The 115,343-nt window shown below is 47.3% G+C and carries 92 protein-coding genes and 4 pseudogenes (2 of these 96 cut by a window edge); 30 read left to right on the top strand and 66 right to left on the bottom strand.

What is annotated here, in order from left to right; all coding sequences use genetic code 11:
* Positions 1 to 903, bottom strand: the start of a protein-coding gene (locus J7E78_RS08115; protein ID WP_215075742.1) for a beta-galactosidase. 1,170 nt of this gene lie to the left of the window's left edge; 903 of the gene's 2,073 nt are visible here — the first part of the coding sequence; it begins with the start codon at positions 901 to 903; its stop codon lies off the left edge, out of view.
* A gap of 181 nt (positions 904 to 1,084) precedes the next feature.
* Here J7E78_RS08115 and J7E78_RS08110 point away from each other — a divergent pair, with 181 nt between their 5' ends.
* Positions 1,085 to 1,936, top strand: coding sequence for a helix-turn-helix transcriptional regulator (locus tag J7E78_RS08110; RefSeq protein ID WP_215075741.1), 852 nt, complete (start codon positions 1,085 to 1,087; stop codon positions 1,934 to 1,936).
* A 117-nt stretch (positions 1,937 to 2,053) separates the two neighbouring features.
* On the opposite strand, the gene J7E78_RS08105 is transcribed toward J7E78_RS08110, so the two are convergent.
* The 15 genes from J7E78_RS08105 to J7E78_RS08035 all read right to left on the bottom strand — a co-directional run bounded on the left by J7E78_RS08105 (position 2,054) and on the right by J7E78_RS08035 (position 17,836).
* Positions 2,054 to 2,389 carry a DUF3024 domain-containing protein gene (locus tag J7E78_RS08105; protein ID WP_211083012.1) on the bottom strand — a complete coding sequence of 112 codons (336 nt, stop codon included), beginning with the start codon at positions 2,387 to 2,389 and terminating at the stop codon, positions 2,054 to 2,056.
* A gap of 114 nt (positions 2,390 to 2,503) precedes the next feature.
* Positions 2,504 to 2,773, bottom strand: a complete 270-nt coding sequence (gene rpsN / locus J7E78_RS08100; RefSeq protein ID WP_036605831.1) for a 30S ribosomal protein S14 — start codon at positions 2,771 to 2,773, stop codon at positions 2,504 to 2,506.
* A gap of 91 nt (positions 2,774 to 2,864) precedes the next feature.
* Complete coding sequence (locus J7E78_RS08095; protein ID WP_215075740.1) at positions 2,865 to 4,061, bottom strand: GTP-binding protein; 1,197 nt, start codon at positions 4,059 to 4,061, stop codon at positions 2,865 to 2,867.
* 331 nt (positions 4,062 to 4,392) lie between these two features.
* On the bottom strand, positions 4,393 to 5,658 hold the full coding sequence (gene cntE / locus J7E78_RS08090; RefSeq protein ID WP_311516957.1) for a staphylopine family metallophore export MFS transporter CntE: 1,266 nt from the start codon (positions 5,656 to 5,658) through the stop codon (positions 4,393 to 4,395).
* On the bottom strand, positions 5,655 to 6,848 hold the full coding sequence (cntE, locus tag J7E78_RS08085) for a staphylopine family metallophore export MFS transporter CntE (RefSeq protein ID WP_215075739.1): 1,194 nt from the start codon (positions 6,846 to 6,848) through the stop codon (positions 5,655 to 5,657). Before cntE (J7E78_RS08085) ends, cntE (J7E78_RS08090) begins: the two co-directional genes overlap by 4 nt.
* 14 nt (positions 6,849 to 6,862) lie before the next feature.
* Positions 6,863 to 7,609, bottom strand: a complete 747-nt coding sequence (locus J7E78_RS08080) for an ABC transporter ATP-binding protein (protein WP_215075738.1) — start codon at positions 7,607 to 7,609, stop codon at positions 6,863 to 6,865.
* The gene (cntD, locus tag J7E78_RS08075) at positions 7,610 to 8,419 is read right to left on the bottom strand and encodes a staphylopine uptake ABC transporter ATP-binding protein CntD (RefSeq protein WP_215075737.1); all 810 of its coding nucleotides are present in this window, start codon (positions 8,417 to 8,419) and stop codon (positions 7,610 to 7,612) included. It lies immediately after the preceding gene.
* Positions 8,400 to 9,287, bottom strand: a complete 888-nt coding sequence (gene cntC / locus J7E78_RS08070; RefSeq protein WP_215075736.1) for a staphylopine uptake ABC transporter permease subunit CntC — start codon at positions 9,285 to 9,287, stop codon at positions 8,400 to 8,402. Before cntC ends, cntD begins: the two co-directional genes overlap by 20 nt.
* On the bottom strand, positions 9,287 to 10,219 hold the full coding sequence (gene opp1B, locus J7E78_RS08065) for a nickel/cobalt ABC transporter permease (protein ID WP_215075735.1): 933 nt from the start codon (positions 10,217 to 10,219) through the stop codon (positions 9,287 to 9,289). Before opp1B ends, cntC begins: the two co-directional genes overlap by 1 nt.
* 78 nt (positions 10,220 to 10,297) lie before the next feature.
* The gene (gene cntA / locus J7E78_RS08060) at positions 10,298 to 11,926 is read right to left on the bottom strand and encodes a staphylopine-dependent metal ABC transporter substrate-binding lipoprotein (protein WP_215075734.1); all 1,629 of its coding nucleotides are present in this window, start codon (positions 11,924 to 11,926) and stop codon (positions 10,298 to 10,300) included.
* A 215-nt stretch (positions 11,927 to 12,141) separates the two neighbouring features.
* Entirely contained in the window at positions 12,142 to 13,443 is a 1,302-nt protein-coding gene (locus J7E78_RS08055; RefSeq protein ID WP_215075733.1) for an opine metallophore biosynthesis dehydrogenase, read from the bottom strand.
* A 57-nt stretch (positions 13,444 to 13,500) separates the two neighbouring features.
* On the bottom strand, positions 13,501 to 14,295 hold the full coding sequence (locus J7E78_RS08050) for an SAM-dependent methyltransferase (RefSeq protein WP_215075732.1): 795 nt from the start codon (positions 14,293 to 14,295) through the stop codon (positions 13,501 to 13,503).
* A gap of 43 nt (positions 14,296 to 14,338) precedes the next feature.
* Positions 14,339 to 15,199, bottom strand: coding sequence for a diaminopimelate epimerase (locus tag J7E78_RS08045; RefSeq protein ID WP_215075731.1), 861 nt, complete (start codon positions 15,197 to 15,199; stop codon positions 14,339 to 14,341).
* Positions 15,200 to 15,490: 291 nt separating this feature from the next.
* Positions 15,491 to 17,122, bottom strand: coding sequence for a glycosyltransferase family 2 protein (locus tag J7E78_RS08040; protein WP_215075730.1), 1,632 nt, complete (start codon positions 17,120 to 17,122; stop codon positions 15,491 to 15,493).
* 66 nt (positions 17,123 to 17,188) lie between these two features.
* Positions 17,189 to 17,836, bottom strand: coding sequence for a GT-D fold domain-containing protein (locus tag J7E78_RS08035; RefSeq protein WP_285229355.1), 648 nt, complete (start codon positions 17,834 to 17,836; stop codon positions 17,189 to 17,191).
* A gap of 430 nt (positions 17,837 to 18,266) precedes the next feature.
* Between J7E78_RS08035 and J7E78_RS08030 the strand changes: the two genes are divergently transcribed.
* A complete protein-coding gene (locus J7E78_RS08030) occupies positions 18,267 to 18,722 on the top strand; it encodes a hypothetical protein (protein WP_215075729.1) in 456 nt (151 codons plus the stop codon).
* Here the strand turns inward: J7E78_RS08030 and J7E78_RS08025 are convergent.
* From J7E78_RS08025 to J7E78_RS08010, 4 genes are read right to left on the bottom strand one after another with little or no spacing between them, the layout of a single operon-like run.
* Positions 18,719 to 19,450, bottom strand: coding sequence for a sugar phosphate nucleotidyltransferase (locus J7E78_RS08025; protein WP_215075728.1), 732 nt, complete (start codon positions 19,448 to 19,450; stop codon positions 18,719 to 18,721). The two genes, J7E78_RS08030 and J7E78_RS08025, sit on opposite strands and share 4 nt — an antisense overlap.
* Positions 19,447 to 20,220 (bottom strand): glycosyltransferase family 2 protein, encoded by a 774-nt coding sequence (locus tag J7E78_RS08020; protein WP_215075727.1) that lies wholly within the window; start codon positions 20,218 to 20,220, stop codon positions 19,447 to 19,449. Before J7E78_RS08020 ends, J7E78_RS08025 begins: the two co-directional genes overlap by 4 nt.
* The gene (locus J7E78_RS08015; protein WP_251034898.1) at positions 20,217 to 21,332 is read right to left on the bottom strand and encodes a glycosyltransferase family A protein; all 1,116 of its coding nucleotides are present in this window, start codon (positions 21,330 to 21,332) and stop codon (positions 20,217 to 20,219) included. The genes J7E78_RS08020 and J7E78_RS08015 overlap by 4 nt, the downstream gene beginning before the upstream one ends.
* Positions 21,333 to 21,373: 41 nt before the next feature.
* Positions 21,374 to 22,339, bottom strand: a complete 966-nt coding sequence (locus J7E78_RS08010; RefSeq protein WP_311516960.1) for a glycosyltransferase family 2 protein — start codon at positions 22,337 to 22,339, stop codon at positions 21,374 to 21,376.
* A 609-nt stretch (positions 22,340 to 22,948) separates the two neighbouring features.
* Here J7E78_RS08010 and J7E78_RS08005 point away from each other — a divergent pair.
* Positions 22,949 to 24,514 carry a M4 family metallopeptidase gene (locus tag J7E78_RS08005; RefSeq protein WP_215075725.1) on the top strand — a complete coding sequence of 522 codons (1,566 nt, stop codon included), beginning with the start codon at positions 22,949 to 22,951 and terminating at the stop codon, positions 24,512 to 24,514.
* 169 nt (positions 24,515 to 24,683) lie between these two features.
* Here J7E78_RS08005 and J7E78_RS08000 read toward each other — a convergent pair whose 3' ends face one another.
* Complete coding sequence (locus J7E78_RS08000) at positions 24,684 to 29,897, bottom strand: WIAG-tail domain (RefSeq protein WP_215075724.1); 5,214 nt, start codon at positions 29,895 to 29,897, stop codon at positions 24,684 to 24,686.
* 353 nt (positions 29,898 to 30,250) lie between these two features.
* Here J7E78_RS08000 and J7E78_RS07995 point away from each other — a divergent pair, with 353 nt between their 5' ends.
* Together J7E78_RS07995 and asd are read left to right on the top strand one after the other, a co-directional pair.
* On the top strand, positions 30,251 to 31,381 hold the full coding sequence (locus J7E78_RS07995; protein WP_215075723.1) for a YheC/YheD family endospore coat-associated protein: 1,131 nt from the start codon (positions 30,251 to 30,253) through the stop codon (positions 31,379 to 31,381).
* A gap of 85 nt (positions 31,382 to 31,466) precedes the next feature.
* Entirely contained in the window at positions 31,467 to 32,258 is a 792-nt protein-coding gene (gene asd, locus J7E78_RS07990) for an archaetidylserine decarboxylase (protein ID WP_062837904.1), read from the top strand.
* 347 nt (positions 32,259 to 32,605) lie between these two features.
* Here the strand turns inward: asd and J7E78_RS07985 are convergent, their stop codons facing one another.
* Together J7E78_RS07985 and pdxR are read right to left on the bottom strand one after the other, a co-directional pair.
* The gene (locus J7E78_RS07985) at positions 32,606 to 33,391 is read right to left on the bottom strand and encodes an AraC family transcriptional regulator (protein WP_036605807.1); all 786 of its coding nucleotides are present in this window, start codon (positions 33,389 to 33,391) and stop codon (positions 32,606 to 32,608) included.
* Positions 33,392 to 33,569: 178 nt separating this feature from the next.
* A complete protein-coding gene (gene pdxR / locus J7E78_RS07980; protein ID WP_215075829.1) occupies positions 33,570 to 35,027 on the bottom strand; it encodes a MocR-like pyridoxine biosynthesis transcription factor PdxR in 1,458 nt (485 codons plus the stop codon).
* 156 nt (positions 35,028 to 35,183) lie between these two features.
* Between pdxR and J7E78_RS07975 the strand changes: the two genes are divergently transcribed.
* From J7E78_RS07975 to J7E78_RS07965, 3 genes are all read left to right on the top strand, one after another.
* Positions 35,184 to 35,801, top strand: a complete 618-nt coding sequence (locus J7E78_RS07975) for a pyridoxamine 5'-phosphate oxidase family protein (protein ID WP_215075722.1) — start codon at positions 35,184 to 35,186, stop codon at positions 35,799 to 35,801.
* Between the two features lie 123 nt (positions 35,802 to 35,924).
* The gene (locus tag J7E78_RS07970; protein ID WP_215075721.1) at positions 35,925 to 37,223 is read left to right on the top strand and encodes an aminotransferase class I/II-fold pyridoxal phosphate-dependent enzyme; all 1,299 of its coding nucleotides are present in this window, start codon (positions 35,925 to 35,927) and stop codon (positions 37,221 to 37,223) included.
* A gap of 299 nt (positions 37,224 to 37,522) precedes the next feature.
* Positions 37,523 to 37,648 (top strand): YjcZ family sporulation protein, encoded by a 126-nt coding sequence (locus tag J7E78_RS07965; protein WP_215075720.1) that lies wholly within the window; start codon positions 37,523 to 37,525, stop codon positions 37,646 to 37,648.
* A gap of 171 nt (positions 37,649 to 37,819) precedes the next feature.
* Here J7E78_RS07965 and J7E78_RS07960 read toward each other — a convergent pair whose 3' ends face one another.
* The 5 genes from J7E78_RS07960 to J7E78_RS07940 form a co-directional block, all read right to left on the bottom strand.
* Entirely contained in the window at positions 37,820 to 39,037 is a 1,218-nt protein-coding gene (locus tag J7E78_RS07960) for an ABC transporter permease (protein WP_215075719.1), read from the bottom strand.
* Between the two features lie 2 nt (positions 39,038 to 39,039).
* On the bottom strand, positions 39,040 to 39,792 hold the full coding sequence (locus J7E78_RS07955) for an ABC transporter ATP-binding protein (protein WP_215075718.1): 753 nt from the start codon (positions 39,790 to 39,792) through the stop codon (positions 39,040 to 39,042).
* Between the two features lie 27 nt (positions 39,793 to 39,819).
* Positions 39,820 to 41,193 (bottom strand): DEAD/DEAH box helicase, encoded by a 1,374-nt coding sequence (locus tag J7E78_RS07950; protein ID WP_215075717.1) that lies wholly within the window; start codon positions 41,191 to 41,193, stop codon positions 39,820 to 39,822.
* A 212-nt stretch (positions 41,194 to 41,405) separates the two neighbouring features.
* Positions 41,406 to 42,179, bottom strand: a complete 774-nt coding sequence (locus J7E78_RS07945) for an SDR family NAD(P)-dependent oxidoreductase (protein ID WP_215075716.1) — start codon at positions 42,177 to 42,179, stop codon at positions 41,406 to 41,408.
* 56 nt (positions 42,180 to 42,235) lie between these two features.
* Positions 42,236 to 42,694 (bottom strand): chemotaxis protein CheX, encoded by a 459-nt coding sequence (locus J7E78_RS07940; RefSeq protein WP_215075715.1) that lies wholly within the window; start codon positions 42,692 to 42,694, stop codon positions 42,236 to 42,238.
* A gap of 449 nt (positions 42,695 to 43,143) precedes the next feature.
* Here J7E78_RS07940 and J7E78_RS07935 point away from each other — a divergent pair, with 449 nt between their 5' ends.
* Entirely contained in the window at positions 43,144 to 44,046 is a 903-nt protein-coding gene (locus J7E78_RS07935) for a LysR family transcriptional regulator (protein ID WP_036605798.1), read from the top strand.
* Positions 44,047 to 44,076: 30 nt separating this feature from the next.
* Positions 44,077 to 44,886, top strand: a complete 810-nt coding sequence (locus J7E78_RS07930) for a histidinol-phosphatase (RefSeq protein WP_215075714.1) — start codon at positions 44,077 to 44,079, stop codon at positions 44,884 to 44,886.
* A 309-nt stretch (positions 44,887 to 45,195) separates the two neighbouring features.
* On the opposite strand, the pseudogene J7E78_RS29310 reads toward J7E78_RS07930, so the two are convergent.
* The 6 genes and pseudogenes from J7E78_RS29310 to J7E78_RS07895 all read right to left on the bottom strand — a co-directional run bounded on the left by J7E78_RS29310 (position 45,196) and on the right by J7E78_RS07895 (position 51,625).
* A pseudogene (locus J7E78_RS29310) lies at positions 45,196 to 45,813 on the bottom strand (GNAT family N-acetyltransferase).
* A 182-nt stretch (positions 45,814 to 45,995) separates the two neighbouring features.
* Positions 45,996 to 46,727 (bottom strand): metallophosphoesterase family protein, encoded by a 732-nt coding sequence (locus tag J7E78_RS07915; protein ID WP_215075711.1) that lies wholly within the window; start codon positions 46,725 to 46,727, stop codon positions 45,996 to 45,998.
* Positions 46,728 to 46,784: 57 nt separating this feature from the next.
* Positions 46,785 to 47,759, bottom strand: coding sequence for a metallophosphoesterase (locus J7E78_RS07910; RefSeq protein ID WP_215075710.1), 975 nt, complete (start codon positions 47,757 to 47,759; stop codon positions 46,785 to 46,787).
* A 175-nt stretch (positions 47,760 to 47,934) separates the two neighbouring features.
* Positions 47,935 to 48,699: a succinate dehydrogenase iron-sulfur subunit gene (gene sdhB / locus J7E78_RS07905; RefSeq protein WP_036605794.1), complete on the bottom strand. Its 765-nt coding sequence runs from the start codon at positions 48,697 to 48,699 to the stop codon at positions 47,935 to 47,937.
* Positions 48,700 to 49,170: 471 nt separating this feature from the next.
* Positions 49,171 to 50,913, bottom strand: coding sequence for a succinate dehydrogenase flavoprotein subunit (gene sdhA, locus J7E78_RS07900; protein WP_215075709.1), 1,743 nt, complete (start codon positions 50,911 to 50,913; stop codon positions 49,171 to 49,173).
* 43 nt (positions 50,914 to 50,956) lie between these two features.
* A complete protein-coding gene (locus J7E78_RS07895; protein WP_036605792.1) occupies positions 50,957 to 51,625 on the bottom strand; it encodes a succinate dehydrogenase cytochrome b558 subunit in 669 nt (222 codons plus the stop codon).
* 295 nt (positions 51,626 to 51,920) lie between these two features.
* Between J7E78_RS07895 and J7E78_RS07890 the strand changes: the two genes are divergently transcribed.
* Positions 51,921 to 52,844 (top strand): LysR family transcriptional regulator, encoded by a 924-nt coding sequence (locus tag J7E78_RS07890; RefSeq protein ID WP_215075708.1) that lies wholly within the window; start codon positions 51,921 to 51,923, stop codon positions 52,842 to 52,844.
* 60 nt (positions 52,845 to 52,904) lie between these two features.
* On the opposite strand, the gene J7E78_RS07885 is transcribed toward J7E78_RS07890, so the two are convergent.
* Positions 52,905 to 53,576, bottom strand: a complete 672-nt coding sequence (locus J7E78_RS07885) for a potassium channel family protein (RefSeq protein WP_215075707.1) — start codon at positions 53,574 to 53,576, stop codon at positions 52,905 to 52,907.
* A gap of 54 nt (positions 53,577 to 53,630) precedes the next feature.
* Complete coding sequence (locus tag J7E78_RS07880; protein ID WP_251034908.1) at positions 53,631 to 54,950, bottom strand: TrkH family potassium uptake protein; 1,320 nt, start codon at positions 54,948 to 54,950, stop codon at positions 53,631 to 53,633.
* Positions 54,951 to 55,576: 626 nt separating this feature from the next.
* Here J7E78_RS07880 and J7E78_RS07875 point away from each other — a divergent pair.
* Positions 55,577 to 57,274 carry a CPBP family intramembrane glutamic endopeptidase gene (locus tag J7E78_RS07875; protein WP_215075705.1) on the top strand — a complete coding sequence of 566 codons (1,698 nt, stop codon included), beginning with the start codon at positions 55,577 to 55,579 and terminating at the stop codon, positions 57,272 to 57,274.
* Here the strand turns inward: J7E78_RS07875 and uvrC are convergent.
* Positions 57,243 to 59,231, bottom strand: a complete 1,989-nt coding sequence (uvrC, locus tag J7E78_RS07870) for an excinuclease ABC subunit UvrC (RefSeq protein ID WP_215075704.1) — start codon at positions 59,229 to 59,231, stop codon at positions 57,243 to 57,245. The genes J7E78_RS07875 and uvrC overlap by 32 nt on opposite strands.
* Before the next feature lie 409 nt (positions 59,232 to 59,640).
* Complete coding sequence (gene trxA / locus J7E78_RS07865) at positions 59,641 to 59,958, bottom strand: thioredoxin (RefSeq protein WP_215075703.1); 318 nt, start codon at positions 59,956 to 59,958, stop codon at positions 59,641 to 59,643.
* 264 nt (positions 59,959 to 60,222) lie between these two features.
* Here trxA and J7E78_RS07860 point away from each other — a divergent pair, with 264 nt between their 5' ends.
* On the top strand, positions 60,223 to 60,378 hold the full coding sequence (locus J7E78_RS07860; RefSeq protein ID WP_017692450.1) for a hypothetical protein: 156 nt from the start codon (positions 60,223 to 60,225) through the stop codon (positions 60,376 to 60,378).
* A gap of 179 nt (positions 60,379 to 60,557) precedes the next feature.
* Here J7E78_RS07860 and dnaI read toward each other — a convergent pair whose 3' ends face one another.
* From dnaI to J7E78_RS07805, 12 genes are all read right to left on the bottom strand, one after another.
* The gene (gene dnaI / locus J7E78_RS07855; RefSeq protein WP_215075702.1) at positions 60,558 to 61,508 is read right to left on the bottom strand and encodes a primosomal protein DnaI; all 951 of its coding nucleotides are present in this window, start codon (positions 61,506 to 61,508) and stop codon (positions 60,558 to 60,560) included.
* 300 nt (positions 61,509 to 61,808) lie between these two features.
* Positions 61,809 to 64,604: an alpha-mannosidase gene (locus tag J7E78_RS07850; RefSeq protein WP_215075701.1), complete on the bottom strand. Its 2,796-nt coding sequence runs from the start codon at positions 64,602 to 64,604 to the stop codon at positions 61,809 to 61,811.
* Positions 64,601 to 67,780: a beta-galactosidase gene (locus tag J7E78_RS07845; protein ID WP_215075700.1), complete on the bottom strand. Its 3,180-nt coding sequence runs from the start codon at positions 67,778 to 67,780 to the stop codon at positions 64,601 to 64,603. The genes J7E78_RS07850 and J7E78_RS07845 overlap by 4 nt, the downstream gene beginning before the upstream one ends.
* Positions 67,777 to 69,096 carry a glycoside hydrolase family 125 protein gene (locus J7E78_RS07840; RefSeq protein WP_215075699.1) on the bottom strand — a complete coding sequence of 440 codons (1,320 nt, stop codon included), beginning with the start codon at positions 69,094 to 69,096 and terminating at the stop codon, positions 67,777 to 67,779. Before J7E78_RS07840 ends, J7E78_RS07845 begins: the two co-directional genes overlap by 4 nt.
* 253 nt (positions 69,097 to 69,349) lie before the next feature.
* On the bottom strand, positions 69,350 to 72,547 hold the full coding sequence (locus J7E78_RS07835) for an alpha-mannosidase (protein WP_215075698.1): 3,198 nt from the start codon (positions 72,545 to 72,547) through the stop codon (positions 69,350 to 69,352).
* Between the two features lie 4 nt (positions 72,548 to 72,551).
* The gene (locus J7E78_RS07830) at positions 72,552 to 74,909 is read right to left on the bottom strand and encodes a glycoside hydrolase family 3 N-terminal domain-containing protein (RefSeq protein ID WP_215075697.1); all 2,358 of its coding nucleotides are present in this window, start codon (positions 74,907 to 74,909) and stop codon (positions 72,552 to 72,554) included.
* 33 nt (positions 74,910 to 74,942) lie between these two features.
* Positions 74,943 to 75,863, bottom strand: coding sequence for a carbohydrate ABC transporter permease (locus J7E78_RS07825; protein WP_215075696.1), 921 nt, complete (start codon positions 75,861 to 75,863; stop codon positions 74,943 to 74,945).
* A 24-nt stretch (positions 75,864 to 75,887) separates the two neighbouring features.
* Entirely contained in the window at positions 75,888 to 76,817 is a 930-nt protein-coding gene (locus tag J7E78_RS07820) for an ABC transporter permease (RefSeq protein ID WP_215075695.1), read from the bottom strand.
* A 77-nt stretch (positions 76,818 to 76,894) separates the two neighbouring features.
* Complete coding sequence (locus J7E78_RS07815) at positions 76,895 to 78,367, bottom strand: ABC transporter substrate-binding protein (RefSeq protein ID WP_215075694.1); 1,473 nt, start codon at positions 78,365 to 78,367, stop codon at positions 76,895 to 76,897.
* Positions 78,368 to 78,648: 281 nt separating this feature from the next.
* Positions 78,649 to 79,644 carry a helix-turn-helix domain-containing protein gene (locus tag J7E78_RS07810; protein ID WP_285229351.1) on the bottom strand — a complete coding sequence of 332 codons (996 nt, stop codon included), beginning with the start codon at positions 79,642 to 79,644 and terminating at the stop codon, positions 78,649 to 78,651.
* Positions 79,595 to 80,164, bottom strand: coding sequence for a response regulator (locus tag J7E78_RS29670; RefSeq protein WP_285229350.1), 570 nt, complete (start codon positions 80,162 to 80,164; stop codon positions 79,595 to 79,597). The genes J7E78_RS07810 and J7E78_RS29670 overlap by 50 nt, the downstream gene beginning before the upstream one ends.
* A gap of 1 nt (position 80,165) precedes the next feature.
* Entirely contained in the window at positions 80,166 to 81,995 is a 1,830-nt protein-coding gene (locus J7E78_RS07805; RefSeq protein WP_397330516.1) for a sensor histidine kinase, read from the bottom strand.
* A 212-nt stretch (positions 81,996 to 82,207) separates the two neighbouring features.
* Between J7E78_RS07805 and J7E78_RS07800 the strand changes: the two genes are divergently transcribed.
* On the top strand, positions 82,208 to 85,024 hold the full coding sequence (locus J7E78_RS07800) for an endo-beta-N-acetylglucosaminidase (protein WP_215075693.1): 2,817 nt from the start codon (positions 82,208 to 82,210) through the stop codon (positions 85,022 to 85,024).
* A 143-nt stretch (positions 85,025 to 85,167) separates the two neighbouring features.
* Here the strand turns inward: J7E78_RS07800 and J7E78_RS07795 are convergent, their stop codons facing one another.
* The gene (locus tag J7E78_RS07795; RefSeq protein WP_215075692.1) at positions 85,168 to 86,733 is read right to left on the bottom strand and encodes a class I adenylate-forming enzyme family protein; all 1,566 of its coding nucleotides are present in this window, start codon (positions 86,731 to 86,733) and stop codon (positions 85,168 to 85,170) included.
* A 294-nt stretch (positions 86,734 to 87,027) separates the two neighbouring features.
* Here J7E78_RS07795 and J7E78_RS07790 point away from each other — a divergent pair, with 294 nt between their 5' ends.
* The 3 genes from J7E78_RS07790 (at position 87,028) to J7E78_RS07780 (ending at position 89,017) form a co-directional block, all read left to right on the top strand.
* A complete protein-coding gene (locus J7E78_RS07790; RefSeq protein ID WP_215075691.1) occupies positions 87,028 to 87,513 on the top strand; it encodes a hypothetical protein in 486 nt (161 codons plus the stop codon).
* A gap of 248 nt (positions 87,514 to 87,761) precedes the next feature.
* The gene (locus J7E78_RS07785; RefSeq protein WP_215075690.1) at positions 87,762 to 88,367 is read left to right on the top strand and encodes a zinc metalloprotease; all 606 of its coding nucleotides are present in this window, start codon (positions 87,762 to 87,764) and stop codon (positions 88,365 to 88,367) included.
* A gap of 2 nt (positions 88,368 to 88,369) precedes the next feature.
* Positions 88,370 to 89,017: a hypothetical protein gene (locus tag J7E78_RS07780; RefSeq protein WP_215075689.1), complete on the top strand. Its 648-nt coding sequence runs from the start codon at positions 88,370 to 88,372 to the stop codon at positions 89,015 to 89,017.
* A gap of 94 nt (positions 89,018 to 89,111) precedes the next feature.
* Here the strand turns inward: J7E78_RS07780 and J7E78_RS07775 are convergent.
* Positions 89,112 to 89,294, bottom strand: a pseudogene (locus tag J7E78_RS07775) (transposase); the annotation flags it as partial.
* A pseudogene (locus J7E78_RS30180) lies at positions 89,288 to 89,434 on the bottom strand (peptidoglycan DD-metalloendopeptidase family protein); the annotation flags it as partial. The pseudogenes J7E78_RS07775 and J7E78_RS30180, both read right to left, overlap by 7 nt.
* A gap of 403 nt (positions 89,435 to 89,837) precedes the next feature.
* On the opposite strand from J7E78_RS30180, the gene J7E78_RS07765 reads away from it, so the two are divergent.
* Complete coding sequence (locus J7E78_RS07765; RefSeq protein ID WP_215075688.1) at positions 89,838 to 90,230, top strand: hypothetical protein; 393 nt, start codon at positions 89,838 to 89,840, stop codon at positions 90,228 to 90,230.
* A gap of 108 nt (positions 90,231 to 90,338) precedes the next feature.
* On the opposite strand, the gene J7E78_RS07760 is transcribed toward J7E78_RS07765, so the two are convergent.
* Positions 90,339 to 91,874 (bottom strand): replication initiation and membrane attachment family protein, encoded by a 1,536-nt coding sequence (locus tag J7E78_RS07760; protein ID WP_215075687.1) that lies wholly within the window; start codon positions 91,872 to 91,874, stop codon positions 90,339 to 90,341.
* A 391-nt stretch (positions 91,875 to 92,265) separates the two neighbouring features.
* Positions 92,266 to 92,559 (bottom strand): YuiB family protein, encoded by a 294-nt coding sequence (locus tag J7E78_RS07755; RefSeq protein WP_215075686.1) that lies wholly within the window; start codon positions 92,557 to 92,559, stop codon positions 92,266 to 92,268.
* Between the two features lie 322 nt (positions 92,560 to 92,881).
* Between J7E78_RS07755 and hemQ the strand changes: the two genes are divergently transcribed.
* Complete coding sequence (gene hemQ / locus J7E78_RS07750; protein ID WP_215075685.1) at positions 92,882 to 93,628, top strand: hydrogen peroxide-dependent heme synthase; 747 nt, start codon at positions 92,882 to 92,884, stop codon at positions 93,626 to 93,628.
* Positions 93,629 to 93,912: 284 nt separating this feature from the next.
* Here hemQ and J7E78_RS07745 read toward each other — a convergent pair whose 3' ends face one another.
* Positions 93,913 to 94,164 (bottom strand): hypothetical protein, encoded by a 252-nt coding sequence (locus tag J7E78_RS07745; protein ID WP_145325111.1) that lies wholly within the window; start codon positions 94,162 to 94,164, stop codon positions 93,913 to 93,915.
* Positions 94,161 to 95,354: an NAD(P)/FAD-dependent oxidoreductase gene (locus J7E78_RS07740; RefSeq protein ID WP_036605766.1), complete on the bottom strand. Its 1,194-nt coding sequence runs from the start codon at positions 95,352 to 95,354 to the stop codon at positions 94,161 to 94,163. The genes J7E78_RS07745 and J7E78_RS07740 overlap by 4 nt, the downstream gene beginning before the upstream one ends.
* 551 nt (positions 95,355 to 95,905) lie before the next feature.
* Here J7E78_RS07740 and J7E78_RS07735 point away from each other — a divergent pair.
* On the top strand, positions 95,906 to 96,880 hold the full coding sequence (locus J7E78_RS07735; RefSeq protein ID WP_210437008.1) for an NAD(P)/FAD-dependent oxidoreductase: 975 nt from the start codon (positions 95,906 to 95,908) through the stop codon (positions 96,878 to 96,880).
* A gap of 75 nt (positions 96,881 to 96,955) precedes the next feature.
* Entirely contained in the window at positions 96,956 to 97,207 is a 252-nt protein-coding gene (locus J7E78_RS07730; RefSeq protein WP_074096361.1) for a hypothetical protein, read from the top strand.
* Positions 97,208 to 97,228: 21 nt separating this feature from the next.
* On the opposite strand, the gene sda is transcribed toward J7E78_RS07730, so the two are convergent.
* Together sda and J7E78_RS07720 are read right to left on the bottom strand one after the other, a co-directional pair.
* The gene (gene sda / locus J7E78_RS07725; RefSeq protein WP_017692430.1) at positions 97,229 to 97,372 is read right to left on the bottom strand and encodes a sporulation histidine kinase inhibitor Sda; all 144 of its coding nucleotides are present in this window, start codon (positions 97,370 to 97,372) and stop codon (positions 97,229 to 97,231) included.
* 354 nt (positions 97,373 to 97,726) lie between these two features.
* Entirely contained in the window at positions 97,727 to 98,386 is a 660-nt protein-coding gene (locus J7E78_RS07720; RefSeq protein ID WP_215075684.1) for a YheC/YheD family protein, read from the bottom strand.
* A 237-nt stretch (positions 98,387 to 98,623) separates the two neighbouring features.
* Here J7E78_RS07720 and J7E78_RS07715 point away from each other — a divergent pair, with 237 nt between their 5' ends.
* Both J7E78_RS07715 and J7E78_RS07710 read left to right on the top strand, forming a co-directional pair.
* Complete coding sequence (locus J7E78_RS07715; protein WP_017692428.1) at positions 98,624 to 98,878, top strand: hypothetical protein; 255 nt, start codon at positions 98,624 to 98,626, stop codon at positions 98,876 to 98,878.
* Positions 98,879 to 98,904: 26 nt separating this feature from the next.
* Entirely contained in the window at positions 98,905 to 100,434 is a 1,530-nt protein-coding gene (locus tag J7E78_RS07710) for a Ppx/GppA phosphatase family protein (RefSeq protein WP_215075683.1), read from the top strand.
* On the opposite strand, the gene ppk1 is transcribed toward J7E78_RS07710, so the two are convergent.
* A complete protein-coding gene (gene ppk1 / locus J7E78_RS07705) occupies positions 100,394 to 102,475 on the bottom strand; it encodes a polyphosphate kinase 1 (protein WP_215075682.1) in 2,082 nt (693 codons plus the stop codon). The genes J7E78_RS07710 and ppk1 overlap by 41 nt on opposite strands.
* A gap of 248 nt (positions 102,476 to 102,723) precedes the next feature.
* On the opposite strand from ppk1, the gene J7E78_RS07700 reads away from it, so the two are divergent.
* The 3 genes from J7E78_RS07700 (at position 102,724) to J7E78_RS07690 (ending at position 105,543) form a co-directional block, all read left to right on the top strand.
* Positions 102,724 to 102,951 carry a hypothetical protein gene (locus J7E78_RS07700; protein ID WP_017692425.1) on the top strand — a complete coding sequence of 76 codons (228 nt, stop codon included), beginning with the start codon at positions 102,724 to 102,726 and terminating at the stop codon, positions 102,949 to 102,951.
* A gap of 348 nt (positions 102,952 to 103,299) precedes the next feature.
* Complete coding sequence (locus J7E78_RS07695; protein WP_215075681.1) at positions 103,300 to 104,349, top strand: glycoside hydrolase family 53 protein; 1,050 nt, start codon at positions 103,300 to 103,302, stop codon at positions 104,347 to 104,349.
* 738 nt (positions 104,350 to 105,087) lie between these two features.
* Positions 105,088 to 105,543, top strand: coding sequence for a hypothetical protein (locus J7E78_RS07690; RefSeq protein WP_215075680.1), 456 nt, complete (start codon positions 105,088 to 105,090; stop codon positions 105,541 to 105,543).
* A gap of 531 nt (positions 105,544 to 106,074) precedes the next feature.
* Here the strand turns inward: J7E78_RS07690 and rarD are convergent.
* From rarD to J7E78_RS29305, 4 genes and pseudogenes are all read right to left on the bottom strand, one after another.
* Positions 106,075 to 106,953 carry an EamA family transporter RarD gene (gene rarD / locus J7E78_RS07685; RefSeq protein WP_215075679.1) on the bottom strand — a complete coding sequence of 293 codons (879 nt, stop codon included), beginning with the start codon at positions 106,951 to 106,953 and terminating at the stop codon, positions 106,075 to 106,077.
* Positions 106,954 to 107,089: 136 nt separating this feature from the next.
* Positions 107,090 to 107,677 carry a hypothetical protein gene (locus J7E78_RS07680; protein WP_215075678.1) on the bottom strand — a complete coding sequence of 196 codons (588 nt, stop codon included), beginning with the start codon at positions 107,675 to 107,677 and terminating at the stop codon, positions 107,090 to 107,092.
* A gap of 379 nt (positions 107,678 to 108,056) precedes the next feature.
* Positions 108,057 to 108,698 (bottom strand): NAD(P)-dependent oxidoreductase, encoded by a 642-nt coding sequence (locus J7E78_RS07675; RefSeq protein ID WP_215075827.1) that lies wholly within the window; start codon positions 108,696 to 108,698, stop codon positions 108,057 to 108,059.
* Between the two features lie 237 nt (positions 108,699 to 108,935).
* Positions 108,936 to 109,031 (bottom strand): annotated as a pseudogene (locus tag J7E78_RS29305) (iron-sulfur cluster assembly accessory protein); the annotation flags it as partial.
* 261 nt (positions 109,032 to 109,292) lie between these two features.
* Here J7E78_RS29305 and J7E78_RS07670 point away from each other — a divergent pair.
* Positions 109,293 to 109,634: a hypothetical protein gene (locus J7E78_RS07670; protein WP_215075677.1), complete on the top strand. Its 342-nt coding sequence runs from the start codon at positions 109,293 to 109,295 to the stop codon at positions 109,632 to 109,634.
* Positions 109,635 to 110,265: 631 nt separating this feature from the next.
* Positions 110,266 to 111,021 (top strand): hypothetical protein, encoded by a 756-nt coding sequence (locus J7E78_RS07665; RefSeq protein WP_215075676.1) that lies wholly within the window; start codon positions 110,266 to 110,268, stop codon positions 111,019 to 111,021.
* 739 nt (positions 111,022 to 111,760) lie between these two features.
* Here J7E78_RS07665 and J7E78_RS07660 read toward each other — a convergent pair.
* Positions 111,761 to 112,117 carry a HesB/IscA family protein gene (locus J7E78_RS07660; RefSeq protein WP_074096375.1) on the bottom strand — a complete coding sequence of 119 codons (357 nt, stop codon included), beginning with the start codon at positions 112,115 to 112,117 and terminating at the stop codon, positions 111,761 to 111,763.
* A 632-nt stretch (positions 112,118 to 112,749) separates the two neighbouring features.
* On the opposite strand from J7E78_RS07660, the gene mqnE reads away from it, so the two are divergent.
* Both mqnE and J7E78_RS07650 read left to right on the top strand, forming a co-directional pair.
* Entirely contained in the window at positions 112,750 to 113,856 is a 1,107-nt protein-coding gene (gene mqnE / locus J7E78_RS07655) for an aminofutalosine synthase MqnE (RefSeq protein ID WP_215075675.1), read from the top strand.
* A 234-nt stretch (positions 113,857 to 114,090) separates the two neighbouring features.
* Positions 114,091 to 115,152, top strand: coding sequence for an NAD(P)/FAD-dependent oxidoreductase (locus tag J7E78_RS07650; RefSeq protein ID WP_036673332.1), 1,062 nt, complete (start codon positions 114,091 to 114,093; stop codon positions 115,150 to 115,152).
* Here the strand turns inward: J7E78_RS07650 and J7E78_RS07645 are convergent.
* A protein-coding gene (locus J7E78_RS07645; protein WP_074096376.1) for a YuzB family protein crosses the window boundary here: on the bottom strand, positions 115,149 to 115,343 show its 3' portion. Its footprint extends 60 nt past the window's final position; the window shows 195 of its 255 coding nt (coding positions 61-255); the start codon falls outside the window, past its right edge; its stop codon occupies positions 115,149 to 115,151. The genes J7E78_RS07650 and J7E78_RS07645 overlap by 4 nt on opposite strands.

Below are 115,343 nucleotides of genomic sequence, written 5' to 3'. Positions count from 1 at the left end.
GTTGGACAGTTTCATGCTCCAGGCCCGATCTTGTAATGAGTTATCGTCTGTTCCTGGGAAGATCGTGGCAAACTGAGGATACGAATCATAAGAGAAGAAATCCAACAGGTCTTCTGTCATTTCATGATTATCCAAGTGTCCAAACGTACCGTTCGTCGTGATCCAATGTTCAGGGTCCAATTCCCGAATGATGTCCACCTGAGGCTTGGCAAATGAAATGGTATTGGCTGAAATGAATCTCTTTTCATCTAATGCTAAATGAGGATTTGGCGATTGGCTGACCATATTTCGGGTAAGGTGAACTTGCTCCCAGTCGGTATAGGTCTGACTCCAGAAAACGGTTCCCCAAGCCTGGTTCAAATTCTCCAACGATTCATAACGATCCTTTAACCATTCACGGAAGGCGACATGGTCAGCCTCAGCATAGAAAACATCCATATGACAATTGAATTCGTTATCGATCTGCCATCCAATGAGAGCCGGATGATCTTTATAGGCCATCACCATATTACGCACGATTTTCTCACATTGCTGTCTGTAGATTGGGCTGCTGTAGTTGGTATGACGCCGCATACCGTGTTGATACAACACCCCGTCCTTATTTGCGTTTAATACTTCAGGATATTTGGATGTTAACCACGCTGGTGGAGTTGCAGTAGGTGTTCCCAAAATAACGCTCAAACCGTATTGATGCGCCAGATCCAGTGCCTTCTGGAAAAAACTAAAATCGAACTGGTCTTCTTCCGGCTCGAAGATGGACCATGCGAATTCAGCCATTCGAATAACTGTGATATTCATCTCTTTCATTCTACGGAAATCGTCCTCCCACAACGCTTCCGACCAGTGCTCAGGGTAATAACAGACCCCTATTTTCAATTCATCCATCTGGATTGATTTTGCCACCTTTAATTGCCCCCTTAACCTGCCATATTGCCTCCATTCTATTGGAACCTTCACATATAATAAATGACAAGATTATGCGACTTATAATAAAATATTGTCATTGCTAAATATTCAAATAACAGTGGGATGAATCTATTCCAGTTCATTACATAAAAATATTGCGTTCAAATGGAGGATGCACGTGAAAGAACACATCTTTCTCCCCAAGCCTATTTTCCCCAGACATGTATGCTTTCCCGATTTTATTGGAGGGTACAGTGACTTTCCGAAGCATCGTGTACATCGAGAATATGGCACTACCGAAATCAACTTGGATCAATGCTACAATCTGCATCTTGTCCTGAACGGTAAAGGATTCCTGGACACGGGAACCACTCGTTATGAGCTAACACGAGGGCAGGGATTTCTCTATGGTCCCGGTCTCAGACAAACCTACTACTCAGATTTGGATGATCCGTGGAGTATTCGTTGGATTCATTTTTACGGCATTCGTCTCGAGGAACTGTTAAATGGAAAAGGCGTTGACGAGCCCTGGCTGTTTCAATGCTCCAACTTCCCGGTGGTTACCGCGCTCATGGATCGATTACTGGAGCTAGGCAGAGGCTATCAGGTGGAGGACGAGCACAGCATGGCAGCAACACTCTATGAACTTCTGACCCGATTGCAATCCGCTGCGAGCCAAATCAATGTTTCGCTCAATCACACTTCAGAGCGAATTCGAGAAGCAGGGAATTATATTCGTTCCCATAGTAACGAGCACATTACACTTGACCACGCTGCCGGGATTGCCGGATACAGTACAACATACTTTAGCCGAAAGTTCAGTCAGACGTTTGGAATCTCCTTCCCTGAATTCCTGATGGAATCCAGGTTATTACATGCGAAACAGCTGCTCGCAACAACCAACCTTTCCATTAAACAAATTACGCTGGAAACGGGATTTTCACAGTCAAGCTATTTCATCCGATGTTTCAAAACCCAGGAAAACGTAACACCTATGCAATTCCGTATGATGCACAATCATTCGTTATAGGCAGATATTCCTTGAACAAGCTGACGTTAAAGAAGACTCTGCATACAACATGCAGAGTCTTCTTCGGTCATTATTCATATAAGTTCATTTGTATCTTCGTCCTCGTTATCGTCACCCTCACTCACGCCAGAACAGTCCGGCCTCATCCCTTTCAACCTGCTCGAGCACATTTTCAAAATCAGAACAAGGTGTAATAACATCTACCGGATTCCAGCTGCTCTGTTCATCTCTGGCGTACACTTTCCACTGATTTTCTTCCCAGTAAAATCGGGCAATATGCATCTTGTCCCATTGATACCGTTCCTCAGCGGGTCTTTCTTCGGTCAGGATCAATTCATTGTCATTCATCTCATATGTCAACTTCACCATCGTACGCAGTGGCGCAGGTACCTTCTCGTGAATATATCCGTTCATTACAGACTGAATTCTTCGTAACGTAAACAAGTCCAGCATGAAGATGCACATCCTTTCAGTAAAATACCACCTCTGTTCTAAGCACCGCATACAGCTCCCAGCACACATACCCTGCCTTCATGCAAAGGTGGTCAGCTACATCCCTTGATTTGTTTACCAGCTGGATTTTGTTACGCCAGGAATCTGTCCTTGATGTGCCAATTCACGGAACTTAATCCGAGATACCTTGAATTTGCGTAGATAACCCCGCGGGCGGCCTGTCACTTCACAACGGTTCTTTAGTCTGGTCGGAGATGCATTACGTGGCAATTTCTGCAATGCTTCATAATCCCCTTTTTCCTTCAGTTCCCGGCGCAGGTCCGCATATTTTGCCACGATCGCCTGACGTTGCTTCTCACGTACCACTTTTGATTTTTTAGCCATGAATTACAGCTCCTTTATCCATTGAATTTATGTTATTTATCTGAACGTGGTTATATAGCTTTACTCCAAATACAGAACCCGCATCTCCGACTTATACAGCTTCCACAGGCCATGGCAGGGGATTATCAAAATGACCCCAGTCGGCCAGCATTTCTTCATCACTGAGCAGGCACTGGTCCAGCTCATCTTCAATGCTCGCACGCTCCATGTCGATCCCAATCATGACAAGCTCCGTCTGACGATCTCCCCACTGGGCATCCCATTTCTCCAGAACATCCGGTTCGTTACGTAAAATCTCTTCTTTGTCCGCTTCCGGCAACGCCGCGACCCAATGTCCCGCAGGACCGAACTGAATGGATGGCCCTGCCTGACTAAGGCTTGCAGCAACATCCCCTTCAGCCGCGAGCCATACTAAACCTTTGGCACGTACCACTTCTTCCGGCCAGTAACTCATGAATTCTGCCAGACGAGAAGGATGGAATGGCTTTCTGCGGCGATAGACAAAGGAACCAATGCCATATTCCTCGGTTTCCGGGGTATGCGACTCCTTCTCCAGCTCCTGAATCCATCCAGCGGACATGCTCACTTTCTCGAAGTCAAAGCGGCCTGTGTTCAGAATCTCAGACGGATTCACCTGTCCATTCTCGGTCCGAATGATCTTGGCGTTAGGCTGTAACTTGCGGATGATGCCTTCGAGCTTGTTCAGCTCGGTGTCATCGACCAGATCACATTTGTTCAGCAGCAGTACATCACAGGTTTCGATCTGATCAATCAACAAGTCTACGACGTCACGGGTGTCCTCATCTCCGGTCGCCTGGTTACGATCCAGAAGACTCTGTCCTGATCCAAAATCATGCCAGAATCGATTGGCATCCACTACCGTTACCAGACAGTCCAATCGGGCCAGGCTAGTCAGGTCAATACCCGACTCCTCATCGGCGTATGTAAAGGTCTGTGCAACGGGAACAGGTTCACTGATGCCGGTGGATTCGATCAAAATATAGTCATACTTGCCTTCGTTCACCAGCTTCTCAATCTCCTGCATCAGATCATCTCGCAAGGTGCAGCAGATACAGCCATTGGATAATTCCACCAGCTTCTCTTCGGTTCGAGACAAGGTTGCCTCCCCCTTGACCAGCGCAGCATCAATGTTCACCTCACTCATGTCGTTGACGATCACCGCAACCTTAAGCCCTTGTCTGTTGTTCAACACGTGATTCAAAACCGTCGTTTTCCCTGAACCGAGGTAACCACTCAGTACGGTTACCGGAACTTGCTTTTGTGTCATAGATCTCTACTCCTTATATTTGCAGTCTGTGTAATTCGGACTTTAATAGTAATTATTACGATTAACAACAATGACTATAATCCTGTTAGACGGTCGTTGTCAAACTTTTTTTACGAAATCGTCCAGAAAATTGATAAATTCTACTATCTAAAAAAGACCCATGGCCTGTTTCCTCCAGCTTGTACCCTGCGGTACGTCCCAGAAAATTCAGTCCATAAGCCTTTTACTTTACATTCCCACCTTGGTGCTCCAATCGCACCTCAATAACTGATAGCTGGCAGCAACATCCGGCTGTCTACCACTACACAGGATCATTCCCTTACCCTACCGTTCAGCTTGCCACCACAGATCTGGCCTTATTCCCCGCTTCCATCCGTTGCCTGAAAACAACCACTAGAACCATCGCTGCAATAGAGAGCAACGTGCAGATCATAAACATGGTCGAATACGAACTCAACTGTACAATGAATCCCATCGCCAGTCCACCCAAAGAGAAACCGAGGTCATACGAGGACATGAAGATCCCCATGAGTACATATCTGGAATCCGCAGGCAGCACAAAGGACAGATATGTGGTTAATGTCGGGTACAACAGTGCCAGGGCAAAGCCGCTAAACACCGCGGAGAGATACACCAGTGACCCGATGGTCTCCATTAGGCTGAGTAACTGAGTTCCCATTGCTGCGCACAGCATTAACCCTGCCATCAGCCAGGTATTCCAGCTACCGTCGGACGGAATTTTTTTCCGCAAAATAAACCTGCACAGGATCACAACCAATCCCTGAATCGTCAGAAATACCCCTGCACTCGCCATTCCGGTGGATACCATATACAGGGGAAGAAAGGTCGCTGTTGCCCCAAAGACGCAGGACGCAAACAACATCACCACACTGCTAATCAGCAGTGGCGTACTGCGCCAGATACCGCCGAATGAACGAAACATATCACCCAAGGTGTACGATTTGTTCTGTACGGTACTCCGCGGCAGATCCACATTATATCCAATCAGAAGTGGCAGAGCCGCCAGTCCGATCATAAGCAGCGTAAACGCCAGATCGCTGGCATTTTCCCAGATTTGTATGGCAAGGATCGGAATGACCAGAGAAGGAACCATCGTAAACAGGGTGTACATGGACAGCCCCTGTGCCCGGTCTTTGTCCTCCAGCTTTTCCACAATGCCTGCCTGCATCGTCATGGAGAAAAAGGCCGTAGCCACCCCTTGCAGGGCTCGTAACCACAGATACGTCTCCACACCAAAAACAACAAATAACAGCAGCGTTCCCGCATGTAAAAGCAATAGCCATTGCATCACTCGAAGCGGCCCATGCTTACCCAGCAGCTGCGCTGCAAAAGGTCTCAAGAGCATACAGGTGAACATATATGCCCCCATCATCAGACCAATCTCAGCCTGATTTAATCCCGCGGCTTCGCTTCGCAAAGGCAGAATAATCGTCAAAGCTGAATTCGCTGCAAAAAATAAAAAGGCCAGCATATAAAACCGGATAAACGAAAAGGATACCGGATTTAATTTTCCATTGGATGTTGCCGTCATCGAAGACTTCAAACGTTCGTCACCACTTTCTCTTCTGGCAGTCAACTCACAGATGTACCTGTCACGGTTCTCCGCCGTTCATAGGCAAAAACGATCATTACCGCTCCTAGGATAGCACACATCATGTACATAAATGAATAGGAAGAGAAGTCTGCGACAGGTCCCATAATCACACCACCCAGAGAAATACCCAGATCAGCCATTGCGATAAATAACCCGATCAGGATATTTCGGTTCAGCTTAGGCAATACAAAAGACAAATAGGTCGTGAGCGTCGGATACAGGATGGCTTGAGCAATGCCCATGAATATAGCTCCGACATAGAAAAAGACTACGCCTCCAGTCACCGAAAAACTTACACATTGGGCAGCAACAGCCAAAATAAACATTGTACTCATAATAAAAGGAGAATGCCATCTCCCGTCAGAAGGAATTCTTTTCCGGAGCATGATTCGAGCCAGCACCACCGTTCCTGCCTGAAGCATTAGATACACACCCGCATTCCCATTCGGTACTTGGCTTGCATACAGCGGAATAAAGGTAGTAATTGCACCAAATACAACGGAAGCCGCAAGCATCAATACACTGCATCTCAACAGAAACGGATTCTTCACCAACTGAGCAAACGATTCCCACATACTCACGTTCTGCCCCGAAAGATTCTCAGCAGGCTGCTCCTTGCCTGGTTCCATTTTGGCGGTATATCCGAAGACGCCCGTGCAGACAGCAATACCGATCAGAACCACTGTAAAATAATCCATGCCACCGGTCTGCCAGATTCCTAACGCGATAACAGGCCCCACGATCCCCGGTATATAACTGAACAGCGAATAATACGAAATCCCCTGTGACCGATCTTTCTCCGGAAGTGCATCAATAATGCCAATCTGCAAAGCCATGGAAAAGAACGCGGTCGATACCCCCTGTAAAATACGAGCAACCAAATAACCTCCGAGTCCCGTAAAGGTATATAAAATCAGCGCAAATCCATTGATAATCAGAATAAGACGCAATATTTTGATCGGTCCGTGCTTTTGAATAATCCGACCTGCCCAGGGTCTGAAAAACATCGTTGTGAACATATAAGCGCCCATGATCAGTCCGATCGTTGTACCGCTCGCGCCCAAGGACGCCCCTTGCAATGGGATGATCACGTTAAGAATGGCATTGGCACTGAAATAAAGAAGAACCAATATGTACAAACGCAGAAAAGGCCAAGACATCGCTCCACTCACAATGGGTGTTCCTCCTAAAATGGTATTAAATGCTTCAATAATTTCTTCGCATAGTCTGACTGAACATCCTTTAGCTGCTCAATAGGAACGATCTCTTCAATCTGACCCTCTCTAAAAATAATGACCCTGTCACAGATATAAGCTGCCGCCTGAATATCATGCGTAATAAACACATAACTCATCTTGTAGATTTCCTTTAATTGTTTTAACAATTGCAGCACCTGGATCTGAACAGACACATCCAGAGAACTGATGGCTTCATCCAATAAAATACATTTCGGTGCCGTGGAAATGGCTCTTGCAATACATACTCTCTGAGCCTCTCCTCCGGATAATTCATGCGGATATTTCCTTCTGTAGGACGGGTCCAATCCAACTTGATGCAACAACTGATCAACCTTGCTTTGGATGTTCTGTTGCACCTTTTTTTGAGCTTTCAGGGGCTCGATGATCGCTTCTTCAACAGTAAAAAAAGGATTAATGGAAGACGTATAATTTTGAAATACAGCACTGATATTTCCCATTCTTACTCTGCGATCCTTCACGTTTTTCCCCTCGAACAGAATGGTTCCACGATCTGGCTTTTCAATGCCCAAGATCAAGCGTCCCAAGGTGGATTTACCACTTCCACTTTCGCCAATGATGCCCAGACATTCACCATGATGGCATTCAAATGCAACATTCTTCAAAACCTGCTGTCTTTGTTTGGAAAACAGGTCGCTCTGTCTATAGGATTTCTCAATGCCATCCACCTTCAGCACTTATAACCCCTCCTGCATCAATTTCTTGAAATGGTTGCTCAGCTCCAGTCGGGTAGACACTAAATATTGGGTATATGGATGTTCCGGTTCTGAAAACACGGACTGGATATCTCCTCTTTCAACAATAGCTCCGTCCTTCATGACCATCACTTCATCCGCAATTTTCTGCACCACACCGAGATCATGTGATATAAACATCATGGAACAGCCCATACGTTCGCGTAATTGAATCAATTGTTCAACCACCTCGTACTGAGAGATTGTATCCAGCGCGGTTGTCGGTTCATCCGCAATAATCAGATCCGGCTCTAACACCAGTGCCAGCGCAATCATGAGTCGCTGTAGCATACCGCCGGACAGCTCATGCGGGTATTGATTCAGGATGTCTTGCGGATTTTTCAACATGACGCTTTCCATCGCATTTTTTATTTTCCGCTCGATCTCCCGGGTATTCCAGCCATAGTGTTCCTGAAGGGTCTCCCGGATGTGAACACCAATCACACAGGAAGGATCGAACGCACTCATGCCATTTTGCAGAATCAGGCAAAGATTTTTCCCTCTTTTTTTTCTCATCTCTTTTTCCGTAAGCTGGTTCAGATTCTCACCTTTGAATAAAATGGTTCCGGATTGCTGAAGCCACGTTTTATTCAGTCGCATAATGGACCTGCACGTCACGGACTTGCCACTCCCGCTCTCCCCTACAATGGCCAGACAGCTTCCTTGTTTTACCTGAAATGAACTGTCATGAATGATGACTTTGCCCGTACGGGTATCCCAAATTTTCAAATGTTCAACCTCTACTATATTCATAAGCCGTTTTTCCCACCTCTTTCTTGCGGACCTTGTCTTGAAAGGTCATTAATTTGGGATCCAAGGCAACCTGAAGTGCATCCGACAGAAAATTAAATGCCGATACCACAATGACAATAGCCAGGCCAGGTGCCAACATTAATTCAGGTCTGGAGAACATGACCTCCCTTGCCTCGTTTAACATCATGCCCCATTCTGCATGCGGTGCCTGAATCCCGAGTCCGAGAAAGGATAGCCCCGAGATCTGCAGCATCATGGAACACATGGAACCACTTGAGATCACCGCGATATCGGCAAAGGTAACCGGAACAATGTGCCTGGTAATAATTCTCAGACTGGGCGTGCCAGAGGCTTTGGCGAATTTTACATAGTCCATCTCGGAGAATTGCATCACAGAGGTGCGAATGACGCGTGCAAACCAGGCCCATTTCATGATTACAAAGGCGATCAAAATATTTTCCAGCCCTGAACCCAAAATGCCGACAACCGCCAGTGTCATGACATAACCAGGGAAGGACAGCATGATGTCACAGATCCTCATTATCAAAGCATCTGTTTTTCCCTTAAAGTAACCGGCAATAAATCCGACAATAGCCCCAACGAAAACAGACAAGGACAATGCAACCAAAACCCATAAAACACTGGGACGAATACCGTAAATGAGCCTGGATAAAACACATCTGCCCAAGTGATCATTCCCTAACAGGTACGCCCATGATGAGGATGCATATCGAAGCTTCATGTTCACTGCCTCGGGGTCATGTGGGGCAAATAAAGGGGCAAATAGGCCAGCAACAATTGTAACTGCGATAATCGCCAATGATGTAATAGCCAGCTTGTCTTTGCTCAAATTTCTCAATATTCTCATCAGATATCCTTTCTCAACCTGGGATTCATCGCAGCATTGATAATGTCCGAAAGGGTGTTAAACAGCACAAACGTTACCGCCAAAATCAAAACATATGCCTGAATAATCGGGAAATCCCTGCTTAGAATCGATCGCACGCTGAGCCTCCCGAGCCCAGGCCATGCAAACACATTTTCGATAACGACGGTGCTCCCGAGCACGATAGGGATCGCCATGCAAAATATCGATACCGCCACTTGCAGTGAATTTCTCAAAATATGCATGGTCACCTTTTTCTCGCTTAATCCGCTTGCTCTTCCATAGAGCACATAGTCCTCATTCAGATTGCTTAACATTGAACTTCGCACTGTTCTAAAATAAATGCCTGTGTAACTTACCGTGATCACAATAACCGGCAGAATATAACTCTTGTAGGAGTCCATCCCGCTGGTTGGCAACAGATCCAGCTTGACGGAAAAGTACCAGATCAGGATTGCCGCGAGCCAGTAGGATGGCATCGCCGTAAGGAAAAATGAGATGCCTCTTACCGATTTATCGATGACTTTCCCTTCTCTCATGGCACAGATCACACCCAAAAAAATGGATAAGGCAATAATAAACACCGATGAAACCAGCGTTAACTTTAACGTATTCAGAAAGGCAGGACCTACCATAGACCACACGGATTCGCCGGATACATAGGAGCTGCCAAAGTCGAACTGTAAACAGGCGATAATCCAGTTCACATACTGGATGACAAATGGTTTATCGAACCCCAATGCTTTGTTGGTTTGGGCAATTAATTCATCTGTGATCTGGGGAACATCCTGTGCCTGCAAGACCACTACAGCAGGGTCCAGAGGAGAGAGATTGATTAAAACAAACGTTATAAATGAAATAATGATCAGTAAAGGTATGGCCAGCAGTACTCTTCTGATGATATAACTTCCCATATTCATCTCCTTTTTGGACGAGTTCGAATTCATTCCAAAATAAAGGGGGGATTATGCTCCCCCCTGTTGATGTCATTTCTATTTAAATTTCATCTGCTCAAATGGCAATTCATATTGCGTCTGCTTGAATGAAATTCCGTCCAGACTTTGGGGAGCAACTACGGTGACACGTCCGTTGGTAAGTGGAATAAATACCGCTTCATCATGAACGATTCTCATAATATCGGCATATAACGCTTTTCTGGTTTCTTCATCTGTAGACACCATGACTTCCTCAATTTTTTTATACAATTCCTCTGCTTGGGGAATGCCGCTTGTTGTATGTTTATAGGATGAATCCGAAGTAAACGCAGAGATTGTGCTCTGTGGGTCGTATGCCAGTCCCCAGGTCTGATTAAATAATAGATCATACTCGCCCGTTGACCTTCTGTTTGCGATGGAAGTGGACTCCTCCCCGACAATTTCTACCTGCATCCCTAATCCTTTTAACGAATTTTGGATAAATTCTGCCTGTATTTTTTGGGAAGAGGAATTGCTGTCATAATATAAGGTCATGGCCAGAGGCTTACCATTTTTCGTTCTCACAGCTTCACCATTCGCCAGTGTCCAACCCGATTGTTCCAAAAGCTCTTTCGCGGTTTCCGGATTGTAATCCCGTTTCTTCAAGTCAACATCCGCGTAATTGACGTTGGATGAAAACAAGCTGTCCGCTACCGTTTGCGTACCATCAAAAATATCGTTACTGATGCTTTCCCGGTCGATGCCATACCATACGGCTTCGCGAACAGCTTGATCGTGAACCGGGCTATCCATTTTGCTGCTATTGGCTACAATCATGGCGGTATTCATCGGTTCACTTCGCACGATTTGATAATCACCAGACTCGGCCAATTGATTCATGGCTTCAATATCAATGCTGTCTGCCCCCCGATCATCGGTAAATACAAAGTTGATTTCTCCCTTTTGCAATGCCAGGAATGTCGTTTCTCCTGCCGGAAGAACCTTGGATGTAATCTTCTTGATTGCAGGTGCACCACCCCAATAGTCCTCATTGGCTTCAAACGTAGCATTCTCTTCGACTTTATGAGCAGTAAGCTTATAAGGTCCTGTGCCGTGGAAACCACTTACTCCGTCTTTGGTTCCGCCATTTTTGAAATCCTTGGGTGATATGAAGACGTAAGGTCGTGTCATAGACAATTCCACCAGTGCTGGATAATAGGCTTCTGACAGCGTCAGCTCCACTATATGCTCATCGATTGCCTTTACACTTGTGATTTTGGTAGACAGCTTAATCCAGGCATGTTTTTCCGCATTGGCCTGAACCGCATCAAAATTTTGTTTGACTGCTTCTGCATTAAAAGGCTCGCCATCATGGAATTTCACATCTTTGCGCAGATGAAACGTATACGTCTTGCCATCTTCTGAAATATCCCATGATTCAGCCAGCAGCGGCTTGATTCCATCGACCGTGTTTTCGACCAGAGACTCGTATACCATCCCTTGGGCAGGCATGGAGCCGGGATACAGATGGGGGTTCATATCATTAATATCTTTGGCTGAGGCATAGATGAGTTCCGTTTGCACCTGACTACTGGCAGGCTCCGTTTGGGCGCTCTCTGTCTCTTTTGTGCTCTGAGCGCATCCGGCGAGCAGCGCAATGGCAGACACCAGCAATAGTATGGATGTAAAAGTAAGACCCTTTTTCACAACATTTCCTCCCGATTAGTAAGCAAGACTAAAAATTTACACTTGCCACTTCGATGACAGAACAACCTTCCGATCGCTGTTATCCCCGAATTTCTTGAATCTATCTCCTAAAGGTAGTATTTCGGTGATAAAGGCGAGCGCTTCGCTTCTTCAGGTTTTTTCTGTCCTCTTCGTTATTGTGTAAAACTAAATTCAACTTACTTAAATTAATATAACTAGACCCAACTACTTGAAAGTCCGGTGCAGATCATCCGGATATCCTCGTCAAAGGATTGGATCACAAAGGCTTCGGACAAGCGTTGATTCGGGTGTGCATCAGCTACTTCCTGAATCTTTGCCACATACCTGGCGATAAATTGATCAATGGTTGGACAGCTCACATCGAGGTGTCTGGCAATGCCCTGAATGATTTTGATGCGGTAGTAATCTTCATTGGGCATACGGGGGATGTCCAGTTCCCCTTCGCGGTTCATGAACGTTTTACGGAATGGGACTGCCGAAAAGTCAAAATATTTGCCTTCCGAATCGGGTTCCGAGAATGGATCAATCAATAATGAGGTGTACCGTATGTATAATAGATACTCTTGATGAATGACCTGCAGCTGATCGAAATTCTCGATATCCTGACGTGATATACTCTCTAATCGAACCGGATAGTTGTCATCCGTCATGAATTGAAGCAGGTTGACTCCCTGAATATCAAGTCGTTCCGTAATATTCATTATCTCCTGCCACTGTGCCCGCATTTCCCGGATCAAAACCTGTGTAATCGGACCTTCAGGATACATCTTGTATACGTATTTCTGAGTATCTGATGCTCCAAAGATGGCTTCTAATGAGAAGTCATTCATGAACAAGGGTGGATGCACGTACAACGAGATATTTCTCGTTTCCGCCTCCAGTGGAGATCGCATCCCTTCCAGCACAACACCCAAACGTTCATAAACTTGGCGTAACTTGCTGACCTGTTGAGACGGGTAACGAGTGGAACCGATATAGACCTTTTTCTTAACCCCTGTTGTAATCACATGATTCGACGGATGTTCGTGCATCCAACGGGTATCTCCAAGGTAGGTAGAGAAACTGATCACTTCCGGCTCTGCATTCCGCTCTCTCATGTAATGGGTTACGAGTCGATTCGACCCGAACGTTGGAGAAACCAGAATGATACATTTCAGCTGTTTGATGAATTCACTATTCATTTGTTCCAATACATCGATATAAGCATCCGTAGTTACAGCCAAAATGAGTGTATCCCATTCCCCTTCAATGGTGTCATATCCCTTGAACACATGATCAACGTAACACTCACCTGCGAGCGGCTGATGTTTCTCATTTTGAATGCTGACCTGAATACGCCCATTGCTCTGTTCGAGGGCTGAGAATACGGACGCTGAACGAGCCGATTGTCTCCCGGCAATGCCTATACAGCAGTTGAGATGATGTTTGAGTGTTACCGCAAGCTGAATGGATGCAGGCCCTGTTCCAAGTAACAGAATTCGCTGTAGATTGGTCATATAAGCCTCCTTTTTTTCAAAGTTCAACCTAGACTCCATTTGGATTGACTTGGATGGCTATGCTTTCTGGTACAATGCAATATCAAACACATCATCCGGACGCAGGATCGTATCAACCAGCTTCCACTTGCTGCCGTCCGTCTCTCTCATCGGATAATTGAACAATGACTTTAACTGGTCACCATATCTCATGGCTACAACCACCTGCGCATTCGTCAGGGCATACAGTTGATCAAGCAGCTCATATTTAGGGGCCACCGTAGAGCTGAAAATGATATGGGTTGCTTCCTTGGTATAATCCAGATCCTCCAGCAATGTTGACTCCAAACGAATCTTCAAACCCGTGCCCAGGGTCTCCACCACTTTTCGCCCGAGTGTAATGGACTCTTCGTCAATATCGATCCCGACGACCTGTGCACCTGTTCGCTTGGCGATGAGTAATGGTGTCATTGGGAATGAACCGGAGCCTACCAACAATACGTTGGATTCGGAAGTGACATGGAAACTGCCGAATTCTTTATCGATACACTCTTCTATGTTTTTGAAATAATCAGCAATCTGTACATCCCCGTTCTCTAACTTTAATGCACGATATTTCTCCATGATCGCCACACACAGGGCTGATTTATTTCTTAACTGCCATACAAGCGAATCCAGTTCTTCCAGCTCCGAATGCGCGAGCTGTTCCCAAGCTGCCTTATTCTCCGGATCAGTCACAAAGCGGGAGTAGTCATTGATCACAGCCTCCAGCTCCGAACTATGCTGAATCGTATGATCATACTTGCTCGCAAGCTGATCGAATTTCTCTGCAAACTCACTCAAACATGTCTGAAAATGGACCAATGTGATCATTTCTTTTCCCCCTATACGTTGTCTCGATCATGCATCATGTACCTCATGCGTTTATAACGCTCCATTCTGCTGGAGCATCTATGAAGGCTTTGCCCTGTGCCACGATGCCAACAGATCCTTCAATCGTAATACTCCCAAGTTCTGCGCCTTCCCAATGGGCTACCACTTTGATCGCACCACCGGGCTGCTTGATGTACTGCGTAATCTGCCTCTGCTGGCTCCAAGCGAGATAGGCTCCTACGGAGGCCGTACCCGAACCACACCCTCTCTCCCAGATCAGACTATCCAGCTCCGGAACATAGATGAGTGGGGCCATTTCTTCCAAGTGTGATTGATATAACAAGATACCGATCAGCTTATCTCCAAGGGTTAATCCCAGTAATCTTGCAAGGGTCTGTGCCCTCTTCTTCATCATATCGTCGAAGTCATCGACTTCGATCACGATATGGATGAACTCAGCGTACCGGATGATCACCATATCGAGCTCGATGCCTTCGTATCGGATTGTTCGTTGTTCGATCTGCTTCGGTATCGGCATGGCTACCTGGCATTCATATTCGTTCTGCTGCTTCTTCACATGGCACATGATCAATTGCTCGGTTCCAGAAACCTCCAGCACGATGTCCATCGATTCCTGTTGTGCCAGTCCTGCTTCAGATGCGAGGTGTGCTGCAAGTGCCATGCAAGCATTGCCACAGAACTCTCCTCCGGCCATTTCCAGGTGGGCAGCGGCTTCCGGTCTCCTCGTTGGTTCAATGAATCCCACTTGCTCAGCGTAAACGTTGTCATACGACATTAGACGAGTTGCAATATGACTGTATTGCTCGGCTACATGATCCGTTTTAACCAGAATCGTCATGTTTTGGGTGGGACTGAACTTGATAAAATCGATCTCCTGTTTCATCGCAGCAGCTACTCCTGTTCTTCATTTTTCTCTAATAGTAATTATTACGATTAAAAGGTCGAGAAAAATATAGCACATCTTTTTGGGGACCGTCAACAAATATTTCCATCATTAAATTATAAATTTGAAAGATGGCTTATTTTACAGGAATGAATCGCTCTGCTCAATAGTCTAGCTACCTACTCATATGTAATATTCGGATGCGGAATGAATCAGAGCGATTCCACAGGATACCGCTACATTTTCCATTCCGCATCATGCTGCTGATTCGCATAAACAGATCGCCTGACATTACAGATCCGGGTTCAAGAGCTGAGGTGGGGCGATAATGGGCCAGCCTTCTTCCATCGAATTCAGTTGGTCCGCAGACACATTGATAATATGCCCAGAATGTACACCCCAACGTTCTGCCGCATAGACCGATACAAATCGTCTCCGCTTGTCTCCGCTGATCTGATATCGAATCTCGGGTGCATCCACTGCGGCAACAATACTTCCTTCTGCCCAACCATTGTGAGAACTCTCAACTGCTGTCGTGGGTAACTGATGTGTCTCCATCGGCCAGCCTTGCAATTCCCCCGCTGATATCAGTGCTTCTCCGGCAGGAATGGCGAGCAGGTCCGGTTTGGCAATCTGAACAGGAGATATTCCACGCGGTACAGGGATATTCAGCTTACGCCGCCGACCGCCAGTTAAAGTATAGACATCACCTTTGGCATCGGACAGGAACGAACCTTCCGGGTAGAAGTCATAACTGTGTCTGAACTGTAATGCTGGATCTTGGCTACCCTGCGTTGAGATTCGCTGACGCGGATCCATTGGGTTAGTGTCACCATCCTCTTGTTGACCGGATGGGGTACCAGAGGTTTGTTGTCTCGCCAAGCGGGAGGTTTCGGCAACCAGCGCATGGGGATCTCCCCACTTTTGGCTATAAAACTGCTCGTTATCCTTATTCACTACAGCAAAGTCTTGCTCACCCAAGGCTTTCATACTGACACTTCCGAAGTGGTGGATAAAAGCATCCCCGGCTACCGCAAGCTGGTATCCTGCCAGCTTCACCCGAATGATCCAGTCGTCATCTTCGAAATTGCCCACCGCGTACCCTTCGTCCAGATAACCTACCCGTTCCAGCAGCTCCCGTGAGAACAGCCAGCAGAATCCGACCAGGCGATCGGTTATTCGATGTTTGTCTGCATCCGGACGATTATGTGTGGCGGCAAAAGGCCACATCTCTTCTACCTCACGGTACGGAACCTGAATCTGCTGATCCCCGCCAATATAGTTGGTCACCGGACCCACTACACCAATCTTCGGATCACTGGCAAGACAAGTCATCATGTTATCCAGCCAGCCCGGAGTAACGAGCGTATCGTTGTTCAGCACAAGGATATGTCGTCCTCTCGCCATCATCAGCCCATGATTGACACCTCCGGCAAACCCCCGGTTCTGATCCAGGGCAGCAACCCTCACCATGCCGCCTTTGCGGAGCATGGCCTCGGCAGTTCCATCCTTGGAGGCATTATCCACGACAATGATCTCGAAGGGGGCAGGTGTATGCTTTTCGATACTCGACACACATTGCAGCACATAGTCCCGCTGATTGTACGTGGGGATAATGATGCTAACTCCTTCAAAAACAAGACCAAACGAGCTCTGTCCCTGGCGGACACCTTCGTTGTATCCTCTGTTATACCCCTGTTTGTAGAGCCTTGCGCCTTTGGCTGTGCGCCTGCTTTTGCCTTTACGTCTGGATTTCCGTATTGAGCGACGACCTGCTGCATGAAGGACTGCCATGTCAGATCGCGAGACATCGTACTGTGTGGCACGGCGGTCCGCTTTTTTTTCGCTGCTTATGCTGCCATTGCGGTTGTTTTCACTGCGGCTATGACGTTCTTCCCCGCGCTGTTGATCGGGTGTGCTCATGTTGCTCCCTCCATTTCCACTTGTCCGTGAGGCCAACACGCACATGACCAGCCCCCGGACGGTCCACTAGAGTTGAAGCTCTCCTGTTACCAGTTTGTCAGCCAAATGTCCAAAATCCAGAGCGACCTTGCCGAGCTCACCTGCAATCCGCCGACACAGAATGACCGCCGGAATTCCCGCTGCCACCAACGCGATATCAAAAGCATGTTCTGCGGTTTGCTGCATCACCCTCGGAATATCCATGACTCCCGCCACAGAACCAATGATGCCTGTGACATGAATCCCCCTGTTTTGCAGCAGTGCCGCAAGCTCTGGTGCCTGGCTGCCTATGAGCAGAACCCGCCGTCCTTGCAGCAAGGGCAACACCAGGCCGGACTGATGCAGACTGTAATTGATCGTGGAACTGGTCAATTTCAGCCGGGACCAGTCGATCCCGAAGTGACGCAATACCGGGAATAACAGCCCCTGGAATGTGGGCGCCCGCGAGATCGGCACGCCAACCCAGTCGGCGGCCCGTATGGCTTCCGCAAGCATCGCGCGGATGTCTGGCGTTGAGCATGGCACCCCTGCATAGGGCAGAAACGGTGCCAGCTCCTGCACTTCCTGGCCTGGCAGCACTGTATCGGCTGCCAGCGTGAGCAGTTCGCCATCTCCGAGGCGAACGACAGACAAGGGGCGCTGCGCATCCAGCGCCGCCATGATGTGTCCAGCCATCTCATGCGGGCTGGACAGCCGGGCCAGGCTGGGCGCATATTGGCGGAATCCCGCCGCGATGAGATCTGCCGCCGCCACGGCAGGCAGAATGTGATCCGGCGGGATGTGCTGCGCCACCAGCGCCTCCCCACCGGCGAATACGCCGTCGCGGTAGCCCTCGGCGTAGCCGCCGGGCACGGCCTCCGCCTGCACTGCGTGCTCCGCGGGCGGAGGCGGCAAGCCCTTCGCACCGGCAGCGCCTCCCCGCCCAGCGGGGGCAACACCCTTCGGGTGTGTCGCCTGGCGCGGGGCGGGGCCAGCACCGCTGGCAGGCATCGCCTGTGGCGTGCTGGCTTGCGGTGCTGGCATGGGCGCACGGCGCATCGCCGTGCGCTGCTTGGCGCGGGCAGCGGCACGCCGGCCCCGCGCTGGTGCCGGCCTGCGCCCAGCAGTGGCCTGGCGCAGACCGGCTTTGCCTTTGCCGGTGCGGCTGGTTCTTGCCGCTTTGCTCGCGCTCGCACGGCCAGCTTTGCCTGCCCTGCCAACAACACTGCCCGTGCTGCTCGCTTTGCCTGCACGGACCTTATGCGCTGCGCCTGCAGATGTACCCCCTTTGTTCAGGGTACTCCGTTTCCCTGACTTCACACCTCTGACTCCAGCAGACCCTGTACCTGCTGCCGGAGTGCCCCTGCCCATAAATACGGCCGGGTGGATGCCCCGGGGCTTACCCGACACGGAGGCCCTAACAGCCCCGGTGCGTGTCACTACTCTCACGCCATTCCCTCCTTTGGCAATGCACGAGGATTGTCGCTGCGCAAAGCGCCGGAGCATCCTTCCAGCTCCGGCGCAGAGTGTTCTGCTCCCATGGGGCACCGCACAGCGGCAGCATCAGTCGCATATATTTTAGGGTAACTGTCCTTTCATGCGGACAGCAGCTTCCTGGAGCGAATCAAATGTACCTGCATCACTCCAGTATTTCTGCAAAACATCGTATTCCAGTCCGCCAGCAGACGCGTAGTGATTATTCACATCCGTAATTTCAAGTTCTCCACGCGCAGACGGCGCAATGTTGCGAATCAGGTTAAATACATGATCGTCATACATGTATATGCCCGTCACACAATAAGAGGTTTTCGGCTGGCTTGGCTTCTCCTCAATGTACGAGATTCGCTCTGGATGCTTTGGATCAAAAACAGGCACCCCGTAACGTCTTGCATCATCCACCTCTTTGAGCAGAACTCGCGCTGTACCAGCAGGCTGCTGCATGTAACGGTCCACATAAGGCTTCAGATCATCGCTGAAGAGATTATCTCCGAGAAGCACAACGAATTTTTCGCCAGGAAGAATAAAGGAAGTTGCCAGATCCAATGCTTCCGCAATCCCGCCTGCCTTTTCCTGAATGCGATAAGTCAACTTGACCCCATGATCCGCTCCGCCACCAAGATACTCTGTATATAACCCGGCGGAATGTTTGTTGATCACAATCAATAGATCATCAATGCCTGCCTGGCGGAGCCTGTCGATGCCATACATAATCATCGGATGTTTACCGACTGGAAGCAGATGTTTATTAATGAGCCGGGTCAGCGGATACAGTCTAGTTCCTGTTCCGCCGGCAAGAATTACACCTTTCATTCCACGTTCCCTCCTTCATCGGATATGTCCATATATTCAAGCGGATCGACATGCCATTTGTTCATAAAAATCGAACGATTACGCTCAAGCAGCTGTTTCCACGCTACCGGATCTGTCTTCTGGAAGCTGGCACTTCCCTGATGATGCACGAGAACATCTCCACATACCAGCAAGCGATATCCCTGCAATCTTGCTCTATAACAATAATCGTCATCCTCATAGTGTCCCGGAGAATATGCCTCGTCAAGCAGTCCAACCGATTCGACTACATTTCGTTTTATCAGCATGCACAGACCAACGATCCGGCGTACTTCCCTCCACCTTGAAGAATCCGCAACATTATTGGAATTGGCCAACTCCTGAAAATGTTCCATATCCCGAAACGCCAGTTCAATCTGCTGGATGCCGCTTGCATAATTCGTAACAGGACCCGTGATCCCAATACTTGCGTCACTGTACAGAGCCGTTCGCAGGTTCTCCAGCCAACGTGGCGTGACCGTAACATCATTGTTCAACAGCAACAGCTCATCCCCGCAAGCTGCACGAAGTCCAGCGTTACACGCTGCCGGAAACCCCCGATTGTCCGGGAACCTTACAAATCGAATTCGTTCTCGCGCACAATATTCAGCCGTTCCATCCGTCGAGCCGTTGTCTACCACGATAATTTCATATGACGCAGGATCGCCTGAGTATTGACGTATGGCATCGATGCAGGGCCTGATCAGATCCAGACCATTGTAAGTTGGGATAATTATACTCGTCAGTGTCATCTGGCGTTCCTCCTGTAAGCCACTTCTACACGGGAGAGTGTATGTGTCTGGGCTGGATTCCAACCTGTACCCAGCAATGTAGCCAGTGCCTCCAGATGATCTCCGATGATCAATTTGGCGACATCATTCCCACTTCCCGTGTTACCAGGACGCAACCGATTGGAACGAATAACATCCACCTGACTTGGTGCCGAGACGTTCATTCCATGCTGAATAGCTAAACTTTGTGCCTTAGGTGGAACGGTCAGTGATGCTGGTTTCACGGTCTGAATCATACGACGAGACAAGGCATGGGGCACGGCTGTCATGGAATTGGAACCAAGATCTGCCCTGCCTAACGTTCGGTTCAGATATGCTTTGATCCGGCTTACCTCATCCTGCCCTGCAAACGCAGGAAGCAAAGACGTCAGATTATTCAACGCCACATCCTGTCCCCGATCAACCGCGAACAGAAAGGGTGCAAGCTGTTCAGCCGAGACGACCATATCTCCATCCACAAAAAGTACCGTCTCCGCATCCGTCATCTTGGCTCCAAGTGCCCTGCCCACATCATGTCCTGCCCGATCAGGTTCATAGACTACTATAAGTCCCGGCTGACTTAGTACCTGCTTCAAACTGTCATCTGTCGTTCCATTCAGTACCACAATAATATCCGTCAGAGGCAACCGCTTTAGTTGCAATAACACCTGCCCCAGTGTGTGTTCCTCATTACAGGCACAGACAACGGCAGCAGCCGAATGACGAAAAGGTAGCGGCACGATCTGGAATGAATGTCCCGAGGCATGAGCATAACCCTGCATAAATGCCTTACCTGCTTTCAGGGTTAGCTCGAAGTTGCTTAGCTCCGCAACGTTCGCCGCGTGTGCATTCCATACGAGACGTGCATGTTTTTCTGATACTGTGTTGTTCGCCTTTGCCTCGCTTCCTGCAACTTGCCCCGCTTTCCACATCAAGTGCAGATTTACTTGGCCAGACTTTGATCGGCTTCTTCTTGTTTGTTTAATATCTACATGCTTCTTGTTCCTAGGACGCTTGTTAATTCCTGTTCTTCCTGCTGTCGTTTGTCTATTTGTTGTCCGCCTGCGGCGGACAACCCCTGACCGTCCCTTCATTTCCTCACCTCCAGCATGCTGCATCATCCGATGCGACATGCTTACCTCGCCAGGTTGCGAACACGTTTCAGATCGGTATAACCTCCGCGGGGACCGAGCGTATCCGTAATCCACTTGATCGCTGCCATATGATCATTCAGTACCACTTGACTTAGCGGATCAGGTCCGCTTCGCTTCTTGATTCGTACTGCATTCATTCTACCCACAGGTACGTGATGAACAGCGCGTACCCGAAGTCCACCGATCACTGCCTTGGCTTGTGCGAGTGGCGGAACTTCCAGTGAGGATATTCCCATGACCTCAAGTCCTTTTCGGCTTATTGCATGTGGAATAGCTGTCATGGATGCCCCCCGGAGATCAGATCTTGCGAGTATGCTGTTCAACATGTGTTTGGCCTCCACTACCGGATGAACGGGATGATGAGTGACCGGCCCATGGTAATCGTTAAGCGCCACATCCGTTCCCTTCAGCACAGCCTTCACGTAAGGCGCAAGGTGCTCTGCGGGAATGGCGATATCTGCATCAGTAAACAGCAATACCTGACCACCGGCCGACTCTGCGCCTACTTTTCGTCCTCCATCATGTCCCAGCGCTTCTGTATACGTGAGCACTCGTGCTCCAGCCCGTTTGGCTGCGTGAGCCGTACCGTCTGTTGAACCATTCACAACGACAAGCACTTCAGCATCACGGCATATCCGCAGCGCTTCACGTACAACTGCACCAATCGTTTTCTCCTCATTCATAGCAGGGATAATGACCGAGAGCACCGGTCCCTGAGAAACATCCCTGTGTGAAGGAGCATCACTCATGCCATTTTCCGCTCCATTCTCTACTCCATCCTTAGCCTGTGGCATCAGCTGTCTGGACGGAATAACGAACGTATAGGCCTTTGTACCCTTTTTGTGTCCAGACTTCCATCTTCGTTTCTTCAGCACTGTTTTTCTTCGTGTCACATTGGATCGGGTTGCATAACGTGCTGTGGTACGGGTTTTGCGCAACAGTTTCACCTCCCGCATTCAATCATCGGCATGCCAAGGGAGTACACGTTATTCTATGTATTCGTGGAGCAGTGGAAACGGCGTTTGTCCTTGCACTAAGCAGGTTCTCCCTGTGAACACAAGGGGACAGGCCTTGCTTTTAGACAAAATACGTCAAAATATGTGAAAAACGCTACCTCTCCCCTACTTCAGACACAATTTTAAAAAAAATTTAAAATTGCATCTTTTCCAAAGTTTTACACTGTGATAATATACGTTCCAAGCAGTTTTATTTACAAAAATAACCTCGTGGTGAACGTAAGTTCCCATATATTTTTAAATCAATTTATTGACCTTAGGTTGATTAGATGATGACCTCATTCACAGAACCTGTTAAGCAGATACATATTACTCTTGAGAGGAGTGATGCCGTTCAGATCACACTGCCTTTGTCGTTTACGCAAACCCGGATTGAACACCCCAGTTTTCCGTGAACGTATCTTCTACCTGCGCAATTGGACAACCCCCGGCGGTTCAGCCCCACGCTCCGCGCTGCCCAAGTTGCAGACGGAATTCCAACCGAGACTGGCATGAACATTTTCCAACCAAAAAATAAGTTTAAGAATGGGAGAGTTTACTATGAAATTTGCCAAAGTTATGCCAACAATTCTTGGAGGAGCTCTTTTGCTCGCTTCCGTATCCTCTGCTACTGCAGCTCCAGTGTCTGATCAATCCATTCCACTTCAGGCCCCTTATGCCTCTGAGGAGGGTATTCCATTGAACAGTGGAACAGATGACACCATCTTTAATTACCTTGGACAGCAGGAACAATTCCTGAATTCCGATGTGAAATCCCAACTCAAAATTGTCAAAAGAAACACAGACACATCTGGCGTAAGACACTTCCGCCTGAAACAGTATATTAAAGGTATCCCGGTTTATGGTGCAGAACAGACGGTTCACCTGGACAAAACCGGAGCCGTGAGTTCCGCACTTGGCGATCTTCCACCGATTGAAGAGCAGGCCATTCCGAATGATGGTGTAGCCGAGATCAGCGGAGAAGACGCGATCCAGATTGCAACCGAAGAAGCAACCTCCCGGATTGGAGAGCTTGGTGCCGCGGAAATCACACCTCAAGCTGAATTGAACATCTATCATCATGAAGAAGATGGTCAGACGTATCTGGTTTACATTACGGAAGTAAACGTACTGGAACCTGCCCCTCTACGGACCAAATATTTCATTAACGCAGTGGATGGCAGTATCGTATCCCAGTTTGACCTCATTAACTTCGCTACTGGAACAGGTACAGGTGTGCTTGGAGATACCAAAACCCTGACAACCACCCAATCCGGCAGCACCTTCCAACTGAAAGACACCACTCGCGGCAATGGCATCCAAACGTACACGGCGAACAATGGCTCCTTCCTGCCTGGTAGCTTGCTCACGGATTCGGATAATGTATGGACCGATCGCGCAGGTGTAGATGCTCACGCTCATGCGGCTGCTACGTATGATTTCTACAAAAACAAATTCAACCGTAACGGTATTAATGGTAACGGATTGTTGATCAGATCAACCGTGCACTACGGCTCCAATTATAATAACGCCTTCTGGAACGGGGCACAGATTGTCTTTGGTGACGGAGATGGAACAACGTTCCGATCCCTGTCTGGTGATCTGGATGTTGTGGGTCATGAATTGACGCATGGTGTTATTGAATACACAGCCGATCTGGAATATCGCAATGAGCCAGGTGCACTTAACGAAGCCTTTGCCGATATTTTCGGTAATACGATCCAAAGCAAAAACTGGCTGCTCGGGGATGATATCTACACACCTAACATTCCAGGAGATGCGCTGCGCTCCCTCTCCAACCCTACATTGTATGGTCAACCTGACAAATACAGCGATCGCTACACAGGCTCACAGGACAACGGCGGTGTCCATATCAACAGTGGTATCATCAACAAAGCTTACTACCTTGCCGCTCAAGGCGGAACACATAATGGTGTAACTGTTACCGGAATCGGCCGGGATAAAGCGATCCAGATTTTCTACAGCACACTGGTGAACTACCTGACACCAACGTCCAAATTTGCCGCTGCCAAAACAGCTACCATTCAAGCAGCCAAAGATCTGTACGGAGCAACTTCCGCTGAAGCTACTGCTATTACCAAAGCGTATCAAGCTGTAGGTCTGTAAAATTTATTTTATTGTGGTTGAACTTATAATGTATTCATCATAATGGTAACGAAACGTTCAGACACCCCTCACCGTCCGAACGGATTAAGCTTAGATCAACCAAAAGCGGTGTCCCGGACAACTCTGGACACCGCTTTTGTCATTTGTGTATTACTGATACAATCCTGCACTATCCTTGTGAGGGTCCCGCAGCAATCCATGACAACAACCCGTACGTATGCTTGCAATCTGCCGTACGCGACACCTCAAGTACCGCTTCATCCTCACTCTGTGAGAGCAGGGAAATCTGGAATCCCCGATCATTGCTCATGCCCACAATCACATAATGTTCTGAAGCAAATGATTCTTCAAAAACAACGGTTACCTCTGTGCATACTTCACTCTCTGGCAGTAAAAAAGCTTCCATCCCGAATTGTTGTACAACCGGTTGTTGGCTTACGCTGCGAACGGGTTGGAAGGCCAGATGTTTGGTCTGAACTGCCCCCGATTGCAACTGGCTGCTGCCCACGGCATCATCACACAGATGCTCCTGTTTAATCGATTGTTCACTTAACATAAACTCCGTAGTTCCAGCGATCTCCGGTGACCGTTCAAGCTGTGGTTGCTGAGCCTGATCTTCCTGATCTTCCTGCTCTGCCTGTTCTGTCGTGAACAAAGCTGCAGGTGGTTCTCCAAGCTGATCTGTTTGGGATATCAGCTCTTGTCGTTGCTCCAGACCAGCACTCGGTAATGCCTCGACGATTGCCTGCTGTGATTGCTGTACACCCTCATTTTCTGGTTGAAGCAATCCCTCTTGTCTTTTGATAGCTGCCAGTTGCTCCAGCGTTTCTCCACTGAACTGACGAATCGCATTCCATATCTCTTCGCTCAAATGCGCTGGACCTACAATCCCCGCATTCAAATGATTAGAGGTAATACTCTGCTCACTCAGTTTACTGCCGTTCACGCTGCCATCGGCCAATTTGGCACTTGTGACGGACCCATTTTGCAGATGAACCCCGCTTACTGCTTCCTCTTCCAGGTGAGTTGTGCGAATACTGCGTTCTTGAATATGATCGGCAAGAATGGTTCCATCCTGAATATGACGAGATTGCACACTTTTGTCTGCCATGTGGATAGCCGATACCGCACCCTCAAGCAATTTATTACCGTTTACACTGCCGTCAGCCATTTTGGCACTTGTTATGGAACCATTGTGCAGGTGAATCGCACTTACCGATTCCGCTTTGAGGTGGGAGATCCCAATGCTTCGCTCTTGAATATGGTCAGCATGTATGGCTCTCTCCTGGATATGATGGGATTGCACACTTCCATTGGCAATATGGACATCCGACACCGCATCTTCAAGCAGTTTGCTGCTGCTCACACTGCCATCCGCCAGTTTGGCACTCGTTACGGACCCATTTTGCAGATGAACCGCACTTATTGCTTCCTCCTCCAGATGGGACGTACCAATGCTTTGCTCCTGAATATGATCAGCAAGGATCGCTCCTGCCTGGATATGGCGAGTTTGCACACTTTCCGATGCGATATGGCTCCCCAATACAGCATCTTCGAGCAATTTGCTGCCGCTAATGCTACCGTCAGCCAATTTGGCACTTGTGACGGACCCATTTTGCAGATGAACCGCACTTACGGCTTCCTCTTCCAGATGGGCTGTGCTTATGCTTCGCTCCTGAATATGGTCAGAATGGATGGACCCTTCCTGAATATGCCCGGATTGTACACTTTCCGATGCAATATGAATCCCGGATACCGTACCTTCGAGTAACTTGCTGCCAGTTATACTGCCATCCGCCAGTTTGGCACTCGTTACAGATCCATTTTGCAAATGAATGGCACTTACCGACTCCTCTTCCAAATGTACTGTGCCGATGCTCCGCTCTTGAATATGATCAGCAAGGATTGTTCCCTCTTGAATATGACGGGATTGCACACTATCGTCTGCAATGTGGCTATCCGATACTGCACCTTCAAGCAGCTTGCTGCCGGTTACACTGCCGTCGGCCAACTTGGTACTTGTTACAGATCCATTTTGCAGATGAATGGCACTTACTGCTTCCTGTTCCAAGTGGAGCATGCCGATGCTGTGCTCCTGAATATGGTCAGCAAGGATTGTTCCTGCCTGGATATGGCGGGATTGCACACTTTCAGAGGCGATATGGATTCCCGACACCGCATCTTCGATCAACTTGCTGCCGGTTACACTGCCGTCGGCCAGTTTGGCACTGATGACAGACCCATTTTGCAGGTGAATCGCACTTACGGCTTCCTCCTCCAGATGGGTTGTGCCGATGCTCCGCTCCTGAATATGGTCAGCATGAATAGCCCCTGCCTGAATATGCCCGGTTTGCACACTTTCGGACGCAATATGAACCCCCGATACGGTTCCTTCAAGCAATTTGCTGCCGTTGATACTGCCATCCGCCAGTTTGGCACTTGTTACAGATCCATTTTGCAAATGAACTGCACTTACAGACTCCTCATCCAGATGAACTGAGCCAATACTGCACTCTTGAATATGATCAGCAAGGATTGCTCCTTCTTGGATATGACGGGTTTGCACACTTTCATTGGCAATGTGAGTAGCCGATACGGTTCCTGCGGCTAATTTGCTGCCATCCACACTTCCCGTTGCTAGTTTGGAGCGTGTTACAGATTCATCCTGCAATATAATCGTACTTACCGCTTCTTCTTCCAGATGAGATGTTCCGATGCTGCGTTCATGGATATGATGAGGGAGAATTTCACCATCTTGAATATGACGGGAATGCACCGCTCCTTGCTGCAGGTGAACAGCACTTGTGGACTCTGCCTGAAGATGCAAACCACTGATCAAACCTGGCTGAAGGTGAGCCGCTGTAATGGATAAAGGTGCCAGATGGTCTGTTTCAACAGATCCAGGTGCCAAGTGATGTGATGTGACCACCTGTTCAGCAATATGCTCCTCATGAATGATGTCTGCCTTCAGATGCTGTGAGCTCACGACTTGAGTTCCCAAATGGTCAGATTTCACGCTGCCTTCAGCCAGATGGACGGATTGTACAACGGATGGCTGCAAGTGCTCACTACCTACAGCAGCCTGTTGTAGTTCTGTCCCCGATACCGAGTCTGCTGTCAAATGGTCCGCACTTATGGACCCATGCCGAAGTTTGTTGCCCGTAATACTGCCATCAGCAAATAATTCCGGTGAGCGTACTTCTTCCGACAAATGTTCCAGGGAAACGGCATGCTGCTTCAGGTGATACCCGCGAATGGTTCCTGCTGGAATATGTTTGGCGTTAATGCTCTCTGCCATAATCTTGGAAGAAGTCACGCTGCCGTCTGCCAGTTTAGCTGACGTGACAGCAAAATCCGCGAGTTTATCTGTTGCAACACTCTCTGGTGAAAGCTTGGGGGAGGTAACCGCATGATCTGTCAGATGAGGCGGAAAAACGGACCCGTCCGCCAGCTGAGCTGAAGTTACACTATCAAGAGCCAATTTGTCTGTTGTGACCGCGGCCCGTGCAATCGCATCCGTTTCAACACTACCCGGCTGGAGATGAGGTACACCTACGGCATGTTCTGTCAGATGTTCCGATTTCACTGCATAAGGTCTCAGGGCCTCGGAACCCACGCTGCCTGGTGCCAGATGTGTACCTGTGACTCCACCACTCGCAAGATGCGAGGATATAACACTTCCCGGAGCAAGCGCTCTGCTACTCACCGATGCCGTTCCAAGCTTATTTGTTGTCACACTTTCATCCGCGAGCTTGACGTCTGTAACAGCAGCATCCTGCAATTCATACGTACCCACTGCCGACTCTGCAAGATGACGCTCACACACCACGTCGTCAGCGAGAGCGTCTCCGGACACACTTCCGGCAGATAGATGAGTTGCCTCGATGCTTCCACTTGCAATGTGAATGGAGTGTATTGCGGAATTGTCCACATGTACCGGCGTGATACCCCGATTCGTAATGTGTTCCGCACGAATGGCCCCTTTGGCAAGATGTTTACCCTGTACGGCTTCATCCGCAATTTTGGAAGAAATGACGCTCTGGTCAGAAATCTTGGTTGCCGTAATGGACTGCTCCAGCAATTTTGCTGTTCCCACAGACTGGTCTGCCAGTTTGCTGCTGGTTACTGCACCTTCCGCCAAATGCTCACTGCCCACTTCTCCATTGCCAATCTGCCCCTTGCCAACGGAATGAGCGCGAAGCTGGCTTGAACCGATTGAACCGTCCAGTAGATGTCTTCCACTTAGTGAACCCTCAGCTAAATGTCTTGTTTGTATGGATCCATCCTCTATCTGGTCACTTCCAATACTGCCAATTAATAGTTGTGAACGACCAACAGACCCTTCTGCCAGATGTGTCTGTTTAACAGCACCTGCCTGAATATGGTGAGACTCGATGGATAGTTCTTCGATTTTGCTGCCTGTGACAGCAGCTTCACGAATTTTGGATGTAGTCACTGCATCATCAGCCAGTTTGGAGGTATTTACAGCTCCTCCCGTGAGATGCCTTGTATCCACGCCGCTAATCGCGATCTTGTCTCCAGTTACGGCAAAATTCTTGATTAATTCTTCCGTTACCAGCATGCGGCTGAGATGTCTTGTGCCGATGGAGCCGTCGGCAATTTTGGCCGAATCGATGACCTGGTCGCCAAGCTTCTGCGAAGTAATACTGCCATCTCTGATTTTTTCACCAGCAATAGAAGCATTGCGTAATTTTTGACCGGACACAGAGCCGTCAATCAAGTGCTCCTCGGATACAGATGCTTCCGCAAGTTTCGCGGAAACAATGGCCCCGTCTGCAATGTGAATGCTGGTCACCGCATAATCTTGCAATGCTTCACTACCGACCGCATCCGGTTTCAGCTTGGAGGCATCCACAGAGAAAGGAGCCAACTTGCTCTCCGTAACAGCAAATTCACTCAAGTCGTCTGTGTAGATGTAGTGTCCGGTATGACCCGGCATCTGGTTTTGGTTCAGAATCTGCAGCCGGTCCTTGCTTGTTATCTCCTGCTTGTTGATGTCCTGCCCTTCTTCCAGAGCAAGCGGAGCCAAGCTGCTAACCTGAATCTGCTTTTCCGAACTATCTTGTGTCTCAACTTCCTTGCGTTCAGACTCTACGGGTTCCAGCTTGATTTTGGCTTCGGTCTCTAGCTCTTCCAGCTCGTTCGTTGAAGCAGGTAGCTCCGTTGATTCGAATAGGAATTCTTCCGACTCCTGAACAGCCCTCGAATCCCTTTTATTCGCATTCAAACGTTCTTCCCTATTCACAGTGAAACCTGAGTTCATCTTGTCTGCCCGGCGATCAGTCAGTTCCAATTCCTTGAATTTCGGGCTCACATGCCGCAGTTTCGGCGTCGGAACCTTCTTTTTGCCATTTTTACTCATGCAGCTTGCTCCTTCCTCTAACGTTCGTCTCCGGCATCATATGCTTCCATATAGGCATCTGCCACTTCAATTATGACTTTTGCGGATTCCAGAGCACGAATGTACAGGCGTAAAGGCAGGAAGGTTTGATGATCTTCGTGGAAATAGGCGTGTCATGGCTGCAGAGGAAAGGCGGCTGTCCACGCCCCCGTCCCAGTCATGTCATAGGATATTATGTCTGAGCAAGCACTAGTGCATGGCTATGCATACACACACCGGTCTGCGTTATCGCGATGTCTGAGCCATGCGGTGACAGGCCGGCATTCCATGAATGGACGATCCATGGTCGCGATAACATCGAAGGAGGAACGGTCATGCTCCAAGAAACGATCGGCATTATGTTCGATTCACGCATGTACCGGGGGATACCGGCCGGAAGGACCGGTCAGGAATCACTCGCGAATTATGAACAGGCAGCGGCCAGTTATGGATTAACCCCCTGCTTTTTGAGGCTGGAAGATATTGATTCGGATCAAAAAACATGTCTTGCCTATGTAAAAAAAGAAGGCAGATATGTTCGCGAGCGCATGCCACTGCCCTCCGTCATTCATAACCGATCACTCCAGCTTCGCCGGACGGAACAGCATCAGATCACCAAGCTGATGTTGCAGGGTATCCAGGTATTCAACGTTCGTAACCGGTACCGTAAAGATCACATTCATGACATGCTTCATCAGGACCTCGCCTTGCGGGAACACCTGCCCCATGCAGTTAAAGCTACGCCAGAGTCTCTGGCCCATATGATGGAACAATATGATGACCTCGTCATCAAACCATGCAGCGGTAGCATCGGTCATGGTATTATGCGAGTCTTTGAGCGAGATGGACAGTGGAAGCTAACCTGTGAGACGAAGGCTGCACGCAAAGGATGGGCTACCTTCCGATTGAGCAATGGACAGCTTCCTTCTGCCACCCTAAGGCGGATCTTTCGCCATGCCTACCTCATTGAAGAGCGTATCCCACTGGTACGTTATGAGGGCAGGCCGGTAGATTTGCGGGTATCTGTACAACGTGGCAGCGATGGTCTTTGGGGAATAACAGGCATGTTTGCCAAAGCGGCTCCTGCCCATACGTTTGTCACCAACATCGCCCAGGGCGGTAAAGTCATGAGGCTCGCGGAGGCCCTTGGATTAGGAGAAGCTGGCTTCGACCTGGCTCGACTGGAATACAGAATCGGACTCGTTGCACTTCGAATTGCCCAGAACCTGGCGGCCAGTCTGCCACATCTGGCTGATCTGGGCCTTGATCTCGGGATAACGCGCAGCGGCCAGATCTATTTTATTGAATGCAATGGACGGGATCAGCGTTACGGTTTTCGCAAGGCGGGAATGTCGGAACACTGGAAGGCAACGTACAGTAAACCGATGGCCTATGGCCGACTTCTACTGGAACAGAATTCGAGAATTCCGAGACAACCGCAGACATACGATAGGAGATCATATTGATTTCGTGTGCATTCTGTGTCAATATTATGCAGAACGGCCGGTCTTGCCGGCCTTGAAGTTCGCATTAACCCTAAGGGGGATATTCATGGCAAAAACGCTGTTGCGATTAATGACCGAGCTTTCTTCGCGCAAATGGATCTCCCGGACCGTGGGAGCCTTCTCCAAAAGCCGGGGAAGTAAGGCATTTATCCCTTATTTTGTCCGGACCTACGACATCCCTGTTCAGGAGGCCGAGAAAGACTGGAAGGAATACCGTTCACTGAACGATTTCTTTACCCGCAAATTAAAGCCGGGCATGCGCCCGTTGGAACTTTCAGAGCATGCACTGATCAGCCCGGTAGATGCCAAGATTACGGCAGCCGGTCCAATATCTGCAGGGACACTCCTGAATGTTAAGGGACAAAATTATACACTTGCTGAATTATTAAACCATTCTCCCCATCTGGAGAAGTACAAGCACGGGTACGGGTTCGTCCTCTATCTCAGCCCTCGCGACTATCACCGCATTCATGCACCTGTCAGCGGCCGCAAAATAGAGAGCGAACACATCAAGGGCAAAGTTTATCCCGTGAATGATTTTGGCCTGACCCATATGAGATCCGTGCTTAGTCGTAACGAACGGCTCATTACGTATATCGCACATGATTACGGTGAAGTGGCGGTTGTCAAAGTAGGTGCGATGAACGTGAGTAGCATACAATATGCTGATACGGACACAAGTACCTGGGCACAAGGCGATGATCTGGCCTATTTTGAATTCGGTTCCACCGTTGTTCTGCTGACGCAGAGTGGTACATTCGAACCGAAACCAGGCTTACAGCCAGGTGATTCGGTCAAAATGGGTGCATTGCTTGGTCGTTTAAAACCAAAGAACTAGTTGGTCCATATGCAAATAAAGAGGATGGCGCAGCACCTGTAACCAGGTATTGTGCCATCCTCTTTATGCCTTCATATTCATCCATGTATACATGCAATACGAAGCTTCGCTCCGTCGTTATTGGTCTGCTGAGTTCTCCTCAAAACCACACATCTTGCAAGTCCTCTGCCGGTTTGAAGCGACGCAGACGGTTCCGGAAAATATTACATCCCTTCGTAGAGCATCCCCGGTTGCGGACCCGACGTTTTCCGTTCATCACAAGTTCCCCCTTTTGGTCATCTGGAATGCTAGATGATTACCCTTACGTTCCAGACATGAAACGTTGTCATGTTCTTCCCATCAGAATTTTAACGAATCTCGGACGGGCTTTTGCCGGTATACTGCTTGAACTGACGACTGAAGAAGAAAATATCCCGGTACCCCAGAGCATCCGCCACTTCGGTCACATTCATGCCGGTATGCACCAGCAGATGTTCCGCCCGTTCAATACGCATGCGAATAATATACGATTGCACCGATGATCCAACCAGTTCCTTGAACTTGATTGAGAAGTATCGAGGCGATAAGCCAGCCCGGGCAGCCAGATCTTCCACCCGATGCGTAATTCCCGGATGCTGACGCACATAATTGGCGACCTCCTGGATCACATCGGACAACTGGTTGCTTACCTTTTTCTCCACAGGTTCTTCCGTATCGGCGCGCAGCAAATGAATCATCAATTGCTTCAGAATCAATCGGCTCTCTTCATCACGTCCGTACACATCCGATAAGAACAGTCTTACATAACGTGCCAGCAAATGCTCAAACTCCACCGTTTCCTGTACCTCGCGATAAGACTGGGGAACGTCAGCAACAGGCACGTCCACATCAAAATGAATATACGTAAGTACCAACGGTTTTTGCTTATTATGTGTTGCAGTAGGATGATCTCCTGGCCTGAACAAAAAACAACTACCCTTGCCAACTTCATACGACTGGTCATTCAGTACAAGCGTTCCTTCACCACTCCATACATAAAATAAATCATAGTTTTGCATCGGTTTTTCCCGTTTCTGCCACTTCCAGCCCGGTTCACAGACAATTTTGGCGACAGCGGGCAAAATAACAAATGATGACGGCGATGCCTGCAGCATGTCGCCACTCCCCCTTGATAGTTAATCTCTCTGCATATGGCATCCTTCTGATCTGAATCTCACTTCTTCAATCCAGGCCATATGTATTTCAGTATCTTGCATCATTCAATACAACTTGCTCATATATAATCTCTTCTCCGACAGGAGCGAAATGTCTTATCCCATTATACAGCGGAATTCACCGAAACGAAAATGTGCACTTCTCCCAGGCTAACCGCATTCGTCGTATACCCTCCGCTATCTCTTCTTTCTCCAGATGTGCAAAGCCAAAACAGACCGCCGGATGAGCTGGAGTCAGCCGATATCGCTCTGCATCACGAAACAGTATCCCATCCTCCTGAGCAAGCTTTTTAAATCGATGATAACTGTCCACATCGCCATTCCAGGTAGCATAGATATGCAGTCCTGCATCACCAAGCTGCATATCGAATGCTTCCGGCAACTGTAGTTCCATCTCTCGGACAAAAAAATCATGCCGTTCCCCGTATAACCGGGTTAACCGCCGTAAGTGCCTCAGGTAACCACCTCTGGACATAAATTTTGCCAGTGCGCGCTGCTCTAACAGCGCCGGAGGTACCGGTTCATACAGCGCCTTGGCGGCAAGGAGAGGTTCTACCAGACTAGGTGGCAGTACGGCATAGCCAAGTCGGAACGAAGCAACCATCGTTTGTGAGAATGAACCGACATAGATGACGCGCTGTTCACGATCAAGCACTTTGAGGGGTTCAATGGGTCTTCCGCCCCATCGAAATTCACTGTCATAATCATCTTCGATGATGACCGCATTCCGCTTTGAGGCCCACGCAAGCAAGGTACGTCTTCTATCCAGCCCCAATACGGCCCCTGTTGGAAACTGCCGGGTAGGGGTGACAAATAACGTCTGTGCCTCCCAAGGCTGAGGAATAATGCCTGCGGCATCCACCTCTGCAGGGATGATATATCCCCCAAAGGACTTGACGGCATGGCCGATGCCCGGATACCCCGGATTCTCCAATACAACTGCTGTATTCTCCGTAATCAGCAATTGAGAAAGCAAGGTGATGCCTTGCATTGAACCACTGAACAATACAATCTGAGAGGGTTCAGCCTGGATACCACGTGTCCATCTGAGATGGGAGGCGATGGCCTCACGCAGCTCCGGATCACCAGCTACACCACTAGATTCTCGCCAACCACTGCGATGAACTGCAGCGAGTGCACTCTTCCACTCCCCTAGCGGAAAATGTTCTGCAGGCATGCGCTGCATTTGAAAATTAATGACAGACGGCTTCGGTGAAGACATCTGAGTTCGCAAGACTTCATGTTGCGTATTCAACATCTGCACTCGTTCACCCCAGGGAGACAACTTGAGAACGGCTTCCTGTTTTTCATTTTCCTGTGTGGATAATGTTTCGGTTACAAATGTACCTCTCCCCCGATGTGCATGAACATAACCATCCGCAAGCAGCATGTCGTATACCTGAGCTACCGAACCACGTGACATCTCATACTGCTTTGCCAACTCACGGGTGGAAGGAAGCCGCGTGCCTCCCACCAATGTGCCTGCATGAATGGCATCACGTAACGCATGGTACAATGCCTCATACTTGTATCGATGCTGAAGCTCATAGGTATCCATGGGCAGCCACAATTCCATCATGCACCTCTCTTCATTTGTCTTCATCTGTGATCCCCGACTAATTGGCCTACTAAAGTGAATGTAAATTGGATCTATTTCATTGTCAATGTATGAACTATTGTTATCCATAAGATATGGCGCTTTATTATACATTTCAATGATGGGGGAATACACATGAGACGGAAAGAATTCACAGTAGATGAAGAACAGGAAATTACCGCATTTCTGGATCAGTGCTCCTTCGGTTTTCTGGGAACAGTCAGTCCGGACGGACAACCACGGGTTACACCACTGAATTTTGTCTATATGGACGGTTGCTTTTATTTCCACGGCAGTCTGGCTGGCGAGAAGATGAAACAGATTAAACAGGATTCGTCCGTCAGTTTCACGGTAGCTGAAGAGTTCTCCCTGATTCCATCCTATTTCAGTGATCCTGAGCTTGCTTGTCCGGCGACTTCTTTCTTCAAAAGTGTCATGGCCTTCGGTCAGGCTGAATCGGTTAAGGATCTCAATATCAAAGGTAAGGTATTGCAACGATTCATGGAGAAACTCCAGCCGCAAGGCGGATATGTACCCATTGACGCTACTGACTCGCGTTACACAGGAAACCTCAAAGCTGTAGCTGTTGTGAGAATCGTCCCAGAACGAATCAGCGCCAAGTTTAAATTTGGACAAAATTGGTCTATCGATCGCTTGGATCATGTCCGTGGTGAACTGGAACAGCGCAATGAGGGACGAGATGCCGAAACCGCAGCAATGATGCGGAAATACTGTCCATTTCATCAGCAATAAACCCTCTGCAACAACGCGGTAAAGCGATATAACTGTCATGTTGCGTAATTTCCGTGACGGGGGCATGTCAAGGTGATATAATGTTAGGCAGTTGAATCACAAAGACTTGGAAGGATGAAAAGAATGAATCCACTGGCTGAACAGTTGAACGAAAGTATTCAGACAGGCAGCAGTCACGTCTACTCCATGCTGTCACAGCTTGGCAAAGAAATTTATTTTCCTAAAGAGGGGATTTTGAGTCAATCTGCTGAAGCAGCAAGCTTGGCCAAGACCCATAATGCCACGATTGGTATCGCCCTGGAGGGTGGTGTGCCGATGCATCTTCAGGTTATTCAGGAGAAGCTGTCTGCATTCCAGCCAAAGGATCTGTATCCTTACGCTCCTCCTGCAGGCAAACCTGAATTGCGGACCGTCTGGAGAGACAAGATGCTGAAGGAAACACCTTCTCTGGAAGGCAAAACGTTTGGCAATCCGATTGTAACCAATGCATTAACCCATGGACTAAGTATCGTAGCCGACCTGTTCGCCGATGAAGGGGACGCTGTCATATATCCGGATAAAAACTGGGAAAATTACGAGCTGACCTTCGGAATTCGTCGTCATGGCCAGTTGGTTCACTATCCCCTGTTCGATGATCAGTTGAACTTCAACAGTGATGGTCTGCTTCAGGCTTTGCTGGATCAAAAGGACAAAGGTAAAGCGATTGTTCTGCTCAACTTCCCGAATAACCCTACAGGTTATACGCCTGGAGCCGAAGAAGCAGATGCTATTGTGAACACGATTCGTCAGGCAGCTGAAGCCGGCGTTAACGTGGTTGCTGTAACAGATGATGCGTACTTCGGGCTGTTCTTCGAAGATTCCATTCATGAGTCCCTGTTTGGCAAACTTGCCAACATTCATCCACGTGTGTTGACTGTAAAAGTGGATGGTGCAACCAAGGAGGAGTTCGTATGGGGCTTCCGCGTTGGATTCATTACGTATGCCCATGAAGATGCAGCCGTTCTGCATGCATTGGAACAAAAAACACTTGGTATTATCCGGGCAACGATCTCCAGTGGCCCGCATCCTTCCCAGACTTTTGTACTGGATGCGCTCAAAGCACCGGAATTTGAAGCACAGAAACAGGAGAAGTTCGAGATTATGAAAGGCCGCGCCAATAAGGTAAAAGCCATTCTCGATAGCGGCAAGTATGAAGATGCATGGGACTATTATCCGTTCAACTCCGGTTACTTCATGTGCCTGAAGCTGAAAGAAGTTGGCGCTGAAGAACTTCGAAGCCATTTGCTGCACAAATATGGTGTGGGTACAATCGCGCTGGGTGAATCGGATCTGCGAATCGCCTTCTCCTGTATTGAAGAATCCGGATTGGAAGATCTGTATGAAACCATCTATCGTGGAGTTCAGGATCTGCGGACGACTTAGTTAAAATATCGCAACAAAGTTACAACAATCTCAGTAGCTCAGGGGAAACAGGATCATGTCTGTGCCCTGAATGATATAAGAACCCTTTGTATACCGGTGACGTTGCAAGTCTCCAGATATACAAAGGGTTCTTTTGGTGTTTACAATTTGCCAGATATCACTACCTCACTCGGACAGCTGCCCAAAAGCTTTAATTTCTGGCTTTACCAGGCATCGGCCCAATCAGCCTAAACCCATTGCACATAATATACGATGTACGCAAGGGCGTGCCAAACAAACCACTCGAAAGGGGAATGACCATGTCTGGAGTTGAAGATACAAGAAGCGGTTATGGATGCGGCGGTTACGGAGGTTTTACGAACACAGGTGCCATTCTCGTTCTGTTCATCTTGCTCGTCATTATCACTAAATCATTCCTCTGTTAGTACTAAATACACAGACATGCGCGGGAACCAAGTGATCTGAGTACAACATGAAGACGGGTATTCCGGGACACAGCTCGGAATACCCGTCTTTGTTGTTTGTATAATAATGATCACCGTCCAACTCGAACCAACATCTGGGCTGGCGAGAAGTACGTAGGTTCGATCGATTGTTTACTCGTCTTCTTCTTCCTTCAACCATTTGTTGCCTTGCGAACGCCGCATGATCACAATCACCAGTATACCCAAAATAAGTGCTACTCCGGTGACATTCAGTCCACTTGTTCCGGCAGCCAGCATAGGCAACCACATGAGCAATGCAGCCAGTGCATGTAGATGGAATATGAATCCCAACACCTGAGAACGACGACTCTCACCCGAGATCGGATAGATCATGATCCAGAACGATTCACTATGACTGCGACGTAGCGCACCTAACTGAACACCTGCAAGCAACAGGAAGAACAGATACACGCCTACACCAAAGTAGCTGCCTGCTGTCCACCAGGATAGTAACATGCCAAGTACATTTAGCCGTAACACGATTGAGAACACTTCGGTTCGAATAAACGTTTTGGTTATCAGGTAACGGTAAGCTTTCCCCGCATTCCAGGGAAGAGCGTTCCCCCATTTGCTAAGCCAGCGTCGAGAACTTACTTTCTGTCCGGATGAAGGCACATCCACAAACCAGCCGAGCGTCCGCATGACTCTGCCAGCCTGCCCCTGCTCCACCTGAATCAGTCGTTCCCACGCTACCCGATGTTTCACTGGTATACGCAAGGCGACGATGTATACAACAGCCAGTAACGACAGGAACCATACGCTTCGCTGCGGTGGTTGCCATAACCAGGCGCCAACCGCCAGCACAGCCAGTGCCCATCGCAAGAGACGGTATCCTCTTGTCGCGCCGACCTGAACCATTCTTAGCTCTTGCCATGCTCCATAACTGGACAGCCCTTTCCACAGCAGCAGGAATACGATGAACCAGCCAAATGGGCGTGCATCCAGATCTGCTCTGACATAGAGCGGCCACAATGTAACAAACACAAGTAACAGGCCCAGACTTTTATAGATAATGCCACGGGCAAAGCTGTTCTTCAAATATTCCTGCATCCGGTATTCCTGTGGTCGCAGGAACACAATATCTGCCGGAAGCAGATATGTACGATAACTGCTAAACAGCACCAGTGGTGCCAGCAGCAGCAATGCAATCCAGCGAATCGGAAATTCCGCCGGAATGTTCTGAACAAACGATGTATACCAGGCGGAGAACGCAATGACGAGAAATAAAAAGACCATAGCTACACCGCTCTGGATCACATAACCCAGATAAGGAAGAATTCCGTTCCAGAATCCTGCGCGTCTTTGCTTCCATAGCAGCTTGAGATCCATGCTCAATCCCTGCCTTGTACGAGGGAATAGAACATGTGCTCCAGCGTGGCATCCGATTCCCCGAATTGGGCGCGCAGTTCATTCAGCGTCCCTTGAGCAATAACCTGCCCACGGTGCAGAACGATAAAACGGTCACAGTAATTTTCAATCGTGGACAGAATGTGTGAACTGAGCAGGATGGATGATCCCGAAGCTTTCATCTCCAGCATAAAATCAAGCAAAGAGCGAATACCGAGCGGGTCCAGTCCCAGGAAAGGCTCATCAATGATGTACAGTGGTGGTCCGGCCACAAAAGCACACATGATCATGACCTTTTGCCTCATCCCCTTGGACAGGTGAGTCGACAGACTTGTACTTTTCTCATTCATACGGAACAGTTCCAGCAGTTTTTCCGTACGTTGCTTGAAATCAGCCTCCGACACATTGTACGCTCTTGCCGTAAACTCCAGATGCTCCATCACCGTCATCTCATCATACAGTTCGGGTGATTCCGGTACAAATGCCATAGCCGATTGGTAGATCTGCGCATCCTCGTCCCGCTTCTTGCCCATCACTCGCACTTCGCCCTGTTGAGGTGTCATCAAGCCGAGGATATGTTTCATGGTTGTACTTTTGCCAGCACCGTTTAAGCCGATTAGACCGACCATCTCTCCACGTCCAACTTCCAGATCGATGCCGTGAAGGACCGGCCGTTTGGCACTATAACCTCCGCTTAACCCGCTGATTTGCAGAACAGGCGATTGAACGTTTTTCATCTATCCCTGCACCCCTTTCGTCAGATTCTATTCTTCGGAGCGTGGCGTTTTATCTTTACTCCACTTGGGTGCTCCTTTGTTTTTACGATCCTGGTCGCGCTCCGAGCGGCCTGTATTGCCCGTTGGTTTGCTACCCGCTGGACGCGAACTGGAGATTGTAGCTCTGGTTCCCCCATTACGATTGCCCTGACCTGGTTTGCGATCTCTGGATTGCCCTGGTTTTCTGGAGAACGAATGTCCCTCAGGCCGCGTGTCCGGACGCGGATCAGCCTCCAGTACTTTACCACCAAAGAGTACACGTTCTGACAGTTCAATTCCGAGTTCGCGTGCGAATTTACGCATAATAAAGATCTGTGTTTCATCCACAATGGACAAAACGATACCCGAGCGTCCCATCCGGCCTGTACGACCTGCACGGTGAACATAGTGCTCCGAGTCAAAGGCAGGGTCATAGTTAATGACCATTGGCAAGCCTTCGATATCCAGACCTCTGGCAGCGACTTCGCTGGCGATCAGCAATTGGAGTTTGCCATTACGGAAGGCAGACAATACGTTACTGCGGGTCACTTTGTCAGCATCCCCATACAGCGCAGCAGCAGACAAGCCCAGGTGATTCATTTTTGCTTCAACTTCACCAATATCTTCGGTTGCATTCACAAATACGATTGCCCGATCCGGATTGTACTGTCTAACCAGACGACGCAGCATGTCAATTTTGTTACGGTTCTCTTCTACAAAATAATAATGCTCAAGGCCCGCAGCCGTAGCTCGATCCGGTTCAATCCCAATCTGAACAGGCTCTTTCATCTCACGCTTTGCGAGTCCAGCCGTATGCTCATCAATAGTTGCTGACAGGAAGATCAGCTGACGGTCCCGCAATGCGCTCTTAAGTACAAAGTTCACGTCACTTACGCCGCCAAGCTGGAATACCTGATCCGCTTCATCAATGACAATGGTAGAGACGTTGTGCATTTTCAGTTTTTTGAGTGTAATCAATTCCTTCAGTCGTCCCGGTGTACCCACAACCAATTGTGGATGCTCACGCAGCTTCTCGATCTGACGTTTAGCCGCTGCGCCACCAATCAGACCCAATACGCCGATCTTACGTTCTTCCGCATAACGCTGCGCTTCACGTACAATTTGCATCGCCAGCTCTTGTGTAGGTGCAATAATGAGTTTCTGCGTACCTTTGATATCCATTTTGATGGATTGTAACAGTGGCAGCAGATATGCCAGCGTTTTCCCTGTTCCCGTCTGGGATTTGGATACAACATCCCGGCCTTCCAAAATAACCGGGATCGTCTGAGCCTGTACAGGTGAAGGTTCGTTAATGCCATGTTTCGCCAAAACGGCCTCCAGATCCTGTTCCACGCCAATTGAAGCAAATGTTTGATTCGTCATGTATGTCCATCCTTTTAATTTATTCATTTTGATGCTAGCCTTGCTTGTACGGATATAAAACCGAAGCCTGTCATCACATTACCTTTCATTATATGCGAAAAAAGCCCGTGTACCAAATCTTATTCCAGAATTGTATGTATACACGCCAAAAAAAAGAAAAGCCCCTCGGCGGAGCCTTTCTCTCATTCCGTATATGATGCCTCGTATCACATTTACTTCTGATTCATTACACCGTGCGACAATCGATCTGCAAGACGAGGAAATAGCTGGTACAGCCATATGCCAGCAGAAGCAAGTCTTGGCAGATTCACTTCTTCCTTGCGTTTCTTCATCGCCCGAATGATATGACCGGCAACGTCTTGAGGTTTCAACATCATCCAGCGTACATTGTTCACATAATTGCCGGATGGATCAGCCCGTTGAAAAAATGGTGTATCAATCGGACCAGGATTAATCGTTGTAACCGTAACTCCGGTCTTACGCAGCTCTTGACGCAGCGCATTACTGAATCCGAGTACGGCATGTTTCGTAGCCGTATATGAGGCGGATTTGGCTGTACCAATTTTGCCAGCCATGGAGGCCACGTTCACAATCTGACCTTTGCCACGTTCCAGCATTTGTGGAAGCACTGCTTTGGTGCAGCGGACAATGCCCATGTAATTAACGTCCATCATCTCATCGAATTCCTGCACAGACATATCCGTCATCGCTGCGAATTTCCCGTAACCTGCGTTGTTCAGCAAAATATCGATTCGTCCGTATTTATGCAATATCGCATCCACAGCTGCCTGAACCTGCTCACTATCTGTAACATCAAGCGTGAGTAATTCATGCTGCCCTTTCAGCGAGGCACCAATCTCTTCCAGCTTGTCCCGCGAACGGGCAGCCAGAATCGGGATGGCTCCTTCTTCTATCAGCATCTGCGCACACAGCGCACCGATACCACTCGATGCACCTGTGATAAAAACAACCTGATCTTTCAGCATACCCGATGTCCTCCCGTATTGAACACATATTGCCCTTCAAGGCGTATGGTTCTATTCTACGAGATCATAACCTGAATATCCATCTCACCAATACCGTCCATCAGCAAAGGAATGCTCAGTGCTTTCGTTGCACTGAAGGAAGTCAGATATTCAGAATTCATCACTTGAGGAGGTGTAATATCGACGATAACACCCTGGTTGGACAAGATTGTACTGGCATTACCGCTAATCATGTTGCCAAGCTCGGAAATAGCACTTTTACTCATTTCATCCATTTCCGTAATGACGAATCCGCCCATCATGGCAGATACAATTTTCAACGCAACCGATTCTTGTATTCCAAATACAATGTTTCCGCTAAGTTGTCCGGTCATTCCGATCACGATCCAGACATGGTCTGCAATGTACTCTACATTCTTCACGCCAAGACTCCCGGTGGAAGGCGAAACCTGGATGAGCTGTTCGAATACGTTCCGTGCCGATTCCAGGAAAGGATTAATCACTTCCGCTTTCACTGTCTATGTCCCCCTCACACTGGGTTATTGGTCACACACCAAAAGTCCCATATTCATTAAATTTATTATACTTTATCACGTACAAGAATTCATTAAGAATTCGTTAAACCATGTGTACTATAATTTATCGTCATCCGTGGGGCAAATGTTTATAGCTGATTCTAGCGAATAAACAGAGCTTTTTACTTCTTTTGAAGAAAGCTTTTCGTTCATTGTGCGTGGCAAAAGGCATTTAGGACTTTATTACTGCTTCTCACAACTGTTAAAAAAATCAAATTCTTGTATTCGCGTTTTTTTCACAGTCTCTTGAACTACTTTTGATCCTGATAATTACCTTCATTGCTCTGCTGTCTTGAATCACCTATAATTTAAGATAACGGAACAATAACCAGTTACGGGATTACATCGCACCTACATAATCAAGATATTTGACTGCAAGGAGGTCACCTATGAACATAAGCCAACTGGAGACACTAATTACCATTTCCAAAACGATGAGCTTCCGCAAAGCGGGTGAACTTCTGAACCTGACTCAGCCTGCCGTCTCGGCCCAGATCAAAAGTCTGGAGGACGAATTCAGCACCGTTCTTGTGGATCGTAACCAACCCGTTACCCTGACAGACCGTGGACAGGTATTTCTGGAGCACGCTGAACGGATGCTCGACATCGTTGATGAGTTGAAACAAAAATTGTCCGATCTCGATGAAACCCCTCAGGGACGCATCGTGTTAGGCACAACAACTTCCATTGCTATTCAGATCTTGCCAAGGGTGTTATCCTATTTTCAAGATCAATTCCCTCTGATCAAAACCAGTATCCAATCCCTTCCTTCATCACAGATCTATACCCAGGTCGAAAATGGTCTGGTTGATATTGGTATCGGTTATCTCACGGAGCGTAATCCCAACCTGAATACATCTGTGTTGTACTATGACACATTTGAACTCGTCGTATCTCCTTCCCATCCGCTGGCAAAGAAAAAACATGCTGCAGTGGATGTGCTCCGGAGTACACCATTGATTCTGCTGTCCCCTGATACAGTAGGACGAAGGTTTACAGAAACGATCTTCAAGAAACATAATATTGAACCCAATATTGTAATGGAGTTGTCGAGCAGCGAAGAAGTGAAACGGATGGTCGAGATTGATCTCGGAGCAGCTGTCATCTCCAAACAATCTGTTGCGCATGAGTTGCGTCAAGGTACATTGCGAATGATACCCTTAAGTGAGCTGGAGGTCAGTCACCCTGTTGGTGTCATCTATAAGTCCAGTCGATACCTTAACTCAGCGATGCAACAATTCATAAGTGACCTCAAAGGTATGCCGGAAACCCAATTCATCAGTTCAGAATGACAATGAGCCATGAGAAAGGAAGGATTCCATATGAAATTTGATCTTCATACACATCATTTTCGTTGTGGTCACGCAGACGGCAACATCCGCGATTATATAGAGGCAGGTATTAAGGCAGGACTTCAGGCTATCGGTATCTCGGATCATACGCCATACTTTGGCAGTGAGCTTGAGCAGGCATTCCCACGGATCGCAATGGGCAAGTCTGAATTGCAGCATTATGTGAAAGAAGTCCTTGCTTTGAAAGAAGAATACGCTGGTAAAATCGATGTGCTGCTCGGCATTGAATCCGACTACTTCCCTGCTCATGCGGATTTGTATCGTACCACGCTGGGGCAGTATCCTTTTGACTATATTATTGGTTCTGTTCATCAAACCGAGGATGTGAGCATCTTCAACAAAACCCGGTGGAATGGACTAAGCAATGCTCGCAAAGTTGAAGTAAAAGAAAGCTATTATTCATTGATCCGGCAATCGGCCCACAGCGGTATGTTCCAGATCCTAGGACATATTGATGCGATGAAAGGAAACTATCCACCCTTCTCGGAAATCATCGCTGATCAGGCCATTGATGAAACGTTGCAGGTTATTGCAGAATCCAACGTAGCGATCGAAATTAACACATCTGGCAAAACCAAACTCAGCGGTGGCTGGTATCCCTCAGATGCCATTCTGGAACGCGCCCATCATTATGGGGTGAAGGTGACATTTGGATCGGACGCTCATAAACCGCAGCGGGTTGCAGACGAGCTGGATGACGTTCGTACACGTCTGCTGGAGATCGGATTCACCGACTGGGTGTACTTCAAGCAGAAACAGATGCAGGTTGTACCACTGTAAAAAATATAGAACCACAGAGAAACCCCCACAGCGTGAACAAGCGCAGTGGGGGGGCTTTGTGTTGGCCTATATAAGGGAAATATAATTATACAGCGATCGGAGGGTTGTTCTGTCATCGGAGTGACTGTGTAAAAATTCAAAAAAAATGAACCCGCTCTCGCGGGTCCCAACAACATTATCTATTATCAAAAAGGGGGTCATGAGATAAGTTTACCCCTTGTCTGTTAGAATTCAATTGCAGCTATATTTCAATTGTGTAACAAATGATTGTAGTTCCATTCATACACATTTCACTACTCTTACTCTATGTTATTGCGGCTTGTCAGATACCAGCGTTTTCAGGTCTTTTTCCTGAAGAGGACTGATGTATTGTTCCCGGTTCATACTGTACACTTTGACATCCATCAGGGATTCTGATGCCTCTTCATCCTCATCATGCAGTTCAAATGAGGGTAGACTCCGCTCATAGGACATCCCTATTTTGTTTAACACCCGTTCTGAAGATACATTGGCCTCATAACAACGTGCTTCCACCCTACCCAGATGAAGATCGTCAAATCCAAACTGCAGCAGCCGCTGTACCGCCTCGGTAGCCACACCCATGCCTCAACAGGACCTGTTCAGGATGTAACCAATCTGTGCGGTACCATTCTGATCGTTCCAGTGCTGGAATGACGTGATCCCGATGACCTGTTCTTTACCTCTCCAGCAGATCCCATAATGTAACGAATCCAGCTTGGCGCTGCTGCTCCGTATCTGGTTCAATAAACGTCTCGCCCTGATTGGCGTGGGCTGGCTCCCCCTATTCACATATCGGATGACTTGAGGATCGGAAAAGAGCTCCGCTAAAGTGCTGTAATCACTTTGACGCAATGATCGCAAGACAAGACGCTCTGTCCACAAAGCCGGTAGACCGTGAACCAGCATTTTTCGGGTAAGCATGACAATCGCTCCTTTTGCCTAACGGGCTTGAGTCCGGTAAGACAAGCATGCTCTGAAGATGATCCGGCGTAATACCATTTGAACTGATCCACGAACTTTAGTATTCGCATTTTAGTATTAATATATTGGATCATTCAATTCCTGACGCTAAAGAGCCCAGATGCTGACTATTCCTGCAACCCGCGATAGATACCTGTACGAATCTCACGAATATAGAAATCCAATGCAGGAACATTCGCCGACTGTGCAACCTGTACTTCTTGCTCAATATCATAAGGCACCCGCACAAATTGAACATTAAACGGGGTATTGTTATCGCTGCTGTCTTCACCTTCCAGAATACAGTAGGAAGCCTGGGGAAGATCGAGTGGATTACCAACACTGCCTACATTAAACAATAACTTCCCGTTCATATACTGCAAGTATGCGTTATGCACATCCCCATAACCTACAACATCTGCAACACCTTGCTCAGGCTCATCAGCCGGAGGATCAAACATGGCCAACCTCTTTTCCATCGCATCCCACGGCTGCACACGATGATACACACTTTGAGGTGAAGCATGGACCAGACGGATGGTGCGACCGCTCAGTTGGAATTGATGACTGAAGGGTAGGCTCGCCAAGTACGCCAATCGTTCCTCACCTAGCCGTTCTGCTTGCCACGTGAAATTCTCGTTGTCCTGGTTAACCGCAACCAGTTCATCCCAATTGCCACGGATGACAAGTTCGCACGTCGCTCTCACCTGATCCACAACCTGTACCGGTTCTGGTCCCTTGCCCACGAGGTCACCAAGACAAAAGATTCGCTCCACGCTACGACTTCGGATATCTTCTAACACTGCTTCCCAGGCAGTCATGTTGCCATGAATGTCGGATACAATCGCAATTCGTTCCATCTGGATAACCTCCATTCATGTTGAATCCTTTATGTTTTACATTCATCTTCTATTCTTTTATGTGGTTGATCCTTTAAGCTCAAAAACCGTTAATTCTGGTCTGCACAGAAAACGAATGGGCAGTTGAGTCATGCCAAAACCACGATTCACATACACGGGCATCTGTGTCTGGGTGGTATAATATACCCCCTGGACATCCGTGTAATACAACCCTTGAACATACTTGTGTGAACCTCGCGGAGTTGTCAGTGCCCCGACCCAGGGAAAACGTACCTGTCCACCATGGCTATGACCGGAAAGCTGTAATCCGAAACCATAGGGAGTGGCAATGTCGGCATAATCCGGTTCATGCATAAGTAACAATTTCCACACATCATGATCCAATCCCTTGATGGCTTGGGCAGGATCAGGCCTGCCTGTAAGTGCGTCATCCAGACCAGTTATGGCCAGACGTTCGCCCTCTTGTTCAATCACCACATGTTCGTTCCGTAACAAAGTAAATCCGGCTTCACGGAACATGGTTGTCACTTCATTCTGCTGTCCACCCCGATAATCATGATTCCCCAAAACAGCAAATTTGCCATACTTCGCTTGCATGGAGGCGAGTACCGGAATACATTCACGCATCGGCTCTGCTTCCCTCTCGACGATGTCTCCGGTAAAACAAATCAATTCCGGTTGCTGCTCCTCTATCGTTGCTGCCAGCTTCTTCATCTCTTTCACCCCGGTATGAAAACCAAGATGGGCATCGCTGAACTGAACTATACGCAAACCGTCAAATGCCTTTGGAAACTTTGCAAGTTTCAGCTCTACTTGCTTGATTTCCAGACGACGCGGCTCCCAAAGCCAGGCATAACCTCCTGTGAGCAAACTGGCACCCGCTGTCATCAAAACCATGCGCAATAAGAAACTGCGGCGAGAGGGATCATGATCCTTTTCCTCTCCAGGAAACACAGACTCTTCTGCACCTGGTGCTTTGTGCGAGCGCTGGGACGGCGAGTTGTTGCTACCCTGACGCGGTGTCTCTGCCATATCTCCCCCTCCTTCTACGCTCTTAATCCATCCCCTTAGTATACCATATTCTGCATGGATAGCACGGTTCCTCTGCTTCATCACAAAAAGAAGCCGGGATCTCCGGCATGTTGCTGCACGGGATCACGACTTCTTCTAAGTTGCAGATTACACTTCTACACATGTTATGACGAGATTAAACACCCAACCAACGTTTGAACATATGCTTGGTCGTTTGTTTGTTCATTTCGGCAATGGAGGTTGTCAATGGAATGCCTTTTGGACAGGATTGCACACAGTTCTGTGAGTTACCACAGCCCTCGATGCCTCCATCTTCCATCAATGCTTCCAGGCGATCGTCGGCGTTCATCTCCCCTGTTGGGTGAGCGTTGAACAGGCGCACTTGGGACAGTGCTGCTGGACCGATAAAGTCTGTTTTCTCATTGACGTTCGGGCATGCTTCCAGACATACACCACATGTCATGCATTTGGACAGCTCATATGCCCACTGACGCTTCTTCTCAGGCATCCGTGGACCTGGACCGAGGTCATAGGTACCATCGATCGGAATCCATGCTTTTACGCGTTTCAGGGCGCTAAACATCCGGCTACGGTCGATGACCAGGTCACGAACCACCGGGAATGTCTTCATCGGTTCGATACGAACAGGCTGTTCGAGCTTGTCGATCAGGGCTGCACACGCTTGACGTGGCTTGCCGTTGATGACCATGGAGCAGGCACCACAGACTTCTTCGAGACAGTTGGAATCCCAGCACACGGGAGCAATGGATTTGCCATCTGTATTGACGGGGTTCCGCTGAATCTCCATCAGGGCGCTGATCACATTCATGTTGGGACGGTACGGAAGCTCAAATTCTTCGTTGTACGAAGATGACTCCGGGCTATCCTGACGGGTGATGATAAACTTGACGGTTTTGTTGGCTGTAGCTTGTTCCGCCATATCGTTGTCCCCTCCTTTGGTGACGATGATTGTATTGCTGATGCGCAAAATGTTTGGTGCACGGGAGACGCTTCGTCAGCGGAATGCCCCTCTTATCGCTGTTATCCCCGGATTTTTTTGATCAACCCTTTCCAGGGTTAAAATCCGGTGATAAAGGCGAGCGCTTCGCTTCTTCTGGGCATTTCCGCTTCCTCCGCTACGTCGTGCACTGGGTCACTTTGCTGGAAACTGCACTCCATTCATGCTGGATTGCGGTAATGTTAGATATGCAAGCTTTGACAATGCGTTGCTTGCTTATGAACAGGTATTTTGGCTTCCTCTGCTGCTTTGTGCACACAGAGTACCTTTGCTGAGAACCTTCACTCCATCACGTTGATGGCAGTAACTTTGAAGAAGCTCTGCTTCTCCAAAGTTCTCCTGCCTCTCCGTTCAGTTGTTTAACTATTCATTACATGAATAGTGTGGTACTTCTTAATCCTTGGAGTAGTCCCGGATACGTGGTGGGATCAAGGATACGTCTACTGGCTCGTATGAGATTTTTGGGCCTTCCTTCGACCAGCTTGCGATAGTTGTTTTCAGGAACTCTTCGTCATTACGTTCCGTGAATTCCGGTTTGTAATGCGCGCCACGGCTTTCGTTACGGAGCAGAGCGCCGAGCGTCATTGCTTCTGCCAGTTCAATCATGTTCCACAGTTGGCGAGTGAACGCCGCGCCTGGATTGTTCCAACCAGAGCTATCGTACATGTTGATTTTGCCATAACGCTCTTTCAATTCCTTGATCTTGCCAATCGTGGCTTCAAGCTTGTCGTTGTAGCGCACAACCGTCATGTTGGCTGTCATCCACTCGCCAAGCTCTTTATGAATGACATAGGCATTTTCCGTGCCCTGCATTTTCAAGATGCCTTCGTATTTGTCGCTTTGTTGTTTGGTGTGTTTCTCAAATACGGAAGAAGGGATATCTGCGGACGACTTTTTGAGTCCTTTGATATATTCAGCCGCTTTTGGTCCAGCCACCATACCACCATAGATCGCAGATACCAATGAGTTTGCACCCAGACGGTTCGCACCATGGTATTGATATTCACATTCACCAGCTGCGAACAGCCCTGGAATGTTAGTCATTTGGTTGTAATCTACCCACATGCCGCCCATGGAATAATGGACTGCCGGGAAGATTTTCATTGGGATTTTACGCGGGTCATCGCCCATGAACTTCTCATAGATCTCAATGATTCCGCCCAGTTTAACGTCCAGTTCCTTCGGATCTTTATGAGACAGGTCCAGATAAACCATGTTCTCGCCGTTCACACCCAGACCCATATCTACACAGACGCTGAAGATTTCACGAGTTGCGATATCACGTGGAACCAGGTTACCGTAGGATGGATATTTTTCTTCAAGGAAGTACCAAGGTTTTCCGTCTTTGTACGTCCAGATCCGTCCACCTTCACCACGCGCGGATTCAGACATGAGACGCAGCTTGTCATCCCCTGGAATGGCTGTCGGGTGAATCTGAATGAACTCCCCGTTGGCGTAATTTACACCTTGCTGATACACCGCACTTGCCGCTGTACCTGTGTTAATGACCGAGTTGGTCGTTTTACCGAAGATGATCCCCGGACCACCACTCGCCAGAATAACCGCTTCTGCCGGGAAAGTCTGTACCTTCATCGTTTTCAGATCCTGAGCCACGATCCCGCGACATACGCCTTCATCATCCAAAACCGCCTGCAGGAACTCCCAGTTCTCATATTTCGTAACCAGGCCCGCTGCTTCCCAGCGACGTACCTGCTCGTCTAATGCATAGAGCAATTGTTGTCCTGTTGTCGCTCCGGCAAACGCTGTACGGTGATGCTTCGTTCCCCCGAAACGACGGAAATCAAGCAAACCTTCCGGTGTCCGGTTGAACATTACGCCCATACGGTCCATCAGGTGAATGATGCCAGGTGCTGCTTCGCACATTGCTTTAACAGGAGGTTGGTTCGCGAGGAAATCACCGCCGTATACCGTATCGTCAAAGTGTACCCATGGGGAGTCACCCTCACCCTTGGTATTTACCGCTCCGTTAATTCCGCCTTGCGCGCATACAGAGTGGGACCTTTTAACAGGAACCAGTGAAAATAAATGAACATGGACTCCGGCTTCAGCCGATTTGATCGCCGCCATCAATCCTGCGAGACCGCCGCCCACAATAATTACATTCGTTGATGCCATTGCTGTTCACTCCCTTATAAGTCAGCATTTATACGCTAAATGCTTAAATTAGAACTGTTTTTACTGCGTCAATCATCGAAGTAGCTGTCTGGAAATCAATGCTCCGGAAAGCAAATAGTGAAGCAATAAACATGATGGAAACAATAGCGAACAAGCTCATACATACGTATGAGGATACACGCTGTGCACGCGGACCAACTGTAATTCCCCAGCTAACGAGGAACGACCACAGACCATTGGCAAAGTGATATGACGCCGCAACCACACTGATCATGTATATCGCAAAGGTTATCGGATTCGTCACCGCATCATGTATGACGCCGCCAATCTCTTCATGGGATACATTACCCAGCGCAATCTGTACTCGCGTCTCCCATACGTGCCAGATTACGAATACAAACGTAATAATACCGCTGACCCTCTGTAACGTGTAGCGCCAGTTGCGCTCATTACCATAACGCCCAACGTTAGGCTTGGCCTGATAGGCAATGTAAAGACCATAAACACCGTGATAGAACAACGGCAGCCAGATAAGTAATGCCTCGATCACAATAACAAGAGGCAAACCGTTCAGAAATGCAACGGCACCGTAAAAAGCTTCTTTGCCGCCTTCAACTGCCGTGAAGTTCGTCACCAAATGCTCAACAAAAAACAAACTGAGCGGAATGACGCCAAGCAAGGAGTGCAGCTTTCTGGAGTAAAACCCTTTCATAAAATGTCGATCCCCTTTCGCTAAATACAACGTTTTCATAAATGATTTCACTTATCATGACACGAATCCTTTTCCATGAAAAGGTTCGACAAATTGTTCCGTTTTCCCCAGGTGTGAACAACTTGTGTCACGGTTCATGTTACTCCTTTTTTTCTTATAAGGGAATTGCAATATAATTATTAAATGTTATAACCTATAGGTATAAGCAGTGAAACATTGGGTTTACAGGCCATACAACATGGAAAACGATTAATCAAGGGCAAGAATCACACTCATGGAAAAGAGGTCATTGTTCATGTTCGAGGAGTTAAATGCATTTGCAGCGGTTGTGGAGCAGTCCAGCCTGAACCGCGCATCCAAGTTACTGAACTTGTCCCAACCCGCACTCTCACGCAAAATTTCCAAATTGGAGGATGAACTCGGAGTTGCCCTCTTTCACCGCCGTGGCAAACGGCTGGAGTTAACCAGTGTGGGCCAGTTCGCCTATACCTTCGCGGTAGAACAGAAGCAGCAGCAACAGAAATTCCTCACCATGCTCGCCCAGTATAAAGACGAAGAACAGAGCACCATTACACTCGGAGCCAGTCTGACGACGCTTCAAACCACGTTGCCACCTCTCGTCAATGCCTTTATGGAGAAGCATCCAAATGCCGAACTGAAACTGTTGACTGGAAAAACACATGAGATTGTCTCGTTTGTGCGTGACAAAAAAGCCGATGTGGGTATTGTCGCCTCCTCCATCAGCGAAGTGGGACTTAACTGTGTGCCGCTCTTTGACGATCACCTGGAACTGGTTGTGCCACTCACACACCCCTTGTCCGGTAAGGAAGCCGGGATGGAGCATCTGCAGGATCTGCCGATGATCACGTTCTCCAAAGGCACCTGGTACCGCAAATTAACGGACGACCTCTTCCAGCGCTGTGCCGTGATGCCAGATATTCGCATGGAGATTGATTCGTTTGAAGCCATCGTCCGACTTCTACCCTTCGCCAAAGCCGCTGCGTTGCTTCCCAAGTCATATCTTCGTCCACAATTGCTCGCGGACAATGATCTTGTTTCTGTTCATTTGCCTCAATTACAGCAGACTCGCAGAACAACCTGTATGATTTATGGGGAAAAAGAGGACCTCAGCGAAACCTCCAGACAATGGGTCAAGGAGACGGCTGCACTCTTTACAGCAAAGGCGCCATTGCCCTCACGGAGGACTACGACGCCTTAGCTCTGATCTGAATCAGCCAGGCTCCAACGCCTGGCTTCCATATTTAGCTCATATTAATTATCAGCTCTCCTGGCTGATAACCTCTTCTTCAAATCGGTCGATATCTGCATTATTACCAATAATAACCATGATATCCCCCATTTGAAGCGAGTCCAGTGCTGTCGGAGCAATAATGACCCCAGCTTCTTTCTGTAACGCCACAATGCTGCAACCAAAACGTATACGTGCATTCAGGGTTGAAAGGGTTTTGTTGTGCAGACAGGCGGGAACCTTAATCTCGACAATACTGTAATCATTGGATAGTTCAATGTAATCCAGCAAGTTCGGGGTAACCAGTTGGTGGGCAACCCGAATGCCCATATCCCGCTCAGGATAAACGACACGGTCAATCCCCAGTTTATCCAATGCTCGTCCATGAAGGACGGATATGGCCTTGGCAACAACCGTCTTGACGCCCAGCTCTTTTAACAGAATCGCGGTGAGAATGCTCGTCTGGATATCATCTCCGATGGCTACGATGCAACAGTCAAAATTTCGAATACCCAGGGAACGCAGCACTTCCTCATCTGTGGCATCGGCTACAACGGCATGGGTGACCAGTTCACTTATGTCTTCGACGACCTCTTCATTTTTATCAATCCCGAGCACCTCGTAGCCGAGTTCCATTAATTCCTGTGCCAGACTTGAGCCAAACCGCCCAAGCCCAATCACCGCAAACTGCTGTGTTTTCATTGTTCTTCACGAACCCCTTATCCAAATCAATTTCATAACTCACTAAAAATAGATTCATCCAATAATCATTTTGCCTTCTGGATACCTGTATAACTCTTTACCCTTTTTCTGCCCCAGTGCATACGCCAGTGTAATCGGGCCAAGCCTTCCTGCAAACATCGTAAAACAGATCAGGAGCTTGCCGATTGTAGTCAGCTTCAGCGTCAGTCCGAGCGATAATCCCACGGTACTAAAGGCCGATGTCGTTTCAAATAATATCATCAAAAAACTGCTATCTTCTGTTGTGCTCAGCATCATTGTTACAACAATGATGAATAATAACGCTAGCAATGTTACGGTAAGTGCCTTGTAAATCCGTTCCTGTACAAGCCGGTATCGGAAGAACACGATATCTTCCCGTCCACATACCATGGCAATGACCGCTCCAGCCATAATCATAAATGTCGTTGTTTTGATGCCGCCTCCGGTAGAACCCGGCGAAGCACCAATGAACATGAGAATGATCATAAAGAACTGTGTTGCCTGTCTGAGTCCGGCAATATCTAACGTATTGGCTCCTGCTGTTCGCGGCGTAACGGACTGGAAGAATGAACCGAGAATTTTGCCACCCCAGTTCAGGCCACCCAGTGTCCGTGGATTGCTGAATTCAAATACGAAAATGACAAGTGCACCAAACACAATCAACAATCCGGTCATTAACAGTACAACTTTGGAGTGCAGAGACAGCTTCCGCGTTTTGCGGTAATCCACCAGATCGGACAGCACCACAAAACCGATACCGCCAGAGACAATCAGAAACATTGCTGTAAAATTAATCAACGGGTCATACACATAACCGGTCAGACTGCGGAAATCCCCAAACATATCAAAGCCCGCATTGTTGAACAACGAGATCGCATGCCAATAGCCATAATAGATCGCCTGTCCGACCGGCATGTCGAACGACCAGCGAATGGCAAACAATGTGCCACATATGCCTTCGAGAATAAGCGAGTAGATCACAACTTTTAGAATTAGCCGGACAATGCCCTCCATCGTGCTCTGATTCATCGCTTCCTGCAAAATCAACCGTTCTCTAAGCGAAATCCGCCGTTTGAACGCAATGGCAACCAATGTAGACATCGTCATAAAGCCCAGTCCGCCAATCTGAATCAGAATGGCAATGACAACCTGACCCAGCACCGAGAAATGAGTCCCTGTATCCACCACAACCAAACCCGTGACACAGACAGCCGAAGTCGCTGTAAAGAGCGCATCAATAAATGCAAGACTGTCACCGTTATGGTTGGATGCCGGAAGCATTAACAACAGTGTGCCTACCAATATGATGCCAGCAAACCCTAACACAAGAATACGAGGTGGCGATAATCGCATCCATTGAACATTCAGTTTCACTTGAGTATCTTCCACCTCTTCTAAAATGAAAATAACTCCACACCCCTTGGAGCTTTCTTCACTTGAAATACTGTTTCCAAACGTTAAAATGTATGATTCAGATTAAAACGACATATATAATGAAGTTGGAATATTCTATTCGTTCCCTTGTTGGGCGAAAGACATGCGAATCATTCCACATTTGCTTCAAAATTATAAGCGCTGCGGCGTTTACAGACAAAACGTTTTTTGTGTAAATAGCATCGAATTCAGCCAAAAAGGGAAAAACTCAGATATGGCGACGGATGGATCAGATTCTTTCGATCCTTTTCATTCATTTTCAAGGATTTACACCTGTTTTCGTTACATCATTGGCATTCGGTGCTTGGCCTGTGCTATGTTAACTTTAATATCCATATTAGTGCGTGTTCAAAAAGGGCGGTTTTCAGTACCAAGAAGATGGGATGAAGATAGAAATGGAGTAGCGGAGCGTAGATAGAGCTACGTGAGCAACGGACATTTCGGCTGAATTCCATATTCGATGCTGATGATGCCGTTAGGCAACCTTCGTAATCAAAAGCGGACTTTTTGAACAACCTCTATTAGATAAGGAGGAACACCATTACATGAATCCCTTAGGGCAGCCTTTGCAACTTAAGGCTAACTTCAAGCGGCTGGGGTTGCTTGCGGCGATTGGCCTGATTCTATTTTTTGTCTTTCAGATCTTTCCTGCTACCTCATCGCAAACGACAGAAATTTCGTCCACGTCCTTCATAACCAAGGAGCAGGCGACGCAATCCGCACGATCATTCGCAGCTTCTGTGAATGACTATACACTGCCAAATGATGATGAAAAAAACCTGGTAACCTACCAGACACATTCGGATATCTACGGGTATATGGCCAAAACCAAACAACTTGATACCTATAACGAGAAATGGGAAACAAGTTATCCTTACGATGTATTCCGCGTCCGTTTGCCTGATCAGCACAAAGGCGGATATCTTAATGTTGACGTACATATGAAAACAGGAAAAGTGGTCGGCTTCAAACGGGAACTGCCTTCTTCCCTCTATACCGCCATTGAGGCGGAGCAAAGCAAGGGGAAAGCGACTACATCGCAAGTGCTTGCCGAAGGTAATATGTCCCTGGATGAGAAAGAACGGCTGGCGGCCGGCGTTCTGACTGAATTCGGTTATGAAGTGCCGACACTTCAATTGGATACTCGCGATGGCGAAGCGGGACTGAAGTATACAGATTCTTCAAAAGCCATCGGAGACTCCAAGCTTGAACTGAACTTTACGTTCGAAGATGGTGCGGTACGATCGTTCGATCCTGGCTTCTCGGTTCCGGAATCCCATACCGATTACGTGAAAGATCAGACGCGTCAAGCCAATTGGATGACTTATGGCGGCTATGCATTCCTGACCTTTGTTCTGGGCGTACTGGCAATCATCTATAGCATTCTGACCCGAGCACATACGTCTTTCAAACGCGGAATCATTCTCGCACTGGTGTATTTCGCAGCTTCGGTAATTGGTACGCTGAACATGATTCCACTCTTTCAGGCACAAGGGCTCTCCAGCTTCATGTTAGCGTTCCTGATGTTAATGCAGACGGGAATTACGCTGGTCATGAGTGCAACCATCTATCTGTCCCTCGTTGCTGGTGACGGCATGTGGCGCAAAATAGGTCTGAACCCATGGCCTCGTGCCAAAGAACCCGGATATGGAAAATATGTACTTCACAGCATGGTTGCTGGTTACCTGTGGGCATTCATTCTACTGGGTGTGCAATCCATCCTGTTCTTCATTCTGGAGCGAAGCATCGGCACATGGTCAACGACGTCAGCAGATCAATCTACATTTAATATGACCTATGCCTGGCTCTTCCCAATCATGGCCTGGATGGCCGGTATTGGTGAAGAAACTGTTTATCGACTGTTCGGCATTCGCATGATGCAGAAAATTGTGCGTAACACGTTTATTGCCTGTCTGATCCCAACCATCATTTGGGCACTTGGACACACATTGTATCCGATCTATCCAGTAATCACCCGTCCCATTGAGCTGATGGTGATTGGATTGCTGTTTAGTCTGATCATGCTGCGTCACGGCTTCATTGCCGTTGTATTTGCACATGTGATCTTCGACAGCTTGCTGATGGGACTCAGCTTGGTCTTTATGGGCGATTCCCTGAATATGGCTGCCGGACTCTTCTGGATTGTACTCCCGGCCATTGTTGGATATGTGGTCTACAAATTCAATCCAAAACAAAAAGAGAAGCCGTATGTTACGACTCCTCATCACGAAGTGCTGCAATAATCTGATTTGCCAGCTTGTCACCAATAGATAGAGGCCGGAAGTCTTCGACGCTGGCCTCTTTTATTTTGCGCAAAGAGCCAAAATGCTTCAACAGCAGCTTACGCCGCTTCTCTCCAATACCCGGAATGGCATCCAAACGTGATGTCACCATCGATTTGCCACGCTGTTCCCGGTGGAACGAGATTGCAAAACGGTGGACCTCTTCCTGTATGCGCTGCAACAGGTAGAATTCCTGACTATCCCGAGGCAGGGAGATGACTTCCGGTGGATTACCGATCATCAACTGTGAAGTCTTATGCTTCGCATCCTTCACCAGACCACATACCGGAATAAACAGCCCCAGCTCATTTTCCAAAATATCGACCGCAGCCGAGATCTGTCCTTTACCACCATCGACCACAATCAGGTCAGGCTGGGTCAGGTTTTCTTTTAATACTCGCTCGTAACGACGACGGATGACTTCTCTCATCGTTTCATAATCATCCGGACCTTCAACCGAACGGACCTTGTACTTCCGATATTCCTTCTTATCCGGTTTACCATCGGTAAATACGATCATGGCAGATACCGGGTTCGTACCCTGGATGTTCGAGTTATCAAACGCTTCAATACGGTGAAGCTGATCCAGTCCAATAAAACGTCCCAGTCCTTCGGCAGCTTTGGATGTACGTTCTTCATTTCGCTCAATCAGGCGGAACTTCTCTTCCAGTGCCACACGTGCGTTATCCACGGCCATGGTGATCATCTGACGTTTCAATCCACGTTGCGGAATAAGCACTTTAATCTCCAACCACTCCTGTAAAGCAGCAGCAACCTGCGTTGGGTCTTCCAGACCTGCTGGGAGATTTTCAGTTGAATCAGTTGTATCCATTATTGGAGCATCCTCTTGCATACTGTCAGGTTGCTCACCTTCTGCCTCAGCGGAACTTCCGTAAGCTGCACGGGTCTCAGCAACCAGTGGCTGGGTATCTGTTGCAAGATCCTTGGGCATTTCCGGCAACAAAATTTCTTGTGGCAACGCCGGATTATCACTGTAATACTGTGTTACGTAAGACATGAAATCACTGTACGCCTCACCGTAAAACGGGAAGGTTGATACGTGACGTTCAATCATTTTACCCTGACGCATATATAGAATCTGGACACACATCCAGCCTTTATCAATGGCAAAACCAAATACATCACGGTCTCTGGCATCGGCCATCGTAATTTTCTGTTTTTCCATCATCGCATCGATGGCGATTACCTGGTCGCGCAGCTCCTTCGCACGTTCAAAATAAAGATCTTCCGCAGCCTCTTGCATCTTACGCTGCAAATCCTTCTTAATCTCTTCGTGACCACCGCTCAGAAATGAACCGATTTCTTGTGAAATCTGGTCGTACTGCTCCTTCTCCACTTCCTTCACACAAGGGGCAAGACACTGTCCCATGTGATAATACAGGCACACTTCTTTGGGCATTACACCACATTTGCGCAGTGGATACATGCGGTCGAGCAGTTTTTTCGTTTGGTGTGCCGCATACGAGTTCGGATAAGGTCCGAAGTATTTGGCTTTATCTTTCAGCACACGCCGGGTTACTTCCAGCCGAGGATGCTTTTCATTTGTAATTTTAAGATACGGGAATGTCTTGTCATCCTTGAGCAAGACGTTGTACCTCGGCATATGTTTTTTGATCAGGTTACATTCCAGAATGAGTGCTTCCATGTTACTGCCCGTCACGATATATTCGAAATCACGGATTTCGGACACCAGACGCTGGGTCTTTCCGTTATGACTGCCGATAAAATAAGAGCGTACGCGGTTCTTCAGAACTTTAGCCTTACCTACATAGATAATGGTGCCTTCACTGTTCTTCATCAGGTAACATCCAGACATATCTGGCAGCAAAGCGAGCTTGTGACGAATCTGCTCCAATGCCTTCTCCTGATCCTGCAAATCATTCATGAGTTGATCCATAATTCGGTGAATCCTCCTTCCCGAAAAAACTGAAATCCTCATCCTGCAAATAATTCACACGAACACTACGATAACAGAACAACCTTCCAATCGCTGTTATCCCCAGATTTTTTTGATTCCCCTTTTTAAGGGGAAAATCCGGGGATAAAGGCGAACGCTTCGCTTTTTCAGGTTTTTTCTGTTCTCTCCGCTATTGTGTGAGTAATTAGTCCAATACATATAAAGGTGAAACTCGGATAAAAATTGCAACAGCTATGCTTCTACAGTTCATTTCTGTCTTCTTCGTTAAACATGTAAATTTCAAGTTTCATTTTATATAAATAGTATACTTTATATTGTCCTGTATAAAGATATTCGACGCAAAACGCCCCCGGCATGTAAACCGGAGGCGTATGTGTAAGCCTGTAACTTATTGGTGTTTTGCGATAATTCCTTTGAGCGCATCTTTCGAGTTCAGACCAACCACTTTATCTACCGGTTGACCGTCTTTGAAGAAGATCAAAGTTGGAATGCTCATTACGCCAAAGCGGGAAGCGGATTCCGGATTTTCATCCACGTTAACTTTAGCAATTTTCACTGCATCGCCAACTTCTGCGGACAGCTCTTCCAGGATTGGAGCGAGCATTTTACAAGGACCACACCAAGGCGCCCAGAAATCAACAAGAACCGTTCCTTCGCCTTCTACTTCAGCGTTGAAGGATTGATCGGATACGTTAACAATAGCCATGAAATTGTCCTCCTTATATATACTTACGGTTTATTTTAACCTGTAACGTCGTGAACGACACTTCCAGTATAACACAGGTACGTCAAACTTGTGAATTCAACGCTACAATGTTCATCTTCCCAACATCAAATCTTCACAATTACAGGATGTGTCATACCAACTTCAAAATCTTTACAAACGCTTTCTTTTCCAAGTATACTAAAATTACTCCGGGTTTCAGCCCCCACATGGGCAAGCTGTCATTCCCTACAAGGAGGCAATAACATGGACGCAAATGTGCGGATCAGCGACCCGCGTGAACATGTGAACGAGGAACCCCGCAACGATCTGTTTGATCTGATCGCGGGTGTTGCCGGCATGGCCGGCCTGATGACAGTGATCTTTTTCGGTATGGTTATCTTCAAATTCCTCACCGAATAGGATGCTTCCAGGCTCACGCAGGACCAGAAAAGCCCGGTTTTCGCGACAATGCGAAAGCCAGGCTTTTTTTGGGACTACTTTAGCTATGAATGCAATCAGCTCTGATTATAAAATGGAAAGCTCAACCGTTAATTTGAAGATCAACCTTTATCGAAACCATTTCATTAAAGTGCATCGGTTCAACCCTTGCCCCGCTGATTCTCACCTCGAACGGAGATGACATCCACAAATGGACGAATCCGGTCCATCAAACGCTGGCCTTTATTCATTTCCTCGCCGTCCCGATTGGTGAAGCTAAGATGTTTCTCCAGCCCATCGAGACTATAATTGGACGTATAGAACGTTGGTTTGCGATTCATCCGATAGTTCAGAATGGACCCCATCACATGATCTCGTACCCAAGGATTCAGATTCTCTGCCCCGATATCATCAAAGATGAGCAGATCACAGCTTTTTAGAACATCCGTCATTTCCTTCAGCTTGTTTCCTTCACTGATCATGGATTTCAGATCCTCCACAAAGTCAGGCATATAGATGATGACACCCGTGTGGCCTGCCACCGCCAGTTCATGCAGCAGATAACACATCAGGAACGTCTTGCCTGTCCCGAATGTTCCTTCCAGAAACAGTCCTTGCGGAGATAATCCATTCTCCTTGGTCTCCCTAATATAACGAAGCACCTGATTCACTGCCGGAGCACGCATCCGATCCTTGCCCATGATCTCCACGTCGTTGTATCCGGCACTGAGCGCACGCTCGTCCACATAGAAACTGCGAATGCGTTGCTTGATGATATGTTCATTTTGCCGGGCGATATGTTTGGAACAAGGTGCTTTTATATCTATGATTTCGGGTTTACCGTTAAAATGTTCTACTTCCAGCTTGCAAAAGTGGCCCTGAAAATCGTTAGGACAGTTGTCGAGTCCCGGACAATTCGCACAGTTCTTTGAGTCTTTGGCGTACTGAAACAGCTTGCTCAGATCGGTCATGAGCTGTGCATCTTGCAGTTCAGGATGACCTGCGCGGAATTCGCGTACGTACGGATCTTGCATTAATTCCGCCGCAATCCGCCGCGATTGCTCACGAAAGGCAGGGTTCAGCTGCTGAAGCAGTCCTCCCAAGGATTCCATGGCTTCAAGCCCCCTTAATGTTTCAATATAGAATGAACAATTGAAGTCTACCTGTGACCTTCTTGATGGCATAGGAACTTTCGATCATTTGCAATTCTACTGTTCATTCTATAGAAAAACAACCAATAACTCAACAGATACATCTGGCAAATTAGCGTAACCCTTCCACCACCGTACGTAATGCCTAGTTTATAGTACACTTGCAGTCCTGTACCTTTTGGTGGGTGGTCAAAAGTCTGTTTTTCAGTATGGAGACGAGGGAAGGAAGCTGGACAAAAGCGGACTTTTAAACAACTTCTATCAGCGGCGCAAGCCTACAGTAATGATCTCGCATGAACCTGTCTGTATGCTCCATTCCTTACTGGCAAATGATAATGTCGACGCGTCTTCTATGCTGTGGGCATGAAGCATTTCGCCCTCTTCCTCCAGGATGTTGCTTTTGTATGCCGTTTCGAATGGCTGTGGATTCGCTTGTGATGTCGCAAGTTTCAGCATAGCAGAGTCGGTGGTCATATTGAACCAGCGTAACATGACATCGCCGGAATTCTCATGTACCTTGATTGAAGAAAATGCTAAACCGTCTCCTTGCCATGCAAACGGTGTGTTGCTAGGTGTCAGATAACCTGGGTGTACTTCGGTTTGTGCCAACGTCCAAGGAATCTGGAACTGATAGGCCTCAATATATGCACCTGACGCTACACCATTTCCATCATGCGGAATGATCTCGATCTGAAACGAATGTTCACCAAGGCATTGTGCTTCCGGTGTCGGGAACAAGCCCCAATCTCCAAGTTCACCCACAGCACGAAGCAGCGTTACGGCGATGGTGTTACGCCCATCTTGAAGAACTTCATATTCATTCAGGCCCAGATTGGCAACGACCAAACCGGCTTCTTGTTCACTCACATCCACAAAATTCTGTTGATGCTGTGTATTGCTTGGATTTTGCCACTCCGGTGCAGGCGTATTTTCACGTGTAGCAATTTCGAACATGGAGTCCACATGATGAACAGCAGATACAAGATCCGTTGGGAAAAGAGCACGTACTCGATGCTCCTTCGCCTGATTGTTGAAGGTCGTTTTTAATTGGACACCTTTTCCATTACGACTCAGTGATATCACTGTACGGATCTGGAGTGGAATCATTTTAGTTGAACGCTGGGCTTTGCGGTGTGGATAATAAATCAGTTCCCGCTGTTCCTGATCCAGCATCTCATCCGCTGACTCCGGTATTTCCCAATGATGAATCACCTCGAATGAGGCCAAGTATGATGTATCTTCAAGGACCCGAATCTCAGCCTGAAGTGTTTCAGTTGTTCGCGCCACTTCGTTCTCTGGCTGCTTAAACATGTATTCATTGCCGATATCGCCCACATTTTCGTACACGCCAAGATCCTTGTAAGTCCGGCCTGTTCGTTTATCCGTGAGTGTGAATGAGCCATTGTCTGCAATCGTGACGGTCATATGTTGATTTTCCATACCCCGTTCACCACGCAACAGCGTAGTCGTTGTCGACGGAGAGCCACTCTTGGCATGATCCACTGAGTTCACCAACGCATAAGTCTTCAAGCCCAATGCAGCTACATGCTCTGCTTCAAAATAAATACGAACACGCCGACAGCTATACGGCTGACGGAAGCGATCATCCGGCAGATCATAGCCGAATTGCAGACCCAGATCCTCCACCGTACATGGAATGTGGTTACCCTCTTCATCAACCAGTATGCGATCTGAAAGGTCCACGGCGTTCATCTGCGCGGCCATCTCTTCCAGTGTATATCCATCCCGGAAATACAACCGAGCTGCGTCCAGTTCCATCTGAACTACACCGCTTCGTTCCCACCCCGTTGTATTAAATACCACAACAGGCCGGGCATTTTCGCCGTAACGCTCAAATATGGAGGTATCGACAGCTGTAGCAATCTGGCTGGTGCTCTCTTCAATCAGTGCCTCTGCCACATGACGGCTCTTATAAAACCGTGTCACCATCTCGCGGTGCACCTCATCCACACTGCATCCACAGATGCTGTCATGCGGGTGATTTTGCATCAGCGTTTTCCAGGCATAGGTCAGTTGATCATGTGGGTAGGCTTGCCCAAGCAGATAGGCATAGGATGCCAGTGGTTCAGCCACTTTTTCCAGCATGGTCTGGCCCAGCTGGTTCATCTGCTTCAGATACACACGAGCCGAGGCGGTGTTGACCAGAGTCCCCCAGCCATCGGTACGCTGACTGCGCAGTTCGCCTTTGACCGTGGACAGTTCATGTTCAGACGATGCTCTCAAAGCTTCCAGATAATCCGGAAAATTCGAGTGAACAAACTCGATATCGGGATATAATTGTTCAGCCATACGAATCGCTTCTGGCAGGTCTCGCTGAATCGGCTGGTGATCACATCCGTTCATGTACAGCAGCTCATTGGTTGATGCATATTTCTCGGCATCTGCAAGCTTGGTTTCCCAGAACTTACGGGCCGATTCCTCATCTACTGGAACTTCATTTCCGTTGGAGTACCAGTTGGCAAATAATACACCAAGTACTTTCGATCCGTCTGGTCCTTCCCACATCAGCTCCGAGAAGCTTGATTCATATCCGGCATCCGATACCGTATTATTGAACCCCGTAGGCTTCACACCACGACCAAAAAACACATTATCAATGCCAGATTGCTGCATCAGCTGCGGAGTCTGCCCGACCAATCCAAATGTATCGGGAAAGTAACCAATTTTCGAAGGGGTGCCGTAACGTTTGGCATCCTTATGTCCAACCTGCATGTTGCGCACATTGGCTTCTCCGCTCGTCAGAAACGCATCCTGCAAAATGTACCATGGTCCAATCACAATCCGCCCATTGCGGATATGCTTCTCCAGTCGTTCCTTCTGCTCCGGGCGAACCTGAAGATAGTCATCGATAATTATCGTTTGTCCATCCAAATAAAAGCTTTTATAGTCTGATCCCTCATCCAGCTGATCCAACAGTGAATCGACAAGCTGAATGAGCCGCATATGATGCTTCTCATACGGCAAGTACCATTCCCGATCCCAGTGGGTATGCGAAATAATATGTGCTCTCTTCGACTTGTTTGTCCGTTTGGTCATCGTGTTATCCCACCTCTTTCATCTTGTTGTACAATCTCAACCTCATCAGGGCGATACACGGCAATCAGCTTTCCGGAAGCATCCGTGGCAAACAGCACCGAACGATTTTTCTCCAATTGGAACGAGTACGATACACCTGTACGTGGATCTCTTACGTGAACCTCATGGTTCAAGACAAACTCCGATACAAATACATACAGATTTCCTTTTGGAAAACTCAGCTTCCGGCCGTAGATTCCAGCGATATCCCCACCGGATATCCATTCCAACTCCTGTTCGATGCCCGAAATCTCGGTTGCATAACGATACAATGCAGCAAGTGGCTCGTCCCGTCCATTTAACTCGAGCGGTAGTGGGGTCCAGATTAATTTCCCTTTGCCCAGAGGCAGAACGTGTACTTCATCTGGTGTACCTTTATCCCCATGAAGCAAAGTCTCCTTCGCCACCTCGGCGATACGACGCCGTCCATAGTTCACCCGGTGATTCACGCCATTAATATTCAGCAGTTCTTCCCGCTGCACGTTACCCAGACTGCGTTTGCCTACGATATGATCTGCCCGGTCAGTTGCCTTCCAGTACGCATCCAGTCCCAGCGGCCCTGTAATAAGCAAGATCGTGCCTTCCTTCTCCGCAAACGTGAGCAATTGTTGCAGTGCATCGCTGTCCATATTATGTGGACTCGGCACAATAATCAGCTTCGGTGGCTGCTGCTCCAGTGCTTCCAGATGATATTCGGATAACGCACGGAAGGGCAGTTTCAGCTCATAGGACATCACACGAGTAAGCTTCGTTGTGGCATCATAGGCCAGGGCACGGTTGGAGAAGTCATTGGAATACGGGAACACCACTGCAATATCCTCCAGCTCACGATCTTCAAAGAGATCACGAATGCCATGCATGAATCGGCCAAAATCATAAGACACATCCGCCTCCGGTTTCTCCGTACCATCTGCACGAAGGGCTCCGATATGAGACTCATTGGCGTTATCCATATAGTAATTGGTGTTCCAGATCCATTGCACCGCTCCTGCGCCACCTGTGGCGAATGCATACGCGTATTTACGTTCCAATATGCTGTGAAGCTCTTCCTCTGTACGTTTCGCTCTGCCATCCGGGGTTTCCACATACATGATGCCCGTCTCCTGAATGAGATTTGGTTTATGTGGCGTTTTAGCGAAAATGCCATCCCAGATCAGATCATCGTTTAACCACCAGGAATGCACGGTTGTATAATCCACTTCACGTTCATAGAAGAACGGTGACGGACGTTGTGCGCCAAGCGCTTCGTCCTGCCCCACAGTAACCAGATGATCGGGAACCAGATCCTTGATCGTCCCTACAAGCTCTCTGGCCCATATATTGTGCATCTCCATGGAGAAAAGACAATAATCAAGCCAGCGTGTTCCTTTTTTGGCCTTGTGCATGTCCTGTACATCAAAGTTAATCTCTTCCGGCTCCGGGATCACCGCGGCTGCAAAATTGGGAAGCTGCTTCGGTGACATGTTCCATGCCTCCTGCAACGCTTCAATCGTCTCATGCCGCTGCTGAAGCCAAGCGATATAAGCCTGCTGTTCGTACGAATCCCTCGCGGAGCGTGGGCCAGCGGAGAAGATACGCACCGGATCAAACATGGATGGCTCATTAATCAGATCCCAGTCCACATGTGTTGTATGCGTGTGACGACTGACGATGCTGCGGATGAAACGTTTCTGTGCTTCCACACTCTGCGGGTCCAGATACGGATTCGCGCCTTCCCATGTCTCCGGTGTAAAGGAGAAGAAAGTGAACGTGACCTGTAAACCATGCCGTTTCGCCGTTAAAATAAATGCATCAATGGCACGGAGCACATCCTCCGCCATATGACCATCCACCTGCATCATATTGCGATAGGCGGTCCAGATTCCCGTCCGAATCCAGTTGATTCCTGCTTTCGCCATCTGAGCCATGTCCCGATCCCAGACATCCGCGTTTGGCAGAAACAGAAATTTCCGTGCCACATCGGAGGTCATGTAGGTCATGCCTACAACAGGCAGAGGACGTCCGTCTTTTACAAAATAATCTCTGCTGCGGCTAATCACTTCCCCTTCTGCCAGCAATGCGGCATCCTGTCCCCAGAAGCCTTGACGCAAGATTCGAATCTCTCCGTCAGGTGCCTGTACGCGGCAAACGATCCGATACAGCCCACTTTCAATGGAAACCGGGAGAAGTATGCGTTCGAAACGCTGCTCACCGGAAAGCTCCATCTCCAGTTGATGGCTCCATACCTTCTCTGTCATGCCACTTGTGCGATTTTCATGCTCGACGGTTATGTCAAACGTCCACAGCTCGGACTCGATAAGTCTATTGCCTGCACGCTGTAAAATCTGGCCTTGAAGTGTGAGTACAGCCCGTTCATCTGGCTCATACGAAGCATAATTCGTTTTCAGGGATAACTCGGTTACACCTTGCGCACAGAATTGCGCCCACTTCACAATCTCGTCAGCGCCATCCTGCGCCCAGAATGAGGTGGTCAGCGGCAGATGTACAAATATCCAGCGTGAACCAACAAAAGTCCCGCGCGAGTTTTCCCACAGAACGACCGGAGCGGCGATGCTGCGTCCGTCCTTACTCATGCCACGAAGTAATGGATAAATCTGCGTACTCATGGGGCCGGATGAACCCATCTGGTGGGGCAGATCACTTGTTTTGGTTGTATGTGGAACCAGATTCCATGTATCTGCCTTCTCGAACAGCCCCTCTTTCCCAGTGAGAAGCGGGATCTGTTCAGATGATGTGTACGATTGCACATTGGCAGCAGATACGTTCAGTGCCTCATGAATATAGAGTTCCTGATGATACGCAGTCTGCTCGGACTCGACAACCCATGCCCCATTCTCATATCGAACCGGACGTTTGAAGGGCGCACCACCAACACTGATCAGGCTCCCGCCCTGATGCAGATAAGCTGCAATCTCCGTCCAAGCGGATTTTGGGAAATAGGGTGCGTGCAGATTCACTAGACATCCTTCACCTGCTGTGGTCTTCAAAACCTCTGCAAGTTCTTCGGCGTTTACAACGGTGATCTCTTCGACTGCTTTCCATGTATTCAGAGCCTGCTCAGTTGGAAAAGTACCCTCCAAGGGAAACGCAGAGTCAGCGAAGATAATCAGCTTTTTATCATTAGGTTGGATACTCATATCAGGCCATCCTTCATGGATTTATAGACCAACTGGGAGAACAGGCTGTTGGACCATGCAAACCATTTTCGTGTAAAAATCGTTGGATCATCTGCGTGAAAGCCTTCATGCATATAACCTGTATCTGCATCTGTCGCTTCGAGCATGCGAATAATCTCCAGTTTCTCCTCGGCAGACTTCGCAGTCAGACCTTGCATGGACAATCCCATATGCCAGATGTAATCTGGTGGGGTGTGCGGGCTACCAATCCCTTTGGCAACCTTGCCTTCATAATAGAACGGGTTCTCTTTGCTCAAAGCGAAGCGGCGCGTATTCTGGTAGATCGGATCATCCGCTTTGACGTAACCCAGATATGGAATGGACATGAGTCCCGGTGTACCCGCATCGTCCATAAGACAGTGGTTGCCATAACCGTCCGTCTCGTACGCATAGATCGGTCCAAATTCCGGATGACGATAAATCCCGTACAACTGAATGCCGTGATCCACGTCCTGCTCCAGATCCTTCAATTCCTGCAAAAGTTCCATATCCCGGAACACCCACTCGGCAAACTCCTGCATTTGGCGCAGAGCGACAACCGCGAACATGTTGCCAGGGATATTGTAGTGGAAATCACACGCATCATCACTGGAACGGAAACCGGACCAGATCATACCCGTGTAGTTGACTGGCATACCTTTTCCGTGATTGCGCAGGGAATCTGTTGGGATACCGTTATTGCGAGTGAAGCGATATGGAGATTGTTCCATGTGATGCTGTTCGACTTTGAACAGGTCTACGATTTTACGCATCGCTGCTTTGAAGCTTGAATCGAAAATGTCAGTCAGTTCGGTTTCCTTCCAATATAAATACGCCAAACGTACAACAAAACATAATGAGTCAATCTCGAATTTGCGTTCCCACACCCAAGGTGACATCTCGGTCTCGTCCGTGGTATTCCAGTGCCAGTCATTGGCCGTCTCATTGAAGGCATTAGCATATGGATCGATATGAACATACTGGATATGACGTTTGATCAGCCCGCCAATCATGCGCTGCAGGTCCTCGTCTTCCTTTGCAAACGGAATGTAATGTACCACCTGCTCCACGGAATCACGCAGCCAGGAAGCCGGAATATCTCCTGTGATCACAAAAGTGGTACCATCCTCCATCAACTTGGTTGTTGTTTCGATGGTGTTGGGGAAGCAGTTTTTGAATAATTGAAGCAGCTTTGGCCGGTGAGCCAATTTCTGTTCTGCTTCTTCGAGCACGGCCTGAATGGATTGTGGCAAAGCAACGGGTGGCATGGGTATTTTGGGTAATCTGAACTGTTCCATGGATGAGTGCAACTCCTTAAACAAATTGAATGGTGTAGCTAAAAAGATAAACCCATTAACTGTACACTGGGACACTACGATTGCAGTACCATCTTCCGATCGCTGTTATCCCCAGATTTTTTGGATTCCCTTCTCTAAAGGGAAAATCCGGGGATAAAGGCGAACGCTTCGCTTCTCCATCTGGTTCTGCACTCTTCGTTATGTGTACATGTTTAAGTTCATCTTATATAGCTCAAAAATATTTCAAAAAGGTTTACCGCAGTAGCACGGTTTGTATTTCGTAAGGTTTAAAAGATAGTGTAATCTGGCCATGGGTATGGGCCATTGGTTTGACGGGTTCTTCCAGTGCGTTGGAGTGATAGGCTTGCTCAAAGGCATGCGGCCATTGCAATGTGATGGTTTCGCGTCTGCCTGATGATTCATAGAAACGAAGTACGGTGCCGTGTCCATCCTCTGCCATTTTGACGGTATCCAGAATGACATGGTTACTATTAAAGTTAATCCAAGAGCCTGTTGCTGGACGAGAATGTGCAGCGATTGCAGTTGCATCTGCAATTGGATCGTCGCCAGCTCCTGCGTCATGTTGTACTTGCTCCCTCTGTAGTACCTGCGCCGTCTGTTCCACTTGGTTCACCTGCTGTATCGTTACCTCATGATTCAACTCGGCTGCCTGACGGACGGTGTGTGCGTTTCTCCAGTCTCCATCATGCGGATACAGGGAATATGTGAATTCATGTTCTCCCAGATCAGCGGTGCGATCAGGCCATTTGGGTGCACGCAGCAAGGACAAACGAATGGTACTTCCCTGTACGTCGTACCCGTATTTGCAATCATTCAGAAGGCTCACGCCGTATCCATATTCGGATACATCCGCGAAGCGATGTCCGCAGACTTCATACTGGGCTTGTTCCCAGCTTGTGTTGCGATGTGTTGGTCGTTCCAGTGCGCCAAATGGAATCTCGAATGTGGCCTTGGAGGTCACCACATCAATCGGGAAACCGACTTTCAGAAGTTTGTGATCTTCATTCCATTTCACCTGTGTCTGGAAATCGATTCGCCGTGAGTCATGATAAAAGACGATATCTTGTGTGATTTCAGATTGATGTAGCTTCCAGCGGAAACGCAAGACATCTTTCGTTGTACCCGCCAGCACCAGCTTTTTCTCCAACAGTTCTACTTCGCCAGTCATCTGTTCCTCATAACGATTATCGATATCCCATGCATCCCAGAGTGTCGGACGATCATGGAAGAAGTGAAGTTGATTGCCACGTTCACCCGGCTTCAGCATCTCACGCTCCGCGGTTTTATCCCACAGGCGGGTGATCTCCCCACGTTTGTTGAACTGCACATGATAAAAGGCAGTATCCCATGTATCATTAAAGGTTGGTTTTGCGGCATGGTTCTTCATTTCCCGTACATTCGTTTCCCTTGTGTTTTCTGGTACCAGCCAAATCGTCTTATATCCAAACGCCGGAATGTCTGTCACAAGAATAGACATGCTGCCATCCTCCCGATCCATCCGCAAGTGCTGGCCTTGTTCATCGATGCCGTAGCGGTCCGAGCCATCCTGCACAGGAAGTTGAACGACTGCACTGCGTTTCCAGCCCAGGCTGTTGAATACAACATAGGCTACTGAACCTTCTGGTCCCTCTGTGTTGATACCCGTTGTCAATGCTGCAATGCCTTGATCCAGTCCGGTTCTGCCCAATTCAAATACCTGTACATATTCCTCATTCGAAGTGACGTAGGACTCCGTAATCGCCGATCCCGGTATAATATCGTGGAATTGATTCAGCAAGATCAGCTTCCAGCCTTCATGCAAATTCGAACGTACTTCAGCTTCGGTATTCGCCTCCATATCTGGCAGAGCGAGTGTGTTCCACAGCTCAGCTTCACGGTACAGAACCTCCGCTTTCCGATTGTTGCGCTTATTGCGCGCATGTGTCGTGTAGGTTCCCCGATGTAACTCCAGGTATAGATCGCCATGCCACTTCGGAAGTACAGGTTGCTCCTTCTCAATTCCGGCAAAGAAAGCTCCAGCTGTGCTATAACGGCTCGCAGGCTGACCTACCATCAGGTCTGCGCGATCCACATACTCCAGCATCTCGCGTGTTACCCCACCGCCGCCATCTCCATGTCCGTACAGAAGCATGTGCTCCGGATGCGTAGCTTTCTCACGGTAGGACTGCCAGTGATCATGAATGTCCTTCGGCAGCGTATGCTCGTTAACACCATGATTGAGGTAAGACAGAATTGGCGTTCCATCAATGCCCACCCAGTGGAAGAGATCGTACGGAAACACATTTGTGTCATTCCAGCCCAGCTTCGTTGTCATGAAATACTCCACATTGCCATGCTTCAAAATCTGCGGCAGGGAGGCACAGTACCCGAATGTATCCGGCAACCATTCAATCTGCGATGTCTTGCCAAACTCCTCCATATAGAAACGCTGACCATATAACATCTGGCGGATCAGGGACTCCCCGCTCGGGATATTCAGATCCGGTTCAACCCACATGCCGCCAACCAGCTCCCAGCGGCCTTCTACAATCCGCTGCTTCACCCGCGCGTACAGCTCAGGATCATGCTCCTTCAGAAACGCATATAGTAAGGGTTGGCTCTGGGAATAAACATAGTCCGGATATTCATTCATGAGTGCATCCACGGTGGAGAAAGTACGGCTCGTTTTGCGTACCGTCTCACGTACAGGCCACAGCCAGGCAATATCAATGTGGGACTGTCCCACCATATGCTCCAGACCTTCCGCGTTGCCACCAATCTCACGCACATGATGCTTCAGTTTATTCTCAATCTGACGAATACCCTCTCCCTGCTTAATCTCTTCTGCCGACATGCCTACAAATTGATCCATCGCACGATACACCAGTTCTAACAGGCGAATCCGCCTGAAGTCACTTTCGGGCAGTAGCACAGCCGAATCACGCACAATAATGACGGTGTACATCAGACTACGAACCGCTTCATTGGGTCTCACCAGCAGGCTCGTAATGGATGTGATTGGCGGCTGAATAACCGCCTGTTGATTCAACGGGTCTACAGGTTCAGGTACCGGATCAAACATCTCAATCTCAAGTTCAGGAGCGTATCCGACTTTGGATGGATCAAGCGTGACGTAGGTATGATTGCGGTCAAGTCCCTGATAGGAGTGCCCATTTACCCGAAGCAAACCTTCTCCCCCTGCTTCAAATACAAGCCCATAAGGTGCTTGCTGCCATGTAGCAGGGATCTCCAAACGTGTTCTAAAAAAATAAGTCGTTCCCTGTTTGCTCGGAAAACGCTCAAAATCTTGGCCTTCCGGGTACTCACCCTGATCCTCATACTGTCCTGGCACGTTATAATAAGCGCGGGTAATGTCCCAGCTGCGCAGCTGCAATTGCTCCAGCCACTGATGTTCGGATAACTCGCGAATAAAACGTCTGATACGTTCCAAAATCTTACACCTCCCTTACCGTCAGTTCGGCCATTTGCGTATCCTTTACGCTGCTGCCGATATGAATATGGAATTGTCCAGTTTCAACGACAGGCTTCAAATCACGACCAATATAATGCAGCTGCTCGGCTCCGATGCGGAAATCCACGGTCTGTGTCTCCCCAGGCTCCAGGTTCACTTTTGCAAACCCCTTCAGTTCTTTGGCTGGACGAGTCAACGAGCTAACCACGTCAGAGATATACATTTGCACTACCTCCGCACCTGCACATTCCCCTGTATTGGTCACATTCACCGATACCTTAACGGATTCACCAGCTGTCATGGACCCAGCACTCAGACTGGGTTCACTGTACTCAAATGTGGTATAACTCAGTCCGTATCCAAATGCATAACGTGGCTCCAGATCCTCTTCGAGGTAACGCTTCCCTCGGGAACGTTTGCCGTTATAATAGATCGGTAATTGGCCGACATGCTTCGGAATGGAGATCGTCAATTTGCCTGACGGATTCACATCACCGAATAGAATATCTGCAATGGCATGCCCGCCCTCTTGACCCGGATACCACGCCTCCAGAATTGCATCGGCATGTTCATCTACCCAAGGCTCAGTGATGGGACGACCATTAATGTAAACAACGACAAGTTTCTTGCCAAGCTTGTGAATCTCCTGAATAAGTTCCAGCTGTACTCCGGCAAGCCCCAACGTCATCCGGTCGATCCCTTCACCGCACTCCATATCATTCCAGGAGTTATCCGATACATTGGAAGCGCCCGTCTTCAGATCGATCGTTCCTTCTCCAAAGTCACGTGCACTGGAGCCGCCAACCACCATAATGACTGTATCCGCTTGGCTGGCAACTTCGATGGCACGTTCAAATCCTTCTTTCGAATCACCTTTGATCCGGCAGCCTGGTGCATATAACAACTGATCTGTACTGCTGTCACCAGTCAAAGGACCAACAGAACTCTTCTTCGTTTGCCCATCCACATGATTAGCCAGCTTACTGTGAATCCCATCCAGTACCGTCGCCACTTTGGACTTCGGCTGTGGTGATGTGTAATCACCGAGTTGATTGTAAGCCTGGTCCGCATTGGGACCAATGACGGCAATCCGGCCTACATTTGCTATCGATAGAGGTAACGTGTCAGCTTCATTTTTGAGCAAAACCACACCTTCCGCAGCCAACTGGCGTGCCAGCTGAACATGCTGCTCACTGCCAATGACCTCCGCTGCGCGATCGGCATCCACATAAGGCTGTTCGAATAATCCCAGTCTGAATTTCAACGCCAGCACGCGAGAGACGGCCTGATCCAGAACCTGCACATCAAGCTTGCCTTCTGCCACCGCCTGCACCAGATATTGCCCAAACATCTCACCGGACATTTCCATATCGATGCCTGCCTCAATCGCCTGTACGGAAGCTTCCATTCCATCTGCCGCGACATCATGCCCACTTGCCAGCATGTTAATCGCACCACAATCCGTAATGACCAGACCGTCAAAGCCCCAATCCTTACGCAAAACATCTTCCAGCAATTCCGTATTCACGGTGCAAGGCGTGCCATCAATCTCGTTGTACGCTGGCATGATCGACGCAGCGCCAGCTTCCACCGCTTTGCGGAATGGATAGAGATCCACTTCCAGCAGTTCGCGCCAGCCCATATGTACAGGCCCTGCATTACGTCCACCTTCCGAGCTGCCATAACCAACAAAATGTTTCAGCGTTGCCGCTACTGTATCTCCACGGTCAAGACTTTCACCCTGAAGCCCTTCCACGGAAGCAACTGCCAGTTCTCCAATGAGAAACGGATCTTCACCGAAACATTCCTCGGTACGTCCCCAGCGCGGATCACGCACAACATCCAATACCGGAGAATAGGTGACCGCACCACCTTGAGCACGTGTCTCCCGCGCTACTGCCTGGCACATCTCCCGATATAAATCCACATTCCATGTACTCCCCAGTAAAAGGGGGACAGGATAGACCGTTCCGTCAATGGCCATATGACCATGTGAGCACTCTTCCCCGATCAGGATGGGAATCCCCAGTCTGGAATGCTCCACCGCATAGCGTTGAATCAGGTTAACCACCTCAGCGCCTTCTCTGGCCGATAGACCATTTTCAAGCGTAACGCCAGTCCACGGATCTGCTCGAAGCGCACCGTAAAGGGAGCCGATGCCCCCATTTTCCACATGCTGCTTAAAGGATTCATTTAACGTGATGTTCCCTTGATCATTCGTATATGTCTGCCAGCCGAATGGTTGCGTAAGTTGGCCTACCTTTTCTTCCGTAGTCATCAAGCTAAGCAGGTGTTGTACCCGTTCCTCTACGGATTTGCTATGGTCCTTGTAAGTCATCATTCTGCATCTCTCCAATCCTATAACGAGATCCGGTTATTCTTTGACTGCGCCCACCGTCAGACCCTGTACGAAATAACGCTGGAAGAACGGATAAGCGAATATAATCGGCAACGTAGCAAGCACAACCATCGCCATTCGGGACGTATCCTGCGGAATGGACTGCATGGCTGCCAGACTCATCGAACTGTTAGCAGAGTTCTGCTGGATAAATTGGATACTCGACTCAATCCGCATCAGCATGGATTGCAGCGGCACCAGATTAGGATTATCGATGTATAACAGCGCATTGAACCAATCATTCCAGTAACCGAGTGTACTGAACAACCCGATGGTTGCCAGTCCCGGCAAGGAGAGTGGAACCACGATTTTCATAAAGGTATAGAACTCACCGGCGCCATCAATCTTCGCCGATTCAATCACTGCATCCGGTACACTGGTGGAGTAGAATGTACGCAGGATCATAATATAGAAGGCGTTCATCGCCAGCGGCAGAATCAGTGCCCATAACGTATCTTTCAACCCAAGCAGCTGGGATACGACCATATAAGTTGGAATCATCCCGCCGTTGAACAACATGGTCAGAATCGCAAAGATGGAGAAAAATCTCCGATATCGGAAGCTCTTGCGGGAAATCGCATACGCATACAGCGACATGAGAATCAGACTAATGATGGTACCGAGTACCGTCACCAGGATGGTAACGCCATACGCCCGCAGCAGCGTGTCCCCACTCTGCCAGACAAACTGATATGCCGCGAGACTCCATTCTGCCGGAATCAGACGATACCCATCACGGGCCAGTGCTTTCTCGTCCGTAAACGAGATGATGACTACAAATATAAAAGGAAATACACAGATCAGAGCGAATAGACCGGCGATGATGTTCATGATCACGTTCCAGCCGCTGGATACGTGGTGGAAGTCACGTTTTTTAACAAGCCCTGCTTGAGCCATAGTGGTTCACTCCTTTCCCTTGTCCTAGAATAGGCTGCTGTCTTTATCTACTTTGCGAACAACATAGTTGGAGATCATAACAAGCACAAAACCCACGACGGATTGATACAATCCGGCAGCCGTACTCATCCCAATCTCACCACTCGTTTTCAAACCTCGATATACATACGTATCAATAACATTTGTCACGGAATAAAGCGTACCCGAATCCCTTGGCACCTGATAGAACAGTCCAAAGTCGGCATAGAAAATGCGTCCTACGGCCAGCAAGGTCATAATTGTGATGATGGGCGACAGCAACGGAATCGTAATGTTACGAATCTGCTGCCATTTGCTTGCTCCATCAATCATGGCTGCTTCATAGAGTGATTTATCAATTCCCAGTATCGAAGCCAGATAGACAACGCTGCTATAACCGATGGTTTTCCATAACGCTACAAATACCAGAATATACGGCCAATATTTGGCCTCGGAGTACCACTGAATTGGTTCCATCCCGAACCAGCCGATAATCTGATTCAACATCCCGCGATCCATGCTCAAGAAGCTGAATGCGAAGTAACCAACGATAACCCAGGATAGAAAATACGGCAGAAACATGCCGGTTTGATACAGTTTGGCAAGTCGTTTATTCACTAGCTCCGAGAGCAGGATTGCCAATGCCACAGCAAATACCAGTCCCAAGAAGATAATGGCGATGTTATAGAAGAGGGTGTTGCGTGTAATGAGCCATGCGTCACTTGTGCTGAACAGAAATTTGAAATTGTCCCAGCCAACCCATTCACTCTTCATCAGACTTGCCCAGAACCCTTCACGGCTGAACCGATATTCTTTGAAAGCAGCCACTGTGCCCACAAGTGGTAAGTAGGAGAAGAAGAAGAACCAGATGGCGCCTGGCAGCACCATGAGCAGCATGACTCGGTTTCTAATCAGGTTTTTCAAAAATGTAGTCATTGTGGAGTTCCTCCTTCAGGCTTGAATGAAAAAGGACCGGACGCGATAAGCAGCCGCCCGATCCTTACGATGTACTGTTACTTGTTTTCCGCTCTCCAGGCATCCAGCTGGCTTTGGGCTTCAGCCATTACTTTCTCCAGTCCGGCTTGATTGAACTTCTCAATCACTTGATCCAGATTGGCTGCCGGGTCCAGTGTACCTGTCATCAGTGCTGCCCAATATTGCTCCTTCACGTTCTGTACCGCCGTTAGTTCGGACGATACATTGCTTGCATCAAAGTTAAAGCTGAGGATCGGGGAATTGACACCTTCAGCGTTAAACTTCTTGAACTCATCCCATTTGTTGTCCGGGTCATTGCTGTTCAGATAGAGCAGCATGTTGTTCCCAAGGGAGTAGGAAGGCATATCGTAGTTTTTCGATTCAGGCAGATTTTCCATATGTGTGTCATCCACTTTTTTGTAGTGTGTGCCCTCAATACCGGAGTCCACCATATTACGCAGCACAGGATCTGTATTCAGCAGGTTCAGGAATTCCATCGCTTTCTCTGAATATTCCGAGTTGGCCGAGATGGCCATGATGGAGCCTTGTACAGATGTATTTGTTATAATTGCTTCACTTGCAGGTGTTGAAACGACTTGATAACCGTAACTTGCAGACCATTGATTGTCCGCAAGCGGCTGAGTCTGTGCACGATCCAGGAACCAGTTGCCCGATGTTGTCAGATCATTGGTCGAACCTGTTGTTGCCGCTTCTGCCGATACATAACCAGCCTTGTAGTATTTGTGCATCGTGGTAAGTGCTTCTTTCATTTCAGGTGTTTCCAGTATGTTCACAAGCTTATAGTCTGTTGTATCCAGCTTGATTGCCATTGGCAGATTCTGAATGACATAGTCATATGGCACGTAAGGAACATAGTTCTTATCCATGGCAAATGGTGTTACACTCGCCTCGTTTTCCTTGATCGTTTTCAGTAAAGGCTCCAGACTGTCTAACGTACGGACACCAGAGATGTCCAACTTGTATTTATCAACCAGCATTTGGTTAAAGCGCCATACCTCTTGTTGTGGGAGCTCTTTGTTGGCTGGAATTCCGTAATTGTGTCCGTCTACCTTGGAACCGCTTAGGAATGCAGGATCAATGGTCTTGGTAAGATCCTGACCGTATTCAGCAAGCAGGTCATCCAGTTCGAGGAATGCACCTTTTCTGGCATTTTGTACATAATCGAATCCACCAGAAGAAGTGAACAGAATGTCCATTGGCTCACCGGATGCTACGTTAACCTGCATCTTCTGCGGGTAGTCACCCCAGTCAACCATCTTCATCGTTACCGTGGCATTAATTTTCTCTTTGGTATACTTGCTCACTTCTTCCATCACTTTGTTGACGTCTTTCTGAGGGGTACCGATGGTATACCAGATCAACTCTACCGCGTCATCTCCAGCTCCCCCGGATTCTGAAGCATCTTTGCTTCCTCCACAGGCACTAAGAACAAGTGTAACGGCCATTAACATTGCAAGAACGAGTGAGAAGCGTTTTCTTTGTTTACTCATTTCTTTTATCCTCCCTTTTTGTGTTCCCTTAGGCTCTACTTACTAACTGCTTTAACCTTATCGAATGAAAGCATTTACAAAAAGAAGATAAACTTAAGTTTTCGAGGTACAAATTAAAGAGATATCGTCCTTGGGCAACTATTTTGTACCTGTTTAATTAAATCGCTTACATGAAAGAGACATGCCGGGTAACGTATGCCATGATTTTCATCCATGCCATTCCTGTTCCCGATATGTCTCTTGGCTCTCTGTCCGCATAGTTGGATCTACCCGTCACCGAATTAACCAAACACCTTAAAATCAGTTGGTGAAATTCCCACATATTTGCGGAACTGCTTATAGAAATACCCCGTCTCCCAATACCCCACATTTCGGGCGATCTCATGTACCTTCAGATTGGAATTGCGCAGCTGCTCCTTCGCACGTTCAATCCGGTATTTGTTGATATATTCGGCAAACGTCTCTCCGGTCTCCTTATGGAACAATTGTCCCAAATACACCGGATGCAGATGATAGTGGGCACCCAGCAGCTTCAGGGAAAGCTCTTCTGCGTAGTGTTTGTCGATATGCTGAAGCACCTGGTTCACAATCGGATTCTTCAAATCCTGCAATAGGGATTGGATCGTCTGCGACCCAACCTGCTGAAGTGCCCGCACGAGCTCATCAAAAGTGCCACTGTCCAGTACAAGTTGAAGCCCTTGTTGGTATATGGCAGACTGATCCGAGTGTTTAATGCCCTCCAGTTCCATTTTGAAGCGAATCACAACTTCCAGTGCGGTATTCTGTAACTCCCCAGGTGTAAGCCCATCGCGATGCTGTTCAAAATCCATGCGAATCCGGTCGGCAAGTTGTTCTGTATTGCGGGACAGAATGAGTTTGGCATACTCCCTCCATTCAATGAAAAAGGTCGCCGTTGAATTTCCGCACCTTTCCAGCATGGCATGGTCGATGACTTTAAGGTCGGGATAAATCATCACATACTGGAGTGCTTTTTTGGCCTCAGCATAACTGGTCGGCGCATGGTATAGCCCCTTCATCAACCTGCCTGCTCCAATGCGCGCCGCCGGATGGGTTACGGTTATTTCATCAGATAATGCCTGCAGACCATCCATCAACTTCTGTTCCTCGTCACTCGTACCCTGAATATTGGCAATAATGACGATGTCTCCATCGATATCATGAAATACGTTCAGATGGCGTCTGTCTCTAAGCATCTCTTCTACACGTTCAAACCATACCAGGTACTTGCCCTTTGTCACGCAGAATGGCCACAGCAACGTCCGGTGCATCCAGCGAAAGGTTCATGAACTGGGCACGTTCTTCAAATTCAGTAGCTGCAATCTGTCCCGTAAGCCACCGATGAAGAATGTTATCTTTTAGAATCTGGATACCATACGCATCATCGGCTTGAGGTGATAACGTATGATCCAGCTTGGACGCCGTGTTGCTCAGCGTGGATTCCAGTTCCTCCACATTAATTGGTTTGAGCAGATAGTTTTCGATCCCCAGCTGCATGCCTTCCTTCAGATATTCGAACTCATTGAAACCACTCAGGATAATGACCTTAAGCTCAGGTTTCACTCGTCTTGCTTCCCGAATCAGGTCAAGGCCATTCATGAGTGGCATGGATATATCCGTGATCAGAATGTCCACAGGCTGAGAAGTGAGCGCTTGTAACGCTGCTTGCCCATTACCTGCATGGCTCACAATTTCCATACCAAATGAAGACCAATCCACAATATCGTATAAGCCTTCGATGATGAACGGCTCATCGTCCACAATAAACACCTTGTACATATTACACACCTGTCCCTTCTGTATGTGGATAACGCACCCTGATTCGTGTTCCTTCTCCGAGGGTGCTCTCTATGGTGATACCGAACTCTGGCCCATACAGGAAGCGCAATCGACTATGGACACTGCGCAGCCCAAACATCTGACCAGACTCTTCAGGACGTTCCAGTTCTTCAAGGATTTCCGTCAGGCGTGCCGGATCAATGCCTTTGCCATTATCTCTGACCTCCACTTGCACCACATCATCCGTCTCTTCCACAACAATCGATAATCGGTTATCCGAACGTTCTGTCTGAATGCCGTGTACGACATAATTCTCAATGATGGGTTGCAGCGAAAGTTTCACCACAGGGTGTTGATAATAAGCAGCATCGATCTGGATCGTATAGATGAAAATATCCTTGTAGCGGATTCGGAATAACTCCAGATACAAGCGACAAGCTTCCATCTCATCCTTCAGCGTATAATTCTTCTTTTGCTGTACCAGGCTCTTGAACAATACGGATAAACTATAGATCATCTCGCCAACATCTCTCGCCCCTTGGGATATCGCCCTCATCCGAATCACTTCAAGCGTATTGTAGAGAAAATGAGGGTTGATGCGCGCCTGTAATGCGACCAGCTCGGTCTCCTTCTGTTTGATCTCGGCTTTGTAGACCCGTTCAATGTACAGATTCAGCTCGTCCAACATATCGTTGAAGCTATGTGAGATCTGCCCCAGTTCATCATCACGTGCGTCGTCGATGCGAGCCGTCAGATTGCCGTATTTTACTTTCTGAGTGAATCGAATGATTCGGCGGGTTCGTTTGGCAAAGTTAATAATGAAAAATGCCGGAACCAACACGGCAAACAAAATACACACAATACTGATCGAGATGATGGTATTGCGAATCCCCGCATAGGTTTCAGCCATCTCTTCTACCGGAACAGTGCCAATGACCACATAACCCTGATCGGCGGAGACAAACTTGTTCACGTACATGTTCTGCTCCTTTTTCATTGAATCCATATCCGTCTGATCAAACAAGGAATCGGCCACATTCACGTAGGGATACTTCTTCCCGTAATAATGATTGTTGGAGTCAAATAACACTGTCCCTTTCGCCGATAACACCACGATTTCTCCCTTGAGATTACTCTCGTAGTTATCCAGCGCATTACCGATTCCCTCCGAGTCAAAGAAGACAAGAAATTGGCCCAGATTACGAAGGGTCTGTGTATTGTTAATCGGTACGCGGATGGAGTAGAGCGCAGGGTCCCATTGATTAATCTCTTTGCGTATCCAGTAGTTGGGTGCACTGATATTGGGCGTTTCCATCGCCATCACGTCCGGAATATAGGAATGAGCTACATTGGCATCCAGCTTGCGGAACTGCTTGTGTTGATTGAACGTAGACAGATCCTGCTGCTCGGCGCTATACAACATGAGTTGGTTAATCTGCGAATTACGATCCATAATATTCTGAAAATGTTTCAACACATCGGCCGAATAGTCATCCTGATTGGCGTAATATCCATTGGTCATGTGCTGAACATATTCAGCGTACGAATGATTCATCAGGTAAGTAATGTTGGCCGAGAGTGCCTCATTCTGATGCATATCCCTCACCATATTCTGTACCGACTCATACTGCTGATGAATGTACCGATCCACATGTTCCATCGCCGCTTTCTGGATCGCCAGTTCCCGGCGAATCGTGGAGTCGGACACCGACAGGAAGATGATATAAGACAGCGTAATGATCGTAACAATCGATATCATCGAGAAGATCAGGAGCATTTTCATAAACATATTATTTTTAAAGAAATTATTGTAAACGCTAACAATTTTCAAGTCGCATGTTCCCTCCGATGCTGTTTTCCTGACTTGAATTATATCATCAGGCTTCTGACATTAACTTGTCACCTGCAACTTTTCTTTAGTTTATATCTGTGTTTCTTTAATTTCACCCTATTTAAAAACGCTTTCATCCACTATCGTTAACCATAAGTTTAGCTTTGTGTAAAAGAATACCTTACATTCATTCCACTTCAAGGAGGAACAGCATGACACGCAAACTCAAACCAAAAGGCATCATTCCTAAGGTAACCGCCATGGTCCTGACTACGGCTCTGCTTGGACAAGTTGTTGCATCATCCGTTTATGCCGGAGACACGCTCCCTTACACCGGTGAAAGTGCCAAAGGGGTGAATCAGCCCTATCAACATGGATACACCTCGGCCCAGATTCTGAACTGGACACCGGAAAGTGATATCCATGGCGATTTACTTCGTGCCCATGTTCCTTTGCAGCCCCGTAATGAAGCGTTCGCTGCCACACAGGCTTATCCTGAGCTTAGTCCGGATACCCAGCTATTCACGATGAGCGGCGATTACGGCAATGCATTCTTCGATAGCACACCTTACACCAATGAATTCAGCCAGTATCTGTTTAATTATTGGCAATATACAGACTACTACAGTTATTGGCACGGCATGGCCTCTGCGGGAGTACCTGAGGAGCTGTATGACCCGAGTAAAGAGTGGACGGAGAAATACTTCGAGTTTGGCATTTTGAACATTCCGAATCCGGCCTACACCAATGCAGCCCACAAAAATGGCGTCAAGTCGATTGCCAACATCTTTTTCTCGGACAATGACCGTGGGCCACAAACCTATAAACAAATGCTGATCCAGGATGAAAACGGTAATTTCCCTGTGGCCGAGAAACTGGCCGAGATGGCAGAATACTACAACTACGATGGATATTTCTTCAATCAGGAAGAGGTTGCCCGGGGTGTAGCCCCTGAGGATATCGCATCCTACAAGAAATTCATGAAAGTTCTAAGAGATAAAGGTCTGTACGTTCAGTGGTATGATTCCACCATCAATACAACAGGCAAAATTCAATACCAGAACCAATTTAATGGGCTTAATAGCCCCTTTGTACAAGATTCCGTTCTCGGCAGAGTCTCGGATTCCATCTTCCTGAACTATGTATGGAACCACAAGATGCTCCGCGATTCCCGTGATCATGCCCTTAGCTTGGGACTGGATCCACTCGAAACCGTATTTGCTGGTGTTGAAGGTGGTCATGACAAATTCGGCCGCTGGAAGCAGTCCTACGATCTGCGCCATAATCTGGATGAGAACGGTCAGCCCATGAATAGTATCGCGACATTGGGTGCCGACTTCACCCACAACGCTCTGGATGAAGAGATGGGCGATGGCAGCACGAATCATCGAGCTGAGGATCAGTACCAATGGATGACCTTTGTGCGCGATCGTGCGTGGTGGTCAGGGCCGAATCAGGACCCAACGGATGCACGTCGTAATGCATCTGCTGATCTGTCGGATGTGTATGCTTCCGGTGCAAATTGGGATGGAATCGCTGCGTATCTGACCGAACGCTCCGTTATAAATGGCTCCAATTTTGCAACGAACTTTAATACGGGACACGGTCTGAAATATTATGAAGACGGCGCTATCTCAAACGACAAGGAATGGTCCAATATTAACATTCAGGATATCCCTGTCACTTGGCAATGGTGGATGGATAGTGAAGGTGACAAGCTCAGTGTTGATTTTGACTACGGTTCATCTTATGAGAAAGGCGCAAGGTACAACTATGACTCCATTGGCGCGTTTAATGGCGGCAGCTCTCTCGTGGTGAACGGTACACTGAACGCGGAGAACTTCCTGCGCCTGTACAAGACCGACCTGTCCGTCAACGGACAGTCCAAACTGCAGCTGACGTATAACAAACCGTCCACTAGCGATGCTTCTTCCCTGCATGTTGGGTTAATCTTCGAAGACGATCCATCCAACGTGGTCAACGTAAATGTGCCTAATTCAGGTCAGCATACGAAAGGCTGGAAGACCGTTTCACTGGATTTGAGCGCCTATCAAGGAAAGACCGTTGCCGCAATGGGACTATCCTTTGACCCGAATGGCAAAGCGATTGAGAATTACCAGATGAACATTGGCGAGATCCGTATGTTTGACGGTTCAGCGGCTGTACCGGATGCACCGACCGGATTCCATATTGCCAAAGCACTGACCAACACCGACGAACTGGTTGTCGCATGGGACATGAAGGACTATTCAGAGGTCAAGCAATACAATTTATATGAAAATGGCGCTTATGCTGGCGGCGTGTATGATTCCACTTTTTATATCAAATCGTTAAAACAGCCGTCTGGTGAACTGTCCATACGTGCTGTTGGTGCAGATGGGACCGAAAGTGAAGCAACCGTCCTGCCCTACGATCTGAATGCAGCCGTTCAGAATATGGATGTGAAATTCAAAAAGAATGGCGATGCCATCGTAAGCTGGAAAAACCCGAAGAAAATGAAAGACTCGGGCAAAGACAAAGATAAGCATACGGATAAGGACAAGGATAAAGACAAACGTAAAGGCAATGAGTCTATTCAACTCACACTACAAACCGAATACACGAAAGAACCTTTCACTAAGTCACTTCAAGTCAAAAAAGGAAAACAGTCTGCCGTCCTGACCGGACTTCCGACCAACGGTGAACATTACGTGCTGGACATCGCTATTGGCGGGCAGAATCCGGTTACCCATACCGGACAGCTCGCAGATCTTCAGATTACACCATACGCCAAGGAAAAGGTCTCGGTAAAAGATGGAAAGTATACACTTTCCCTCCCGGATCTGGAGGATTGGTACAAGATTTATGTTTATGAAAATGGGGTGGCACGCGAGTTCGGAGTCACTTACGTTTCGCAGAAATTCCCGTATATCATTCGGGGAAGAACAAAGCTGAGTGAACTGACCTTCACACCAGCGTCCAGCAACAGCTCTTTGAAACTGGTCATTGAGGATTATGCGGGTAATCAGGCTACTACGATTTTGAGATAATACTGCAAGGTATTTTCACGCCCGCCTGCATACCAGTTGAGATAAAAACATACAGCCCTTCACTCCCAAAAGGAAGTTGAAGGGCTGTTCTTGTTGATCTAACAATAAATATTTAACCCAACAGCTATTAAACAGCATTCCCGTTAGCCTAGTCCTTCGGATGAAATTGAGGATAGATGCTTGCGCAACTGCTTTTTGTCTATTTTATCCACGGCTGTTCTCGGCAAAGTATCCACAATGAACAGTTGATTCGGCCATTTGTACGGAGCAAGGTGTGGCTCACAAAACGCCCGCACCCGCGTCAGATCCAACCTTTCACCGTACCGTAACACTATGAAAGCGACAAGTTCCTCGCCTTCGTCAGGAAGAGGAAGTCCGATTACGGCCGCCTCGCTTACCGCCTCATGGTTCATAATGACATGCTCCACTTCGGCACAGAACACATTGGAACCGTCCACAATAATCATATCCTTCAAGCGATCAAACACATAAAGGTAACCTTCGGCATCCAGACAACCGACATCCCCAGTTCGAATCCAGCCATCGGACATGGTCTCGGCAGTAGCCTCCAACTGGCGCCAATACCCCAGCATGGTCTGTGCACCTCGAACAACGATTTCTCCAGCCTCGCCCGTAACTGTCTCACTTCCGTCCGTATCTAATATCCGAACTTCGAAGGCCTGCTCACCTTGGGCAGCCAAGTCAGCAGGACGACCTACGGATCGAAGGCGAAGAGGATCGCCCATATGCTGAGCAGGAAAAAGGCGGCTTATGGACATTCCACATTCCGCTTGTGAGTAGTTATTCACAATGATAACTTCAGGAAATTGCGATACGACCTCCTGTAGTGTATCCGGGGAAATAATGGACCCTCCGCAGCCAATAAGCGATAGACTCTTCAAGTTTCTACCTCCTACGGATGCCTCGCGGGTAAGATCACGAAGCAGTTGGCCTACGGTGCTGAGTTGTGTAATCTGATCACGTTCAATAGCTTCCATAATACGGTGTACATCCGCCGGGTATTCGTCTAAAAATACAAGACAGCCTCCGGCAGCCATAGTCGCCCACAGCTGGAACTGACCCACCAGATGGGATAACACACGACGCCCGAGATCATGACCGAAGCCTGCAGAAGGCGTAAGTTGATTCCAAGCAGCCATTCCGCGATGCCAATGCATTACCCCTTTTGGTCGACCAGTTGTCCCGCCCGTATAAATCAGGACTGCCGTATCGTCTACACTTCGTTTGGAATGGTCTTTGGGAGAGAACGCGGGTTCCTGCTGTAAAAGAGCAGCGAGCGAACTGCTATTCGTCCCTTCTTCGTCTGTTGTGAACAGTTTTGGACAATACCCAAGAAGCTTTACCGTGGCGATAGCTACTTTAGCATGTTGGTCATCATGAATAACCATATGCGGTTCTGCATCTTGGAATATGGCAGCGAGTTCAGACACTGTTAGCAAAGGTGACGGCACGAGCGGTATAGCACCGATTCCAACTGCTGCATAAAACGCAACAACGAGCTGGGGATCTGGATCACCTAAAAGGGCAAAGCGATCACCGGCCCGGAGTCCTTCAACATACAGAGCATGACTAAGTCTTTCAACTAGACCGTAAAGCTCCCCATAACTCATCGTTTTCCCATGTCGCATTAACGCAGGTTCCTCAGGGTACAGACTTGCTGCAATTGGCAATCGTTCGGATAGAAGCAAGCAATCCCCCCCCCCCATTTAAATTTCCATTTTTCCGTTAAGAAAACTATGGAATAAGATGAGAGTAGCATATATCTGGAATAATAAGTAATCATTATCCCCTATTAAAACCATAAATTCTCCTGATATTACAGTTCTGCCTAACAGACGATCCTTGCCATTTACCTACTTACTAACTTAATTAGGTAGCCCAATTTGGGCTGCTTTTTAAACTGAAATACAACATTTCTGGTTATCATTACGTTTATTTAGGTAACGAGTACCAAGGAGGGGTTTGTCATAAAAGTAAAGACAATGTATTTTATTCTCAGTGTTGTAGTGTTATTTTTACTATCAGCTTGCGCAGGTGGTGTTACTGGCTCTAGTCAGCAGAATGATCTAGGTGAACCTTATCGTATGGCGTTGGAGGAGTTAATCTCAACAGATACGGCTCTTAATGAAAACATGGAGTACATCTCATTAGATTTTGATAAAGAAATTCCATTAAAGGATTTTGATAAGAAAAGCATTGAGGATTACCTTCACAGCAAATATAACGCAAAAATTTATAACCTAACCTATGAAGAATTGATTGAAGAAGGACTGTCTGAACAGTCTGAAAACACGCTAAAAGGGATTTTACTGAAAATTGAAAAGCAAGAGAAGGAATCAGATAATAACATTGCCATAGATGTCAGTAAGTATCGTGCCAATGAGGGGTCGCTCTCTGCAAAAATAACATTAACCTATGAGGAAGGTAAATGGAAAGTTGCTACTCATACTCCTACAAGGGAAAGTTAAAGGATATAATTTTTTTCCAGTGAGAGTACTAGGAAAAGTTTACTATGACAATTATCGAAGTAGCCCTTTTGGGCTTTTTTTGTCCGTATTTTCTGGAGTATATACCATTCCTAAAGGTATACCTTTACAAACAAAAAAAACTTCAAATAAATTGAGAATTATAATTAAAATATGGAAACATTTTGCTTGTATATTGCGTCTATATAGTGATTGATTAATTTTAATATAATTCCAAAGGAGGAAATGTATTGGTAATCTCGAAATGGGGAAAAAAATTATTCGTCACCTCAATGTCAGTTGCGTTATCTTTAATGGCAGTAACGGCAAGCGCTGATACCGGAACCGCCCATATTAAAATAGGTTCTATATCAGGTGGGGCAAGCAACATTACCTACTGGGTCGATTCATCTGTAGCATCATACGGACACAACGGTGCTGTATCTAACGCAATAAGTAAATGGGACGCAGCATCATCCGGAATTTCCTTTAGTTCTGGAAATTCCTCAGCTGCGAACTTAAAATTTTATGCCGGGGAATATGTGCTTCCTGCAGGTGTTCTAGGAGCAACAGGTTACTTCTATACCACTGGACAGCAAATTGGGGCTGGAGATGTAACAAATGGGCAAAACTATCAAATTGCTACCGTTACATTAGATGCTGGTTGGACGAGTGGCTTAGACCAGGATCAGAGATTCATGAATGCTGGACATGAGGTCGGTCATGTACTTGGTATGAATCACTTTGAAAATTCACCTGCACACTCTGGCGAGCATTGGATGAAATCAGGTGCATTTAAAATGACTTCACCTTCAAGTATTGATTTAGCTCATGTAAGAACAAAATGGGGGTGGTAAGCATGAAGAAAACTATGTTATGGACAACTGTTGCTTCCTTAGCAATTGGGATAGGAATAGTCTCATATTCAACTAGTTCTTCTGTAGATAGTCAGAACAATACTACTGTTCTAAGTAAAAATGTTCAAAGCAAAGTTGATTTAACCGCTAAAAAATCGGCTCCATCTGTAGTGAGTACAGATAAAATCGAAGCTAACCATATAATTTTCACAAATGCCGATGATGCAGAATCTCAATCAGATGCTGTAGTTAGAGTCATTGCAACTGGTGAGAGCAAAAATGTCATTGAAAACTTTGATTGGGGACCATCTGGTAGAACAGAAACTAAAGTTAATGTGGTCCAGGTATATAAAGATTCACCAAAACAGGAAATCGGTTCAGAACTTGTAACTTTCGAACCTTCCTATGTGACTGAAGGTAAAGAAGGTCCCATTAGACTGAATTATGAAGATTACACATTAATGCAAGAAGGTAATGAATATATTTTATTTCTAAAGTGGAATGAAAAACAGGGTGCATATTGGGTTAATTCTCTGGAACAAGGTAAATTTGAAATATCCGGAGCGGATATGGCAGAAAAAACGATGCAAGCTTCGAATGATCAATATAGCGAACTGAAGAAAAGTGTACTGGAAAAATATCAACAATAACTAGCACAAAGGGGCTGTCTCAAAAGCCCTTAAAAAAACGTATCGGCAAAAAGAAATAACACTCATACGTTCACAAAAAGGACAAAGCAGAGGTTTATCCTGCTTTGTCCTTTTTGCGTTTTTCCGTCATTGCGGCTTTTTTAAGCAGATTGTGGGCAAGGCAAAGCCACCCGACCTCCAGGCTTACTTTTTGCAAGCCGCGAAGCAGGAATCTTCGGAATCCCCGGTTGTTTTTGATTTGTCCAAACACACTCTCTGGCTCCGTCATCCACCTTCTGCGCCAACAGACGAAATCATAGGATCTAATGTAGAGAACCGGGTTTCAATGCGGTGTACCGCAGCTAACAGGTTCCAAGGGACTCCATATTTTTGTGCAGCAGCTTGGTAGATTGGAATATACTCCGCTGGAATCTCAGATTCCCCGAGCTGCGAAATAATCCCGCTCCCCCATCCACCGCCGCCGTAATTCCCTTCAGAAGAATCCGAGCTGCTGAACATCATGACCATAATCATAAGTACAAACAGCGCACCCACAAAAAGAATCGGAATCAAGGCCAGCCCGCCCAAGATAGTAAATTTCTTCATGGGTTCCACGCCCTTGAACGTACACCTAGATCATCAATCTTCCACTTGCCATCTATCAATTTGACCTTAATGCTATACCAATAAGGATCGTTAGCATTTTTGCAACGATCCCTATCGTCAGTCCGCTAGTTGAAATAATCAACTGATTACTTTGATACCTGCCGACTATGAATCTCCATCTAATGGATGGATTACTACCCAAGTAGAAAAAAGTGCCGGCAGCAACCTCACTCTCGTGAACCTTAAAACAGGAAATTACACAATTATAAACGAACGTCTTGAAACGGCAGGTAAACAAAATGTAGAAACCATTTCATCATACAATTGGTCACCAAAAGAAGACATCATTGCATTTTCTTATGGAAATACGGAGAAAAGCACTTTGGCAATATACGACACTAAGAAAGACCGTTTTGTTTATCTCCCTCGAGCAACCAACTATATTAGCACCGGTTTAATTTTATGGCATAAGAACGGAAAAAGTATGGATTATATTAGTGCGTATCCTTCAGATAAATGGATTCTTTTCAGATACGATACAGGAAGCAAAAAAGTTAAGCCTGTAAAAAGAATCACAAAAAAGGAATTTCAGCAGTGGTTTAAATTAGATAAATATCCTGCAAAATAATAAAAAAATGATTGAACGTAAAATACGTTTCTTCAGTTCAACTTATATAGCAAAAAGGCGAGTCTCCATTAATCGGAGGACTCGTCTTTTTGGTTTTATTATAAATATTTAAGAAGTTCCTTTTTGCTTACTCGCTTGCATCTGCTGGGCAAATCTCATCATCTCTTCGAACTCTTCCTCAGATACGGCATCCCCATCGGTGCTTATGTCTTGTACAATCGGAATTTCGGGCTTAGCTTTGGTTCCTTTGCCGTATGTACGGGTACGGGTTCCAGCTGCACCAGCAGCCTGTTTGCCTTTGACCTTGGCCTGATCACGGATATATTGAACTGCTTTCTCATATGAGTTCACCTGTTTAAGCAACATGTTGGAGGCAATGGCCTCAACGAAGTTACGGTTAATCCGCTGCTCTCCGCCGGATACAAGCAATGCCATCAAATAATGAATCAATACATTGATGACTTCACCCGGCAACTTGTAACTCAGATCAATTTTCTCAAATATATCGATGAGATTGTCCGGTACTGCGCCCGGGAAAAATGTCTGCAACAGACGTGTGTATGGCTCATTGCGTAACATCATATTGTACTGATGAATATCACACTTGGTCATAAATTGTGGAGGTACTTCGACGTAATATTCCATCTGTACCCCATGCTCAACAGGTGGTTCACCGGAGTCTTCTTTGCGCTCTGGCTCCTCCATATGCTGTCTCAATGCCACAACCTTGGCTGCCTGTACAGTCTGTTGCTCATGACGCTTCTTCGTCTGTCTGAACTGCATGCTCGCCTTATGCTGAAGATCATCCAGAATCAGCTGGCCCTGCGGACTGAAGATATCATCTTCATCCAGCAGACGGCATACATCCTGCACACTGAGGTTAAACTTGTTGACTACATAATTTACAATGCCCAGTTGTTCATGATCGAAACGCAACTGTTCTACATGACGACGATTGACCGACTCCCGCGGGAAACGCAAAATAATGTCGGCATAGTTCAAACTGTTTTCTTCCGCTGCATCATTCGTGCCGTTCCGCTGAGCCGTCGTTGATACTTCCGACAAAGCCTGCTCCAACTCGTAATCAATCACATGGGTATTCAATTCAAATATATCGTAAAAGGGAACAGAAATATTCTCTTTATTGGCTGCCGGATAAGGCGCGTCCCCATTTTCCACTGCCGAGAAACCGGAACGCAGGGAAAGGACTGCAAATTTACCAATCTTGTCACGAAGCAGCAGTGTCAAATGCTGTGTTCGGAAAAACTCTGCCGGAGAGAGCGGCGGTTGCAGCTCATATTCGTAGATGTAATCATCATTTTCCGGTATATATAGCCGTGAAGTCTGAAGTAGTCCCACTGCCTCAAGTTTGGATGTCTGCTCTAACAAATATTTACGCCCCTTCTCGCTTGGCTCCAATCCAAGCGTCATGAACAGCCTCCGTTGCTGTTCAAGCGGCGAATAACCGACCTGTTCACCGGGAAGATGCTGAAACAACAGCCGATACAAGCCAACCGCAAAAGCACCTACCATGGGCTGATATGCTCCTGTAAGCATACGGTCATCCAGGGCGCTAAGTCCAAACTCCCTGTATACGCAGTAGCGATGATGTTCAGTATAATGGTGCAGATTCTTCATGCGCATAGCCTGATCTCCTTCTCCCCAAATGTGTGTTTATCTATTCTATCATAAATGTCTGATCCTCAAATGCTCAAAAACAGGTAAAAAGATGGCCTGTTCTCGCTCCGTTTCGTCCTAGGTCGACATCATTCACGTTTTCGCCGAATTCAGTAAATTTCTAAAATAAAAATGTCGAGAGCCGCTAGAATACTATAAAAGCTGTAGCCGCAGAATACAAGGGAATATCTGAAGAGAATGTTCTCCAGATGTATATGAAGTACAAGTGTACAATAATCCTTCTAAATATAAATAAACAGCAAAAAAGCCTTCCCTTTGTACTCGTAAGCGTTTACGACAAAGACAAGACTTTCACGCGATTACCAGTCAGGCATGTGTTATCTCTTTCCTCAGCAAACTAAAACATTCTGTACCCACCCAAACGCAACTTCTGGATCGTCCAGCCACTGATTACCGCGCCGGCCAGCCCGGCGATGCCCGTCATATAGTCTACAATCTGAAAGGAACCCAGATGTGACATCAGAGACGACGAATGATCCCATAGAGAGTACACGACGACAGGCAAAATCACAATGATGAACAGATAGGAAGGAAACCAGGTGGTCTTCATCAGCATGTTCAGAATGAAACCGATACCAAACATCATAACGAAAAATAATACCATCAATACCAACACAGGTATAAATTGCATCGGGCGACATTCACCTCTTCTTTCACACTTTCGGGTTTCACTTCTGGATAGTAGTTAGTGTACCGCAAAAAATGTGGCGAAGCAACGAACTTTCTGGACAAATTTCCCTGTATTTATACTCTGTTCATTTGCCCTTCTGCTTCATATTGGGATACAATGAGAACGATAAAGTACTCACCCGTCCCTTATAGTGCGTGTTCAAAAAGACTGGTTTTCAGTGATGCTGATGATGCCACAAGGCATGATTCGTAATCAAAAGCGGACTTTTTGAACAACCTCTTATAGGGATTTGGAAATATACCTTGCAGGAGGAACACAACCAATGAACGAAGCCGCATCAACACTGGAGGGCTGGTATGCCCTGCATGATTTTCGCTCGATTAACTGGGCCGCCTGGAAAGCAGCAGATGATGAAGAACGTGCGGTAGCACTGGACGAGCTGGAGGAATTCTGGAAGGAATGGAAAGAAGTCGAGGATTCATCCAAAGGAAGTACAGTCGTGTATACGGTTGTCGGTCAAAAAGCAGACCTTGTCATGATGCATCTGCGTGAAACGCTGGAAGATCTGAAGGCTGTTGAGAACGCGTTTAACAAAACGATGTTTGCCCAATACACAACCAAATCGTATTCATACGTCAGCGTAGTGGAACTGAGCAATTATCTTGGCAAAGAAGGCGAAGACCCGATGCAAAATCCGGAAATTATCGCCCGTCTGAAACCTGTTCTGCCACAACGGCAATACATCTGTTTCTATCCGATGAACAAAAAACGTGAGCTGAATGACAACTGGTACATGCTGTCCATGGACGAGCGTCGCACCATGATGCGCAGTCACGGCATGATTGGTCGTAGCTATGCGGGTAAAGTGAAACAGATCATTACCGGCTCCGTCGGTTTCGACGATTGGGAATGGGGCGTTACGCTGTTTGCGGATGATGCACTTCAGTTCAAAAAACTCGTCTATGAGATGCGTTTCGATGAAGTTAGCGCCCGTTATGGCGAATTCGGTTCGTTTTATGTGGGAAGTCTGTTGAACGAAGGAACACTGGAAGACATGCTTAAGCTGTAAAATAGTGCAAAGCAAAATAAAGCACCGCGACTTATCCTGTAAAGGATACAGCCGCGGTGCTTTATTTTGTATCAATATTCTACTACCTCAAGCTTGATTTAGATCTATATTGTTTGAACTATTTATTTACACAAAAACGGAAAGGACAGAAAAAACCTGAAAAAGCGAAGCTACAAGCTTTCTGCAAGAAAGCTGCATCGGAAGCATACGCTATCACCGGATTTTCCCTTTAACAAAAGGGAATCAAAAAATCTGGGGATAACAGCGATTGGAAGGTTATGTCTCTAATCTTGCTCCTCATCTACCGCTTTCAGCGATTCAAGGAACTCGGCTGTGGCCCGATCACGGTCACGCCCCTTCTCTTTAAGCCGCTCAATCGCGGGCAAAATGAGAATATCCACTTCTTTCTGCACGATATAGGCCAGATCATACTGGTCCTGTTCCTCCAGATAACCACCGACCTGCATCAGGGCGTTGTATCGATCCAGTTCCTCACGTGTTAATAGTCCCCGGACCTGAACACTGCAATGTCTCATCCAAAAAACCGCCCTTTCTTCAGGACTAACGGAATACCACCAATAATGAACAGATAACGCAGATCAACCAGCTTCTTCAACTGAGCCGCTTTCCAGCCTTTGTATTTCTTGCCGCCTACAACGGCAATGGCTTCACCTTTACCCAATGAGGCAACCGTGCCTTTGCTCGTAAATACAAAAGGTTGTGGCTGTTTCTTGCGAATGGATGCCACAACGTTCTTGGCGCAGTTCACACCCTGCTGCATCGCAATCTGGGCTGTTGGCGGATAAGGCCGCCCTTCCGCGTTAAAGACAAGTGAATTATCACCAATGACATAGACATGCTCATGTCCAGGGGCACGCAGATAATCATCTACCTTCACCCGTCCTCGCATCACTTCAAGACCTGCCTGTTCCAGCAGTGAGTTACCGCGAATACCGCCGGTCCATACGACTGTAGCCGCATCGAGCTTTTCACCCTCACCCACAATAACCCCGTCCGGGAGACATTGCTTGATTGGAACACCAATTTTGAAAGTAACACCCTTCTTCTTGAGCACATTCATCGCATGTTCTACCAGTTCCGGGTCAAATCCAGGCAAGGCCGAAGGCGCCGCCTCTACATTATAGATGTGCACATGTTTCGGATTCACGTCGAACTCCTTGCACAGCTGTGGAATACGATCTGCAAGTTCAGCTACGAATTCTACACCACTGAAACCCGCTCCACCTACAACAAACCGAATACGATTTCGTTTGTTATCGTTTTTGTACATCGCAAATTGATATTCGATGTGTTCTCGAATCAGTCTGACCGAGTTAATGCTGCGGATTGTCATGGCGTGATCCAGCATGCCCGGAATACCAAAGGTCTCAGGCTCACCGCCTAGTCCAATAATCAGATAATCATAGGATAACGTGCCGTCCTCCAGAATAATCTTCCGATCCTGCAGACGAATCTCCTTCACGGAAGACTTGACCAGATCAATCTTGAACTCATCAATCAGCTTCGAAATAGGGACTCTTGCATGCTCAATGGTATCCGTGCCGGCTGCCGGCATATGTAGATGTGTAGTAATATAATGATAATCATGCCGGTTCACCAATGTGACGTCGGCCTCGTTATAATTCAATTCCTTCTGCAGCCGCTGGGCTGTCAGAATCCCGCCATAGCCCGCACCGAGGATGACGATTTTGGGAATACTGCTCATGTCTATACCCCTTCCGGTTTCACTTGCATCAGCCCGATCCTGGGTGAGATGCAAAATGCACATACTTACAAATATTGATGAGGTCTTGCCCATTATGACGACAAATGTTAACTTCGCGAATTTATTTAAACGTTTGCATCAAAATTGATACGTTTGCACGCAAGTTATCGTTTCAAGTTGTGAAATTAACCACAAGATTCTACAAAACATGGGATCTGTCTTCATATTACATATTGACTCTAAATTAGACAAAAAAACACATAGTACAGGTCAAGGATATCTGTATTTGTAGTAAAGATCAAGGTTTTTTTTGTTATTTTTCATAACCTTTCATTTCCAATTTCATCCTATTCTCATCTGATCTTCATCAATTGTTCCCAGTTTCGTGACGCCGCTAACTTTGCAACCCTGAATACACCGTTTATAATAGGAAAGACAGTTCAGCACCCCTGCCGGTTACGATACGTAGCCTGCACATTCTTTCTGTTAACTACCTATTAAAATATGAAAGGTGTTGTTGATTCTTGACTGCACAGAATTCCAGTCATGATATGACTGATTTGCTTATTATCGGTGGAGGCCCTGCGGGTCTGTTCGCCGCGTTTTATGGTGGGATGCGTCAGGCATCCGTTACACTGGTGGAAAGTATGCCACAGCTTGGCGGACAGCTTGCCGCTCTTTACCCGGAGAAATACATCTATGATGTAGCCGGATTCCCGAAAGTAACAGCTCAGGAACTGGTGAATAACCTGGTTGAGCAAATGAGTCATTTTAACCCGAACATCCGCCTTGAAGAAAAGGTTGTATCGGTGGAGAAAAAGGATGAGCAACATTTCGTCGTGAAGACGGATGAGAATGAATATCATGCCAAAGCCGTCATTATTACAGCTGGTGTAGGTGCATTCGAACCACGTCGCCTGGAGCTTGAAGGTGCTGCCAAGTTCGAGAAGAGCAACCTGCACTACTTCATCAGTGATCTGAATGCCTTCGCTGGCAAAAAAGTACTGATCAGTGGTGGCGGTGACTCCGCGGTAGACTGGGCTCTCATGCTGGAGCCTATCGCTGAGCAAGTGACGCTGATCCATCGCCGGGACAAGTTCCGTGCACATGAGCACAGTGTAGAAAACCTGATGAATTCCAAGGTAAATGTTGTTACACCGACCGAAATCACAGAACTTCACGGGGATGACACCATTACCAAGGTAACCCTTTCCCATGTGAAAACTAAAGAAACTCAGGAAATTGAAGTAGATGATGTGATCGTTAACTTCGGATTTGTCTCTTCTCTTGGACCGATTGCCGAGTGGGGTATCGAAATTGACAGTAACTCCATCGTTGTTGATTCCCGCATGGAAACATCTATTCCAGGAATCTTCGCTGCCGGAGATATCACAACATACCCGGGGAAACTGAAGCTGATCGCTGTCGGATTCGGCGAGGCCCCAACAGCCGTCAACAATGCGAAGGTATACTTCGATCCGGATGCCAAGTTGTCCCCAGGACACAGCAGTAACATGAAACGCTAGTTTTGCTAAAATCACATATTTGATACAAAAAAGGGTATCTTACTCCTGAGTGAATCCATATCAGGAGGGATACCCTTGTCTTATATATGCCCGCTGTGTAACGGTCTGGTTGTACCGGAGCAGGCTTGCCCCCACTGCCTTCAGGGACTGTTAGAATGCGGCAAATTGGATGATTACACCGGACCATACAGCCCCTACGTATTCCAACCTTCCTCTGACACGGCAGACGAAGTCGAAAACGTTTGCAATCATGTGATGTACTGTCACCATTGTCAGACGAGCACGCCATGGCCTGTCTCACTATGGGACTTGTCCGGAAACCTGTAACATTGCCTGCAATGAGGATCTCTAGTGTAGAATGGCAGATACGTCGGTACCCAGTTTGCGCTTATGGATTTCTGCCAACAGCAGTGCGATGAAATCTCGTTCGAGATTCAACTCAATCGCTTTATGGTAGGAATCCAACAACATCTCATCGGATAACATAGCCATTTCCCGCCACAACCTTTCCTTTTTTTTCCTCAAAACTATCATATCAGAGATTCATATAGAGAACAAGCGTTCTTGTTATCCACAATGATATGTGGAAATCCTGTGCATAGTTTGTTGATAAATGGAAAAAATGTAGAGTAATCAACGTGTATAGTGTGGACAATATTATGCACAGGAAGTTTGTACTACTATGAGAACGTTTATCAGCGTAATTTTTTTGGAATAAATTCATAGTTTCAAGACTTGTTGCGAGTAAATTACCCGGTAATGTAAAATTTCAAACGTTTTTCATACCGTTTTCTTCTATATATTATCGGTTTTTCTTTGATTTTCTTGAGCTTTCCCATTCATTTTCTATTGCGGTCTGGTATTCACTTCCAGAATCCAGATCTTGCCTGAATAATCCAGTCCATAATCAAATCCAAGCTGACCTACCCCAGGGAACTGGCTCTCCATAATGTACGTACATGTCAGTGTAAGTGAACGCATCTCCCGGCGTTTGTGCCGACCGGATATATGTGGCAGGGATAAACCAAGAGCTCGCCTTCCTGATAACATGGTGCCACCCTTGCTCAGATTCGTCACACAGAGTCCGGGACGAGCCAGTCGCCCTACTAAGGAACGGAATACCCAGCCTCGTTCGGTTTTGACAACTTTGACTCTGTAATCAACAGGTCTCCCTTGAATCGTTGCCAGATGAATGCCTTGCTGGATCAAGTACCTGCGTCTAGCCTTTACACGCACCAGAGAGCGATACATCTGGCTGAAACTGGCGTAAGAACGGGTCGTTTTCATATGGGTGTATCGATAAGCCCCACCGCTTGCCGATACCCGGATGACACCGTAACCACCGCCTCCTACAATAGGTTTGACATACACCATTCCATAACGACTGAGCATTTGCAGCAGATTACCCGAGTTGAATGCCTTGGTCTGTGGGATATGGACAGCCGCTACCGGGTATTTCATCAGAGCCGCTGTCTTCCGCCATTTGCTTGCAAGTTGTCTCGACATGGGTTGATCTCCTTCCTTGAAACAATAGTCCTTCCTTATACATACTCAACAGAAGCCTTGCTTTCTTGGATGTCTGTCCACGGCAATGGCCCCTTTTCCATGGAACCTGTCCCAGGGTGATGGCGGAAACGGGAACAAGCGCCCGGTTTGCTTTTCAAACAAGTCAATCTGTCGTATGCTACTAAGGAATGGCTTGGAAGGGCTTAAATATGAGGATCTAAGGAGCGTTCAGAACAAATGGAAGCATTTTTCAAATCACTTTATGGCGTAGCCTATTTTGCAATGTCGATCGTTCTGGTAGCCGTTACGGTACTTCTCTTTGTCACAGGTATTCGACTGTTTATGCAAAAGCGTAATCGCGGCTTTGCCGTGAGTTGTCTTATATTTGCCTGTTTCATTGTCTTTATCATTGTTGTTATGTTAACTACGCCATTCTCTGCAACACCACCGGGTTCACCGGAAGCCATGGCTGCCCTTCTTCACTTCGGGTAGTTGAACCTCTGTAGAAGGAGATGCTTATGACACGTACTAATGAAACCTTAGGAATTATTGATATAGGCTCGAACTCCATTCGTCTAGTTATCTATGAACTGGATCAGGAAGCAGCCTATCGCATCATTCATGAAGACAAATACGCCGCTCGTCTGAGCAGCGTTGTTGAGTCCGATGGAACCATTCTGCGCCATTCTCTGGATAAAGCCATGACCATCTTGCGTCAATTCAAAGCGACCTGTGAAGCGTATCAGACCAAACTGATTCGTGCAGCAGCTACCGCAGCCATTCGTAATGCAAGCAATGTCCTGGAGATTATTGAATGGCTGGAGACAGAGACGGGGCTTACCATTGAATGTGTATCGGGAGATCGGGAGGCCTATTATGGGTTCCTTGGTGTCACTCAATCCATTGAACTGGCAGACGGTTACGTCGTTGATATTGGGGGAGGCAGCACAGAGATCACAGTCTTTCGGGATCGGAAGAGGTTACATAGCATCTCCCTCCCCATTGGTGCAGTGAATTCACATGCCCGTTATGGGGGTGAAGATCAGTGGACCGAGGAGAATGCAAATGCATTGTGCAACGAAGTCACTGAAGCTCTCCGTGGACAGGATTGGATTCGTGAGCATCCCGGCCTGCCACTCATCGGACTTGGCGGCACAATGCGTACCCTCGCCAAAGTGGAACAGAAGCGTACCCAGTATTCTTTGCCTGTCACCCATCATTATGAGATCAGTGAGGAAGCGATGGAGAACATTGCTCGCTCCTTGCCACATCTCACCTCGGCACAGCGCAAAAAGGTACCTGGGCTCGCCAAAGATCGCGCAGACATCATTGTGCCCGGCGTACTGATCCTGCGAACCGTCTTCCAGTTAATACAGGGAGATCGTTATGTGGTTAGTGGTGCGGGTCTACGAGACGGCTTGTTACGTGATTACATGGCTGGAGGTCAACCGGTCGTTCCGGACGCGCTGAAGGACAGTATCCGCAACTTTATCCATTTTGGTCCGCCTATTCCAGAGAAACGTCTGCAACGGATTCATCAGGATACGGTCACCCTGTATACGGCATTACAAGGTAATCCTCCTGATCAAGCAGATGCCCGAATCCTGTATGCATCCTCCATGCTGCACATGGCAGGTAAACAGATTAACTATTTCCGTTATACGCAGCACTCGGCCTATTGGATCATGAATGCAAGCATCTATGGACTTTCTCATCGGGAGACCATTCTAAGTGCCAGTGCAGCTGATTATCATCCCAAAAAAAGAACGCCCCAGCTGCTGAATAAGCACCGGGACATTCTGAAAAATTCGGATGAGCGGCATGCTCATCGTATTGGCTCTGTGCTGCGCGTGGCGGAAGCCATCAATCGATCCGAAAGCATCGCTGCGATCGAAGCAACAAAAGAAAACGACTCGCTGCAGGTGCAATTCACCTGTACAGCTGAGCCGTTACTGGAACTTGATGGCCTGGAAGAGGCCGTCAAGGATCTGAAGGAAGCCTGGGGAGTTACGTTAACGCACTCCATTCAGCAGGCTTCCAAGGGATAATACCCATGGCCTCCGTCTGACTTCTCAGCGGGGGCTTTTCATTTTTTACAAATACATAATTGCCACCAGGCATAAGCTCTCTGGCTTTGACATTATCCATAAGGGACAGATTAAGAATATCGACCAGCATCTTCTTCAGCTCTGGATCGAATACGGGACACATCAGTTCAATTCTTCGATTCAGGTTACGTGTCATCCAGTCTGCACTGGAGATGTATACATCGGGGTTGCCGCTATTTTCAAAATAAAACAACCGTGAATGCTCCAGAAAGCGATCCACAATGCTAATGACCCGAATATTATCACTGAGTCCCTCCACACCGGGACGCAGACAGCATACGCCGCGCACGATCAGATCGATCTGAACTCCAGCCTGAGAAGCCTCATACAATTCATCAATCATGTCCTGATGAGATAAGGAGTTGATCTTGGCAATGATTCTGGAAGGTTTGCCTTTCAGCGCATGCTCCGTTTCTCTACGAATCAGTGCAAACAGCTCATCTTTCATACCATCTGGAGCTACGCGGAACGCCTGTAATGCCTTCGGACCGGAATATCCGGTAATCTCATTGAACAATTCGGATGCATCTTCCCCAATAATGGGATTAGAGGTGAACAGTCCCACGTCCGTATACACTTTGGCCGTACTCTCATTATAATTACCGGTTCCTACATGAACATAACGTCTCAGCCCCTGCTGTTCCCTGCGTACGACAAGAATGATTTTGGCATGGGTCTTCAGTCCAACCAGTCCATATACCACGTGACAACCGGCCTTCTCCAGCTTACGTGCCCACGCAATGTTGCGCTCTTCATCAAACCGGGCTTTCAATTCAACCACAACCGTGACCTGCTTACCACTCTCAGCAGCAAGTGCAAGTGCCGGAATAAGGCGTGAATCACCATTGACCCGATATAATGTCATCTTGATGGCCAGAACTCTTGGATCTTCCGAAGCCTCCAAAATAAAATCAGTAACCGGTTCAAACGATTCGTACGGGTGATGCACCAGTACATCACGTTTGCGCAGCAACTCGAAATGACTTTCTCTTGGCAGGAACTCCGGTGGATAGACAGGCTTCACCGGACTGTATTTCAGATGTGAGAAACCTTCCAGACTATCTACGAATCCAGCCAGAAAACTCAGATCGAGTGGCCCATCAATTTCGTACACCGGGTCCTGGATATCGAATTCATCCTGCAATTCGAGCAAGGCATCCGGACGAAAATCCTTGCAGACCTCCAGTCGTACAGGAGCTCCTCGGCGTCTGCGCCGCAATTCCTTTTCAATAGCCTCAAGCAGATCTTCCGCTTCTTCTTCATTAATGAACAGATCCGCATTACGGGACACACGGAATTCCTGCGCAGCAAGCGAGATATAACCGCTGAAGAGCGTGTGGATATGATGTTTGATCAGGTCTTCAATCAGGATGAATGTTTTCTTTTTGCTATTCGCCCGAATGGGAGCCTGGACCATCCGCGGTAGATTGGAAGGCACCTGAACAATAGCCATAAACGGCTCGCCCTCTTGTTCCCCTTCCTTCTGCAGCATCACGGACAGATAGACAGACTTGTTGTGTACCAGCGGGAACGGACGACTCTGGTCTATCGCCATCGGTGTGAGTACCGGAAAAATAATTTCATGAAAGTACTGGTCCATTGCGCGCTGCTGTGTCACATTAAGATCTGTATATTCCTGAATGTTTACGCCCTTCTTGGCGAGTAGACGAATAAGTTCATGATAGGTTCTATACTGCTCGGTGACCATGGTCCCGATTCGTTTGATCAATCTGCGATACAGTCCCGAAGGCGTATACCCCGTAAAATCCTTTTGCGTGAATCCGGCCTTGATCTTCTCCTTTGTCTCCGCCACTCTTACACTGACGAACTCGTCCAGATTACTGGCGACAATGCCGAGAAATCTCATGCGTTCCAGCAGAGGCGTTGTTGGATCCTGGGCCTCCTGAAGTACGCGCCGATTAAATTCAACCCAACTCAAATCACGATTAACGTAGTTGCCTGTTTTGACGTCTCTATGCATGTATGGCCTCCGAATGTGTTGCATATCTATTCTTGGTTAGAAGTTCTCATATAATTGTACTATTCGTAATCAACATCAAGCGTCAGCGCAGTGTAAACGCTACGTAAAATTTATGTAAATGATAACTCATGGCCGCAACTTTTTCCATCCCTTTACAAAGGTCAATAGACAGAGTAAAGTGAAGTACAGTGTGATTTGGTCCGGTTGCTTGTTCTCATTCCAAATATAATTGATTAAAGGAGTATATAATGAAATCCAACAAACCTAGAACGTTACAAAAAAATATAGAGTTTTTCACGGCTGCACTATCTCAATGTATGGTAAGCGCGTGGCAGGAAGACCCGGCTGGTGTCTATTGCGAGGTCGGTTGTGGCATTGTGGAGCGGATCAGTGAAGACAGTGTGCGCATCCGAAACAATGACGGAACCAAGAGCCATTATGCACGAGATATCACGATGTTCCAGACTGAAAAATAATTTTTCGTAAATACGTGAAAAAGACTAGCTTTCCCAAACAAGGTGTTGTATACTCTTGCCACAAGGAAAGGAGGTGCGTCAACATTTCTAATGTCATGTTGAACGTGTCCCTTACCCGATCCACTAGCTCAAAATAAAATGAGTCTGGTGGAGGCGCGGGATACGGATCAATGTTTCAAAAAGCGCCACGGGTAGAAAAGCCGTCTTCGGACGGCTTTTTGTTTTCTCTTTTTCTGTAGAGAGGTTGAGAAAACACCCAAAATGTTGGAAATGGACCCTTTAGTAGAGCAAACCAGGATGGCTATAATTAGGATGCAACTCAACCTAAATCCGAGGAGGCATCTTGTAATGTTCAAAAATGTAAGGGGTTTCAAGACATCCATCATGTTGGCTTTTGTTTTGTTATTCACCTCCATCATGTTGCCCGCAGGTCAGCATGCCAGCGCAGCACCAAGTTTCGCCAAAGGAGCCGACATCAGTTGGGTTCCCGGAATGGAAGCTCAAGGCTACAAATGGAAAGATAAAAACGGGGTACAGCGCGACATCATTGATATTTTGAAAAAAGACTATCAAATCAACTCCGTTCGCATTCGGGTCTTTGTTAATCCTTCGAATGATTATGGGAACGGTTACATGAACAAGGATCGTGCGGCTGCACTCGCACAACGTGCCAAGAATGCTGGCATGAGTGTGATGCTTACCCTGCACTACAGCGATTCCTGGGCAGACCCTGGTCAACAAACCAAACCTGCTGCTTGGAAAAACTATACGTTCCAACAGCTCATGGATGCAGTATGGAACCACACTCGTGATGTTATGACGGCGATGCAAAGCAAAGGCGTTACCCCTGACTGGGTTCAAATCGGTAATGAAACAAGCAACGGCATGTTATGGGAAGATGGTAAAGCATCCACCAACATGAAAAACTATGCGTGGCTGGTGAACACAGGCCATAACGCAGTGAAATCCCTGAGCAGCGGCACCAAAACTATCGTGCATCTGGCAGGTGGAGATGATAACGCCCTCTATGTATGGAATATTGGTGGTCTGATCAACAACGGAGCTAACTTTGACATGATCGCCATGTCCCTCTACCCTTCGGCTTCCGGCTGGAATACAGCTGTGACGAACACGGTAAACAATGCCAAGGATATGATCAACCGTTATGGTAAAGAGATCATCATCTCCGAAATTGGCATGGACAATAACCAGGCTGCAGCTGGTAAAAGCTTTGTTGCTGCGATGAAAAACCAAATCCGCAATCTGCCAAATGGCAAAGGTAAAGGTGTATTCTACTGGGAGCCTCAGGCTACACCAGGATACAACGGCGGCTACGGCAAAGGCGCATGGCAGTCCAATATGATGCCGACGGCTGTCATGGAAGGATTTATTGACTAGGTACGGTGGGTAGAATTATATTGGTTGCAGCGTGGTGGGCGTTCCGGTGGCGGATCGTTCTTATGATCGCTGTTATCCCCAGATTTTATGAATTCCCCTTATTGGGGAAAATCCGGGGATAAAGGCGACCGCTCCGCTTCTTCAGAATCGATTCCGCCCCCTCCACTACGTTGCTGCTCCTTGAGACACTTCTAAAACCGTGTGTAGTCAAATGGTAAGTAGTAAGGTAAAACAAGGGCTTGAGGCGCTGTTCCCGGTGGGAGTAGCGCCTTTTTGTGATGAAGTGCTTTGAGGTTGCAGCGTGGTGGGCGTTCCGGTGGCGGATCGTTCTTATGATCGCTGTTATCCCCAGATTTTATGAATTCCCCTTATTGGGGAAAATCCGGGGATAAAGGCGACCGCTCCGCTTCTTCAGAATCGATTCCGCCCCCTCCACTACGTTGCTGCTCCTTGAGACACTTCTAAAACCGTGTGTAGTCAAATGGTAAGTAGTAAGGTAAAACAAGGGCTTTAGGCGCTGTTCCCGGTGGGAGTAGCGCCTTTTTGTGATGAAGTGCGCTTAGGATGCAGCGTGCTGGACGTTCCGGGATCGGGCACTTCTAAAGCGTGGCGCGATCAATCGAGGAGGGGTGCACCACTCGGGCTGGAGACTGATGTTCTTTTGGCTTACATATGAATATAATAAGTTTATTGAGATAACACATAGGATCAACTTTTTATTGGAGAGGAGACATAAGGATGAGTTTTTTAAAAGGGCTCGGTCAGTTAGCTGGGGAAGTTACCGGGAAAGTGTTGGGCGGCAGCGTGAGGGTTGTTGGTGAAATAGCGGGAAGCCCCTTTATCAAAGAAATCGGAAACGGTGTGGAGAAAGCCACAATTAATACAGGCAAAACCGTTGGACAACTGGCTAGTGGGACATATGATCTTGCCAGTGGTGCAATTCGAAAAGATGATACCGTTATAGACGCGGGGCTTGCCGATATTGGAGGTGCTGTAACCAATACTGCAAAAGGTGTAGCGATATCAGCCAAGTATGTATATAACAGCGGTAAAGATGTTGTTGTGGGCATGAAAGAGGAAGATAAGGACAGAGTGAAGCTTGGTGCCAAGAATCTTTTAGCCGCTGCTGCGGTAACAACACTCGCTGTCGGTGTCATTGATGCAGTTGATGGGGCTGAAGGTGTAAATACTTAGGATTTGGTTTAGATCACCAATAACACAACAACTGAAGAAATACAGCCTAGCAGGGCAATAAAAATATGTAGACAACTAAATGAGATTTTTTCAAGTAAAATCCGTTGTCTCTTCTGAATAAAACACGAGTAGATGAACACCGTTATCACAACGGGCAGATATAAATGAAGATCCGGACCATCCGTGCTTGGTAATAGTTTATTAATATATCCACCTATCGTCTCGTTGACCATCATGAACCCATATATACTACCGATTATTACTGAAACTGCAAACTGAAATAGTATCTGAACTACAGCCTTCTTTACAAAGAATGGATCACGTTTGCGGTAACCGTTATTAACCATCATATATCTGTCGCCTCCTCGTTTTTCGATTACTCTTTTTGGTTACTACCCTGTATTTTACCATAACGTTGATCAGCTGCCTTCATAGTTTTTGTCGTTCCATCGTTTCCCCACAAACGAAAATTGCCCTGTCCACCTTATTGGCAGACAGAGCAATGATGGCGATACCAGAATACCTCTATGTTCAGCTTACCTTAGCAAGTCTCGTAGCACGCATGGATGCGGCAGCGTATACGATAAGTGCTATCCAGATCAGCGCGAAACCAACAAGCAGGACTGGCGAGACCGTTTCCTTGAACACAAACACACTCAGGATCAGCATGATTGTCGGTCCAATATACTGTACGAAACCTAGTGTGGACAACGACATTCGAGCAGCCGCCCGTGCAAAGAACAGCAGCGGCAGCGCCGTCACCACACCGGAAAGTAACAGCTCGAAGAACATCGGCGCAGGCAGCGTCCATGCCGTGGCTTTTCCCACGATGGCCAAGTAGATCCAGTAGCCTAGCGCGACGGGCAGAACTACAGCTGTCTCCGAAAATAAACCCACAGAAGCGTCTTGCTTAATCTTCTTCTTCGCAAGACCGTACAAGCCAAATGACACGGCCAGCGAGATTGCAACCCATGGGAAACGTCCGTAGTCGATAGCAATGATAAGCACCGCGACACCAGCGATGGCAATCGCGAGCCATTGTCCACGGTTTGGCTTTTCATGAAGGAAGACAACCGCCAGCAGCACATTCAGTAACGGGTTCAAATAATAGCCCAGACTTGTCTCAACGACATGACCGTTGTTAACTGCCCAGATGAAGATAAGCCAATTAATAGCAATTAGCAGTCCACTTGCGGTAAGGGACAGCAGGGTCGAACGACTGGTCAGAATGCGCTTCATGTCCCCCCAACGACGTTGGACGGCAACGAAAATTCCCATAAAGACAAATGACCAGACGACCCGGTGCGATAAAATCTCGCCCGCTGGTACATTTTCAAACAACTTCCAATACAGCGGGAGAACTCCCCACATAATATACGCAATGATCGCGTTGATTAATCCATTATTCATAACTAGTTCCCCTCTTATTGCTCTGATATCTCAACGGATTATACGCCTCGATCCTCGTTTAAGTAAAGGGGGTAATAGGTCATACAGGAATCCATGCCTAGTTCAAATGACTTTTTCTTTGGGCTAAATTCCCCGTTTAGCGCAACCATATTATACTTTGCGCTTTTTCTTTCTTACTCTCATGAAGAAGATAAAGATCGCCGCAAATACGACCTACGATAAACAAATCAATATCTTGCTCAAACATAAACCACATTTTGTGTTCTACGTTCACTTGTTGTTTTGGTGGAAATCCTTCCCCGAATAGCTCAGTTGCTTGATTAAGATTATTCATTTCGATCGTCAAACTGCACGGACTACTACTTAATTCACCATCCAATTCGCTAAAGTATATTAAGTATTTGTTACCTTCCTTGAAATCAAATCCCCATGTGAAGTTAGTTGCAATAATTAGTTGAGAGTCAACTTCAGTATCCCAACTCCTCTCAACTTCCACTAAAATATAACTAATTTTCTCTTTGGTCCCCGTAAATCCCTCTTGCTTCAAGTCGACCTTTACTTGCTTTACTTCACCATAAACAGCTCCATCATATATTTCTAACTGTTCTTGGGGACCTCCCGATTCGGCACATGACAAAGCGTTAACATCTTGTGCATTTGAGATAAAGAACACGCTAGATATAAAAAATATTAACGTGAATATACGAAGCTTCAGTTTTCCCACCTTCTTCTCATGACGTTATTTCGTACATCTTTATTGACCTGTTTAACAGGAAAAATGTTGCATTTTCCCTGGCCGTTAGGTGAATGAACAAAGAAGCAACCAATCGGACACAGTTGGTTACTTCACATCTACTTTACTTTTACTCTCCTCCAACATGAAACACACCAATTACGGTTTCACCATCCTTGTCATACAGTGGAATATCCCACCCGTCTGGTGATCTGCTGTTCTGTATCGCAATAGCTTCTTCAGGTGTTTTTGGCAGCTCGCCCTGTCTAACGTTATTGCAGCACTTCCCTCTTCGATAACATAAAAAACGGACACCGATCTGTGGTAGATCAGCGTCCGTTTATATGTTCAATATGATAATTTAAAAGTGTTACTTCACTTCGCCAACAACAGTAAAGCGCTCGTTTTGGTGTTGTGGATTCTCGATCTCGTCAACCAAAGCAATTGCATAGTCTGCATAGCTGATGTAGCTGTTGCCTTCGCTATTCACGAGAATAACATCGTTGCCTGCTTGATATTTGCCGGTGCGTACGCCTTCCGGATTGAAGAATCCAGCTGGGCTCAGGAATGTCCATTGAATACCCGAAGATGCTTGCAGATCCTGCAAGTTTTGGCCTTGGTTCGTTGCAGTTGCTTTGTAAGCATCCGGGAATCCCGGGGATTCAAAGACACGCAATGTTTTGGACTCGTCTGTGAACAGGCTTCCTGCTCCACCCACAACGATCAGACGAGTGTTTGGGGCATCCTTCAGAATGTTGATTAACGCTTGTCCTACTTCCACATGCAGGTTTTCTTTACCCGCTGGAGCACCAAAAGCATTTACAACCACATCAAACGCTTTAAGATCTTCAGCTGTAAGATCGAATACATCTTTCTCCAGCGTATTCAGGCTTTTATCTTCCAATTTGGATGCATTACGAACGATTGCCGTTACTTTATGCCCTCTGTCTGCTGCTTCTTTCAAAATTACACTTCCTGCTTTTCCTGTTGCACCAATGATTGCAATGTTCATCATGATCTCTCCTTTGTAATTATCGATATTGTTTTTGCGATATTGTTTATGTTTAAACTTCATAATGTAACTATAGTTGTTACAACTAAGTTTGTCAACCATGTGCATCAGTATACGCAAAAAGGCCCCTGATATCATGCCCGTGCTAAACGGATACAATTCAGAGGCTATCTATTAAAGGGATTGCAAACTGCTTATTTTAAAACAAGATTGGGAAACCGCTGAACAATTCAGTTCTTAACAATCCTTATCCGGCACACCCTCGTCTTCCTTCGTACGGAAAGAAGATCCACAGCCACAAGCGGCTACCGCGTTCGGATTATGGATGGTGAATTTACGCTTAGCTATTAGGAAGGCTTAACGTCCGTCACTACGCTGTTTCTGGCATGTGGGCGGGATTGTGAATCCACACGACTACTTGTTAATCACGCGCCACTATGACGCATAATCTCGTTAACCGCACTCTACCCTAGTGGGCGTGGACAAATCAACAAGGTTTTAAACTACGTGGCAAGCAGTTGTTTAGTAGATTTACAATATTTCACGTGGTAAAATATATAAGTAGTAGAATATATGTGAAGGGTGGTCAATCGGTTGAATCTTGTTGAAATGTTAGAACTAGCGAATCAAGAAAAAGAAAAAATCGTTAAAGAGAGAGCAGACAGGCAGATAAAAATACGTCGTGCTCAAGAAAATGTAACTGATGCGTTCCGTAATGTGTTCGATGCGCTAAGTCGAGCTGGGATATCAACCGCACCAACTTCTATCGGGAGTAAGAGCGCTCAGATTGACGTATACAAAGTCCCACTAAACCTGAGCATCAAATATGTGTATGACGCTATCGAACGTGATCCCGACTTAGATTTGGTAGAATTTGTGAAGGATATGGTTCACAAATCATATAGAAGCAATATTGGATTAAAAAACGAAGCATAAAACGTAGAAACGGCGCAGACCTCATTGGAGTGGGAACTGCGCCACTTTTTTAGTGGTCAGGTTGTTGTACCTCGATGACTTGCGTATGGGCCCTTGGGGGTCACACAATTCCGTTCCGTTTAACCATCTTGCTTACCGCATAAATATACCGTAGCAAAGGATTGCGGATATGTGATTATCAATCCCGCGTTATTCATTGCATATACATTCCCACTCCTATATGCTCATAAACCGTATAACTGCGCGGACTAAAGGCGTATATCGGCCGTAACCTACTGGCAGTTTATACAGCCGGCCATCCGTGCAGTATGCATTCGTTATGTAGTCGTCCAACCCCGAAGTTTACCCGTGGCCATCCGCCAGGAGCACGGTGTAGTTTTTTTAATACCCACTCATCGCTACTCTGTCCGGTATCGTACAGCAATCCTACGCTATCCATCAGCCGACTAGATCGTTCAGGTCCACGATATCTCTGCGGATTTCCTCGTCTGTCGATAAATTGTGCCATGTATTAGAGTATCAGTTGAGGACATTATTGAGTCATTCCAAGTATCAATAAACCGAATCACTAATCAGGTTAAATCTAAATAGCCCTCTATACGAAATCTATGAGATGAAGGAGTATTAACAGATGGCCTTAAATACAGCTACTAAAATTAAATTCCAACAAGCGTTAGACACAGGGGTATTCTCATCGGAAGATTTTGAGTTTCTCGAAAGTCAAAGTTATGACGATGCTGTCATATCAATTATTTATAGGTTTAACAAAAAATATAAGATGAGTATTACAATTGGAAGTAATGGCGTTATAGAAATAGAGCAATCTCCTGGTAGTATATTGGATAAGGAAAACCACTCAAAAAAGGACACTTGGGGAGTAATAACCTCTATAAAAAACTGGCTTGATCTAATGGAAACGGATATGAATCTATCTCCATCTAATCGGATATTGGAAGAAAAACACAAAATTTTCGAAGAAACTTTGAAACGGATAGAATCATCTGTAGATAAAATAGATAAGGACGTTCTTTTCACATCATCCGAATCGAAAGAATTAGCGATAAGATTAACAAAGTTAGAGGAAACATTTAAAGTTAAACTAGAAGAAGAACATCAAGACAAAAACAAACTCAACCAAGAGATGGCGAATCTTTCTAAAGAAATCGAACTTTTAAAAAATCAACTCGACTCATTCACTAAAGGAAATTGGGTAAAAGCTTTTACAACTAAAGTATATACTTGGAGTCGTCGAAACCCAAATACTGTAAAAGCATTAGGTGGAGCAGCTCTTGAAATGTTACCGCCCGACATAAAGGAGCACTTCCCAGTTGAAATTCTTCATCTTGAAGAAGGGACATCTTCTGATAATAACATAGGTTCAGAATAACCTGTGAAACAAGCATCCGAAACTATAGTTTACCAACACTTACCGCCAACATACGCAAGACCCGGACGCAGTCTATAATAACTGCGTCTTTTTCTTGTCTACTCCGGAGGCACCGTTAAAAATGAACTCGTTCCCCCACTCACTCCGATATACTTCAACATAACCACGCTCGCATGCGAAGGATTCCTTGCAACGTGGCAAGGAATCCTTCGCTACGGTATAAACAAAAAAAACGCAACAGAAATGCTATCCGCTGCGGTTCAGAATACTTTTATTTTTCCTCGTTCAGATACTCTTTGAACGTTAATGCGCTTCTCGTTGTATTTCTCACCATCAATTAAGAAAATAAATTCATTCATAACTGGTTTACGTTCACAAAGTAACCGTAATGCTTCCTGTAATCCATAAGCGTCCTTTCGCGCAGTCCCTCCACTTTCTTCGCGTTGATTATAAGGTCTAACGCTCGCTCTAATGTAAGCTCCGGGAACAACTTTACATCACGCGCGCCGCCGTTCTCGTTAACAAAAAGACCTCCATAACGTAATTAGTACGAGACTAATACGCCATAGAGGCCGTGATTCACAACCCTGAAATGCCATTTCAAGGATTGATAACGTTCATCGTTCGGGGTTGTTAACCTACCGAAATACCTACGCAATTCACAATCTGCACCGTTAAGGCTACCGTTACAGGCTTGCGTCCATCGAGCGTCTTATAACACGCTCAAACCCGCGTCAGATCAGCAATCCTTATCCGGCACACCCGCGTCTTCCTTCGTACGGAAAGAAGATCCACAACCACAAGTGGCTACCGCGTTCGGATTATGGATGGTGAACCCACCCGTCATACCGGACTCTTCAAAATCAATTTCAAGTCCATCCAGGTATTTCAGGTTTTCCTTCTCAACTACAACCTTCATGTTCTGAATATCCATATACAGGTCCTCATCGGACTCTTTATCGTCAAAGCCCATGGCGTACGAAAATCCGGTGCAACCGCCCGGTGCTACGCCAAGACGCAGGAACATACCAGGTGTCTCTTGCTGTGCAAGCATCTCTTTCAATCTGTCAGCAGCCGTTTCGCTGATGTTAATCATGCCAGGTCACTCTCCTTTTTCATATAAAATCATGTTCAAAAAGGGCGCTTTTCAGTACCAAGAAGATGGGATGAAGATAGAAATGGAGTAGCGGAGCGTAGGCAAAACTACGTGAGCAACGGACATTTCGGCTGAATCCCATATTCGACGCTGAGATGCCGCTAGGCATCCTTCGTAATCAAAAGCGTACTTTTTGAACAACCTTTCATTAACTCTTCTTTAAATTATACTCCACCCCGTCAAGGGTCTCAAGTCATGTTTGCCTCTTTCCGCGTTCCCCCTCTACTCCTTTTTCTTCCCAGTGTATTGAACCCCCGGGATACGAGGTTTATAATGAATAGGTGGTCGCCCTGAAATGTCGATATTTTGTCATGACTTATTCAGACGATGGTCATAATTGGAGTTGTAATTTTTTTCACATTTCGAGACTGCAACGCAGTCCCCAATGCATATATGAGTCAACCGACTCCATTTTTTGAAAAAATTTAGCTTTCATATGCAGCACACGCTGCACCGGGTAAATAAGAGTTAGTCCAACTAAGAAGGCGGCAGTTGACCGCATCTTTGCTATGTAGTTCTGTAAGCAGGTCCTACACACAACTCAATTCCGGTAAAGAACAGGAGGAAACAGTATGTCTACATTGGTAACACCGTTCACAGACAAAAAAATGGCTGAAATCGTTGAGAAAGTGCAGAACGGCGTAAGGCTGAGCGTAGAAGACGGCGTATATCTGTATGAAACAGATGATCTGTTGACTTTGGGCCAGCTGGCCAATGAGGCCAACCTGCGGAAGAATGGTAAGAAAGTATATTTCATCGAAAACATGAGTCTTTATTTTACGAACGTATGCGAAGCCCATTGCGCTTTTTGTAATTTCCGCAAAGACCAGGGCGAAGAAGGCTCTTATACATTATCCGGTCAGGAAATGATCGATTATGTGGAACAGCATATTCATCCAGGCGTACGTGAGTTCCATATCGTAGGCGGACATAACAACCATGTTCCTTTTCAATATTATGTCGATTCCCTGCGTGCTTTAAACGAGAAATATCCGGATGTTACACTGAAAGCTTACACGGCAGCCGAGATTGATTTCTTCACCCGGATTAGCGGACTCAGTATCAGAGAAGTTCTGCAAGAGCTGCAAAAAGCAGGTCTGAAAACATTGACTGGTGGCGGCGCTGAGATTCTCTCGGATGAATATCGCAAAAAAATGCGTGTAGACAAAGCCAACGTGGATCGTTATCTTGAGGTGCACCGTACAGCTCATGATCTCGGCATGCGTACACATACTACGATGTTGTATGGATCGATCGAATCCTATGAGGACCGCGTCAACCATATGGTACAGATCCGTGAATTGCAAGACGAGACCAACGGATTCATGGTCTTTATCCCACTTTCCATGCAGCCAAAAAGTAAAAACGCGAGTATTATGCGTCGTAACTCGGCTTATGAGGATCTCAAAACGATTGCGATCAGCCGTCTGATGCTGGATAACATCGATCATATCAAAGCATACTTCATTAACATCGGTCCACAGCTGGCTCAAGTCGCCCTTGGATTTGGTGCTTCAGATGCACACGGCACGATTGTTCGCGAACGAATTAGCCATGCGGCAGGTGCACTCACACCTGAAGGCCTTACACGTAAAGAGCTCATATGGCTCATTAAGGGTGCAGGACGTATTCCGGTAGAACGTGATACGTTCTACAATGAAATTCAAGTGTACGAATAGGATATAACTCCATCCACAACTAATATTGCACCAGCACCACTCCAGAACCCAGCTTTCTTTATAGGGAGACGTTTGATTTCGAGTGGTGCAAACTGCTAAATGATATCTTTAATTTTCAATGTCACCTTTTCAATTGTTCAAATCCAAACAAAAGGAGCAGCTATGTTATTGCATAGCTGCTCCACAGTTTACAGCCCCATTTCAGTGGGACTGATGTAGAAAGGAAGCCGAGTCATGAAAAATTTCGTCATTCTTGGAGGCGGCTATGGCGGCCTCACCATCATCAAGGAACTTCTGGAGGGTAAAATTCCATCCGATACACAAATTATTTTGGTGGACCGCAGCCCCTTTCAGGGATTAAAGACCGAATATTACGCACTCGCAGCAGGAACCGTATCCGATTATGACCTGCGTATCCAATTTCCAGTGAGCGATAAAGTCACTTACCGTTATGGAGAAGTTACTTCGATTGACCTGGAACAGCGTCAGATTGAATTTGAAGGCCAAGACCCGCTCGTGTACGACAAGCTTGTGATTGGACTTGGTTGTACAGACCGTTTCCACAATACACCAGGCGCCGAAGACTACAGCTGTACCATTCAGAGCTTTAGCAAAACACGCGAGACTTACCTGCGCCTTAATGAAGTCAAAGCCTATGGCAATGTGCATATCGTAGGCGGAGGATTAAGTGGTGTCGAGATGGCAGCCGAACTTCGTGAGAGCAGACCGGATCTGAACATCAGCATTTTGGATCGTGGTGAGCGTGTATTATCAGCCTTCCCGCAACGTCTATCCGTGTATGTGCATGAATGGTTCAACGAACATCAGGTAGAGACACGCGGGCATATCGCCATTTCACGCGTTGAACCTAATGCTATCTATAACCGGGATGAACAGATTCTAACGGATGCTGTCGTGTGGACTGCAGGCATTCAGCCCGTAAAAGTAGTACAGGATCTGGACGTGACCAAAGACCCTCAAGGACGTGTCGTCCTGAATGAATACTACCAAATCCCGGAATATACCGATGTGTATGTCGTTGGTGACTGTGCCAGTGTACCTTATGCACCTAGCGGTCAAGCTGCGGAAGTACAGGGTGAGCAGATCGCCCATATTCAGCATGCCCTCTGGAAAGGCGAAAAGCCCAATCCACATCCACTCAAGCTTCGTGGCACACTGGGTGCACTCGGCAAGAAGTCTGGGTTTGGGCTGATGGGCAAAACGTCCATGATGGGACGTGTACCTCGTATTTTGAAAAGTGGTGTGCTATGGATGTCCAAGCGCCATCTCGGTTAGTCGAGATCGAGCTCGTCCCAGACATCGGCTTCGGCAACTTTGGCCAGAATAGCGTTATATAGATCTTCCACTTTGTCCGTGATGACAACTTCGCCATTCACCAGTGCAAATGGAGTCATAGAACATTGGCCGCAGTTGGTGAGGCAGCCGTATTCAATCACGTCATAGTCTGGATTTTCTTCCAGTTGATC

Source organism: Paenibacillus polymyxa (assembly GCF_018614975.1).
Lineage (GTDB): Bacteria > Bacillota > Bacilli > Paenibacillales > Paenibacillaceae > Paenibacillus > Paenibacillus polymyxa_E.
This window is presented reverse-complemented; position numbering and strand designations above follow the sequence as displayed.

Excerpts from the sequence above, each read along its gene's own strand:
- J7E78_RS07960 (WP_215075719.1), bottom strand. The coding sequence starts at position 39,037 with ATGGATCTCAAGCTGCTATGGAAGCAAAGACGCGCAGGATTCTGGAAC.
- J7E78_RS07815 (WP_215075694.1), bottom strand. The coding sequence starts at position 78,367 with ATGAGTAAACAAAGAAAACGCTTCTCACTCGTTCTTGCAATGTTAATG.
- J7E78_RS07975 (WP_215075722.1), top strand. The coding sequence starts at position 35,184 with ATGAGACGGAAAGAATTCACAGTAGATGAAGAACAGGAAATTACCGCA.
- sdhA (WP_215075709.1), bottom strand. The coding sequence starts at position 50,913 with ATGGCATCAACGAATGTAATTATTGTGGGCGGCGGTCTCGCAGGATTG.
- J7E78_RS07895 (WP_036605792.1), bottom strand. The coding sequence starts at position 51,625 with ATGAAAGGGTTTTACTCCAGAAAGCTGCACTCCTTGCTTGGCGTCATT.
- J7E78_RS07970 (WP_215075721.1), top strand. The coding sequence starts at position 35,925 with ATGAATCCACTGGCTGAACAGTTGAACGAAAGTATTCAGACAGGCAGC.
- J7E78_RS07690 (WP_215075680.1), top strand. The coding sequence starts at position 105,088 with ATGAGTTTTTTAAAAGGGCTCGGTCAGTTAGCTGGGGAAGTTACCGGG.
- J7E78_RS08000 (WP_215075724.1), bottom strand. The coding sequence starts at position 29,897 with ATGAGTAAAAATGGCAAAAAGAAGGTTCCGACGCCGAAACTGCGGCAT.
- ppk1 (WP_215075682.1), bottom strand. The coding sequence starts at position 102,475 with ATGCATAGAGACGTCAAAACAGGCAACTACGTTAATCGTGATTTGAGT.
- J7E78_RS07790 (WP_215075691.1), top strand. The coding sequence starts at position 87,028 with ATGTATTTTATTCTCAGTGTTGTAGTGTTATTTTTACTATCAGCTTGC.
- J7E78_RS07930 (WP_215075714.1), top strand. The coding sequence starts at position 44,077 with ATGAAATTTGATCTTCATACACATCATTTTCGTTGTGGTCACGCAGAC.
- opp1B (WP_215075735.1), bottom strand. The coding sequence starts at position 10,219 with ATGGGAAGTTATATCATCAGAAGAGTACTGCTGGCCATACCTTTACTG.
- J7E78_RS07880 (WP_251034908.1), bottom strand. The coding sequence starts at position 54,950 with ATGCGATTATCGCCACCTCGTATTCTTGTGTTAGGGTTTGCTGGCATC.
- J7E78_RS07650 (WP_036673332.1), top strand. The coding sequence starts at position 114,091 with ATGAAAAATTTCGTCATTCTTGGAGGCGGCTATGGCGGCCTCACCATC.
- J7E78_RS07885 (WP_215075707.1), bottom strand. The coding sequence starts at position 53,576 with ATGAAAACACAGCAGTTTGCGGTGATTGGGCTTGGGCGGTTTGGCTCA.
- J7E78_RS07720 (WP_215075684.1), bottom strand. The coding sequence starts at position 98,386 with ATGTCGAGACAACTTGCAAGCAAATGGCGGAAGACAGCGGCTCTGATG.
- J7E78_RS07710 (WP_215075683.1), top strand. The coding sequence starts at position 98,905 with ATGACACGTACTAATGAAACCTTAGGAATTATTGATATAGGCTCGAAC.
- pdxR (WP_215075829.1), bottom strand. The coding sequence starts at position 35,027 with ATGGAATTGTGGCTGCCCATGGATACCTATGAGCTTCAGCATCGATAC.
- J7E78_RS07695 (WP_215075681.1), top strand. The coding sequence starts at position 103,300 with ATGTTCAAAAATGTAAGGGGTTTCAAGACATCCATCATGTTGGCTTTT.
- J7E78_RS07665 (WP_215075676.1), top strand. The coding sequence starts at position 110,266 with ATGGCCTTAAATACAGCTACTAAAATTAAATTCCAACAAGCGTTAGAC.
- dnaI (WP_215075702.1), bottom strand. The coding sequence starts at position 61,508 with ATGGAATCCTTGGGAGGACTGCTTCAGCAGCTGAACCCTGCCTTTCGT.
- J7E78_RS07915 (WP_215075711.1), bottom strand. The coding sequence starts at position 46,727 with ATGGAACGAATTGCGATTGTATCCGACATTCATGGCAACATGACTGCC.
- J7E78_RS07875 (WP_215075705.1), top strand. The coding sequence starts at position 55,577 with ATGAATCCCTTAGGGCAGCCTTTGCAACTTAAGGCTAACTTCAAGCGG.
- J7E78_RS07830 (WP_215075697.1), bottom strand. The coding sequence starts at position 74,909 with ATGATGACTTACAAGGACCATAGCAAATCCGTAGAGGAACGGGTACAA.
- J7E78_RS08005 (WP_215075725.1), top strand. The coding sequence starts at position 22,949 with ATGAAATTTGCCAAAGTTATGCCAACAATTCTTGGAGGAGCTCTTTTG.
- J7E78_RS07850 (WP_215075701.1), bottom strand. The coding sequence starts at position 64,604 with ATGACCAAACGGACAAACAAGTCGAAGAGAGCACATATTATTTCGCAT.
- J7E78_RS07955 (WP_215075718.1), bottom strand. The coding sequence starts at position 39,792 with ATGAAAAACGTTCAATCGCCTGTTCTGCAAATCAGCGGGTTAAGCGGA.
- J7E78_RS08055 (WP_215075733.1), bottom strand. The coding sequence starts at position 13,443 with ATGACCAATCTACAGCGAATTCTGTTACTTGGAACAGGGCCTGCATCC.
- J7E78_RS07780 (WP_215075689.1), top strand. The coding sequence starts at position 88,370 with ATGAAGAAAACTATGTTATGGACAACTGTTGCTTCCTTAGCAATTGGG.
- J7E78_RS08095 (WP_215075740.1), bottom strand. The coding sequence starts at position 4,061 with ATGACACAAAAGCAAGTTCCGGTAACCGTACTGAGTGGTTACCTCGGT.
- rarD (WP_215075679.1), bottom strand. The coding sequence starts at position 106,953 with ATGAATAATGGATTAATCAACGCGATCATTGCGTATATTATGTGGGGA.
- J7E78_RS07755 (WP_215075686.1), bottom strand. The coding sequence starts at position 92,559 with ATGCAATTTATACCTGTGTTGGTATTGATGGTATTATTTTTCGTTATG.
- J7E78_RS08040 (WP_215075730.1), bottom strand. The coding sequence starts at position 17,122 with ATGAGCACACCCGATCAACAGCGCGGGGAAGAACGTCATAGCCGCAGT.
- cntD (WP_215075737.1), bottom strand. The coding sequence starts at position 8,419 with ATGAATATAGTAGAGGTTGAACATTTGAAAATTTGGGATACCCGTACG.
- J7E78_RS07985 (WP_036605807.1), bottom strand. The coding sequence starts at position 33,391 with ATGCTGCAGGCATCGCCGTCATCATTTGTTATTTTGCCCGCTGTCGCC.
- J7E78_RS07860 (WP_017692450.1), top strand. The coding sequence starts at position 60,223 with ATGGACGCAAATGTGCGGATCAGCGACCCGCGTGAACATGTGAACGAG.
- J7E78_RS08025 (WP_215075728.1), bottom strand. The coding sequence starts at position 19,450 with ATGAAAGGTGTAATTCTTGCCGGCGGAACAGGAACTAGACTGTATCCG.
- J7E78_RS07735 (WP_210437008.1), top strand. The coding sequence starts at position 95,906 with ATGACTGATTTGCTTATTATCGGTGGAGGCCCTGCGGGTCTGTTCGCC.
- J7E78_RS07740 (WP_036605766.1), bottom strand. The coding sequence starts at position 95,354 with ATGAGCAGTATTCCCAAAATCGTCATCCTCGGTGCGGGCTATGGCGGG.
- J7E78_RS07660 (WP_074096375.1), bottom strand. The coding sequence starts at position 112,117 with ATGATTAACATCAGCGAAACGGCTGCTGACAGATTGAAAGAGATGCTT.
- J7E78_RS07715 (WP_017692428.1), top strand. The coding sequence starts at position 98,624 with ATGGAAGCATTTTTCAAATCACTTTATGGCGTAGCCTATTTTGCAATG.
- J7E78_RS07760 (WP_215075687.1), bottom strand. The coding sequence starts at position 91,874 with ATGCGCATGAAGAATCTGCACCATTATACTGAACATCATCGCTACTGC.
- rpsN (WP_036605831.1), bottom strand. The coding sequence starts at position 2,773 with ATGGCTAAAAAATCAAAAGTGGTACGTGAGAAGCAACGTCAGGCGATC.
- J7E78_RS29670 (WP_285229350.1), bottom strand. The coding sequence starts at position 80,164 with ATGTACAAGGTGTTTATTGTGGACGATGAGCCGTTCATCATCGAAGGC.
- J7E78_RS07800 (WP_215075693.1), top strand. The coding sequence starts at position 82,208 with ATGACACGCAAACTCAAACCAAAAGGCATCATTCCTAAGGTAACCGCC.
- uvrC (WP_215075704.1), bottom strand. The coding sequence starts at position 59,231 with ATGGATCAACTCATGAATGATTTGCAGGATCAGGAGAAGGCATTGGAG.
- trxA (WP_215075703.1), bottom strand. The coding sequence starts at position 59,958 with ATGGCTATTGTTAACGTATCCGATCAATCCTTCAACGCTGAAGTAGAA.
- hemQ (WP_215075685.1), top strand. The coding sequence starts at position 92,882 with ATGAACGAAGCCGCATCAACACTGGAGGGCTGGTATGCCCTGCATGAT.
- J7E78_RS07950 (WP_215075717.1), bottom strand. The coding sequence starts at position 41,193 with ATGACGAATCAAACATTTGCTTCAATTGGCGTGGAACAGGATCTGGAG.
- J7E78_RS07675 (WP_215075827.1), bottom strand. The coding sequence starts at position 108,698 with ATGAACATTGCAATCATTGGTGCAACAGGAAAAGCAGGAAGTGTAATT.
- sdhB (WP_036605794.1), bottom strand. The coding sequence starts at position 48,699 with ATGGCGGAACAAGCTACAGCCAACAAAACCGTCAAGTTTATCATCACC.
- J7E78_RS07935 (WP_036605798.1), top strand. The coding sequence starts at position 43,144 with ATGAACATAAGCCAACTGGAGACACTAATTACCATTTCCAAAACGATG.
- J7E78_RS07845 (WP_215075700.1), bottom strand. The coding sequence starts at position 67,780 with ATGAGTATCCAACCTAATGATAAAAAGCTGATTATCTTCGCTGACTCT.
- J7E78_RS07745 (WP_145325111.1), bottom strand. The coding sequence starts at position 94,164 with ATGAGACATTGCAGTGTTCAGGTCCGGGGACTATTAACACGTGAGGAA.
- J7E78_RS07945 (WP_215075716.1), bottom strand. The coding sequence starts at position 42,179 with ATGCTGAAAGATCAGGTTGTTTTTATCACAGGTGCATCGAGTGGTATC.
- J7E78_RS07825 (WP_215075696.1), bottom strand. The coding sequence starts at position 75,863 with ATGGCTCAAGCAGGGCTTGTTAAAAAACGTGACTTCCACCACGTATCC.
- J7E78_RS07965 (WP_215075720.1), top strand. The coding sequence starts at position 37,523 with ATGTCTGGAGTTGAAGATACAAGAAGCGGTTATGGATGCGGCGGTTAC.
- asd (WP_062837904.1), top strand. The coding sequence starts at position 31,467 with ATGGCAAAAACGCTGTTGCGATTAATGACCGAGCTTTCTTCGCGCAAA.
- cntC (WP_215075736.1), bottom strand. The coding sequence starts at position 9,287 with ATGAGAATATTGAGAAATTTGAGCAAAGACAAGCTGGCTATTACATCA.
- J7E78_RS07890 (WP_215075708.1), top strand. The coding sequence starts at position 51,921 with ATGTTCGAGGAGTTAAATGCATTTGCAGCGGTTGTGGAGCAGTCCAGC.
- J7E78_RS07995 (WP_215075723.1), top strand. The coding sequence starts at position 30,251 with ATGCTCCAAGAAACGATCGGCATTATGTTCGATTCACGCATGTACCGG.
- J7E78_RS08045 (WP_215075731.1), bottom strand. The coding sequence starts at position 15,199 with ATGAAACAGGAGATCGATTTTATCAAGTTCAGTCCCACCCAAAACATG.
- sda (WP_017692430.1), bottom strand. The coding sequence starts at position 97,372 with ATGGCTATGTTATCCGATGAGATGTTGTTGGATTCCTACCATAAAGCG.
- mqnE (WP_215075675.1), top strand. The coding sequence starts at position 112,750 with ATGTCTACATTGGTAACACCGTTCACAGACAAAAAAATGGCTGAAATC.
- J7E78_RS07910 (WP_215075710.1), bottom strand. The coding sequence starts at position 47,759 with ATGGCAGAGACACCGCGTCAGGGTAGCAACAACTCGCCGTCCCAGCGC.
- J7E78_RS08050 (WP_215075732.1), bottom strand. The coding sequence starts at position 14,295 with ATGATCACATTGGTCCATTTTCAGACATGTTTGAGTGAGTTTGCAGAG.
- J7E78_RS07840 (WP_215075699.1), bottom strand. The coding sequence starts at position 69,096 with ATGGAACAGTTCAGATTACCCAAAATACCCATGCCACCCGTTGCTTTG.
- J7E78_RS08015 (WP_251034898.1), bottom strand. The coding sequence starts at position 21,332 with ATGAAGGGACGGTCAGGGGTTGTCCGCCGCAGGCGGACAACAAATAGA.
- J7E78_RS08105 (WP_211083012.1), bottom strand. The coding sequence starts at position 2,389 with ATGCTGGACTTGTTTACGTTACGAAGAATTCAGTCTGTAATGAACGGA.
- J7E78_RS07700 (WP_017692425.1), top strand. The coding sequence starts at position 102,724 with ATGAAATCCAACAAACCTAGAACGTTACAAAAAAATATAGAGTTTTTC.
- J7E78_RS08020 (WP_215075727.1), bottom strand. The coding sequence starts at position 20,220 with ATGACACTGACGAGTATAATTATCCCAACTTACAATGGTCTGGATCTG.
- J7E78_RS08035 (WP_285229355.1), bottom strand. The coding sequence starts at position 17,836 with ATGGCTGGACACATCATGGCGGCGCTGGATGCGCAGCGCCCCTTGTCT.
- J7E78_RS07820 (WP_215075695.1), bottom strand. The coding sequence starts at position 76,817 with ATGACTACATTTTTGAAAAACCTGATTAGAAACCGAGTCATGCTGCTC.